The organism is Nostoc sp. JL23, assembly GCF_017115065.1.
GTDB classification, from domain to species: Bacteria; Cyanobacteriota; Cyanobacteriia; order Cyanobacteriales; family Nostocaceae; genus Nostoc; species Nostoc punctiforme_A.
On record NZ_JABXKN010000067.1, the window covers coordinates 1 to 115,343 of the forward strand.

Genomic DNA, 115,343 nt, shown 5'->3' on the forward strand with positions numbered 1-115,343 from the left:
CACTTTGGCATTTCTAGGGTTTTAAAATGTTAAGGAATATTTCGCCAACAGCATCATTTTAGATTTAACTTCATAAATAATCTCTAATAATAAATTTCACAGTGGGTTAACTAGGAAATTTTATCTAAAATAGGACCAGCCCTTTCAAGGTGACTCGTAAAATCTCTGTTTTTCTCTCTGCGCTCTCTGTGCCTCTGCGGTTTAAAAGTAATTTATTTAACCACAGAGACGCAGAGAACACAGAGTTAAGAGATTAAAGAGGAATTTTTTGAGCAAAATTTTTACTTACCTTGAAAGGGCTAGTTATATAAAAGACTTTTAATTGGATATTATGTTAAGTTTCATAAATATGTAAGTATATTTACTCCGTTATTTAAGTAAGTCGGCACGATAAAACCAAGATATGTTGAGTTTTGTAAAAACCCTGGAACGATTCATTTATAAGCTCTTTGCTGACTTTACAGTTAGTTGCATATGTTTCTTTTTTAACGCCAACTTACTTAATACTTTGAGTTGTTAATACTAAAATTATAAAAAATGAAGGATTTTATATGTAATATATGAACAATTAACACTTTTAAATAACAACTTTGATAGCAAGCAGGGAAGCGGTTGCAGTTCGAGAGTCTGGAATTTTAATTAGTATGCTAGGTAACTGTAATTAAGGTGGTGGAGATATTAGATAGTGATAGCTATTAACTTGATACCTTTCCTAATTCATTCATCTAGAAAAGGTAATTTTTTAACTCCTCTCCATACTAGTATTTCGGTACTAGTGTTGTTTTTATTTGGACAGCAAGTCTTCAACCTTTTCATAGCACACCTAAATCATGAAGCATGTGACCAGGTAACCCATGCTTTATTGGTAGAGCAAGAAGGAGAAAATTTACTCAATGCTGTGATAGATAATGAAGAAAAAGGTTTTTTAGAAAATTCCAGTCGGGGACAAACCAATTCTATAGATTATGGTGATAAAAAGCCTAACTTCAATCATCTGTACAATCTCGTACAAGACAACCCTGCTCAAATAAAGCAACTCGATAAAATTAGATATATCTATAACCAGTGGCAAAGGGAATTGAAGCAAAAAGCGCTTTCTGGTTCTGTCAGCAAATCTGCTCTGGCAAAAAGCACTTTATTTGATTCCTTGCGCAACGAGATTGAGAACCTGATTCAGGGCCAAGAGATGCTTTTGAGGGTTCGCAAAAATCGTGTACGGCACTTGAATGATATTAATAGTGCGATAAACATTTTCAGCACATTAGTTATTTTGTTAGGAGCGGTTTTAAATTTTCAGTTGTTGTATAGGCGAGTCAAGCTTCCATTAAACAAATTGACACAAGTTTGTGAACTTTGGCAAGCGGGACAAATGGAAGTGCAACTCTGCCATTCTTCTATAGATGAGATCGGGCAGCTAGCTGGAGTTCTTAACGCGATCGCTGATAAGACTCGTCACCGTCAAGAAAGCATTGAGGGGCGTAACCAACAGCTTGAAGACATGATATCTGCACTTTCCCATGACCTACGTATTCCTTTACTTGCCACTCGTAACACTTTAGACTGCATGACCAGAGGAGCTTTTGGTTCCGTAAATGACACCTGGAAGGAAGTGTTTGAAGAGTACCGTGAAGCTAATGAGGATCTGCTTAAGCTTGTAGAACTCCTCTTAGATATCTCCCGTTATGAAGCACGCAGTGCTTGTTTAGCCTACGATTGCCTGCATTGGGAAAAGATTTTAATTAAAGTAATTGGTCAGGTAAAAGCAACATCTGCACGTGAGTTAGCCTTCGTTTGTAAAATTTCTCAATTGCTGCCAACTGTCTACGGTGATGAATTAGAAATTCAACGGGTTTTACAAAACTTACTTGATAACGCTGTGCGGGTAAGTAAGCCCAAAGGGGAAATTCTTCTTGAGATAACGGCTTATGAAGAAGGCCAAGTGAAGATTTCGGTGCGTGATTATGGTTCAGGAATTGCACCCCAAGCTCAGGAAAAGCTGTTCCACCGTTTTATTCAAGGACGAGGGCATCGTGGAAGAAGTGGGCTTGGTTTGTACTTATGTCGTCAAATTATTGAGGCTCACGGAGGAAACATTGGTGTCGAAAGTTCTCTTGGAGAGGGAAGTACTTTCTGGTTTACTCTCCCAAGTGCCATAAATAACCTTGATTGCAACGATGAACAGAATATAACCAGATGTAGCAAGAATGATTACTAATATTGACGAAGAGAAAATTGTGCGGGTTCTATTAGTTGACGATCACGCTTTAATCCGCCGAGGAATGAAAGGGCAATTTAGCCTAGAACCTGGTTTTAGTATAGTTGGAGAGGCATTGGACGGTGAACAGGCTGTTGAATTAGCTAGCCAACTCCAACCAGATGTAATCTTAATGGATATCGATCTACCAGTTATGGATGGGATTACAGCCACCCAGCAGATAAAAAGTAGCTGCTTGACAACTTGTGTTCTAGCCTTAAGTGCCTTCGACGACGATATTCAAGTCATGGGGATGCTTGCAGCTGGTGCTGATGGTTACTGTCTTAAAACCATTGAATGGGAACAACTCATCGCTGTCATTCAATTAATACTGCAAGGTGGTGCTTATTTAGATCCTCTAATAGCTCAAAAAGTCGCTCGGATGCTTAGGTCAAGCGCTGTCGCTCCCGATGTTCCTGTATCTCAGGTAATAGCGCAGCCTATTCTCAGTAATCGTGAACGCGAGATTCTGAAACTGATTGCACAAGGGCGCTCAAACCAGCAGATTGCAAACCAACTTTACCTCTCACTTGGAACAGTCAAGTCTTATGTACGTATGGTTCTCAACAAACTTAGCGTTGACGATCGTGTTCAAGCAGCAGCTTTAGCTGTACGCCAAGGGTTGATTTAAGCTTAGAGGAATTTATTTAAACAGGCAGATAATTCTGTAAAAGTGGTAGCCAGTGGTGAGTTGCTATTCATGAGTTGTTCTGACCACAAAATGCAAGGTTGAAGTAGTTGGTGATGAAATTTACCAGGTATGGGCAGACATAGCACCAATACATCAGGTGCAAACAAAGCGATTTCTTCAAGTGTGGGAATACTGTAATATGGAAAAACTTCTGCATTTTGTTTTAGGCAATGACCGCTGACGCGCTGCACGGTAGTGACATTGCTACCAATAATCATAATTCGGTGTCTTTTCATATAATTAATTTATATACTTAGACTTATCCGTAAATGCGAAATACATACCATACATTGGTTTTAGAGATTATAAAGAAAGTGCGATGGCGTAACCGCCCAGCGTAGTTGATCGTAAACGCTTAATGTAGTTAACAATAAGGCTTTGGGCGAAAAATTCGGACGAAATCATCAGTTAGGAGCGTAAAGATAGAAAAAAATCTATTTTTTCCCAGACAAGTTCAAGTATTAGCAGATAAAAAGCATGAGTAATTAACCCGCAATCTGACAAGTTCACAGACTGCCATTATTAGTTGACTATAATGATGATGAGATAAATAAAACCTCTCACTCGTTACTTGAAATATTTTGACTTAGCATATCATGCATTCAACATTAATTGGGCGTGACAATAATTGTTTATTATCTTGTTTCTGTAGTCGTAAAATCCCTGATTTTTTTATTTTTTATGTGATGTAATTAGGAAGCTGCGTTAAAAAATTAAGCTATGTGAAAAGATGTAAATTCAGCAAATAGTATATAAATTGGTTATTTCATAGTTTTTACAAAATTAAACATACACGGGTTTTATTGTAGTTTACTCACTATATTATGAAATTTAAACTCTCTGTACGCTACAGCCAAGCGGATAGTTAACTGGATAATTTTATTTTTCATTAGGATACTGCATAAAAAATAACTTAATTAGCCATCAGATAGTATTTTATAGTGCTATTTGTATACGAAAGTATACGTGAAATTCGCTAATTTTTTACTCAAACTTGTGAATAAAGTTTCAAGTCCTATCAAATCTTTTATGGTACTTACATCTTAAAAAAAGTCTAAGTACCATAAAAGCCTGACAAATTAGATAGAAATTTCACTTTTGTTGCAGGTATTGATGACTTACCAACAACTGCAATGTCTTGTATTATCGGACTATCTTTGAAGAGACTCAGATGAATTAAGTATTTGAAATTGATGAGACTTATGATGCCGTCGTAACCATGTTCAATGCTTAACCATGAAGTATTGACCGCTACCGTCACTGCAAATATCTTAAAAAACAAATTGGTTGGTTACATATTTACTTGCTTAACCTATTAGAAAATCTCATTCCAGCTTTTACAAGTTACCGAAATAAACAAACAAATGTGCAGACGATTGAGTTTATAAACTTACTTACTGAAACTGTAATTACTGTGTACCTCTACTTCTGATCGTTTTTATATGCAAGTTCTAGATGATACCCATACTGTTCCTAAATCTAAACTTCCAGCTCATCCCTCTGTAATTAGTAAAGCCAAGCGAATGATTGATATCTTGGGTGCTGTTATCGGGCTATCGATTACAATAGTCGTAGCAATTCCTATTGCGATCGCTATTAAGTTAGATAGCGAAGGTTCTATCTTTTACAGTCAAATTCGCTGTGGTTTGAATGGGCGTCACTTCCGAATTTGGAAATTCCGTTCGATGTCAGTTGGAGCTGACCAACTTAAGCATCTAGTTAAGAATGAAGCTGAAAGCGATCAAATATTCAAAAATGAGAATGATCCCCGCATTACCAGTGTAGGAAGGTTTCTCCGTCGCACTAGCTTAGATGAACTCCCTCAGTTTTGGAACGTGCTGCTGGGGGAAATGAGTCTAGTCGGCACCCGCCCTCCCACTCCTAATGAAGTGATACACTACTCAAAGCACCACTGGGAAAGGTTGAATGTCAAGCCGGGTATGACTGGTGAATGGCAGGCTCATGGTCGCTCCAGTATTAAAGACTTTGAAGATATTGTTCACATGGACTTAGACTACCAACGTAAGTGGTCTATCGTTTATGATATTAGTCTAATCTTGAAAACTTTAAAAGTTGTGTCAAATAAGAGCGGTGCTTGCTAACGTACAGTTAATAGAAAAAAAGTTATAAGTTCACTCAAAAATAAGCTTGCAACAGTTGCTCCAAAATTGCGTAGGCGTTCGCGTAGCTATCGTAGAGAAGCCCGTAGTAGACATTACAGATTGAAGTATTGTCTCTGACTCAATTAGAGGATTTAAGAGGTTGTTTGAAAAGTGTTTCGCTGTGACTTTAGCCACTTTTAGATCCCCCCTAACCTACCTTAAAAATGGGCGAACCAGAATCAAAGTCTCTTTTTTTCAAGGGGATTGAGAGGGAGCTAAAACTTTTGATATCAACAAGAGAATTTTTCAAACATCCTGTAAGTGAGGCGCTATTAAATTTCTCGATAGCAGCGGATTTGATCGGCTGGTTCAATAGTGTTAAATAAAGCTGACTACTTTACTCAACTTCCTCACAATGAATTAACAGCTTTTCCATCGCTTCTGCTAGAGAAATCAATTCTGTCCAAGAGGAACCACTAACTAAATTTTGGGCGTGAGCTAATCGGTTTCGCAACTGTTCAGCAGACTTGAGGAAACGTTCGCCAAACCGTTTTGATTTTAGTCCTAGTTGCTGGAGAAGTTCTGGTTGATTTAAAATCAACTCTCGCTTATCGCAGAATTGCAGATAATCTAACAAATCGGTGGCTTCGTTTCTTTCCTGACTCTCTCGCCATAGTCGTTGAGCAACTTCTAAGCGCTCAGGTTTAAGGACTTTTTGCCAAGAATCTTGAGGATAGTAAATCCGCACCAGCCGCAGCAAATTCATTTCTAGCAGCGTTACTAAGCCAAACAGTAGCATTCGCACGGGTGCTTTCTGCAAATCACCACAGGTAACAATACCACTTACCTGATTGCAATCCAAAACAAACAATCGCGGAGTTTGTTGCAAAATGGGTAGCAACTTTATCAGTGGAGTGGAAATGGCAATTAGTTCTTTGGGATGAAACACCCGTTGATAGTCGCTACATTTACCTTTTTTACCTGGGATCAAACTAGAGCGTTCTACATAACCGCTAATAATATCTCCCGTCTCAACACCGATAACATCAAAATTTTGTGCCTGCATCCAATGCAGCACTTCTTTCGCCTCCGCATCAGCTGGCATAGCTTTTAGGGGTTCTGCCACGTATTCAATGGTGATATTGTTCTCAAATAAACTCCGCAGGTCTTGAGAACGTGATTTTAGGTGTTTCATCCCCCGGCTGTGAACTCACGTTAAATAATCCTACGGCACTCACGCGATGTCTGCGACGGGCTACGCCTACGCCAGTGGAATTTTCTGTTAGATTATCCTTGCGTAAGCGTAGCTATCCCAACAAATACCATAGACCAATCTTATACCATCTTAGTTGGTATTATTTTAGTGATGATTTAAACGATTTCAAGTAACAAAATATTTCGCATCTAGAAAAAAATAAATATATATGTAGTTAACTATATGAGAATAGTTGATTAACTTGCGATAAAAATGCCGAAAATACCGACAAAAAAATGTTATTACTAAAACGACGTATCGAATTGACACTTGGTAAAATTTTACCAAGATAACCAAAATTGATAATAATATTATTATGCCAAGAAAAGAACAAGGATGGGTTACATTTCAAACTTCAGAGGACGAGCGGAAGATTCTAGAAGAGTTCTGCGAACTGTCTCAACGCACTAAGACTGAGATTCTGCGGGAACTCGTGCGTAGTCTCCCTCAGCACTCCTCAACACCAATATCACCAGCAACTCAGCAAGAAAAACAGGAAGATATCTATTACACTCAAAAGCCTGACATAGAAAGTAGTATTCAAAAGAAATCACTAAAAGTTAGTTCTCGCAATATTCTTAAAGGTGTGGTTAAACGAGTTGTTTATGGAGCAGTTAATAGTGAGGTAACTCTGGAGATTATTCACAAAGTAGAATTAACTTCGATTATCACCAGAGCTTCCGCAGAAGAGTTGGAATTATCTGAGGGAAAAGAAGCTTATGCAGTTATTAAATCTAACGATATTGTCATTGCTAGAGAATAGAAATACCTTGATTTTGGGCATTAGATATTAAGAGAATAAACTTTCTTTACTTGAGTATATATAGTTGATGCGATCGCTTATGTAATAGCTGTTTTCGTATAAACGGAATACAAAATAAGGTAGCATAGGTGTGCTACCTTACTGAAAAAGAATATTAACCTTCTTTAATCGCTGCTTGATAGCGACCTAGTGCAATTAAAGGAAAGTATTGTTGATACAGATGATACTTAAGATAAAAATGGCAAGGGAATCCAGTCCCTGTAAAGTCTGCCTCAAACCAAGTACCATCTGGCTTTTGAGTTGCCACCAGATAGCCAATTCCTCCCTCGATCACCTCAAGAGCTAATTTACCAGTTGCTTCACCTGCTGCTATTAACCCTATTATTGCCCAAGCAGTTTGAGATGCAGTACTATTTCCTTTTCCTTTGAGACTGGGATCGTCGTAGCTGCGGCAAGTCTCACCCCAACCACCATCTGGGTTTTGGCATCCAACTAACCAAGTTGCTCCTCGTTCTATACTGAGTTTATGCCTTTGAGGATCGATTAACGCTAAGGCTGATAAAACGCCACTGGTTCCGTAAATATAATTTACACCCCAACGACCAAACCAACAGCCTTCGGTTTCTTGTTCGCGTAAAAGATAAGTTAGCGATCGCTCCAAATTATCACTATCAATTGACAAATGACAAGCACCCAGCATTTCTAGTACCCTAGCGGTAACATCTGCGGTGTTTGGATCGATCATGGCTTTCAAGTCGCCATAGGGAATGGAGTTAAGCCAATCTTGATCGTTATCCAAATCAAAAGCAGCCCACCCACCTGGTTTACATTGCATAGATGCAATCCAGTTTAAGGCACGAGCGATCGCAGCCTGCTTGATTTTTTCATTAGGAAGTTTTGCCAAATGTAGTGCCATCACCACCACCGCCGAGTCGTCTACATCGGGATAAAAGCGATTGTCAAACTCAAACGCCCAAGCTCCTGGTTTTCCCTGGCGATTTTTTACAGCCCAATCTCCGTAATCTAAAATTTGTTTTTGCAGCAACCATTCTCCAGCCTTGACGACAGCCGGATGATCTGGTGCAAAGCCAGATTCTACTAAAGCACGCATTGCCCAAGCCGTATCCCAGACGGGTGAAACACAAGGCTGTACCCGATAGCTATCCTCGGTTTCAATGGCAAAGTTATCAATTGCTTGCAAACCTCGTTCCACAATGGGATCGTTTCGGTCATAATCTAGACAGCGCAAAGCTAGCATTGAATTCAGCATTGCCGGAATAATGCCGCCCCAGTCACCTGTAGCTTCTTGGCGCTCTAAAATCCATTTTTCGGCGGCTTTGATGCCTTCTTGGCGGAAGGGTACTAAATTAAGGCTTTCTGCCAACTTAAACCCCCGATCGAGGGTAAGGAATAAATCTGTCCAATCGCCAGTTTGGGGTAATTCCCATTGGACTTGATCAACACCTTCAGCGTATAGTTCATCTAGGTTGATAGCTGAGTCGGTGAGAAAAACAGGTTTGCGATCGCATACAATCAACAACGGTACTGTGCTGGAACGCGCCCAACTAGACATCTCGTAGATATTGACAGGGAAAGCTTTTGGCAACAGCATTATCCAAGGTGGCAGCGAGGGAATACCGCGCCAGTTGTAGCAGCCAATCAAAGCTAAGTGTAACTTGGTAAAAATCCGAGTTTTGCTGATACCACCGCGTTGAAGAATAAAAGCTTGCGCCCGAATCATCGCCGGATCGGTTGCTGGTACACCTAGCAATCTTAGAGCCATGTAGGCTTCAACCGAGGTGCTAATTTCTCCGCCATCACCGTAGAAAAGTTCCCAGCCGCCATGCTGCCGTTGCTCTTGACGCAAATATGCTTCGATTTTGTGCAAAGGTCTGGTTTGGTCTGTTCCCCAAATTTTATGCAGGAGGACGACTTCAGCAGTGATGGTGACATTAGATTCTAACTCTGCCCACCAGTAACCTACCGGATTTTGAATCGAAAGCAGATATTCTTGGCTAGCTGCGATCGCATCTGCGACTTGATTGACTTTTACCCTGTCTTGTGTTTGCATCAAATCCTATTTAACCTCAACACCCAACACTAGTTTTGAATCCGGCAATCTGATAAAAAATTTTTCCTATATCAGTAGACATAGTATTGTGTCTGAGTCACTAAAAATTTGCAATAGGTCATTCTTTTTTTTGAATTTTGAATTTTGCATTTTGAATTGGAGCGAAGCGACGGTCATGGATGTAATTGTATTAGGATTGATGCTCTTATCCTTGACAATTTGGTTAGGATTACTGTGTTTTTGGGGACAGTTTTGGCGGACAGACCAGCAATTAGAGGTTACAGAAACTCAGCTAGAATCGTTACCTGTAGTTTGTGCCGTGGTTCCAGCCCGTAACGAAGCTGAGTTAATACCAACTAGTTTGCGATCGCTCCTACTTCAAGATTATCCCGGTTCTTTCAACGTATTTTTAGTAGACGATCGCAGCACAGACCGGACAGCAAATTTTGCCGAAGGGGTTGCACACGCTGTCGGTAAACCCCAGCAATTGCATATTATCTCAGGTGAATCACTGCCTCCTGGTTGGTCTGGTAAACTTTGGGCGGTTGAGCAAGGTATAAACAGCGCAAGTAAATTTGCACCCGATTATTTTTTGCTAACTGACGCAGATATCGAACACGATCCTGGTAATCTCCGCCGACTCGTTGCGAAAGCTGTCCAGGAAGATTTAGATATGGTTTCGGTAATGGTGCGACTCAGGTGTGAAAGCTTTTGGGAAAAACTTTTGATTCCAGCTTTCGTCTTTTTCTTCCAAAAACTCTATCCATTTCGCTGGGTGAATAATCCCAACAATCCCACAGCCGCGGCCGCTGGAGGATCAATCCTGATCGCCCGTGAAGCTTTAGAGCAAATCGGGGGTATTCAAGTCATTCGCCAAGCTTTAATTGACGATTGCGCCCTTGCTAAAGCTGTTAAGAAGAGTGGGGGAGCAGGGGAGCAGGGGAGCAGGGGAGCAGGGGAGCAGAGGAGCAGAGGAGACAAGGGGGACAAAGAAAATAACCATGCCCAATGCCCTATGCCCAATGCCCCATACCCAATGCTTAGTCAAGGTCGTATCTGGCTAGGATTGAGTAGCTTGACTCGCAGTTTGCGTCCTTATGACTCGCTGGCGACGATTTGGGATATGGTTGCTCGTAGTGCTTATACCCAATTGAATTATTCGCCATTACTACTATTGGGAACTTTGCTGGGAATGCCTCTGATTTATTTAGCTCCACCTATATGTGTGATTCTGGGTGCAGTTTGGAGCAATTGGGCGATCGCACTTACAGGTATATTAGGATGGCTGTTAATGACTTTCGCTTACTACCCGACGATCCGCTTTTATAAATGTTCTCCTTGGTTCGCATTGAGCTTACCTGCGATCGCTTTTCTCTATACCTTAATGACTTTAGACTCAGCACTCCGTCATTGGCAAGGGCGCGGCGGCGCTTGGAAAGGAAGAGTCTACCCCAACCCAGATAATTTATAGCTGGGATAAAATTAGATTTAAAATTTGAATCAAGAAGCAAAAGACTTTATTCAAAATAAGATGGCTTTACGTATTGATAATAAAAACAAGCCAATTGATTCACCTTCTAAATCATCTTTACTAGCTGAAACTTCAATGACTGATCATCTGGTAGATTCAGGGATTTCTGTAGTATGGCCCTTGGATGATCTCACCATCTGGAAACGAGGTTTCCAAGAACAGAGCGCCTCTGCTACTGGGGAAGAGCATTCCAGTTTGTTCCAAGGGTGGAATGCCCAATTTCTTGGCTCCACTGAAATCAGTATTGGTCAGGATAGTCCAATCCAATTTAATCCCAGCGAACTCAACATCACTCAAATTAGCACTGTCCAAAACAGCCCCCGTAAAATCAGCATTGGTCAGGTTAGCGCCATCCAAGGAGGAGCAAGCCAAATTAGCACATCTCAGGTTAGCGCTGGTCAAGTTGGCATTAGACAAAATTGCCCCTCTCAAATCGACACCTCGCAAATTGGTGTAACTCAAATTGGCACGCATCAACCTAGCATCTTCAAGATTGACACCGATCAGGTCAGCCCCTTCCAAGTTGGCATCCTCCAGAAAAATATATGCCAAATTAGCTTCTCTCAAACTAGCTCTAGCCAAATTAGCTCCCCTCAACTTGGCTTCACTCAAATTAGCTCTAACCAAGTTAGCTCCTTCCAAGTCAACCCCACTAAAATCTCTCTCCCCAGCAGCATATCGCTGGAGCAACTCCTCAGCAGTTATCCTCATCTATACACCTCCGCAATAAATTCTGGAATGAACTATATTTGGATTTTAGTAACATTAACATCTCTTAAGTTTACTAAATTCCCTATTGCTCTAGGAGCAGAATTGGACTTGATCTTATATCTACGGGTACTGTCCTTGACTTATCAACACTTGTCGAGAAAGCACCCGATTGGGAACATTAAATTGAAGTAACCTTGCAGTCCCTTGACCAATCTGAGTTTTTCCTTCTATCCTGGCATTTTCAAGATAAAAATGTTCATCCCAAACTAGGCGGCGGGGATTAAACAATGGGACAATTTCTTCAGTAAGCTGGTCTATAGTAGCGAAATCAGAGCCTTTGTGACGGTTACAAGATAAACATGAAAGTGCCAAATTCTCAGCAGTAGTTTCACCCCCATGTTTGACGGCAATAATATGGTCTACTTCATGGGTATAAATAGAAAAATTTTGATGGATTCGGCAATATTCACAGCGTGCTGAAGCTCTCTGCGTCACTAACCTACGGAGTTCTACAGAAATCGAATTAGAAGTCATATTAGCTGATTGCAGAATAAGCTCGTGCTTTTAATAAAATCATCAAATGTTCTAGCTGCTCGTAAACATCTAATTCTGCTAATTCCATTTGACTGAGTGTTGCAGAGCGATTTTTTTCTAGTAATTCTTGTAGGCGTGTTTGAGATTGAAATGAAACTTTAAAATTAATAATTTGTTCTGGTTTTGGCCCCTTAATTAAAAAATCAATAACTTCTTGATAAACTGCTGGAATATTTGTAGTCTCAGGATTAACTGTTGGCTGAATATTTGTTGGTATATTAACAACGTCTAGTAATCGCCAAAGCAATTCGGGTAAGCGATTTTGCAGAGGTTCTAAACGTTGAGCTAGTTCATCGGGAATTTGAATGGTGAATTCTGCCATTGGTGCTTTTGTTGCGATTTTGCACTTTTAAGAATATGTGTTGTATCCTAATTATAGCTTTCAAATCTACGTCCGCATCAGATGCCATTGTTTTGATACGGGCATCACACCCCAAGACTTAGCGGCACGTAGATTTTTTTGGGATCGCCCGTTTTATATTTCATCAGTGATTTGTCCTTCTCAAAAGCGATCAAATTATAAGGCACGAAAGCTAAAACTAAAGTAAGCCAAAAGTGGTTAATTAAAAGAATTATGACAACCGCAACACCAACAATTAATCCTGTTACTGTCCCCAAAAAGCTGCCTTTTCTGGAGTCAATTTGTTGGCAAACTGCTGATGTCTATCGCTTTACTCCAGTACAAATGCTGAGTCGCTACGAGCGTGGTTGGCAATATCGCAACCTATTTAATAATCTTGAGGGTGAAGAACTCAATTTTCTTCAGGAACTCGCCAGACGCTATAAATCCTGGTTGCAAGTTTATTTATGATCTCCAGATTTGAACATCATAATAAAATTCTCACAGTTCTTGAATCCTTAGATTCTGACATACTATCGATCTAGCTGTTCTCAGGCTGCGATCGCCAATACCTCAAGTATCAATTGAGAAAGCTGAAAATCTTATCAGGTTATGCGCCCTTTGAAAAGAGCGATCGCACTCTTTCTAAATCCTTGAAGCTATTTGTTTAGTACTAACAGGGCTAACAGGTAATGGTTGAGCAGCTTTCAATACCACATCCAACAACCCTGGAAACAACACCTCTAAATCTTCACGCCGTAGTATGTTAATATGATGTGTACCTTCTTTGCGTGTCAAGACTATCCCCGACTCCCGCAAAATCTTAAAATGATTGGACATCGTAGACTTAGCGATCGCAAAATCAAACTTCGCACAGCATTGTTCCCCCTCAGTCGCCAGCAGCCGCACAATCTCCAGCCGCACGGGATCGCCCAATGCATACAACACGCCTGGTAAAGAAATATTTTTTCTATCTGGATGATAAAGGAATCTCATAGTTGCATTATCTCATCAGGTGGCATATATTTTTATTATTCGATATTATCGAATAATAGAATTAAGTAGGAAGGCAATTTATGTCATCCATTACAAACGTCACAGAAGCCACATTCAAGCAAGAAGTCTTGGAAAGTGAAATTCCGGTATTAGTGGACTTTTGGGCACCGTGGTGCGGCCCTTGCCGGATGGTGGGCCCAGTCGTCGATGAAGTTGCTGCTGAATACGAAGGACAGGTGAAATTTGTGAAGTTGAACACAGATCAAAATCCTACTGTCGCTAGCCACTATGGAATTCGCAGCATTCCGACGTTGATGGTTTTTAAAGGAGGTCGCCAGGTCGATACTGTCGTAGGGGCGGTTCCAAAAACTACCTTGAATAAGACCTTAGCACAGCATCTTTAATCTAGGTACTATTGTGAGATGCATTTAGTTTGCAGTCTTCTCTAGAGGGAGCCAGGAGTCCAAATAAATAAGACTCCTGACTCCTGACTCCTGAATTCTGAATTCTGTTTCAACTAATGGGGAAAGAGCGAAATGGACTTGAAATTGCATGGTAAATCCGCCCTGGTGAGTGGCTCAACCGCAGGTATTGGTTTGGCGATCGCTCTTGGGTTAGCTCAAGAGGGTGCATCAGTGATTGTCAACGGTCGTTCTGAAGAAAGAGTAGCTCAAGCGATCGCTAAAATTAAGCATTCTACACCGGACGCAAAAGTTTCTGGTGTTGTTGCTGACACAGCCACTGCATCGGGGGTAGAAAAACTCATTCAAGAGGTTCCTCACGTTGATATACTCATAAACAATGTGGGTATTTATGAGCCAAAAACCTTCTTTGATATTACTGATGAAGACTGGTTAAAGATATTTGAGGTTAACGTCCTCAGTGGAGTTCGTTTGAGTCGGCAATATCTGCAAAAGCAGCTAGAGCAAAACTGGGGGCGGATAATTTTCATCTCCAGCGAATCTGCTATTCAGATCCCAGTGGAAATGATTCACTACGGCACAACTAAGACAGCGCAGCTAGCTATTGCTAGAGGTCTAGCAGAAATGACTGTGGGGACTGGAGTTACAGTAAACTCTGTCCTCCCAGGGCCAACTCGTTCAGAAGGAGTTGAAGAGTTTATCACCAACCTGGCACAGGAACGTGGTATTAGTCCCGATCGAGTTGAGGCAGAGTTTTTTCAAAATGTGCGTCCAAGTTCCTTGATTAAACGCTTTGCAACTAATGAAGAAGTAGCAGCGATCGTAGTTTACCTTTCTAGTCCCGTAGCATCAGCAACGAATGGTGCAGCTTTGCGGGTAGATGGTGGCGTTATTCGGTCGATTGTTTAGTATTTGAACCACAACCGCATAGTCTATTTACTTGAAATAGCTGTAATGCGCTGCATACAAAATTGGGTATGAGGAAAACTCTTTCCTTATTCTCCCTCGCAGATGTGGGGTTCCAAATTTTGAATTTTGAATTTTGAATTTTGAATTGGAGCGAAGCGACATGACTACTGAGATCAATTTATTCTCTCCTTACCAATTAGGAAATCTGGAACTACCTAACCGGATAGTGATGGCACCTTTAACCCGAAATAGGGCAGGTGAGGGAAACGTACCACACCAACTGAACGCTACTTACTACGTCCAACGTGCTTCCGCCGGATTGATTATTTCTGAAGCAACACAGGTAACTCCTGAAGGACAAGGCTATCCCGCGACACCAGGAATTCATTCACCAGAACAGGTGGAGGGATGGAAGTTAGTAACCGATGCCGTACATCAGCACGGAGGTAGAATTTTTCTGCAACTATGGCACGTAGGCAGGATTTCTCACCCAGATTTACAACCGAATGGAGTTTTACCTGTAGCACCTTCTGCCATTGCCCCTAAAGGTGATGCTGCAACTTTTGAGGGGCCAAAACCTTTCGTTACTCCCCGTGCTTTAGAAACATCGGAAATACCGCAGATCGTCGAACAGTACCGTCAGGGAGCAGCAAATGCCCTAGCGGCTGGGTTTGATGGCGTGGAAATTCACGCGGCTAATGGTTATTTAATAGATCAGTTTCTCCGCGATCGCACCAATCAACGTACAGACAAATATGGAGGTTCTATTGAGAATCGTGCCCGATTCCTGTTGGAGGTGACAGAGGCGGTAACTAGTGTGTGGGATTCTAACCGAGTTGGGGTACGTTTTTCTCCCAGTGGGACTTTTAACGATATAGGTGACTCCAATCCTCTGGAGACATTCGGTTATGCAGCTCAAGCGTTGAACCAGTTTAATTTGGCATATCTGCATATTTATGAGGCAACAGAGGCAGATATTAGACATGGCGGGATAATAGTACCCACTAGTCATATACGCGATCGCTTTACAGGTACACTCATCGTCAATGGTGGTTATACCCGTGAAAAAGGCGATGCAGTGCTGGCAAATAAAGCAGCAGATTTAGTTGCCTTTGGCACATTATTTATATCAAATCCCGATTTACCCCGACGCTTGGCTTTGAATGCACCACTAAATGAACCAAATCAAGCAAGCTTTTATGGCGGCGGTGAAAAAGGATATACAGACTATCCATTTTGGTCGGCGGCTAACGAGCAGGTGGTCAATGCCTAATTCTTCTCATCTAAATAATTAAAACCCACTTCCCGCACTCTAAAGTATCAAATAAAACTGAGGATTTTTAGATTTTTCCTAGATACAACATCAGTAAAATGATTGTAAAAATTGGTTGTGAACTATGAAAGATACTTTAGATGCAGCGGAAATCAAAGAACGCGTTAACGATTGGCTAGCTGCGTTTAGTCCAGGCAACAAACCCTTTGATTTCTCTCTCCTAGACAATCTCTACTGGCAAGATGAAGAATTCCTCGCCTTCGATACCCTCTCACCGCAGACCACTCGAATTCAAGGATGGCAATCCTATGAGGAAATATGGAAGCCCTTCATGACAGCAATAACTCAGTGGCAAGTTAAATTAGTTGGGGATATTCAGATATTTACAGGTGATAACATTACCGTCTCTGCTTTGATCTTCCACAGTACAGCAACCACCATCGGGAATGAGGCGGTTGGAATTACGGCTCATGCAACGCTTGTATGGCAGAAGCGAAACGGACAATGGCGCATTATCCACGAGCATATCTCTAACCCGGTTAACATTGCCAATTAGAAAGGAACATATTTGGATTGCTCTGCTCTTTAACGCTCTTAATCACTTTAGATATAAAATCCGAAACCCTCTCATAATCCAACTATCAGGAGAATATAATGAGTTCCATCATCCAAACCCAACCTTTAGATGTACCCAGTGCGATCGCTAAACGTCGTTCTATCAAAACTTTTAAAACAGACCCCATCACCCCAGAACTGCTCAACCAACTAGTAGAGTTAACCGTGGCTGCACCCAGCAGCTATAATATCCAGGACTGGCAAATTATTCTTGTGCAAGATGAAGCGCAAAAGGTAGCATTGTCAGCGGCATCTTTTAATCAACAACAAATTGTTCAAGCACCTGTAACCTTTGTGTTTGCCGCCGATCCTAACGCAGGCGAACAAAACTTGACCCCAATTCTAGAGCAGGGACTCGAAACTGGGGCATGGAATGAAGGTACGGTCAACTACTTTAAAACCGCCGTTCCGCAATTTCAAGCATCGCTGGGCGGGAAGCGACGCGAATATGCGATCAAAGATGCCATCATTGCTGCTACCCATTTGGTGTTAGCGGCAGAAAGTCTGGGATTATCCACTTGTTTTATGAACGGTTGGATTGAGAATCAGGTAAAACAAGTGATTGGTGCTGGGGATAATCCAGATTTAGCGATCGCTGTTTTAGTTCCTGTTGGCTATGCAGCCGAACCACGCTTAAATCCAGGTCGTTTGCCATTCTCCTCCAACGTCTCTGTGGACAGAATCGGTAATCCTTATGCAGGATAGTTCTCTCTAAATGGGGCATTGGGCATTGGGAATAGGGGATGAGTCTTTGATACTCGTGAATGAGTCTTTAATACTCGCCGACGAGTCTTTGATACTCCTGAATGAGTCTTTGAACTCCGTTAATGAGTCTTTAATACTCGCTGACGAGTCTTTGATACTCCTGAATGAGTCTTTGAACTCCGTTAATGAGTCTTTAATACTCGCTGACGAGTCTTTGATACTCCTGAATGAGTCTTTGATCTCCACTTGTCTGCCCTTCTGCTTCCCTGCCCCCTGCTCTCTGCCCCCTGCTCCCACTCCCCCCCTCCAAACCATGTCCTTACCCTCCTTCCTGGCACGTCGTTCGTTCCACTATGGCTGGATCGTCGCGGGTTTAACATTCCTAGCCTTGCTGGTGGCAGCCGGAATTCGCTCTGCTCCGGGAGTTTTTATAGTGCCTCTCGAACAAGAGTTTGGCTGGAGTAGAGCAACTATATCTTTGGCAATCTCCATTAACTTAGTACTCTACGGACTAATTGGACCTTTTGCTGCCACAGTTATGGAGCGAATCGGCATTCGTCGGATGATGGTATTCTCACTTGCTGTCATTGCACTGGGTGTCGGTTTAACCACCTTAATGTCAGCTTCCTGGCAGCTAGTATTGCTGTGGGGTGTAGTTGTCGGTAGTGGTAGCGGAGTTATCGCCCTAGTTTTGGGTGCTATTGTCGTCAATCGCTGGTTTTTGGAAAAGCGGGGTCTAGTTCTGGGCATCTTAACCGCCAGTACAGCCACGGGACAACTAGTGTTTCTGCCAATGCTGGCCTCAATAGCCGATCGCTTTGGGTGGCGAACTGCGGCTCTCGCTCTGACTGGTGTAGCACTTCTAATTATTCCAGCGATCGCAGCCTTTATGCGCGATCGTCCGGCAGATGTCGGTTTGCGAGCCTTTGGCGACAACAGCGAAACTGTAGAAGTGTTACAGCCCAAAGTCAATTCCATCGCCTCCACTCTTAACGCCCTCTGGCTTGGAATGCGTAATCGAGACTTCTGGCTGTTATTTGGTAGCTTTTTTATCTGTGGCGCAAGCACAAATGGGTTAATTGGAACTCATCTAATTCCTGCTTGTATTGACCACGGTATCCCGGAAGTCAAGGCTGCTGGGCTTTTGGCAATCATGGGACTATTTGATTTTTTTGGTACTACTATGTCCGGTTGGCTATCTGACCGCTGGAACAATCGCTACTTATTGTGCTGGTACTACGGATTACGGGGTATATCTTTGATTTTCTTGCCCTTCAGCTTTAACTTTTCCTTCTATGGACTTTCCATTTTCGCCGTCTTCTATGGACTTGATTGGATTGCTACCGTACCACCGACAGTCCGTCTTGTTGCCAACATCTTCGGTAAAGAAAATGTCGGCGTGATGTTCGGTTGGATTGTCGCAGGACACCAGCTTGGTGCAGCCACAGCAGCATTCGGAGCCGGAGTGTTGAGAACTTGGACGGGTAGTTATTTACAAGCATTTATTTTATCAGGCTTTCTCTGTCTGATTGCCGCAGTTTGTGTACTGCAAATTGGTCAAACTCCCACTAAGAGTAATTATTTTGTAGAGAAGAATTTGTAGAGTGTGCGTAAATCCTAATAACTTGCTTGTTAAGCTTATCCGTGGTTTGATATAGTACGGTAGCTCTATCAGGTTAAAGTAGTTTGTTGACGACTCAATTACCTGAATTAACTTGTCAGCCACAAAGTAAATATAAGACTTTCCATGCCTATCCAAACTATTGGTATTTTAAGTCCGGGTGATATGGGACAAGCGATCGCAGCTGTTCTCAATCAACATGGATTGAAAACTATTGCCGCCCTAAACGATCGCAGCGAACGAACTCGGCAATTAGCAGCCGCAGCCAACATCCAAGATGTGGGTTCCCTCACACAATTGGTAATTGAATCTGATGTGGTGCTGTCAGTTCTAGTCCCCGCAGCGGCTACCCAAGCAGCGAAGCAAGTAGCTGAGGCGATCGGCAATGTGGGTAAACCCATTCTTTACGTTGACTGTAATGCGATCGCACCCCAAAAAGTCATAAACATCGGTCAACTCATTGAATCAGTTGGGGGAATATTCGTAGATGCATCAATTATTGGTCCACCACCACGAGTTCCCAATCGCACCCGCATTTACACTTCAGGAAAACAAGCAAATCAACTCCTACAACTGCGAGATCGTGGTTTAGATGTGCGGGTGATTGGTGAGGAAATTGGTCAGGCTTCCGGGTTGAAAATGTCTTACGCAGCTCTGACAAAAGGACTTACAGCAATCGGCACAGAATTACTAATTGCAGCCCATCGTTTAGGTTTGGATAAAGAATTATGGGATGAAGTATCTAGTAGTCAACAAGAACTTGCTAGCATCTTAACCCGTTCCATTCCAGCGATGACACCGAAAGCCCATCGTTGGGTAGGAGAAATGGAAGAGATTGCAGAAACCTTTAAAGAGTTGGGTCTAACTGAGCGCATTTTTTACGGAGCAGCAGACGTTTACCGTTTGGTGAAAGACACCTCCTTGGGTAAAGAAACACCAGAAGAGTCTAATCGCGATCGCTCCTTGGATGAAATCATTACAATCCTCTCCAATGAAGCAAGCTCGGACACCTAATCTTGAGTATTTTTTATAGATGGGGTAAAAAACGAGAATCTATGACTCAAGAGCAATGGACTGCGGTCGATCGTTACTTTACCGATCTGCTAGTGCCGCCAGACCCCGCACTGGATAGAGCGCTCCAGACTAGCGCCGCCGCCGGATTACCGCCGCACAATGTTTCGCCGAACCAGGGCAAGCTGCTGCTGCTGTTGGCGCAAATTCAAAGAGCGCGAAGCATCCTGGAAATTGGCACACTGGGCGGCTACAGTACAATCTGGCTAGCGCGGGCGTTACCCAGCGATGGCCGTCTAATCACGCTGGAGGCAAACCCAAAGCACGCCGAAATTGCTCGTACCAATATCGCCCACGCTGGTCTGTCCGATATTGTTGATCTCCGGCTTGGACAGGCACTCTCTACGCTGCCACAGATTGCCGCCGAAGGTCATGGCCCATTTGATCTGATCTTCATTGATGCTAACAAGCCAAGCAATCCCGAATACTTCGCGTGGGCGCTCCAGCTTTCCCGTCGCGGTAGCCTGATCGTTGCTGATAATGTTGTGCGTAACGGAGCAGTGATTGATGCCAATAGCAACGATCCTAGCGTCCAGGGGGTGCGTCGCTTCAACGAATTGCTTGCTTCTGAGCCGCGTGTCAGTGCTACGGCAATCCAGACTGTGGGTAGCAAAGGATACGACGGCTTTGCGATCGCGATCGTCATTTAAAGGTCTTTCATTGGCAGACTGACAACGAATGTCGCCCCCTGTCCAATTCCTGGACTTTCGGCCGAGACTGTGCCACCGTGTAATTCTACCAAGTGACGGACGATCGCTAACCCTAATCCTAGTCCGCCATGCGATCGCGTGCTGGAACTGTCAGCTTGACGAAAACGTTCAAATACATGGGGTAGAAATTCGGCAGCAATTCCTGCTCCCGTATCACTCACCCGAATTTGCACGCAAGATTCAATGCACTCTAATTGCACATCAACTCTGCCGCCCTTGGGTGTAAACTTGACGGCATTGGAGAGCAAATTCCACACAACCTGTTGCAAACGGTTGGCATCGCCCACAACTACCTCTACTTTTGGGTCGAATCTACACTTAATACTAATCTCTTTAGCCTGGGCTGCTGGGTACACAGTATCGATTGCCGCTTCTACAAGTGGTATAATTTCTACCCGCTCCGTACTTAAATGAAGTGTGCCTCTAATAATACGTGACACATCAAGAACATCTTCAATTAGTTGTGTCAGGGATCTAGTATTACGTTCAATTGTCTCTAGTGCGCGGCCAGTAGTAGCTTGATCGAATTTGCGCGTTCTAAGTAGCTGTGTCCAGCCTAGTATAGCGTTGAGCGGTGTACGGAGTTCGTGGGAGAGTGTGGCGAGAAACTCATCCTTCATGCGGTTTGCAGTTTCGGCATCGGCGCGTGCTGCTTGTTCGCGTTTAAGCAGTTCTTCGCGTTCTTGCTCTGCTTGCTTGCGATCGCTAATATCAATCATGAATCCATGCAGTAGCTGTGGCCCATTTTCATCCCGCACCACATTTACAATGTCATACAGCCAAACAACTCTGCCATCAGCAGCCAACATTCTGTATTCAAATTCATAATTATTTAGTGATAGAGAAGATTCTTGGCAATACTGAATAGCCCACTCCCGATCTTCTGGATGCATATTTTTTGCCCAGAAATTATCGGTGTACCAGTCTGACAATGGATAGCCAAGAATCTCAACAGTTTGTGGCCCTACATAAGTAAAATTCCCAGTAGTGGCATTTACCTCCCAAGGAATCACACGGACTTTTTCCGTGAGTGTCTTTAAACGTTTCTCGCTTTGTTTGAGAGATGCTTCTGCTAACTTATGAAGTGTAATATCTGTGATTAGGGCAACAAATCCTTCAACTTTTCCCTGGTGACTGAACTGGGGAACGTAAGTAATATTTAGGTAATGGTTTGTGCCATCTTTATCGGGTACTTGGGTTTCGTAAGTTACTTTTTCTCCTGAAAGTACCGCTTCTATATAAGGAAGAATTGACTGATAAACAGATTCTCCGACAATTTCTCTAATGTGTTTACCATAAATTTCGGAAGTAGGAAGCCCAAACCAGTCTTCATATTCTTTATTATTAAAGCGATAACGCTGCTGACTATCAACATAAGAAATCTTGGCGGGCACAGCATTGGTAATTAGACGCAGTTCATCTTCTCGTTGACGGAGTGCTGCTTCTGCTTGCTTGTGTTCTGTGATGTCGCGTTGAGTTCCCCACGCTCTAACTAAAAGGCCATTTTCGACAATTCCCACCAGATTATTCAAAAAATATTTGGAATTACCTTGCTTATCTATTTCATGGGACTCGGCATCTATTAGTCGGTAGTTAGAACGTATAAAGTTACGCAGGTATGCAATATTATGTGGATCGGAGGCAACAAGAAAGTCTCCTAATCTGACACCGATAATTTCTTCGGCACGAGAACAGCCATACATCTGTGCCATAACATTGTTGCATTCTGCCAGGTAAACATATTGGTAAAAATGTTGAATTTGTTCATCTTCTGGACAATCTGCTGAAATTGGTACTTCCAGTTCGATGCACCAAATACCTTCTGAACTCTGCTCTAAAAAAGTGCGGTAGCGTTCTTCGCTTTTGGCAAGGGCGAGTTCTACTTGTTTGCGTTTGCTTAAATCAATCACAAAAGAAATAATATCATTTTGGTTATTTTCTAACAAAGCAGAACCTAACAGGATGGGAACGCGACTACCATCTTTGCGGATGTATTCGTTCTCAAAAGACTGACACACGCCTTTAGTTGTGAGTTCTGCAATCGCACTATTGTTAGCTTCAATATATTCTGGTGCTATCATATCGCGCCATCGAACTTGTCCTGCTAGCAAATCCTCCTGCGAATAACCTACCATTCGTAAAAAAGCATCATTAGCCTCTGCGTAGGCGTAGCCCGCCTTCGGCATCGCCCCGTCCATTTTGGCTACAATTACCCCAATAATGTTGGACTCTACCAACCTTCTAAATTTTGTCTCGCTCAACTGTAGTTTCTGCAAACTCATTTGAAGATGTTGTTTGGCAGTGCGTAATTCTAAGTTCAGCAAGTTAATAATTGTTGTCACCAGCACAAACAAGTCTAAACGCAGTATATTGTCTAGACTGGCAACCAAGAGCGAAAATACTGGTTCTAAGAAAAAGTAGCTGACGGCTAAAGTAGACAAAGCAGTAGCCAGTAACCCTGCTTCCATGCCACCATACCAGGCACTAACCGCCACGGCAGCAAAAAATAGTAGGAAAATACTTGGTTTCAGTAGTGGCTGTAGCAATAGTGTTAATAGCAATACGCTACCAACAGCCAATAGTGCCACAGCATAAGGTGCTAGAAGGGAACGTGTTCCTCTCAATGTGGCTTCTCCTTTTATGCAGCTAGCTAAAGGATTATTCCCAAAATTAGCCAGAAAATGTGAAGCGTTAGCGAGTCTTCTCCCAAGGGAGACGCCAAGGGCGTTAGCGAGTCATCGAGCGTCACAGCCCGTCGTAGAAATCGCTCAACACCTAATTATGATCGGAAAAATACATACCCAAGAAGTTACTTGCTGCTAATCTATCTAAAGTAGTAAATCTTAGATTTAACAAAGGTTCAAGAATCTGATAATTATCGCTCTAATTATATATGTTTTATTTTTGAGCTTCTATCAAACAGTAGAGATTTATTAAGAAGAATTCAGAACTCAGTAGTCGGATTATGCAAGTCCAAAAAAATATAATCCTTGATAGGAGTTTTGCATAAGCCCCAACAAATAAGAGTAAATAATTCTACTACAATCAAAATTTTGAATGCGTATATTCTTATCTTCTAGATGTGAATTTACCCAAAGAAAAAAGCAATTAAAGTTAAGCCAGCTATTAATATAATCTACACCTGTAATTGCAACCGTTTCAGCAAAAAGCTCTGTCGCTATTCTTTGTAGGATTCGGACAGGTTATTGTTGGTTTGCCGATGGGACATTCAGTGACTAATGAGCGCATCTAATTAGGTTTTGTCGGAATCAGTTTGATGAATCATGCACTTTTTGCGTTATTAGTAATCAATAGACTAGGGAATGGGGCATGGCGAATGGAAAAATTACCAATGCCCAATGCCCAATGCCCAATGCCCAATGCCCAATGCCCAATACTCATGGCTCGTACCCCTACATTAAATTTTGATCGTGGCACATTAATTTTGCATCCACCACCACGCGGCAAAGGTTGGATGGATTATGCTACGTGGGATGATAGAGTTGAAAAATTCCGCATTCCAGCAATTAGATATCGATCGCTAGTGGAAGCACTACAAGCGGAAGATGTGAATTTTATCGATGAGGCCAAGCAATTTTATCCTATAGATTTGGTTCCCACCCTGGAAATGGAACCCTATCCCCACCAAACTGAGGCGTTAGCGGCTTGGAAACTGGCGGGTAGACAAGGAGTCGTTGTGCTTCCCACGGCGGCGGGAAAGACTTATTTAGCGCAAATGGCGATGCAATCAACGCCACGCACGACGCTGATTGTAGTCCCAACTTTGGATTTGATGCATCAGTGGTATGCACATTTAGTAGCGGCTTTCCCCGATGCGGAGGTGGGATTGCTGGGAGGTGGTTCGCGGGATAGAACGGCAATTCTCGTTGCAACTTATGATAGTGCGGCAATTCACGCCGAAACGTTGGGAAATCAATATGCGTTGATTGTTTTTGATGAATGTCATCATTTACCCACAGATTTTAATCGGGTAATTGCCGAATATGCGATCGCACCTTATCGTCTGGGACTCTCAGCGACACCGGAAAGGACTGATGGTAAACACGCTGATTTAAATATCCTCATTGGTCAAGAAGTATATCGCAAACGCGCTGAAGATTTGGCTGGGAAGGCGTTAGCAGAGCATGAAATTGTCCAAATTAAGGTAAAGTTATCGCAACTTGAACGCGAAAGATATAACCAATTAATTCAAACTCGCAATGACTTTTTGAAACAATCGAAAATTTCTTTGGGGAGTTTGCAAGGTTGGCAAATGTTCGTGCAAATGAGCGCGCGATCGCAATCTGGACGTAGGGCGATGTTAGCGCACCGGGAAGCGAAAGATATCGCTTTGGGTACTGATGGAAAGTTGCGAATTTTGATTGATTTATTGGCAGAACATTATCCGGCGAGAATTTTGATTTTTACTGCTGATAATACAACGGTTTATCGCATTTCTCAAGAGTTGCTAATTCCGGCAATTACTCATCAAACTCCTGTGAAAGAACGGCATGAGATATTAACAAAGTTTCGAGAGGGTAAATATAATACTTTGGTTGCTTCTCATGTGTTGAATGAAGGGGTTGATGTGCCGGCGGCAACTGTTGCAATTATTTTATCGGGGACGGGTTCGGCTAGGGAGTATACTCAGCGCTTGGGGAGGATTTTACGGAAGGGGAATATTGAGAATAAGCAGGCGATTTTATATGAGGTGGTGGCGGAGGATACGAGTGAGGAAGGGACTTCGGCTAGGCGGAGAGGGGAGAGGAAAGACGAACCGCCAAGACGCGGAGGACGCAGAGAGGAAGAGGAGAGGAAAGGGAAGTTACAGGTTGTGTATGGGAGTGGGAAGGAAAGGAGTTTGAAGGCGGCGGAACAGTTAGAAATTAATTATTCAACCGGAAGTCCAAAATCTAAAATCCAAAATTCAGCAGATGTTACCGACAGACTTACTGATGCATCGCCAAAACGGGGAGGAGATCATTCCGAAGAGACTGAAGATTGATCAAAAGACTTCAGAGTTGGCGATTGAGTTAATTAATTATTTTCAATCAGCAGTGGGGAAGACTCAAGGTGTGCTTGAGCGACAACTGACTGATTTTGAAGGAGATTCTACAGATTATCGGGTGAAGCGGGGATTAGCTTATATTCTCAAAAGCAGTTTTTGCACTTTTGAGGTGGTTAGTCCTTTGGAACCACAGATGTTAAGAGAACGGGTATTTTCGTTGGCTGCAAAGTCGGTTTCTAGTCGGGAATCAACACAAGTTACTCTGAGTAAAATTGCTGATGAATTAACTCAAGAACTTGAGCGAGAAGTTTTATTAGAACAGGTTCGGAATGGATTATACGCTGATTTATCTGAAAATAAAATTTTGACTGTTTTTGATGCACCAATAGCACCAGATTTATTAAATAGATATAACTTATCTCAGGTGCAGGGTGTATTCTATAAGGCCAGTCAACTGGTGTTAAATGCTCATCGGAATGTTCCGGGAGAATATAAGCTGTTATTTCGCTATTTAAAGTTGTTTCAATTGATGGCTTATATTGAAGGTGATGCTGACCACGGGTTTACAATTACCATTGATGGTCCGACGAGTTTATTTAATCCTAGTACGCGATATGGGTTAGCGATCGCTAAACTTATTCCGGCTTTACTTCACGTTACTAAATGGAGTCTTTCGTCGATTCTCCAAACCCGTGATGCTTATACAAATACTTGGAAAACTGGACGTTTTACTCTCAATTCTGAATGTGGTTTGGTATCCCATTATCCACCAGGAAAGCCCTACGATAGTATGTTAGAAGCATCCTTTGCTGATAAATGGGATGCATTGAAAAGTGGTTGGGCATTAGAGCGAGAAGTTGATTTGATACCGATTCCTGGTAGTGTGATGATTCCCGATTTTCGCTTAGTTCATGCTGATGGACGCACCTTTTTATTAGAAATTGTTGGTTATTGGCGACCAGAATATTTACAAAAAAAGTTTTCTCAGGTGCGACGGGCTGGACGTGATGACTTAATTTTGGCAATTTCCGAGCGACTTAATTTAGAAAAAGCGGGAGTAAAATTAAATGATGTCCCCGCCAGAATTGTTTGGTTTAAAGATAAGTTATTGCCGAAAGCTGTGTTAGCTGTAATGGATTGATTAAGGAGGAATAAGATGAAAAGTATAGAAACAATTGCCACAGTTACCAAAGATGGTAAGATTACAGCCCAATTACCATTGGATATTCCAGAGGGTGAGCATCAGGTGGTGATAGTAATTGATGAAAAGCCTGTGGTAGAGAAACCAGAGAGCAAACAAAAGCGTCCTCCTCTAAACTTCCCTGTAGATAATTATGGTTATTGGCCTGAGAATCTTTCTTTAAGACGTGAGGATATGTATGGTGATTGGGGGCGGTGATCCTGTTTTTCTAGACACGAACATCTTAGTGTATGCAAATGTGTCTGAATATCGCTTTTACCAACTAGTGATGTATTAATCTAATAGAAATACTATGAAAACTATAGAAACAATTGCCACAGTTACAAAAGATGGTAAAATTACAGCGCAGTTACCATTGGATATTCCAGAAGGTGAACATCAGGTGGTAATAGTAATTGATGAAAAGCTTTTGACTGAGGAAACGGAGAAGAAAGAAAAGAAAGCGCCTCTCAAATTTTCCGCCTATCCTGTAGGATTAGTCTCGGAAAGTTTAACTTTCCGCAGAGAAGACCTTTATGCAAACGACTAATAACTCTGTATTCATCGATACAAATATTTTAGTTTATGCAAATCTAGCCTTGTCGCCATTTCATGTACAAGCGACAGAACGACTGCAAGCACTTGCGGAACAAGGTATTGATTTATGGATTAGTCGCCAAACTTTAAGAGAATATTTGGCAGCAATGACAAGACGAGGCGACTTAACCGGGAATATTCCTATTACATCTTTAGTGACAGATGTACGGTATTTTGCTAGTTATTTTCGCTTGCTTGAAGATAATTTGCTAGTGACAGAAAGGTTACTCACACTCATGGAGGAAATTCCTAGCGGTGGTAAGCAAGTTCATGATGCAAATATCGTCGCTACAATGCTAATTTATGGTATTCCTCAATTACTCACTCACAACATAGGCGATTTTGCAAGATTTTCTCGGTTAATTACTGTCTTGCCGTTATAAGGTTAACGCCGTGTGCGACTTTATCTCAAACCTAACCCCCAACCCCTTCCCTACTAGCGTTGGGGAGCAAGAATCAAAGTCTCTCGACCTTTCGGGGAGAAGAATGGAAGTGCAATACGCTTGGGTTAAGCATTTCTTCCTTCTCTTTGCGTCCTTGGCGTCCTTGGCGGTTCGTTAAAAAAATTGACTTTGACAAACGATTTTAGCCTTAACTGAACCGTATTGAATGGAATTAGGGTTCCAATTTCGTTAATTATGCAATCCTACTGACTAACCCCAAACGCTTCTGCGTTCCCAAAACTGGGCGACTCTTTTTTCCCACTGCTCCCAATAATCTTTGATAACTGCTGATTCAAACCAAAATACCTCTGCTGGCATTTCTGGAATCGCTATTACTAACAGAGCGTGCTTTAGCTGAATACCGTAATCTTGATAATATTCGTTAGCTGCTCCTATGTATGCCGTAAGTTGCAGTGGATGTTCATATAAATGCTCAATTGAACCTTTGGGTTTGTCTGCTGTTTTCCACTCGCAAATACAGGGAATACCTTGATAGCTGGCAATACAATCAACTTTGCCAGAATAACTCAAATCATGATGAAAAACTGAGCTTTCCACAAGTCTAACTGTGTCGATTTTTTCTAAAACTGGCCTGATACTCTCCCAATAAGGGCGACTCGCTTCGGGACAAACTGGGTTTTGTCCAAGGAGGTAGCGCTCAATTTGCTTGTGTGTTTGGGTTCCCCGCCGGCTAGCAGTTGTAGTAATGCGGGTAGCTTCTTCTGTTCCAACACGCGCTTTCCAGTTTAATAATCTGTCTCGGTCTGCTTGTGATTTGGTGGCATTAAGTATTGTAGTAACGCTAGGGAAGCGATTTCCTTTGGCATCTACATAATATTGTTTACCATTTTCTCTTTTGGCTGTGGCATTAATGCGTGGTAGCAGTTGGGTATCATGCATCAGTTGGTATGTTGACTTTGAGATTCCCTCAAGAAGGAAAGTGAATAAAACCCCATTCCATTGTAAGAAATAGGGCTGCGGTAGGGGTTTGTTACAGTGCTTATTAGCTAAATATGTGTGATATATTTCCGAAATAGACAGAACTGCATTTGTATTTCCCAGTGGGATGTCATATTTTATTACTAAATTATGGAACCTGTAACATTAACAGCAGTTGCAACTGCGATCGCTACTATAGTTTTAACTAAAGCTCTAGAAAAAACTGGCGAAAAGCTTGGGGAAGCTGCATTAGACAAAAGTCGCGAGTTAATCGAACAGCTACATAATAAAAATAAGTTACCTTTGCTAGCGGATGCAACACAGCAGCCGTTAGATTATGGCAAAGCAGTGCTGGAGTTAAAAGCAGCAGCAGATGCAGATAGTGAAATTGCTCAATCAGTGCGGGAAGTCGAAGCAGCAGCAAATGCTAATCCCCAAGCGCCGAAAGTCCAGGCGTTAGCAAATGACCTAAACTCGCAACCAGCAGGTATTATTAATTCTACAAAGTTAGCTGACTCTATTAAAAACGTCTTTCAGGGAAATACTTTCACTGGTACTAATAACTTCTGACTGTACCCGCCTGTTGGGGAACAGGTAAAGTTAAATCCTTCTACTGAAACACCGCAAAATTTACCCCTGAGTGGAGTGGTGAAGTTTGTCGGGCGTGAAACTGAATTGCAAAACCTGCATGAGATGTTGCAGGAAAATAATCAGGTGGTAATTGCTGCGATCGCTGGCATGGTTGGACTGGGTAAAACAGAACTGGCCTTACAATATGCGATCGCTCACCGTGAAAACTACAAAGGTGGAATTTGCTGGTTGCTGGCAAAGGCTGGAGATGTGGGCATTCAAATTGTGCAGTTTGCCAGAACTCACCTTGACTTAAACCCACCACAATATCTTGATGGAGACTTACTCAGTCAAGTGAAATACTGCTGGCAGCACTGGCATGAAGGTAATGTACTGGTAGTAGTGGATGATCTCAATGATTACTCCAAAGTTGAGACATATTTACTACCGCAACTACCCCGTTTTAAAGTGCTGATTACGACGCGATTACAGTTAGACTTTCCCCAGTCCTTTACTCTAAATGTTTTGGGTGAGTCTTCAGCCGTGGAAGTTTTACAAGCCTGGGTGGGAGAAAAAGTAACACAGGAATCAGCAGCAGCAAAAAAACTCTCTGAACGTTTAGGTTATTTACCTTTGGCTCTGAACTTGGTAGGAAGGTATATTAAAAAGCGGAGAATCTCTCTGGCGGAAATGGTACAACGGTTGGACGCAAAAGGGAAAGCGTTAAGTCATCAGGCTTTGGCGCTGGATGAAAAAGATCGCACTTGCACATTAAATGTTAAGCGGGGTGTAATTACAGCTTTTGAGTTAAGTTGGGAAGAATTAAGTAATGATGCCAAGGAGTTAGGTGTTTTACTGAGTTTATTTGCTTTAGCTCCTATTCCCTGGCTACTAGTGGAAAATGTAGAAACCGGAAAAGATGCTGAACAGTTGGAGGATAGCAGAGTTGAGTTAGAGAGTTTACATCTGCTTCAAGGTGAGGACAGCTACCAACTACATCAACTCATTCGAGAATTTTTTCAACTTAAGCAGGCTGAGTTCAATCAGGTAGAGGAATTTAAGCGATCGCTTTGTCGGGTAATGGTAGCGATCGCCAAGGAGATTCCTGATTACCCCACCTTTAAGCAAGTGACTGCTGTTTCTCAGGCTATACCTCATTTAGCTGAGGTAGCAAAAAATCTTACTCAATATCTTAGCAATGATGATTTACTTTGCTCTTTCGTTGGTAACGCTTTATTTTACGATGGTCAGGGTTTGTATGATCAAGCTTTACCTTGGTATAAGCAGTGTGTAGAAGTTACTCAAAAGCGCTTGGGAGAAGAACATTTAGATTTTGCCAGTAGCCTCAACAACCTGGGGTGTCTCTACCGTTCCCAAGGAAAATACAGCAAAGCCGAACCTCTTCTTCAACAAGCCTTAAAACTCACTCGTTGCCTGTTGGGAGAGGAACATTTAGAAGTTGCTACTAGCCTCAACAATCTAGCGTATCTCTACCACTGCCAAGGAAAATACAGCGAAGCCGAACCCCTATACCTGCAAACTTTAAAACTTAGGCGTCGTCTGCTGGGAGAGGAACATTTAGAAGTTGCTACTAGCCTCAACAACCTAGCGTATCTCTACAACTCCCAAGGAAGATATATTGAAGCCGAACCCCTATACTTGCAAGCTTTAGAAATATGGCGTCGCCTGCTGGGAGAGGAACATCCACATATTGCTACTAGCCTCAACAACTTGGCGTTACTCTACGAATCTCAAGGAAGATATAGCAAAGCCGAACCCCTTTTCCAGCAAGCTTTAAAACTCAGATGTCACTTACTGGGAGAAGAACATTCACATATTGCACAAAGCCTCAACAACTTAGCCTTACTTTACGAATCTCAAGGAAGATACAGTGAAGCCGAGACCCTGTATCAGCAAGCATTGACGCTCATGAGACGTGTACTAGGAGAGGAACATCCAGATGTTGCTACTAGCCTTAGCAACCTGGCATTACTCTACTACTATCAAGAACAGTACAGCGAATCTGAACACCTGTACCTGCAAGCTTTGGAACTATGGCGTCGCCTCGTAGGAGAGGAACATCCTAATTTTGCCCTTAGCCTCAACAACCTAGCGGGACTCTACGAATCTCAAGGAAGATATAGTGAAGCTGAACCCTTTTATTTGCAAGCTGTGGAGATTTTTGAGCAAATATTAGGAATAAATCATCCTCACACTATGAAGTGTCATGAAAATCTGGCAAATCTTCGCGATCGCTTCCCCCCAAATCCAGAATAAGCTAGTTTTGTGCAAAACTTACCGTGATAAAACTGAAAAGAGCGATCGCTCAAACTCGGACTTTCATGTTCTGAGGTGAAATGATGAGGTTAAGCACTGAAGGTATAAACCCGTTCTTGAGTCAACCATGCTGCATAAAGAAGAGATTGACGAATATCTTCTGCTTCTAAATCAGGATATTCTTCTAAAATTTCTTCTATAGGCTTTCCATGAGCTACCAAATTTACCACTAAAGAAACTGGAATCCGCATCCCGCGAATGCAAGCTTTTCCAGCCATAATGCTAGGGTCAAATGTAATTCTCTCCAGACCTAACATAAACGATCACTCCAAAATCTTTTTCATCGCTCTGAGGTGCAATGATGATATTGTAAAGCCTAGCGCTCTATTTTTGATTGTAAACCCATAAGCGATCGCCTTTTAGATAAAACTGAAAAGGGCGTTAGCGTTCGCGAAGCCTCTCGAAGAGAAGCTTACTGTTCGCGTAGTGTTCCGAAGGAAAGGTATCGCCTAAACTAAAATTCATATTGAACTAAGTAAAAATGTCATTCAACTTACTTAAAATGAGCTTTTACTTTCTCAAAAGCAGCTTTTACTTATTCAAACCCCAGTTTGCTTTCTCATTTCGGTGTTTTCCGCAAGCAAAATAAGCTTTTACTTATTCAAACCCCAGTTTGCTTTCTCATTTTGGTGTTTTCCGCAAGCAAAATGAGCTTTGACTTACTCAAAAGAAGCTTTTGCTTTCTCAAACCTGAGTTTGCTTTCTCATTTTAGTGTTTTCCGCAAGCAAAATAAGCTTTTACTTATTCAAACCCCAGTTTGCTTACGTATTTGAGTAATTCACGCATTTATTTTGGTATATCATTAGCCGAAAGCTGGCGTAGGCGTAGCCCGTCGGAGACATTACTCTAGAAAACAAGTGTAAATCGACAAGCGATCGCTATTGATGCAGATGCCATTGCCCGTGCGATCGCATACACTATTGAACAGCCCAGTGATGTTGATGTGAATGAAATCCTTATCCGTCCAACACGTCAAGAACTTTAGATTTAGGCTGACAAAAGAAGTAAGACACGATTAAAGCAAACTTGTCAGGGAGTTAATTGACATGGTTAAGGAATCTAATGCTTATCTGTTAGGTGGTGGTATCGGCTCTTTGGCAGCCGCCGCCTTCATGATTCGCGACGGCAGACTCCCTAGCGGAAATATTTTTATCCTAGAAGCAAAGCCCCTCCTGGGCGGAAGTATGGATGGAACCGGGAATCCTGGTGAAACAGTTGAGCCTGAAACAGTTGAGCCTGAAACAGTTGAGCCTGAAACAGTTGAGCCTGAGACAGTTGAGCCTGAGACAGTTGAGCCTGAGACAGTTGAGCCTGAAACAGTTGAGCCTGAAACAGTTGAGCCTGAGACAGTTGAGCCTGAGACAGTTGAGCCTGAAACAGTTCCGTCTGAAACAGTTGAGCCTGAAACAGTTGAGCCTGAAACAGTTCCGTCTGAAAGTATTTCTGTTATTATCCCCACACCTGCAAAAAAGAGAAATGAGGGTAACTAGTATGAAATACCTTTACCAATTCAAAAAATGTTTACGACAGATAACCCCACCCACGCTGATCCGCACCCCAATACTTGTCGGTTAAGAGGAAAAGGGGAATGGGAAAAAGGAAAGAAAAAACCTTTAACCCTTACCCTTTAAGCTTTTCCCCAAACCAAATTCCAGTTTAAAATTCAAAACCCGATTAGTATTGACGCGCACCCTGCCTTATACCATTTTGGATTTTAGATTTTGGATTGTGAAACATGCATTGGATAAGTGTTTCAGTTTTCCATCTGTCGCAATCATTTTTCAAATTGGTATTAGCAAGGAGAGGGTAGGTGGGTATTGCCCACTCAAAAGGAATCGCATAAAAAAACCCCTAGTATTTCTACTAGAGGTGGAAAATATATACCATTTCACTTGATGTTTGTCTGAGATGACCCTATTTGTGCCTCTGCTCTACGCAAGAGGCTGGAGTGTTTCTCAAATATTACAGTAAAAAGCGATCGGGTATAAAATTAGCCAACATTTGCTAAGAGCAATTCTCGTTTTTCTGATTTTTTAACTCTCACTTGAGAGTCATCATCAACATCGATAAGCGCTGTGTCTCCATCTGTAATTTCACCAGACAGCATTGCTTCGGCTAGAGAATCTTCTAGGAGGCGCATAATTGCCCGACGTAATGGCCTAGCGCCGTAGCTAGGGTTATAGCCTTCTTGTACCACAAGCTCTTTGAAGCGATCGCTAACTTCTAGGATAATTCCCCTTTCTGTCAAGCGACTAGCAACATCGCGAAGCATAATTTCGGCGATTTGCTTAACTTCATCCTTGGAAAGCTGGGTGAAGACGATAATCTCATCAAGACGGTTAAGGAACTCAGGACGGAAGTAAGCTTTCAATTCCTCATTTACCAAGGTGCGGATGCGGTTATAACTAGCGTCGGCTTGAGTGTCGAAGTCAAAGCCTAAACCACTACCACCTTTTTCAATCACCTTGGAACCGATGTTAGAAGTCAAAATGATCAGCGTGTTCTTGAAGTCCACTTTCCGACCTTTGGCATCGGTAAGATGACCGTCATCCAAGAGTTGCAGCAACATATTGAATACATCGGGGTGCGCTTTTTCGATTTCGTCGAATAGCAGCACTGAGTAAGGTTTGCGCCGCACGGCTTCTGTAAGTTGTCCGCCTTCGTCGTATCCTACATAACCAGGAGGTGAACCAATTAGCTTGGCGACGGTATGGCTTTCCATGTATTCGGACATATCTAGCCGAATCATCGAATCTTCCGCACCAAAGAAGTAGGCAGCTAGTGCCTTCGCCAATTCTGTTTTACCAACTCCAGTAGGGCCAGAGAAGATAAAGCTAGCAATGGGACGATTGGGATTTTTTAAGCCAACGCGGGCGCGACGGATACCGCGAGATACAGCCGTGACTGCTTGCTCTTGCCCGATGAGGCGCTGATGCAGAGTGTCTTCTAGGTGTAGGAGCAGCTCTGACTCAGATTCAGTTAGCTTGTTGACTGGTACGCCAGTCCAAGAGGCAACAATTTGAGCGATGTCTTCTTCGTCAACTACAGTCGAGTTGACAGGTTGCTCGTTTGGTGTAAACGTTGCTTGCAGTTGTTCTGCGAGTTTTAACTCTTGGTCTCGTAGTTGTGTCGCTTTGTCAAAATCTTGGACTCTGACTGCTGCTTCTTTTTCTTTGGTAACGCCAGCGAGTTCACGCTTAAGTTCTTTATTGGGAGAACTTTGGGAGTTCCGCAGACGAACGCGAGAACCAGCTTCATCAATCAAGTCTATTGCCTTATCTGGCAAGAAGCGATCGCTAATATAGCGGTCTGATAATTCTGCGGCGGCGACAAGTGCCGCATCCAAAATTGTGACTTTGTGGTGTTGTTCATAAGCACCGCGCAAGCCGTAGAGAATTTGTACGGTTTCTTCTACCGATGGTTCCCCAACCTTAATCGGTTGGAAACGACGCTCTAGGGCAGCATCACGCTCAATATGCTTCCGATACTCATCGAGGGTAGTTGCGCCGATGCACTGGAGTTCACCGCGTGCTAAGGCAGGTTTAAGGATGTTGGCTGCATCCAAGCCACCTTCTGTACCACCAGCGCCAACTAAGGTGTGAATTTCGTCAATCACCAGGATAATATTGCCCACAGTGCGGACTTCTTCCACGACTTTTTTGATGCGTTCTTCAAAATCGCCACGGAAGCGAGTTCCAGCTACTAATGACCCCATATCAAGGCTGATAACTTGCTTGCCTTGTAAGCTTTCGGGAACATCCTGATTGATAATCCGTTGAGCTAGACCTTCGGCGATCGCAGTTTTACCAACTCCTGGTTCCCCAATCAACACTGGGTTATTCTTAGTGCGGCGACCGAGAATTTGGATTGCCCGCTCAATTTCCTTCTGGCGACCAACTACGGGGTCGAGTCTGCCTTCTTGGGCTAATTTGGTCAAATTTCTGCCAAACTCTTCCATTGTTAGCGGTTGGGTGCGCTTTTGATTACCACTACCAGCAAAAGCCGGTGCATTTTCACCCAAACGGCGAACTATCGCACTGCGGACACTCTTGAAGTCAACCCCTAGATTTTGCAGTACTTTGGCGGCGACACCTTCACCAGCCTCGGTTAATCCTAAGAGTAAGTGTTCAGTGTTAATGTAATTCTGTCCCAAACTATGAGCTTCTTTAAACGATTGCTCAAAGAGGCTTTTTACTTTAGGAGTAAAAGGAATTTCTGGTGGTACAAAGCCAGAACCCCTACCAATAATTTTTTCTACCTCGCGACGCGCGTCTTTGAGGGTAACGCCTAATTCAGCCAGCACTTTAGCAGCAACCCCAGTTCCTTCTCCCATCAAACCCAGGAGAATTTGTTCAGTTCCTACGAAATTGTGTCCCAGGCGACGTGCTTCCTCCTGAGCTAACATAATTACTCTAATGGCTTCGGAAGTGAAGTGTTCAAACATAATGGGTTCTTGCTCCCTCGCTGCTTGGACTTTGGGTGAGATAAAATTCACCCTCATCTAAAGTTTTTTGTATTTTCTTAAGGACTAATGTAACTTTATTTAAAGTTAAGTGGCAGTGGTGAGAGCCGTAAGACATCAGGTGTACTTGCCGTCTACTAGAAGTTCTGAGTGGAGTACGGGGAAAGCTAAAAGTTGCAAACTTGACAGTTAAGCTTTCGGTATTTGACAATTTTCTTTTGTCTGTCCTGTTTTCCATTGTCAGCTAAACTTAAAATTCAGGACTTAGCACTCTAAACTCAGGACTGACAATGACTGAAGCAACGGCCGGTAAAGACCAACAACATCCACTTTATAACCGCGATCGCCCCCTTATTGATATTTTACTCGCTCAAGAGGCGACAGACTATAACTTAGCAGAATTGGCTAGACTGCGAATGCGCTATCAAGGGTTTCCAGGGGCGAGAGACATCCAAAAAGACCTAGATAAAGTCTTGCAACAGTGGGGTTTGAGCGAGGCCGAGCTTTTTGAGAAAACTCGTCAAATTCACGATTTGGGTGGAATTTACAAAAGCCGTGGCAAGAAAGATGAACAGGATTGGAATTAGTTCTGGGGAATTGGGCATTGGGAATTGGGCATTGGGCATTAGTTATTCTTTTCCATTCCTAACTCCTGACTCAGCGCTGGAATCGCGTTGGCAAAGCCTGCCGTAGGCATCGCTAATTCTGTGCCTTTGCCTAATTCAGATGTCACTGTGAATTGTACACCATGTTTTTTTTATAATCTACCGGGAAATGGCTAATCATAAGGGAGTATTTTTACTTACTGGCTTGGTGATAAATAAATAGTCTAATAGTTTTTGGAATATTAAAATAAACCTTGCGATCGCTACCTCGTTTCCAGAACGACATGAGTTTAGACAAGTCTTTTTGGAAATAGTCTAAATCGATTGTGGCGATCGCTTCCTCAATTTCTGCTCCCCAATCAGGAAAGTTTTGCCAATAAAGCTCGATAGCTGCTAGAGAATCGTAAAACTTGAAATACAGCAGATTTCAACTTTGTTTGCCCAAATATAAAGCGTATTTTACTCCTGAATTCTGAATTCTGCTGTTTCTTAGGAATTTGTCTTGGCAAAAGTATTGCATTTTTGAGGATCGCCCGTTTGGATACCTTGTTTAAACCAACGAACCCTTTGGGCTGAACTACCATGTGTAAAAGATTCTGGCACAGCATAGCCTTTAGCTTGTTTTTGCAAGCGGTCATCCCCAATACTGCTAGCTGCGTTCAATGCTTCTTCAATATCACCTGTCTCCAGAATTTGCCGTGAGCGTTGAGCATGATTTGCCCAAACGCCTGCAAAACAGTCGGCTTGTAATTCTAATCGCACAGAAAGCTGATTTGCTTGCGTCTGACTCACTTGGTTCTGCAAGGTTTGAACTTGCTGCGAAATTTCAAGTAAATTTTGGACATGATGTCCAATTTCATGAGCAATCACGTATGCTTGAGCAAAATCTCCAGGTGCCTGATATTGAGTCTTCAAATCGCGGTAAAAACTCAAGTCAATATACACCTTTTGATCGCGCGGACAATAAAAAGGCCCAACTGCTGAACGTGCAAATCCACAAGCAGACTCCACCGCTCCTGAGTAAAGAACTAACTTTGGTTCTACATAAGTTTCTCCGTCTTGCCGAAACTGCTCACTCCATGTATCTTCTGTATCAGCCAGTACAACAGATACAAAATCCGCCATTTGATCTTGAGTTTGAGATCCTGTTGTTTGAGGTGACTCAGCTATCGGGCTATCACTTGGTGGGGAATCTTGTTGCCAAAGGGCACTGGGATCGCCACCCAATAGTAAAACCAGTAGCGATATGAGTGCTGCTCCTACACCTGCACCCACGACAGGAGCGGAAATCTTCATCCCACGCCGATCTTCAACATTTGTACTCCGACGACCTATTTGCCAACGCATAATTACTGCTTACCAAACTCATAAAAAAATACGGCTTGAACTAGTTAGGATGAAATCTACACAAGCCTTTTAACTATACAAATGAATATTACTTATTCTATGTATCGATCTCTTCTGCCTACGGACAAAGCACAAGTAAAGTAAAGTCAGCCTTTAGGAAGGTTTTATTAAACAGGTAGTCCATTAAATCACACAGAATTCCCGGACTACTTATAGAGAAAACCACAGTCAGGACAAAAGTGAAATTTCAAACACGTAATTTGCATTCCATGACCAAGCTCTCAGGATTTGGGATATCAACACAGGGGAATGTCGTTATGTCTGCGTTGGAAATACAAATTTAGTTGAGGCTATCCCGTGTCATTCACTAATAATAATTCTGCATCAGTTAGGGATCTTCTCATCTTGGTGTATTCACTTTTTGACTTGCACCGTTGAGGTATTATTGCCTACCTCATGAGCGAAAGAATGTATTTTATTACTAAGGATAGTTTTGAGTTGAACCAACTCGTATTTAATATAGCAAGTACTGAAGAATCAACTTTGTCAGTGATTAATCTTTTCCCTGCGACCAAGGAGTAATTATGGTTTTAATTCAATATCAACGTGCTGTAGGCGTATTTACTCATCGGATAGATGCGGAGCAGGCAATACATGAGTTGAGAGATTCTGGCTTGGCGATGGAGAAAGTATCTGTAGTTGTACAAAATTCAGATCGTAATCATGAAATTACTGATAATGAAGTTAAAGAGGGCACTGGTGATAAAGCTGACGAAGGTGCAACAGTAGGAGGGCTTTCAGGTGGCGCTGTTGGTGGGTTAACTGGTTTATTAGTGGGTCTTGGGACTTTAGCAATCCCTGGAGTTGGCCCAATAATGCTGGCTGGGGCAGCGGCAACTGCTTTGGTTACAACCCTTGTTGGGGCAAGTATTGGTGCTGCCACTGGGACTTTTGCTGGTGCATTAGTTGGTTGGGGAATATCGTCAGAGCAAGCTAGAGCATATAACGAGCGAGTAGAGGACGGACACTATTTAATAATTGTGGATTGTACATCTTTTGAAATTGCTAAAGTACAAGAAATACTACAGCGTTGGGGTATTGAAGAGTTTGGTATTTACGAGCATCTTAACAGTGAATCTGAAGCTACAAATTCTCTGACCACAACAACTTCTGCTACTGCCATTCCTAATAAAAGTGGGATGATGTCTAAATATAGTGTTAGTTGCTTTAATAGCATAGCTAATGCTGAAGCGGCAATTAAGGATATGTGTATCGCAGGTTTTTCAGTAAACCAAATTTCCTTAATTTGCAAAGACTTTTCTCAATTCCTTGGGTCAACAGGCATTAATTTAAGTGAACGTTTTGATGCTATGAGGTTAGGAATAGCAGATGAGTGGGCACGTTTTTACAATGAGCAAATAGAGCAAGGAAATTACATACTTATCGTTAGTGGCACAGATGGTGAGCAAGATATAGCTAGGTCTATTCTGTTTAATTATGGGGTTCAAGAGTCTCAAATTTATGACCCAATGTTAATTCGTTCTTAAAAGCGGGTGCTGTCATGAATGGGAGCAAATTTATTTGAGTTTTGGCAGATACAGCAGAATTCAGAATGGGCTACGCCCCGCTGCGCTAACAAGATTAAAATACGCTTTATATCTGGGTAACAGATTTAGCTTGTGTAGCTCACCAACTTGAAATCTGCTGTATCAATAAGCAATGGGTTTTGCAGCCTAAAAACTCTACTATGTAAACAATCGACACCTTTCAAGGTTATGGCGAGTGGTGTCGATGAGCTTCAACACATTTACCTGATAGTAAAATATCTTACTTAAAATTCTCAACAGTTTGGCTTTGCTCAGGGTCAGCAGTGAGCGAAGTTGAAGGGTCAACCTGTATAGCCTCTTTCTTCGTCTCCAGTTCCTCCCGTTGCTTGCCGTAATCCCGCAGCTGCTTCAAAAGGTTTTCTTGGGATGAGTTTGGGATAGACGGACTGGGATTTGGTTGAAGGTCGGTGTCGGTACTTGCAAAATTAGCCGCTGAGGGATTCATTTCGTAGACTCGTAGCGACTTGTCATTAAACATCGCCTGTTGGGTTGGTGCTGGGGTAAGAATTAGATTCTTTGGTTTGCTCACAGCAGCTTTTACAGAATCTAGAGTAGTAGCAACCTGCACTTGTTGCTGCATCTGTTGTGTAGAAGATACTAAACCACTTAAACCATTCACCAATTGCCGCAGATTTTTACGGAAATTAGGATCGCCTGTCAATTCATCTAAATCAGATGTAATTTTTTGGGTATTTTCAAAGGTTACTCGTGCTGAATCTAAAGTTTGTTGCAGCAACACCGCATTCTTTGGATCGTTTAAGGTTTTAGAAGCATCGCGTAAATTAGCTGAGGCTTGGGCTGCGTTTGCTGAAAGCGTTTCTAAATTGTTGAGTAATTCTCCTTGAGTCAATCGATTGACAGACGGTGATAAGCTACTGACTGTAACACGCAATTGGTTGCTGGTTTCGGTGATATTGTTCAATGCACCAACGAGCGTCGAACGATTTGTTGTCAACAAATTATCCAGGTTGTTCAGCAATCGATTTGCTTGAGTTGCAGTTGCACCGAATTTATTGACTGTTTGATTTGCAGATGTATTAAGTTGGTTTGTCGCCCGTTGCACTGAATTAGCCGTAGCGGAAAAGGTACTAAGTTGTAGTTGTAAGCTTTTGGTCAAACCTTGTAAATCCTGACTTAGCTCACTAAAACTTGATGCTGCGCCTGTGGTAGTTTCTAGAACCCTATTGACATTTCTATAAAATTTTGGATCATTGTAAGCACCGGCTAGCTCAGTTGAACTACGAATTAGTTGATCAACACTGATACCAACCTGACCTTTTAACCGAGAGCCATTACAGACTATGAGGCTGGTATCACAACTTTTATCTAGGGGTTTAGCAGTCACAACCCCAGCAGGCAAGGTTGCTTTTGGTGTGATGTCGATAATACTTTCGCTAATTAATCCACTTTGATTAGCTTCCACTACAACATTACGGGGAATAATGAGGTCAGCTTGGGCAATTTCAATCTCTACATCAATGGCATTTGCGCCTGGTCGAACGTGGGAAATAGTTCCTACCTTAACGCCACGATAGCGAACTGCTGCTCCCTTTTGCATACCGCCAGCGTTGGCAAATTCGACAATAATTTTGTATGAACGGCCAGCAGCGGTGAATCGATTTAACCACAGAAAGAGTAAGCCAAATACCCCTAGTCCTAGCAGGAGTAATAACCCCACAGAACCTTCTCTAAATGTTCGCCCAGACGCGAAGCGGCTTGTCATAAGACCTCGCATTTTTTTGCCTCCACCAACAACCAATAACCAATTAGGAGTTAAAAGTTAGGAGTTAGTAGTTAAATTTAACTCTTTACTCCTGGCTTTTAAGTTTCTAGCCGGCGACTTTAATCGGGCCTTGAACACTTCCACTGATAAATTGTCTGATCAAGGGATGTTCTGTGTTGTATATTTCACTAACTGTACCTTGCCACTGCACTTTACCTTCATAGAGAAATATAAGTCTATCAGATGTACGGCGGATAGTGCTGTCCTGGTGGGTAACAACGGCGTATGTACTACAAACTCCATGTAAACATTGCAAGTGGCGGATTAAATCTTCGATTACTGTCGAGGCAATGGGATCGAGTCCGGCCGTTGGTTCGTCGTATAGTAGAACTTCTGGCCCTTCACTGGGATTATCAGGGTTAGACATAATCGCACGGGCAAAACTTACCCGTTTGCGCATTCCCCCGGAAAGTTCGGCTGGGTAGAGGTGGCCTATTGCTGGTAAACCTACCATCTCCAATTTTTCTTCTACCAAATCTCGGATGCGCGATCGCGGCAGCTTTGAATTTTGATAAAGTAAAAATCCCACATTTTCCTCCACTGTCAGCGAATCAAATAGGGCTGCCTGCTGAAACACCATACCAATGCCAACCTGCTGTCCGCCATCCTCAATCAAACCCTCTCGCCGCACTCCTTGCACATAAATTTCTCCTTCATCGGGACTAAGTAACCCTGCCATGACTCGTAAGATGGTTGATTTCCCAGTCCCTGATGGCCCAATAATACCCAGTGCTTCTCCCCGGTAAACGGTCAAGTCTACATTATCTAGAACTTTATGGCTACCAAAGGACTTAGAAACACCTTTCAGTTCAATCAATGGTTCAGTCATTAGTTATTAGTCATTGGTCATTGATCATTGGTCATTAGTCAGTAGAAAATAAACAAATGACTACTGAGAACTAACAAAGGACAAATATGCCAAATAGTGATTTCATACTTACTTAGTAAAAAATTATTATTGTATAGTATATTATAAGTACATAATTAGCATTCTGATTAGCAAACTTTATTTTTTTAGCATAATATTTAGTTATTTGCGATGTTTATCGTCTCAAAATACCCTAAACACAAGGCTGACGAAGACACCGTAGTAATTAAACATCTCAGTGATGTCAACATAAGATTCCAGTTTTCTGTACACATCAGCAAAGTCATTTATCTATTATTAAGATCCTACTTAACTTTATAACAACTCAGGTTGAGACAAAATAGAAAAATCAGATTTAAGTTGTGAAAATCAAAAGGATTAGACTCGCTATTTTTTATATAAGTCAAAAACCTTGTTTTTCATTAATTATTAACTATAGTTATAAAAAATTAGCCTCTTGCTATCCAAAGTTATTGGAATTAGCAGAATTATTAATTGAAGAATAAGTTAGAAGTCAGAATCTAGACGCGACGCTCGTTCGCCCTTGGCGTCTCCCCTTGGGAGAAGACTCGCTAACGCTACGCTATCGCCCTTAGCGTCTATACTCGCTACCGCGGACTCGCTCTCCGTTGCGCTATCAGTCGGGGATTTAGACCAGCCACTGAATTGTTGCATCACTAAATCGTTTGCGCTGCGTCTCTGAAAGACAAGATTTAGTGCGGGTATTAAACCCTTTGATTCATCCGCTAGGGGCACAAAATAGCCAACTGAATTCTGGCTCCTAACACCTGAATTCTGTTTTGATTTAATAGCATTACTCGCCAATGCATTTGGCAAAGTCGAAAATTATTTACTAGTATTGTAACAATTACTGTTAAAAATCAAAGTAGAAATTATGAGTAGCCAATTAGAACAGTTTGCAAGTGATAATTCCTCTGGTATTTGTCCTGAAGCACTGGAATATATGATTAGGGCAAATCAAGGTAGTGTTCCAGCTTATGGAAATGATGAATGGACTCAAAAAGCAACAGATTATTTTCGGGAACTCTTTGAAATTGATTGTGAAGTATTTTTTACCTTTAACGGCACAGCTGCAAATTCTTTATCTTTAGCTGCTCTTTGTCAGTCATATCACAGCGTCATTTGCCATGAAACATCTCACATAGAAACAGATGAATGTGGCGCACCTGAATTTGCATCTAATGGCTCTAAACTGCTACTTGCTCACGGTAAAAATGGCAAATTAACATCAGACTCTATAGAGTCAATTGTCACCAAACGCACTGATATTCATTATCCTAAACCTAAAGTTATTAGCATTACACAATCAACTGAATTAGGAACTATATATTCTATTGAAGAACTTTTAAGTATTAAAGAAGTTGCAAACAAATATAACTTAAAGATTCACATGGATGGCGCTCGTTTTGCAAATGCAGTTGCCGCTATGAATAAAAGTCCTGCTGAAATTACTTGGAAAACTGGGGTGGATGTATTGTGTTTTTGTGGCACCAAGAATGGAATGGCATTAGGTGAAGCCATTCTTTTTTTCAACAAAGCATTAGCAGAGGATTTTGATTATCGATGCAAACAAGCAGGTCAGTTAGCCTCAAAAATGCGGTTTATTTCTGCTCCTTGGTTGGGTTTATTGGAAACTGGCGCTTGGCTAAAAAATGCCAGACATGCTAATCAATGTGCTGAATACTTAGAAAATCAGCTATTAAATATAGAAGGCGTTGACTTGATGTTTCCTAGAGAAGCCAACGCCGTATTTGTGAAATTACCTGAAGAAGTCATTCACAGCTTAAAAGCCAAAAACTGGCAGTTTTATACATTTATTGGTGTGGGAGGAGTACGTTTTATGTGTTCTTGGAACACTACTCAATCAAGGATTGATGAGTTGATTGGTGATATTAAAAATTCAACAATGAAATAAGTGCAGCAATCCTAAAATTTAATACGATTCAGTTAAGGATTATTGGTGTAGATAATTGGTCTTTCAAGACGCGATAAATCGCGTCTTTACATGAGGGTTTTGTTGCTTATTCTCAACTGTATTGTTTTAAAATTGCTTCAACTTATTATAAATTATAATGTCAGCGTTTACTTGGTATGTAACTTCAACGGCAATTTTGATTGTTGCCACAAACCTGACGTTTATATCAATCAAAACTTCATTTAGTAATTGAACACTCACAGTAGTTCCGGTGAAGAGGTTAGAAGAGATTAACAGTATTATCAGTATTGACTCTTCTAAAAGTCAACTTCACAGATTTACAAATTATCATTGTATTTGAAGAGTTTTAACTTCTAAATCCTAACTTTGTTTGTATGCCAGAACAACAGCAGTGGACTATAACAGCAACTGAACAACCACCAGAGTGGTTTATCCAAGCAGTGAAACAGTATACACCTGCATCAAGTGGACTGTATGCAGCGCAGTTGTTGTGGCAACGGGGTATTAAAGATCGTCAACAATTAACAGCTTTTATCAACTATAAAGTTTATCAACCAGCAAGTCCCCTTGAGTTTGGGCAAGAAATGCATCTAGCGATCGCACGCTTGCAACAAGCATATAATACTAAAGAGAAAATCGCCATTTGGGGAGACTTCGATGCCGATGGTATTACCGCTACATCGGTACTTTGGGATGGATTGGGACAGTTTTTCGCTCAAAATACTCAGTTAGTTTACTACATTCCCAATCGCCTGAAAGAATCTCACGGACTTAATAATCAAGGAATTGATAACTTAGCAAAACAAGGTTGCAAATTAATTGTTACTTGCGATACAGGTAGCACAAATGTTGAAGAAATTATTTATGCCAAACAGCTAGGTATAGATGTAATAGTTACAGACCATCACACTTTACCAGCCGAACGCCCACCGGTTGCAGCGATTATCAATCCTCGCTATTTTCCAAAGGAACATCAGTTATTTAATCTTTCTGGGGTGGCGGTAGCTTATAAGTTGGTGGAAGCACTATATCAAAGTCTGCCCAATGTTGCAAAATATCCGTTGGAGGATTTATTAGATTTAGTTGCAGTTGGATTAATTGCCGACTTAGTGCAGTTAAGTGGAGATTGTCGCTACTTAGCACAGATGGGAATTCAACGACTGCAAGAAGATTTTAAACAGCCAGCAGCAGCACGGCGGCGGCCAGGGGTAGGAAGATTATTAGAATTGTGCCAGAAAAGTGGCGATCGCCCCACAGATATTTCCTTTGGTTTGGGACCAAGAATTAACGCCGTTAGTCGCATCCAAGGTGATGCTAGTTTCTGCGTGGAATTATTAACTAGTCGCGATGTCAAACGTTGTAACGAACTCGCCGAAGTTACAGAACTCGCCAACGCCCGCCGCAAATCTTTACAAAAAGATGTGCAAGCACAAGTAGCGCAAAAACTTACCCAATTAGATTTATCAACCACCAGCGTCATTGTCTTAGAAGATGCCCAATGGCCTGCGGGTGTATTGGGCTTAGTTGCGGGACAGGTAGCACAAGAAACAGGACGCCCGACGATTTTGTTGAGTACGGAAGGAGCAGGGGAGCAGGGAGCAGGGGGCAGGGAGCAGGGGGCAGGGGGAGAAATTACTTCTTTATCTTCTAACTCAGAACGGGCTGAACGCCCCGCTAACGCTAACAGCACTCAAAACTCAGCACTCGTATTAGCTCGTGGTTCCGCTCGTTCGGTGAATTCTGTCGATTTATACCAGCTGGTGAAAGAGCAAGCACATTTGTTACATCGCTTTGGGGGACATCCCTTTGCAGCTGGTTTGAGTTTGTTGGTGGAGAATATTCCTTTATTTACGGCGGCGATTAATCAGCAGTTGCGGCAATCTTTAGGTAGTACAACTCTAACGCCGACCGTGCAAGCAGACTTGACGGTAACGGTAGCCGACTTGGGGAAAGAGTTATTTTTGGAACTGAAACTGCTAGAACCTTGTGGAATGGGTAATCCTGTTCCGAAATTGCTAATTCAAAACTGCTGGTTTGAAAATTCTTGGCATCGCAATCAGCAGGATTGGCAAGGGAAAAAGGTACAGTACATTAAAGCTGAGTTTGATATTCGGGATGATTCTAGCAGAAGTGCTTTTCCTGGCTTATGGTGGGGACACTATAAAGATGAATTGCCCGTAGGAAGGTGTGATTGCATAGCAGAACTAGACTACAACACCTTCAAAAAACGTTATGAAATCAGATTAATTGCCGTGCGTTCTTCTGCTAACTCAGCACTCAATGCCCCGCTATCGCTAACACCCTTCATCCTAGACTTACGGAATCAGGAACACTCAGCACTCAGCACTCAGCACTCAGCACTAATTATCGAAGATTGTCCCACAAATTGGGATGATTTACGTATGTGGTTGCGGCGATGTTTGGCGATCAGCCGCTCTAAGTCTGGGCTTGAGAATCAGCAACAATTAGCGATCGCTTGGTCTAAACCTAACCATCAACCACCTAATCAAATTTGGCTGACTCTTGTTGGAATTGCCAAATATCTCAGTCGCACAAATCAACTAGTTACCCGCGGACAACTTTTAGAGAAAATCGGCGTCAGTGACCAAACCTTACTTGTCGGCATCAAAGCCTTAAAATACTTAGGGTTCACAGTTCAACGACAAGACCGTTCTTTACAATTCACCTGGAATCCAAACGATAATGCCGAAAACTTTGCTGACGAAGCAGTTGCACGATTTTTAGCTGCTGTTCGAGAAGAACAATTTCAGCAACAGTATTTTGCGGAAGTGCCTTTGTCTACGATTGTTGCGATCGCCAGCTATGACAGTAAATAATTTAAAGGGTTTATAGTGTTCGCTACACAGCCTCTTTCCCCCTGCTCCCCTGCTCCCCTGCTGTCTAAATGATAAGTCTTTAGCAGGACACGATATGAGTACTATCGGGTGCGAACCCTGAAGTTAAAGAGGTGTCCCAGAAGGCTCTTGCACCCTCTTGTTAACAGTTTTTGCTTCTACAAAACCATCTCTACCTGTAATCAATCTAGAGCGACGATTACGAGTAATATAATTCCATGCCCACTGAATTGCTACTACTATTTTAGTGTCAAACTCGATTAAGAAGTAGATGTGAATTACTAGCCAAAAGAGCCAAGCAATGAAACCTTTGAGTTGGACTAAGCCTAAATCTACAACAGCTAAATTTTGCCCAATCATCGCCAAAGTACCTACGTCATTGTAACGAAATTGTGGCAAAGTCTCACCTTTAAGCCTGCGTTTAATGAGTTTAGCTACATACTCTCCTTGTTGTTTGGCTACAGGTGCAACACCAGGTAAGGGTTTACCATTTTGATGGGAAAAGTTGCTTAAATCTCCCACTACAAAAATGTTTTTATAACCCTTGATAGACAAGTCTGGTTCTACAATCACACGTCCTGAGCGATCGCACTCTACATCTGTACTTTTTGCTAGGGCTTTCCCTATAGGCGAACCTTGAACACCAGCTGCCCACAAGATAGTTTTTGAGGTAATTTCTGTCAATTCATCGCCTTGCTTGAAAGTAACGATGTTATCTTCAATCTTTGTCACTCTGGTGTTAGTGTAGACAGCCACACCCAACTTTTGCAAAGATTCTGCTGCTACTTTCGATAATTCTGGTGAAATGTGTGGGAGGATGCGCTCGCCCCCTTGCAATAGTAAAATACTCGCTTCTGAGGTGTTGATGCTACGGAAATCTTCTGTAAGAGTTTGGTATGCCAATTCTGCGATCGCACCGGATAATTCTACACCAGTGGGCCCACCCCCGACAATCACAAAAGTCAACAAAGCACGGCGTTTTTCGGGATCGGTTTCTTTTTCTGCCGCTTCAAATGCCGAAAATATCTGGCGACGCATTTCTATGGCATCTTCAACGGTTTTCAAGCCAGGAGCAAATTCTTTCCAGTTATCTTTACCAAAATAGGAATGGTTAGCACCTGTGGCAACAATTAATGTGTCATAAGGTACTACTTCATCACCCAAAATAACTTGTTGCGCTTTTGGATCGATATCATTTACCTCTCCCAACAGCACTTTTGTATTCTTGCTTTTGCTGAATACAGATCGTAATGGTGCAGAAATATCAGCAGGTGATAGCGTACCTGTGGCAACTTGATATAAAAGCGGCTGAAATAGGTGAAAGTTACGTTTATCAATGAGAGTAACATTTACATTTGCTTTCTTCAAAGCTTTTGCTGTATACAGTCCACCAAAGCCGCCACCAACGATAACAACCCGATGTGGTGCATTCTTTTCAAGTGAGACTTCCATCAGAAATATTTCCTTGTGTTAAGAGCTTGTAACTATTCTTAACAAAGATGTAACAGCATTATGATACTGGTTGCTGTCTATTTAGAACATTTGAAAAAATGATGAAAGTAGTCAAAGTTAGTTTTTATCGAGGAAGGCAGTGTTTCGACTACGCTCAACAACCGGGCAGGGGGCAGGGGGCAGGAGGAAAACTGCCCGACGCTGGATGACTCACTACCGCTATGCTATACGCCAGTCGTACAGAATTAATTCTAAATTCTGAATTCTGTTCGATGGATCAAGCCACTCAAAATGTACTTTGAATAATTCCGCCATCTACTTGCAGCATGACTCCATTCACAAATGAGGCTGCTGGTGAACTCAGAAATACTGCAACATTGGCAAACTCTTCTGGTGTCCCCATACGACCCAAAGGGACTGTCCCATTGATTCTAGCAATTTCTGCTTCTTTAGTTTCACCATTTTTAGCGATGCGGGCGTTAATTAATTCTTCCACCCGTTCTGTATATGTCCAGCCTGGTAAAATGCTATTGACGCGAATTTTATCGCTACCCAGTTCTTGGCTAAGAGTTTTCGTTAAACCAATCACTGCTAATCGAATGGAATTAGATAAAACCAGATTTTGGACTGGTTGTTTAGTTGAGGTTGAGGTGATGGTCAGAATTGCTGGTGCGGTAGATTGGCGTAAGTGAGGTAGAGCGTACTTTACCAGACGTACCGCACTCAGCAAAGTCAAGTTGAGCGAAGTTTCCCAAGTTGCCAAATCGATATCGTCAAAAGTACCAGCAGGTGGGCCTCCGGCGTTGGTAACGAGGATATCCAACCCGCCGAATTTTTCTACTGTGGCATTAATTACTCGTTCAATATCTTCTTGACTGGTAACGTTGGCACGCAGAGATAGCACTTCTGTACCTGTTTCGCTTTCAATCTCCGCAGCCGTTTTGTCAATTAACTCACTGCGCGCGCAGATGGCAACTTTTGCACCCTCACGGGCAAATTGCCTCGCTGTAGCTTTGCCCAAACCTTTACTAGCAGCTGTCACTAAGGCAACTTTGCCACGGAGTTGCAAATCCATAATCTTGATTCTTCTTGTTTACAATAATTTAAAGCCAAGGTTATTGAGGACTTCACGCAAGCGATCGCGTCCTCTCAATGATTCTACAGTGGCGATGCGCTGGGCTGAGTGTTCTGACCAATCACCAGCAATATTCATCTTTTGTTCAGTATAAAATTCTTTGATGATGTCGTTGTAGTGAGCGATCGCTTCTTCTTGTTCTGCTAATTTATAGGTTTCACGATGCAGTATCGCTGACTGGGGTAAGCGTGGTTTAATTGCTGCTTCTACTTCAGGATTTGGATAGCCCACACACAGCCCAAATACAGCATACACAGAGGAGGGCAAATTCAATATCTGTGCTACCTCTTGCGGGCGGTTCCTGATTCCGCCGATATATACTGTTCCTAAACCAAGTGACTCAGCCGCAACTGCTGCATTTTGCGCCGCCAACGTTGCATCGATTGTTGCCATCACAAACATTTCCAAATATTCCAGCGCATCATGAGATATGCCGCGACTGTCAGCAACGTGACTTAGACGCGCCAAATCTGCTAACCAAACCAAGAATAAAGGAACCTGCTTAATATGTGCTTGGTTTCCCGCCAGCTTGGATAACTCCTCTTTGCGCTGTTGATCTTCGACTGCTACCACACTCCAGGTTTGTAAATTAGAGGAAGTAGATGCAGATTGGGCGGCTGCAATTAGCAACTCCAGAGTTCCCGGTGGTAAAGGATCAGATAGATAAGACCGAATTGAACGGTGAGATAGTAGTGCTGTTAGTGAATCATTCCATGCAATTTCGGGGTTGAAGGGAATTTCACCGTAACGCGATCGCAGTAGTTCTGTAGGATTAGTCATAATCAATTCCAAGATTTACATTTCCAAAATTGTCAGTTGTTTTATTACTAACATCAATCCCATTTGTAGGGAGATACATCTGTACATCCCTACAGCCGATTCATTGTACTAGTTTAAGTTTTTGGTGCAAATGCAGCATATTCTTCTTTTGTCAACACTGCATCCTTCACATTTACCTTTTTGGGAATTAACTTCAATTTGTAATATGTATCTGCAACACCTTGTTGTAGATTTATCAAATTGTCGTCAATTGGTACAATCCCAAAAGTCCGCCTATTAGTTGCTTTTTTCATCGTTTCTACATCAATTCCTAACACCGGGGCGAGAGTTTTAGCTACTTCTTCTCGATTCTGTTTAGACCATTCTTCAAGATTTTGAATTTCCTCTACTATTGCCTTGACAGTTTGGGGATTTTCAGTAACAAATTTGCGAGTCATCAAATAATATCCTCCCTGTTTATTAATCCCTGTGCCATCAATCAAGACTCTAGCTTTAGTTGCCTCTTGAGCCGCAGCATAAAATGGGTCCCAAATTACCCAAGCATCTACACTCCCTTTTACAAATGCAGCACGGGCATCAGCCGGAGCCAAATATTTAGGTTCAATGTCTGTATATTTCAATCCAGATTTTTCTAAAGCTTGGACTAACAATAAGTGGGCACTAGATCCTTTTTGAAAGGCAACTCTTTTGCCCTTCAAGTCAGTAACTTTTTGTATTTGCGAATTTTGAGGAACAAGAATTGCGGAACTAGCCGGAGTAGCCGCAGTACCAATAACATAAGTTAGTGATGCTCCCGCAGCTTGGGCAAATATTGGCGGTGATTCTCCTACGGGGCCGATGTCAATACTGCCCACATTCATCGCTTCTAGTAGTTGTGGCCCCGCTTGAAATTCAGTCCACTGTACAGTAATACCTTCTGGCGCTAAACGCTTTTCTAAAACACCTTTAGTTCTCAGCAAAATGGTCGATTTTTGATAGCCAAATCTGACTACTGTTGCTTTACTAGAAGCAGAATTACTAACAGATGTGGCACTGGGATTAGGAGCATTAACAATCGGTGTCGATGAACAAGCAGCAAATAGCAGGCTCAAACAAAGACCTGTAACAAAAGCCCCCACTGTTGGCAAAAGAGAAGAAAAGATTAATTTATGCTGGTTGTTAAAGGGGATATTCTTGAATTTTATCAACGATATCCACTTGGGAATTAAGCGGCGAAAGATTTGGTTAATCATCAAAATGATTTCTCTGAACTATAGCAATACTATAAACTTATAGGTTTACCGGAGTATATAAATAAATTTAGATTAAATTGACAATAAATATCTGGGAGGCGGAGTTGGAGCTACTCCGCTCAGTTCAGTTACCCTGCTCTTAAGCAAGCTACAGTCAGGGTTTAAATCCTCTTATGTAACTCTCTTCTCTAGGAGATGCGGCACGAATAATTTTGAATTTTGAATTTTTAATATCCCAATACCAAAAAACACAGCACTAATTTAGCAAATCAGGTTCTTCGCGCACAATCCGATCGTAAAGGGGCTGGAAACTGAACCACCCACTGATATGTGACCCCACTTGAGTTTGTGTTAAACGGGCTGTTTCGTGTTTGATACTAGTTGGTCTACCCGCAGCTTCAGCAAGCAGTTGGGCTTGGCACGATCGCTCTAAGCTAATGTACCAAAAGGCAGCTTCATCAACTGTATGTCCCACAGTTAAAATGCTGTGGTTACGTAAAATAATAGCTTTCTTTGGCCCCAAGGCTTGCGCCAGTCGCTGACCTTCAGAAGTTTCTAAAACAACACCTGTAAAATCGTCAAACAGGGCATGGTCTTCGTAAAAAGCACAAGAATCTTGAGTCAAGGGGTCAAGGAGACGCCCTAAACTAGACCAAGCTTTACCATAAAGTGAATGAGCGTGAGCTGCTGCGATGACATCAGGTCGAGCTTCATGAATCTGAGAATGGATGGCGAAAGCAGCTTGATTTACCTCAGCATCGCCTTTAACCACCTCACCTTCTCTGTTAACCAAGATCAGGTCAGAAACTCGGATATGACCGAAGTATGTGCCGAATGGATTGACCCAAAAATGGTCTGTAAACTCAGGATCGCGAGCCGTAATATGGCCTGCAATTCCCTCGCTGAACCCAAATTTACCAAATAAGCGAAAGGCAGCGGCGAGGCGTTGCTTACGGTGCAAGCGTTCGTCTTCAACTCGCTCGAATACTGGGAGTTTTGGTCTATCGTACTTGGGCATGTTCTTTTTCCTCTTCCTCTTTACAGGGAGCGTTGGAATATCCAGAGCGAAAGGATTTGACGCTGTGAGATGCTGGGATGAACTGGTGGCGCCAGACGCAACCAGTATCATTACCTAAGAGATGAATGGATACAGATGCGCTCTGGGATGTGGTTTTGACGGCGTGGATATCACCATCTGGGGGTAAGAGGCAGTAGATATCTTCCGGTTGAAGGCTACGCACTTCAGTTATTTGTAATTGTGCGTGTCCTTCGTCATCACCGCTATCTACACGGCGATAGACTGTTTCTTCTTGATTACCCTTGTATAAACCAATCAAGCCCCAGGCTAGATGATCGTGGACGGGAGTTGTTGAACCTGGGGGAATTACCAAACTGAATACTGACAGCGAACGGTCTTTAGCGCGATAAAGCAGCCACTGACCAATACCGCCACCCATCCGGCTTTCGGGATTGACTTGGGCAAACTCTTCCGGTAGCCATTCCTGTTGAGCAAGGAGTTCTTGAAAATAGGGTTCTAGTTTGGCGAGAGTTTGTGTGCGATCGTCAACAGTGCTAGCGCTAATTTCCCGCACTGTTGCTACAAAGGATCGTAGTTCCTGGCTCTCAATAAACCATTGGTCTTCTGGTAACGGTTCTAAAATAGTGTGGTTCGTCATCTATAATTCCTCTGTTTAGGAGGCGACTAAGATTAACTAATTACGAATTACGAATTACGAATTACGATTTATTTTAATACCAGGATGAATTTTAAAGCCAAGTTGCTCAAGTTTTAGATGAGAAAGGGACTCCTTCAGAATGATAGTAAAAGGATATCGCTGGAATACAGTAGCTTTACCTTGTGACAATAGCAGCCTAGCATGGCTGATGCGTACTGGATATAACGGTTGTTTGTTTGCATCGAGAATGAATACTTTAGTCATATAATTTTGAATTTTAGATTTGCGATCGCCAGATTAGGATTGGGGACTGGGCACAGGAGGCAGGGAGCAGAGGGGCAGAGGGGAAAAACGTACTGTATGCAACTTTTCCTCTGCTCCCCTGCTACTTTTATAAAAGGAGAACACAAGAATGAGAATCTAGAGATCAACTCCATAACTCTCGTCTTTAACGCTCATTTGGTTATTTCCAAGGAATAAATCATCCAATTTTGTGGGGTGTCTCACAATCATTTCTAGTTGGATATTTTTATTGGGAAGCCTCTTAGCAGTTATATTAATTTCTGTAACTACTATAAATCGGTCGGATAACCGTTGAATTAACTACAAGCAGAAATTATCACATACAAATTTAAAAAGCAATAGGCTAGCTGTTAGGGGAGATAAAGCTTAGTTTTACCTCTTTGGGTTTCTTGGGATTTCAAGGAATTAAGCTGATATACAGCAGAATTCAGGAGTAAAACAGGTAACAGACTTAGCTTGTGTACCTCACCAACTTGAAATCTGCTGTAATATGACTCGTCAAAATGGCGTAATTGCTTGTAAATGCAGGGTTTTTTCTAACTGCGGATGGTCGAAGCGAAGTTCTCTGGCGTGCAGATGTAACCGACTAGTAACTGCACGGCATCCATAAAGGCGATCGCCTAAAATAGTTATCCCAAGTCCTCGCGTATCAGCAGCATGAACTCTTAACTGATGAGTACGTCCTGTTAGTGGCGTAAATTCTACGCGGGTGTAGTCTCCTTCTCTCGCCATTACCTGGAAGTGTGTCAAGCTGGGTTTACCTTGCTGCCAATCAACTTTTTGCTCAGGGCGATTTTCAGGATCTCCCCACAATGGCAGTTCAATTTTACCTTGCTCAACTGTCAAAACACCGGAAAGTATGGCTTCATAAACCTTGTGAACCTGGCGTTGCTGAAACTGCTGGCTGAGTTGCCGATGGGTTTGGCGATCGCGTGCTAACAACAAAATCCCAGAAGTTTCTCGATCTAAGCGATGCACAGATACAAGTGCCATACCATCAGCTAACAAATTACGTAAGCGACTCAAGACACTATCTTGGCGATCGCGATAACGACCAGGTACCGAAAGTAGCCCAGCAGGTTTGTTGACAGCAATCAGCCATTCATCTTCATAAATAATAGGTAAAGTGACCTCTCCCCAAACCCCTCCCCTGATAGGGGAGGGGCTTCTTACTCCCCCTTCCCTTGCAGGGAAGGGGGCTGGGGGGTTAGGTCTTAACCCTGAGAGCAAAAACCCCATTAATGGCTGACATCGCTCGGCACAGGCTCCATAAAATTCTCCCGGAATTTTATCCTGATTTACGGAAGATGCACCCCACCAAAATTCTGCCATTGCTAAGGGTTTGAGATTATGTGTTGCCGCATAATGCAACAGCTTTGGGGCACAACAGTCACCCGTACCAGTGGGCGAACCTCCTGGCATCAATTCTTGCAATGATTGCGATCGCCCGGAAAAGTTAGTCAGGCTGTAGCTAGCGTGCATCTGAGTTTGTAATTGACGCGACAATGCTTTACGCTGTTGTTTCAGTTCACTAATTCGCGCATCCGCCGCTGCAATTATCTGTTGTAGGGGCTGTAATATGGCATTTTGCTGGCGTTTAAGTTGTCGTCGCTCAATTCCCTGCTGACGACTTTCTTCGTCGAGTTGTTCAAGGGCTTCTTTTGTGAGTGTATTGCAGATTTGCTGACGTTTTTCTTGTCGTTGATGTTTGCAATAGCGATGGCGATCGCTCATTGCTTGTAACTGTTGCTCAAAGTCATTAGACAGCATTTCATATTGCTGGCGTTCGGTTAGTTGCTTTAAGGTAATAATTTCTTGCTTAATCGCGTCCAACTCAGCCAAAGTACGGGTTTCCTCAAAAGCAACCTCATCTCTTCCCGGAATTGGTGGCACCCAGCCCTCAACCACACTGCAACCATTCAAAAGACCAGAAAAAGCTTTTAGTACCCGTTGTTCGCCATTAGGCAGTTCAACTAATAGTATTCCATACATCTTACCTTCACGAGAATAATAGTCATTGTTGGCAAGATGTTGCATTAGTCCGTGAGCGATCGCTTCGGACATTGAAGTGCGGGGTAATTTTAGGCGATTGCCACTTTGCAGACAACGCCCTTCGTACCAATAGCTACAAGATGACTCAGCGATCACAAAATCGCAGTCGATGAAATCTGAAAGTTCGTGCAGAACTACCATGAATCAATTCAAAATTCAAAATTCAAAATTCAAAATTCAAAATTCAAAATTCAAAATTCAATTCAGCTACCCACAAGGGGTGGGGTTTCTAGCTACCTTGGGGAAACAAGCATTCTTTCTCTACGAGACGCACTCGCGTTCGCGCCACTTGCGGGCGAGGTTTTAAACCTTCACTTTTTTCATAAAAGGTATGATTGCAAATCTAGCTGATCCTCCTAATATATATAGCGTTAAAGTTACTTTTGCAAGATGTCTATTGTGTTGAGTGCATTTGGCAATTTGGCATCCAAAGTTTTTCTGTTGCAGTTTTAATTTATATATCAACAGGGTTACAGGGACATTGAGAAAATTCTACAAGGGATCAATTCCCGTCTCAAAATCCCACCCAATGGCCAGTTGTTGACGTTCACGCTCTCCAAACCACCTTAAGGTGGATGCAGCACAAGCGTCACCGCTTCACCACAACTGGCTAGAAATCAAACAGAAAATATATAGTACAAATGCACGGACATTGTTGTGTTATTTGTAACAATATATTAAAATTATATCAAAAGTTTGACCACGCAGAGAATGTGTCCGGCGATCGCGAAGGTGCGATAAGCATCTTCTTTTGATACGACTTATGAAAATTTTGTTGGTAGAGGATGACGTATTACTGAGTACAGCACTCTTTGAATTGTTGAATGCAAATCGTTATACTATCGACATCGCAAGCAATGGACAAGCTGGATTAGAACTAGCGCTATCGACTGAATATGAGTTGATTTTGCTGGACTGGCTAATTCCGAAACTGGATGGGATTACCTTGTGTCGGCAACTGCGATCGCAAGGCTACCGTAAATCTATTCTGTTGTTAACAGGGAAAAATTCTAATGCAGATATTGTGGCGGGGTTAGATGCCGGAGCAGATGATTACGTTATCAAACCCTTCGATCCAGAAGCATTACTAGCAAGAATTCGCTCTTTATTACGACGCAATGGGGCGATCTCATCATCTACGTTAACTTGGGGAAATCTCTGTTTAGATCAAAGTGCCGGGAGAGTAACTTATAATCAGCAGGAAATTCCCCTCACAGCCACAGAATACAAACTGCTGGAATTGTTTTTGCAAAACCCAGATCGGATCTTTAGTCGGGCAGTGATTCTGGATCGGCTTTGGGGATTTGATGATGCACCGACTGAAAATGCAGTTTCGACTCATATTAAAGACTTGCGAAAGAAACTCAAACCAGTAGGTCTGACAGAAGAATTTCTAGAAACGGTATATGGCATGGGTTATCGCCTCAAGCCTGCACCTAATCGCTCCATCTTTGTCATGGAAACGAATCAAGACGGGAAGAAAAAACCCGGCCCCAAAGATATGACTTCTGTAAATCGGGTGCTGGAGCGATTCCGTAATTCCTTTGTGGGACAGGTTGCAGTGCTGGAGCAAGCAAAAACTGCACTCTTGGCAGGGAATTTAAATGAAGATTTACAGCAGAGGGCATTGCGTGAAGCCCATAAGCTAGCAGGCTCAATGGGGTCATTCGGTTATCCAGAGGGTTCCCGGCTGGCACGGAAAATAGAGCATTTGCTGCTTGAAGATTCCTTGCTATCTCCAGAGCAAATCTCTAATTTCTCGCAACTGGTAACAGCATTACAGCAAGAGTTAACCAAGCCGGCTGTCACTTCCACTGCTGCAAACGTCCCGATGAAGCAAACTCATCGGTTGTTAGTAATTGATGATGATACTATGCTGACGGAGCAGTTACAGGCAGAAGCCGATTCGTGGGGAATCAGGATAAAAGTAGCACCAAACTTAGCAACCGCCCGATCGCTTTTTTCCTTAAAAGCTCCTGACGCTGTTTTACTGGATTTAAGTTTTACAGAAATAGAGGAAGACGGATTAATATTATTGAGCGAGATCGTAGAGCGATCGCCAAACATCCCAGTAATTGTTTTTACAGGACGAGATAGCTTGGCAGATCGACTGAGAGTATCCCGTTTAGGAGCTAGACAATTTTTGCATAAACCGGCGACAACCGAGGAGATTTTTCAGGCGATCGCTCGTGTCTTACCTCAACCTCAAACTTCCGAAGCCAAAGTTTTAATCGTAGACGATGACCCTGTAATCTTGGCTGGATTATCGGCGTTACTAACTCCTTGGGGGCTGGAAGTAATCACCCTCTCCCAATCACAGCAATTTTGGAAGGTGCTGATTGCAACATCTCCAGACTTGGTAGTACTAGATTTAGAAATGCCGATAGTGAACGGGTTAGAGTTGTGCAAAGTCGTGCGCCAGGATGCCCAGTGGGGAGATTTACCGATTTTAGTAGTTACAGCCCATATTGAACCAGAATTTCTTCAGCAAGCTTTTGCTGCCGGAGCCGATGATTTTATCAGCAAGCCAGTGCTAGGGCCAGAACTCGTGACACGGGTACTGAGCCGCATTCAAAGAACGCGTTGGCGCTCTCAGCCAGGGAAAAGTCAAGCATGATCAGAAATTATCAGCGATTATTAGCCTACGGTGTGGCTATTGGTTCAGCTGCGATCGCCCTGCTACTCTCACTCTGGTTAGAACCATTTATATCTCGAACTTTTGGTGCTTTTTTTTATATAGCTATCATCGTGAGTAGTTGGTATGGTGGCTTTCGACCAGGGATTGTTACAGTTATCCTTTCGACACTGGCAATTGATTATTTATTTATCCTTCCGCGATATCAATTCTTAATCTATCAACCACAAGAATTATTGCGGTTAAGTATCTTCTTACTGGTTGCTTTAAGTATTAACCTGATCACTAGCAATCTTCAGCACAGCAGACAAAAGATTAAACAACTTAGCCAAAAATTGGCTCAAGAAAATGCCGAGCAACTGCGGATGGCTCTTGACGAGCGCAAACAAGCACAAGAAACCCTGCAACATCAATTTGAGCAACAGCGCTTAGTGATGGAGATCAGCCAACGCATCCGGCGATCGCTCAATTTACAAGATATCTTGCAAACTACTGTCGATGAAGTGCGGCAATTTCTACAGTGCGATCGCGTCACTATCTTCCAATTTTATCCAGGTTGGGGTGGAACTACGATTGTTGAGTCTGTTGCACCAGAATGGATGCCGATTTTACCACTCCAGATTCATGACCCTTGCATTGGTGAAGAGAACGTCGAACCCTTTAAACAAGGCTTAGTCACGGCGAAAGCTGATATTTATACTGCCGGAATTAGTCCCTGTCACGTTGAATTTTTGGAAAGTCTCCAGGTGAGGGCAAATCTGGTCGTTCCCGTTTCCTTGGGAAGTGAATTGTGGGGATTACTGGCAGCTCATCAATGTGCGGCTCCTCGTGAGTGGCAATCTTCAGAAATTGCTCTGTTACAGCAGTTAGGAGCGCAGGTAAGCATTGCTATCCAGCAAGCAGCTTTGTTTGAACAGGTGCAGACAGAATTGACAGAGCGCAAACAGGCAGAAATTGCCCTGCAACAACTCAATGCCGAACTTGAGCAACGGGTGCAAGAACGCACTGCACAACTGACAGAGACGAATGATCGCTTAGTAAAAACAGTGAACGAGCAGCAACAAACCCAACTCACACTTTTAGAACAAGCGCATAAGTTGGAGCTTCAGGCTGTAATTACCCGAAATATGGCAGAAGGCATTTGCTTAATCAGAGCTGATAATTCCGTTATTGTCTATGCCAATCCGAAATTTGAGGAGATGTTTGGCTATGACTCTGGTGAACTAAATGGTCAGCACGTTTCGATTTTCAACTACGTCACCGAATCGGTAACTGCTGAAGATGTAAGTCGAGCCATTTTATCTGCCGTTTTAGAAAATGGTGAAGATACCTATGAAGTCCAAAATGTTAAAAAAGACGGTACACCATTTTGGTCTAGTGCGACGACTTCTGTATTCAGGCATCCCGACTACGGCAACGTTCTGGTTGCGGTTCACCAAGATATCACTGAACGCAAACGCATCGAAGATGCTTTACGCGACAGCGAAGAAAAATTTCGTCAGCTGGCAGAAAACATCCAAGCAGTATTTTGGATGACCGATAATCAAATTCAGCAAGTTCTATATGTGAGCCATGCATACCAAACCATCTGGCAAAGAAGTTGTGAAGACTTATATCACAACTATTCAAATTGGTTAGATGCAATTCACCCAGAAGATCGCCAGCGCGTCGAAATTGAACTCATTGAACAGATTAGAAAAGGGCAATACGATCAAAAATATCGGATTATCCGCCCTGATGGTTCAATCCGTTGGATTCGCGATCGCGCATTTCCGATCAAAAATGAACTAGGCGAGTTAGTTCGGATTGCTGGTATTGCCGAAGATATCACTGAACTAGAACAGATTAATCTGATCAAGAGTGAGTTTATTGGCATTGTTAGTCACGAACTCCGCACTCCCTTAACTGCAATTCGGGCAGCATTGGGCTTACTACAAACTGGTATCTACGACAGAAAACCAGACAAATTCAAGCGGATGATTGAGATTGCAGCCATCGATAGCGATCGCTTAGTGCGTCTTGTTAACGATATTCTCGATTTGGAACGCTTAGAATCGGATCGAGCTGTCTTAGAAAAAACCACCTGCAATGCGTCTGATTTAATTCAACAAGCAGTAGCCGTAGTGCAAGCGATCGCCAATCAGCAAAATATTACTTTTAATATCCACCCTACCAATGCTCAAGTTTGGGCGGCTCCTGATGCCATTGTGCAAACACTTACTAATTTGTTAGGTAATGCGATTAAATTCTCGCCTGCCGATTCTACTATTACCCTGAGTGTCCAACAGCAAACAGACCGCGTACTATTCCAGATCGCGGATCGAGGACGAGGTATCCCAGCAGATAAATTAGAAGCAATCTTTGGACGATTTCAGCAAGTAGATGCCTCTGATTCTCGCACCAAAGGCGGCACAGGTTTGGGATTAGCAATCTGTCGTAGTATTATTGATCGGCACGGTGGGCAAATCTGGGCTGAAAGTACTCTTAGTGTTGGCAGCACGTTTTTCTTCACTCTGCCATTGCCGGGAAATTATGCAGAGGAGCAGGGGAGCAGGGGAGCAGAGGAGCAGGGGAGGCAGGGGAGAATAAGAAAATGACAAATGACCAATGACAAATGACAAATGACTAAAAAATTGTTAATTGTGGATGATGAAGAACGAATTCGTGAATTAGTGCAAGCTTGTTTAGAAGACTTGGGAGGATGGGACACCCTGACAGCTGCATCAGGGTCAGAAGGACTAAAAATCGCCCAGACAGAACCTATTGATGCCATTCTGCTTGATGTCTCTATGCCTGACATGGACGGCTTTGCAGTCTACGAAAAACTTCAGGCAAATTCCACAACCCAAGCTATACCAGTGATTCTTTTAACAGCAAAAGTCCAAGGAAGCGATCGCGCCCATTTCGCCCAGATGGGAATTGCTGGGATTATCACCAAGCCTTTTGAACCCACCTCTATTTGCAACGAAGTTACTCAGATTCTGGGGTGGGACGATTAATTTTTAAGTTGTGTAACAAAATCTATATCTTTATTAGTTTTTTATTTTTGTAATTTATCTTTCTTGGTTACAGATAAAAGATTTTTATCTGTAACAAAAAGGTATATGAAATAAAATGAACGTGCTAGAGGAGGTAAATATAATCGGCAAAACAATATTGCTCATTGATGATGAACTGCATGTCCGTGAGATAGTAAAATTTTGCCTCCAAGATTTAGCTGGTTGGAATGTGGTGACAGCAGATTCTCCATTAGAAGGATTGCAGAATGCAGTACACCATAGTCCTGATGCGATTTTATTAGATATCTCAATCCGCGATCTAGCTAGTTTTGAATTTATGAATAAACTAAGAAATCATCCAGAAACTCAAGCTATTCCTGTAGTGTTGCTCAGTGCAAAAGCGCGATGGTTGGATTCGCAAATTTTGCGACAGTATCAAGTCGCAGGTGTAATTCCCAAACCCTTTAATCCAGTTACCCTCCCGGCTCAGGTTGCTCAATTGCTGGGTTGGGACTTTACTTGACTAAAAGATTAAACAAGAATGGGTAAAACATCGAATATATAGCAGGGTTTGTAATTACTTTGAGTACAAAAAAATCGTAGGGACGCACAGATCCCTAGTGTGTATCTCATTCAAATGAAAATTGCGATAAATTGCAGTACGCAAGTTAAAGCTTGAATTTAATTTAACGTTTTGGGTAATTTAGAATAAAATCAGATACCAAAATATAATATTACATTAAATAAGTGTATATACATAGACTGTTATTATAGTATTACTATGCTGTTCAATCGTCTATCGGGTTGTAAAATTGATTTAAAGCAAATCCTCAATCAAATTAGGATACTGTCCGATCAAATTCATCAGTCATTTGAACTGAGTACATCCAGCCAAAACCTAACGCCGCAACTAAATCAAAACCTGAAAAACTTGACGGTTCAGCCAAAGTTGAAGTTGACGTCAATACAAAGAACTCTGTATAAGAATTTTAGAGAGTCCATCATAACAAGAACAGCATTGCCGAAGAATATATCAGTTGCAGACTTGATTGCATTTGACCGATTACAAACTCCAATTTGGATTTATGATATTCAAAACTTGCATATGTGGTGGGCAAATCAGTCCGCTGTGCGTATTTGGAATGCTCAAAGTAGAGAGGAATTGCTCAATCGCAACTTCAGTGATATTTCCGAGTCTACTCACACTCGAATGCAAAGCTATTTGCAAGAATTTCAGCAAGGGAAAACCATCACTGAAAACTGGATATTTTACCCAGAAGGAAAACCTGTTTCTGTTCGCTGTCTCTTTTCTGGAATTCAAATTGAACAAGGGCGAATGGCAATGCTGGTTGAAGCAACAACAGAATTTATCAATCAGATTGATCGCAAAACGCTGAGATCGATTGAAGCCCTACGTCACACCACAGTCATGATCTCGCTTTACACAATGGATGGTGTACCTTTGATGCAAAACCCGGCAGCTCTTCGTTGTTATCGGGATACCCTGCACCCTAACTTGTCAGTTGAGAATATTTTCCTGAGTCACTTTGTTGATCCTAATGTTGCGCAACAAGCGATGAAAGCGATTCATTTCGGTGAGATATTCAGCACAGAGGCTCAGGTTTTGACCACTGAGGGGATTCAATGGCATGAGATAGATATACGATGCACTCGCGATCCGGTAACGGGTAACTCCGTCATCCTCGTCAACGAAAAGAATATTACCAAGCAAAAAGCTGCACTACAAGAACGCCAGCGTGCAGAATCAGAATTGCGTTGGCGGGAAGCTTTACTGCGTTCTATGACTGAAAATTCTTTGCTGGGATTCTTTGTTGTTGACAATCGCACCGATGAAATCCTCTATTTCAATCACCACTTCTGTAAAATATGGGGCATTGAACATCTAGAAGCTCAAATGCGCTTGGGTGCTTTAAAAAATAATGACATCATTCCTGACTGTATACCTTTAATTGCCGATGTCCCCGCATTTGCCGAATCTTGTAAACCGTTGCAGTCTGAAGAAAATCGTTGCATGATTGAGGATGAAATCTCATTTGTCGATGGGCGAACGATTCGCCGTTGTTCCAGCCAAATTCGAGATACTTGCGATCAATACTTTGGGCGGTTATACATTTTTGAAGACATCACCCCACGTAAACAAATCGAAGCCGCACTCAAAACCAGTGAAGAAAGATGGCAGTATGCCTTGGAAGGAAATGGCGACGCAGTTTGGGACTTGAATGCTGAAACTAACGAAGTCTTTTTTTCCCGACGATGGAAAGAAATGTTAGGGTTTGCAGAGCATGAAATTGGAAATACTCTCAGTGAATGGGAACAACGGGTTCACTCTGATGATAAAGCGAGGGTTTACGAAGAGATTAGCAAGCATTTATGCGGCGAAACCCAGCAATATGTCAGTGAATATCGGATCGAGTGCAAAGATGGAACCTACAAGTGGATTCTAGATCGGGGTCAAATTTCGAGCCGCGCAGAAAATGGTCTTCCCCTACGGATGCTAGGAACCCATACTGATATTACTGAACGCAAGCGTATAGAAGAAGCACTACGAGAAAGCGAACAACGCTATCGTTCTGTAATTACAGCGATGGCAGAAGGTATTGTCCTCCAGCAATCAGATGGGCGAATTACCACCTGTAATGACAGTGCCGAAAAAATTTTAGGGTTAACAGCCGATCAAATGATGGGGCGAACTTCCACCGATCCGCGATGGCAAGCTATTCATGAAGATGGTAGTTCTTTTCCAGGCGAAACTCACCCCGCCATTGTCACCTTACGCACTGGAAAACCCCAATTTAATGTGATTATGGGAGTTCACAAACCTGATGGCAGCTTGACTTGGATTTCAATCAATTCTCAACCACTGTTTGAATCTGATGAATCAAAACCATCTGCGGTGGTCGCATCATTTACAGATATCACAGTTGGCAAACAGGCACAAATTGCCCTGCAACAGCAAACAGAACGGGAACGCATGGTTTATGCGATCGCTCAACACATCCGCGAGTCTTTAAATTTGGATGAAATCTTAAATACAACTGTTGCTGAAGTTCGGCATTTTCTGCAAACCGATCGCGTTATCATTTATCGCTTTCAGCCAGATTGGAGTGGTGTAATTGTCACGGAGTCTGTAGCAGCAGGTTGGCAATCGATTTTGAATATGGAAATTACAGACAACTATTTTGTCAAAACACAGGGACAGTGCTATCAAGAAAGTACACTTAGAGTCACTCCAGACATCTACACCGCCGGATTTTCTCCTTGTCATATCGAGTTATTGGAAAAGTTGCAAGTCAGAGCCAAGCTAGTCGTACCAATTTTACAAGGCGATCGCCTTTGGGGTCTTTTGGTTGCTCATCATTGCAGCGCCTCGCGTCAGTGGCAACCTTGGGAAAATGAACTGCTTCAGAAATTGGCAACCCAGTTAGCGATCGCTATTCAGCAATCAGAACTTTATCAACAATTGCAGCGTGCCAACCACCAACTTGAAAATATGGCGATGGTAGATGAATTAACTCAAATCGCCAATCGCCGATGTTTTGATAATCGGCTTAATTCGGTCTGGCAATATCTTTTACGAGAACAAGGTTTTGTCTCACTACTTTTATGCGACATTGATTATTTTAAACAATATAACGATACTTATGGTCATGCGACCGGAGATGATTGTTTGCGCTTTATTGCCCAAGCTTTTAAACAAAGTGTCAAACGTTCTAGAGATTTAGCTGCTCGTTATGGCGGAGAAGAGTTTGTTGTCATCTTGCCTAATACTGCTAGTGATGGGGCTTTTTACGTTGCCCAAAAAATTCATCAAGCTCTAGAACAGCTAAATATTCCCCATGCGGCATCGCCTGTGAAGCATCACGTCACCTTGAGTATCGGAATTGCCACAGTGATTCCAACACCCAATATGGTTCCTTTGGATTTGATTGAGGCAGCAGATCAAGCCCTTTATCAAGCCAAAGCAAACGGGCGTAATCGTTCTTGTATCAATCAACTGTCTTAGACTATGTTTGAAAAGTCGTGATTGATGTATCAAATATTTTTTACCCCTCCCTAACCCTCCCCTTATAAAGGGGTGGGGACTGGATTTTCTGGTTTCCCCCCTTTACAAGGGGGGATTAAGGGGGGTGATTAAAATCACAGTTAAACACTTTTCAAACATCCTCTTAGAGAGTGAGCCAATACTTCTCGCTTTGTGCATTTTTAATTCAAAATCGGGTTTTGGGAAAAGGGTACTGGGTTTGGGTTAAAGGTTTTTTCTTTCTCTTTTTCCCCTTAACCGAGAAATATTAGGGAGTGAGCGATGCCTGCGATTCTTGCCACTCTCCGCTAATCAAGTAATTGTTAATATTTTCTAAAGCTTTTTAACTCCTTTCATTTCTTTATTAGTTCTTTATTTTCTGTTTATAAATTAAAGCTATTGGTAGTGAAGCCAAGAGCGAACTACTAGTTTGTGTTTAACTTTTTTAATAAAACAATAATTATATGACAAACTGCCCTTGCTGTTCCAACCAAATGCTTCGTCACATTCGTTTACAAGAAACCTACTGGTTCTGCCGTCACTGCTGGCAAGAGATGCCTAACCTGAGTTTAGATAGGAGTACTTTAAATTTGACTAGAAAAAGTACATCATTAGTCAGAGAACCAATTTCAGTCAACTACAAGCTTTTGACAATGAATGTAAGAACAGAGCTTTGTGCTTGAGTGAATCAGGAAGCAAACACTAGAGGAGCTACGCTTACGCTTTTAGAGGTTGTTTGAAAAGTTTAATTTATTACTACCTCGGCAATTGGAAATCGCGGCTACACAGACAAAACCCTTGTTTTAGATTAGTCTACGGACGTGGACGAAAATTTGTGTATTACCTAATTATATTCGCCCAATACTTTTCAAACATCCTCTTAAATAGCTAGGGGTATCGTCTCAATACTGACTAATAGATTGAAAGATAATATCCTTGTATTAACTGAATTGTATTGGATTTTAATCACTCTAAATCATGCGAATATTAAATGACTCTTAAACCGTGTAATCAGGTACTCTTGCATCTTACTTAAGCCTGATATCTTCTTGGGAACAGCTTTGTTGTTGTCAGGTAGATTGATGAGTCGAATTAATGGATTTGTCGGGCGACGTAATTTCTTGAAATTCGCCAGTGTTGTAGGTATTGCAGCTACTACTTTTGGTGATAGCTTTTGGAATATAGAGCAAACTGCTGTTGCTGATATTCACCCAGTTAACCCTAATTCAATCAGTCCGAATGAAGCCATCAGACGCTTGCTTGATGGTAATCAAAGATTTATCAATCAAAAACGTCAATATCCCGATCAATCACTAGAACACTTACGATTAGTTGCGAAAGCTCAGTATCCCTTTGCGGCCATATTGGGCTGTGCAGATTCAAGAGTACCTGCGGAAATTGTCTTCGATCAAGGACTTGGAGATTTATTTGTCGTGCGAGTTGCTGGTAATGTTGTCAGTGACACGGTTATAGGTAGTCTGGAATATTCTACAGCAGTATTGGGTTCGCAGTTGATTATGGTTTTGGGTCATAGAAGATGCGGTGCAGTAGCAGAAGCAATCAAAAACGAACCACTTCCTGGCAGAATTGGTTTGATTATTGAAGGCATCAAACCATCTGTAGAAAGGGTAAAGTTCAGAACGGGTGATAATATGCAAGACGCAGTTATAGCTAACATTCAGTATCAAACTGAAAAATTGCAAGAAAGCTCAACTATTTTAGCTAAATTGCTCGGTGAAGGTAAACTAAAAATTGTTGGTGCTTGTTACGATATTGACACTGGTAAAGTCAACATTATTACTTGAATATTTCACACCTTTTAAGTGTAGGATTCTTAGTTCAATGATGTTGGAAAAATGTTTGAGTTGATCTACGCTAACGCAAACTCACGAAAATTTAGAAAAAACTTAAAGCTTGTAATAAATAAACCCAGCAGGGACTATATAACAAGCCCGCCTGCCAGGAAGGTATAGTATATTCTGGCCATGTTTGATCGGGTTAACGCTTATTTGTAAAAAATAATTGCGTATCCCTAGATACAATAACTAAATACTTTGGAAAACACAGTTAAGAAAAGTTACTAAATAGGTTAATTTTCAATTAAAACCCAATAGGCTTGGGTTAAGAGTTATTCGATGTAGATAATTGGTCTTTCAAGACGCGATAAATCGCGTCTCTACATAAGGGTTTTGTTTCTCTATCTGAACTGTATTGAATTGAAACCAACAATTTCCCCAATGGGGAGAATAGGGGGGGCAAAGGAGAATGATTGAACAAATTTCTTCTTTGCCTCTTCCCAATGGCCAATCCCCAATGCCCCATAATATAAGAAAGCGCTTCACACTTCTTAAATAATCAGCTTTATTAGAACAATGGCGAGAGACTTGCGGGGATTCATTAAAATTTTGGAAGAAAGAGGACAATTACGGCGAATTTCTGCTTTAGTTGACCCAGACTTGGAAATTGCTGAGATTTCCAACCGGATGCTGCAAAAAGGTGGCCCAGGGTTGTTGTTTGAAAACGTCAAAGGCGCTTCCTTCCCGGTAGCGGTGAATTTGATGGGAACTGTGGAAAGGATTTGCTGGGCAATGAATATGCAGCATCCAGAGGAGTTGGAAACTCTGGGGAAAAAATTAAGTATGCTGCAACAGCCAAAACCGCCGAAGAAGATTTCCCAGGCGATAGATTTTGGGAAAGTGCTGTTTGATGTGGTGAAAGCGAAACCAGGACGAGACTTTTTCCCCGCTTGTCAGCAAGTTGTGCTTCAAGGTAATGATTTAGATTTAAATAAGTTGCCTTTGATACGTCCTTATATTGGTGATGCTGGCAAGATTATCACGCTAGGACTAGTAATTACCAAGGATTGTGAGACGGGTACTCCAAATGTAGGTGTGTATCGCTTGCAACTACAATCTAAAAATACGATGACGGTTCACTGGTTATCGGTGCGGGGTGGGGCGAGGCATTTGCGAAAAGCAGCCGAACGTGGGAAGAAATTAGAAGTTGCGATCGCACTTGGTGTAGATCCTCTAATTATTATGGCAGCAGCTACACCCATCCCTGTAGATTTATCAGAATGGCTGTTTGCTGGACTTTACGGTGGTTCTGGTGTGCAGTTGGCGAAATGTAAAACTGTAGATTTGGAAGTTCCCGCAGATTCCGAATTTGTTTTGGAAGGAACGATTACACCAGGAGAAGTTTTACCAGATGGGCCTTTTGGCGACCACATGGGTTATTACGGCGGCGTGGAAGATTCGCCGTTAATCCGCTTTGAGTGTATGACGCACCGGAAAAATCCGATTTACTTAACAACATTTAGCGGTCGTCCACCCAAAGAAGAAGCGATGATGGCGATCGCACTAAATCGCATCTATACACCTATTCTGCGGCAACAAGTATCAGAAATTGTCGATTTCTTCCTGCCAATGGAAGCTTTGAGTTACAAAGCGGCAATTATTTCCATTGATAAAGCATATCCGGGACAAGCGCGACGGGCGGCTTTAGCGTTTTGGAGTGCTTTACCACAATTTACTTACACCAAATTTGTAATTGTGGTGGATAAAGACATAAATATTCGCGATCCGCGTCAAGTTGTCTGGGCGATTAGTTCCAAAGTTGACCCAGTGCGGGATGTCTTTATTCTGCCAAATACACCTTTTGATACCTTGGATTTTGCCAGTGAGAAGATTGGCTTAGGTGGACGGATGGGAATTGATGCAACTACAAAGATTCCGCCGGAAACAAACCATGAATGGGGTTCGCCTTTAGAATCCGACCCAGATGTGGCGGCGATGGTTGAGAGACGATGGGCGGAATATGGTTTAGCAGAGTTGCAGTTAGGAGAAGTAGACCCAAATTTGTTTGGCTATGATATGAAGTAACCTGTTATAGATAAATACAGTTTAGATAGAGCAACAAAACCCTAATGTAGAGACGCGATAAATCGCGTCTTGAAAGACCAATTATCTACACCAATAACCATTAACTAAAAGTATTGTGTGATAGATAGATAATGCAGTAATAGCACAGCAAGGCTATATCTTACGACAGATATTATTTAAACAAATGAAACCTACTGTAATCAAATCTCAAAATGAAAAAGCTGGAGAACATAGCCTGATATAAATATCTCTTTGATCGTCAGCAAAAGACCTTCTACCATGAAGTATTCTTGTATTATCAATCATTAAAATATCGCCTTTTTGCCACGAAATTTCCGTGGTTATTTTTTCAGCAATCTCATTCAGTTCAGATACAACCTCTTCAGGAATTTCTGAATCATCTTCAAAATTAATAATCTTTGGGTTTAACTGCTTTGTGGGCAATAGACTATTAATAAATACCTGATATTTTCCACATCTGCTAGGGATAATAGCTGGAGAAATGTATTCAAGCAGAATCGATTGATCCTCATTTACTGTCAAATGCGTATTATTTTTCCGACACATTTCTTCTAGCTGATTCAAATCATCTGTTTGGTATTTTTTCTGCCAGTCTTCTTGAGATATCCGAACATTAAATTTTAATTTCTTTTTACTGAATAACTCTTTGGTTGAACTGCTAATTTCATTAAAAAATTGTCTACCATCACATACCGTAGTTTCACCATCTTCTAATGGTGGATTAGCACAGAAAAACCACAGCATAAGTGGGATATTCTGCTGATAATACATTTCTCCGTGCAACTTAATCTCAGATTTAAAATCATTAACGCTTAAAAGAGTCTCATCTCCATTAATTACCCTTCTACTGAATGCACCACCAGCATAATTTATAAAATCGATACTCAAGAGATTGGTAAATTCTTTAAAAATATCAACATCAACATCAAATCCTCTAAAAAGTAAAATTCCATTAGCCTTAAATAAATTAATAATTTCTTCCTTGTCTAATTCTAAAATACTCACATTATCGAGATTATTAATTTCTTGTACTATGCTATCTGATATGGAATGTATTTGATTATTCATATAATTTAATAAATCTTTGTCGAAATTTGAAATTACCGTTGGTGTTAACTATACTGATATTTTAATACTCAATGATGTCATTGTGTTTTATCCATTAGCGTAGGTGTCGCCCGTCGTAGATATCGCAGGACTAAATTTTGTAAAATTAAAAGTGTTATTACAGTACTAAAATCTCTTTGATAGAACTACGTTACAAAGTTAACCATAATTTGTTTATGTATATTCGGAGATATCCATAAGACTCCAGGCTTGGGTACTGATGCCAGAAACTTGAAGAGATTATGACAAAAAAAGTGAAAAATCCAGCATCAAAGTTAGCGATCGGATTGGCATTCAGTTGTATTAGTGTGATACTCAATACTGGTATAGCTAGTGAAATAAGTTTAGCGAAATCAAGTAATTCTCAAAAGTGCGATATTGTTGCCTACGTCACCGATACAGATTCCCAAGGGTTAAATGTGCGCAGTGGTGCAAGTGCAAATAACATCATTATAGGACAAATACCCATTAACGAAACAGTTCATGTTATTGCTGCTGCTGGAAATTGGGTGCAGATTACTAATGCTAGCAATGGTTTTCAAGGAACTGGATGGGTATTTGTGCCAAAGTTAGGCTTAACAACGCGGGGCTACGGTACTAATGGTGTGGATTTCTATGCTAGTAGCAGTCAAAAAAGCCAAAAACTGAGAAGAATTCCTGCTAATACGGCTGTCAAATTGTTAGGCTGTCAGGGAGATTGGGCGCAGGTCGAATATCAAGGTGTTAAGGGTTGGTTGACAAGGAAAGAGCAATGTGGTGCAGCCCTTACTAGTTGTTCTTAGAACCCTTCCCACTGTTTCGTGGAGGAGGCTATGAGAATTACTTTTATATACTTATGTAGTCGCAATATTACCTCGGTTTTTCCTTAACGCTTGATACATATTTCGAAAAAATTAAAGAGTAATTTTTGACATGGTTATTGTCAGAGTTCTGAGAATAACTATGTCACGAATTTAATTTTTAATTCCGCCTTGCGGTACTAGCGCTTGTGATGATTTCGCATAGATTTATGAATCTTCTTCCATCTTTCTTTCTCAACTAATTGCGCTCTCTGGTCTTGTTTGCGGGTCAGGTAGTCGAGTTCTTTTTGTAACTTTTGGTAGCTAAGAAACCTGGAATAATCAAGTTGTCCCTCAGCCAATGCTTGCTGCACGACACAACCCGGTTCGTTATTATGCTGACAATTGCGAAAATGGCATTCTTGCGCCAAGGTTTCGATGTCTGCAAAAGTTTCTTGCAAACCTTCATCACCTGCCCAAATTTGGATTTCCCGCATTCCTGGAGTATCAATAATTAATCCGCCAGTAGAGAGCAAAATCAATTCACGATGAGTTGTCGTGTGTCTACCTCGGTCATCACCTTGCCGCACTGGTTGCACAACTTGGACAGATGCACCTTGCAGTTGGTTGGTGATGGTGGATTTACCAACACCAGAAGACCCTAACAAAGCAACTGTCTGTCCTGGTTGCAAGTAAGGTTTTAAGGCATCCAATCCTTGATGATTGGTGGCACTTAAAACTACAATTGGTACACCCAACGCAACTGCTTTTACTTGGGTTAAATACTCTTCTAGAGAGTTGCACAAATCTGCTTTATTTAACAAAATTACCGGATTTGCACCACTTTCCCAAGCTAGAATGAGATAACGCTCAACTCTTCTTGGGTTAAAATCGCCATCCAATCCTGAGACTAAGAAGACTGTATTAATATTCGCTGCAACAATTTGTTCTTCTGTTTTACTACCCACAGTCTTGCGAGAAAATTTGCTTTTCCTGGGTAAAATCTCGTTGATAGTGGCTCGTCCTTCAGATTCTCTGACACTAATCACAACCCAATCTCCAACGGCGGGAAAATCTTGTGGTTGAGAAGCCTGATGCCGCAATTTACCTGAAACTTCTGCTGAAAGTTCCCCTTGTTCACTATAGAGGGTGTAAGTATTTCTGTATTCAATGGCAACCCTACCAACGCTAAATCCTTGTAAGCGATAGGGTTCAAAGCTGCGAGCAAAAAAGTCACTCCAGCCTAAATAATCCAAATTCATTGATGTTTCCTCGATGTGTGCTACTTGTTTTGCACAAGGTTACACAGAGGAAGACACTTCTATGCAGGAGAACTCCCCGCACCAGAATGTCTGTGAATTCTAGTTTTCATTCCTGTAGAAACGAGGACTGAACAGAATCTCTGCGCCTTGTGTTCTTTGAGTTGGGATGGTCAAAGTAACCCGGACTGCTAGCAACTTAGTCATAGTTCGTCCTCCTTATGTACTACAGTAAATAATCTCCATTACTACATTAGCCTATTCCAGAAAATTCGTTTAAATTATCCAATTTAAACCCTGATGTAGAGACACGATTTATCGCGTCTTGTAAGACCAATGCACAAGTTTGCACATTACAAAAATAATCTTGGTAAAAAATATTTGCTTATCTTTCACCAACTTCTAGCGAAAGAAAGAGTTTGAGGCTGAGTATCTCTGTAATCATGAATGCGGACAAGTGTTTACCTGCTGAATAACTGATATGCCGCAATATTTCGGAAAACTACCCACAACTAACCAACCTTGGACAACTGTTAGCAATGTAAAATCTGTAACTTGGAACAATAATATTGTTAATCTTGACTGTGGCGACTCACACCTTACCATCAGCATACTTACTCCGAATTTAATCCGCGTGCGTTTTACACCGACTGGGGAATTTATGCCTCGCCGCTCTTGGGCAGTGACGTTGGATGATTCAGAATGGGCAATAACACCTTTTGCAGTGCGGGAAACTGAAGCAACGGTCGAAATTGAAACAGAACAGATTCGTGTGTGCGTTCAGCGGGAAAAATGTCGCATCGCCTATTTTGACAAAGCTAATCGTCCCTTTGCTCAAGATGCAGAGATGGGGATAGGTTGGCGGATGGGCGCAGTTGCAGGGTGGAAGGAAATTGCAGCCGATGAACATTTCTATGGCTTTGGTGAACGCACAGGCTTTCTGGATAAACTCAGCGAAGTGAAAACCAACTGGACAACGGATGCTCTAGATTATGATTCACTGACTGATGAAATGTACCAGGCAATTCCATTTTTTATGGCTTTGCGCCCGCAGGTAGGCTATGGCATCTTTTTTAACACCACTTTTTGGAGTCAGTTCGATATCGGTGCTGAACAACCAGGTATTTGGAAGATGGAAACTCGTGGTGGTGAATTGGATTATTACATTATCTACGGCCCCGAACCAGCCCAAATCCTGGAGACTTACACTCAGCTAACTGGGAGAATGCCATTACCGCCGAAATGGGCGCTGGGTTATCATCAATGCCGTTGGAGTTACGAATCAGAAAACGTTGTGCGGGAACTAGCAAAGGAATTTCGTCAACGCCGCATTCCCTGCGATGTTATTCACTTGGATATTGACTATATGCGGGGCTATCGAGTGTTTACTTGGAGTCCTCAACGCTTCCCCAATGCGGCAAAACTCATTAGTGATTTAGCAAAGGATGGTTTTAAAACAGTCACAATTATCGATCCTGGTGTGAAGTATGAACCAGAAGGTAATTATCATGTTTTTGACCAAGGCATAGAAAACGACTATTTCATGCGTAAAGCTGATGGTATGTTGTTCCACGGCTACGTTTGGCCTGAGAAAGCTGTTTTTCCTGATTTTTTACGTCCTGATGTGAGCAACTGGTGGGCTGATTTACACAAAAGCCTAACTGATATTGGTGTGGCAGGAATTTGGAATGATATGAATGAACCTGCCATAAACGATCGCCCTTTCGGCGATGATGGGGAAAAGATTTGGTTTCCCCTAGATGCGCCGCAGGGGGGCAGGGGGGCAGAGGAGAATTTACCTACCTCCACTCATACAGAAGTGCATAACTTGTATGGGTTGATGATGGCTAAAGCTTGTTATGAAGGGTTACAGCGGCATCGAAGTTCAGAGCGATCATTTGTGTTAACGCGATCGGGTTATGCTGGTGTGCAACGCTGGTCTTCTGTGTGGATGGGGGATAACCAATCGTTGTGGGAGCATTTAGAAATGTCTCTGCCGATGCTTTGTAACATTGGACTTTCGGGTGTGGGATTTGTGGGTTGCGATATTGGCGGGTTTGCTGGTAACGCTACAGCTGAATTATTTGCTCGGTGGATGCAGGTAGGAATGCTTTACCCATTGATGCGCGGTCACTCGGCAATGTCTACTGCTCGTCATGAACCTTGGGTATTTGGCGATCGCGTTGAAAATATCTGTCGAGAATACATTAATCTACGTTACCAATTACTTCCCTATATTTATAGTCTTTTCTGGGAAGCAGCAACGACGGGCGCACCGATTTTAAGACCATTATTGTACCACTTCCCTAACGATCCGAAAACCTATAGCCTCTACGATCAAGTATTGCTAGGTGCATCGCTGATGGCTGCACCAATTTACCGCCCTGGAGTTGAGCATCGATCTGTCTACTTACCCGCTGGCACTTGGTATGATTGGTGGAGTGGCGATCGCTATGAAGGCCCGATTCACATTCTTGCTCATGCACCACTAGAAACAATGCCACTGTACGTTCGTAGCGGTGCGATCGTTCCCATGCAGCCGGTCAGCCAATACGTTGATGAATCGCCACTCGACCAGATTCGGTTACGAATTTGGCCTGGTAACAACGAATATCAGTTATTTGAAGATGATGGACAGACAAGCAAGTATCAAGATAATAACTTCTCACTAACAAACATCCGTGTATTTACTCAGGCAAAGCAAACAGTAGTGGAAATTGCAGCAAGAGTTGGAAAGTGGACACCTCCAACGCGAGAAGTGATTGTAGAACTTGTTGGGGTTGGAGAGCAACGGTTTCAAGATGATGGTAAGCGACATAGCCTACAATTCTGAAATACTCGCAAAGGTGATTTTTAAGCCACCATTATTTCCTACTTTAAATTATGCAAGAAAAAATATGCATAGAGGTAGATGAAAAATAAAACAAAGTGTAGCCTAAAATACAAAGAGCATCAATGATTAGATCGTGAGAAATACGTAAGTTTACTACGCTAGATAGATGCGGTTAGAGAACACTCAATGTTAAAGATTAACCGCTTGCGGCTGCAAGATAGATTTAAAATTTCTACAAATGCACTTGTGGCAAGAGTCGCAAGTGCGATCGCTGTTTTTGTTGGTAGCTTGGTATTAGTTGGCTGGTGTCTTGGCATTGAAGTTCTGAAGCGCGGCTTCCCTGGCAGTCCTGCCACAATGAAAGTCAACACAGCGGTTTGTTTTGTGTTGTCTGGTGTGTCACTGTGGCTATTTTTAACAGCAGGGGAGCAGGGGAGCAGGGGAGCAGGAGAGCAGGGGAGCAGGGGAGCAGGGGAGCGGGGGAGTAGGGGGGAAAGAACAACTCAAAATTACCCGCACAGTTCCACAGTTCCCTTGCCCGCACTCACTCTTCTAATCTCTCAGGTTTGTGCAATAGCTGTCACCACAATTGCGGCGCTTACCCTCTGTCAATATCTGTTTGGCTGGAATCTTGGCATTGACGAACTGGTGTTTCGTGATTCGCCAACTAGTATAGCGACATCGCATCCGGGGCGAATGGGGTTGAACACAGCACTGAACTTTATACTGATTAGTGTCGCCCTACAGATTTTGATTCATCTAACAACCCATCGCAGTTATTGGTATGCCCAAATTATCGCTCTGATTGCTACTTTAATTTCCTTTCAGGTGCTGATGGGCTATGCCTACCAAGTGGAAGTTCTCTACGGACTTGCCCCTTATACAACATCAATGGCGTTACATACAGCGGTGTTGTTCCTCTTGCTAAGTATGGGTATTCTGTGGGCGCGGGCAGAATATGGCTTAATGAGGGTAGTTACAAGTGATAGTTACGGCGGCTTACTTGCACGTCGTTTACTAGTTGCCGCGATCGCAGTACCTTTTATATTAGGGTGGGTAATTGTTGAAGGGCAACGAGCAGGACAATACGATCCGGCATTTGCAGTATCGGTGTTTGCGATCGTTCTGATTGTAATTTTTACTATTTTGATTTGGCAAAGTGCCAGGGTTATTGAACGCCTCAGCTATCAACGCGACCTTGCTCAAGAAGCACTGAGAACTTACGAAGCTAAACTAGGGAGTTTTGTAGATTCTAACGTCATCGGTATTCTGTTTGGCGACGTGTATGGCGGTATCCAGCAGGCAAACGACGAATTTCTGAGGATGATTGGTTACACGCGGGAGGATTTGTTAGCAGGTAAGTTAAGTTGGAGCAATATCACACCACCAGAGTATCTATACTTGGATGAGCAAGGTGTTGCCGAAGCCCAAGGAAATACCAACGCTACTTGTACGCCCTACGAGAAAGAATATATTTGCAAGGATGGTAGCCACATCTCGGTTTTAGTTGGTTACGTGCTGCTAGGAGAAAACCGGGAAGAGTCAGTAGCCTTTATCCTCGACTTAAGCGAACGCAAGCAAGCAGAGGCAGAGCAACAAAAATTAGTGTCGGTAGTAGAAAATAGCTCTGATTTTATCGGCATCGCCACCCTTGAAGGTCAATTACTCTACATAAATGATGCAGGTCAAAAGCTGGTAGGTCTTGCTAGCCTTGATGAAGTGAGGCAAAAAGCAGTATTAGATTACTTCATGCCCAAAGACAAAGCCTATTTCCAAAAATATATACTGCCGACTGTGCTATCAGAAGGGCGCTGGCAGGGAGAATTCTGCTTCCGGCATCTCCAAACAGGTCAACCGATACCAGTTGATTACAACATCTTCACCGTTACAGATAAAAACACAGGTCAATTAATTGCCTTAGCAACGGTGACTCGCGACATCAGCCAGCAAAAACAGACCCAGGAACAAATATTACAACTAAACAGGAATCTACAGCGCCGCATTACTGAATTACAAACTTTGTTGGAGGTAATTCCCATCGGAATAGGCATTGCCGAAGATCCAAAATGCCAAAATATCAAGGTCAACCCTGCTTTTGCCAAACAGTTGGGGATATCGTCAGATACAAATGGTTCTCTCAACGCTCCCTTGGACGAAAAACCGACAAGCTTTAAAATCTACCGCGAGGGAAGGGAACTTTCAACAGAAGAACTTCCAATGCAGTATTCTGCTGCTCATGGTGTCGAGGTTCTCAATTGTGAACTCGATGTCGTCCATCAAAATGGCAAAATCGTCAACCTGTTGGAGTACGTTGCACCCCTGTTTGACGAAGAGGGGAAAACTAGAGGAAGCGTTGGTGCATTTTTAGATATTACGGAGCGCAAACAGGCAGAGGAAGTACTCCTAAATCAGCAAAAATGGTTAGAGGATGTGTTAAATATGATGCCAAGACCGTTGCTGTTTATCGAACCAGGAACGGCGCGGGTAACTTTTGCGAATCGCTCTGCTGATGAATTAGCTGGGGGCGAATTTCCCAAAGGTATACCCGCCGAAGATTATCACACAGCTTACTACTATACAGATGCCGCTGGCGATCGCATCCCCAATGAACTTATGCCAGGAGTGCGGGTTGCCCGTGGCGAACGCCTGAATGGATTGGAAGTGGACTGGCACACTCCGGCTGGTGTGCGCTCTCTACTAGTATTTGCTGATACCTTACCAGCAATGCACGGTCATCCGGCTACCTGTATCTTAGTGTTCCAAGAAATCAGCAACCTCAAGGCTGCACAAAAAGCCCTCTCATTAAGTTACAAAAGGCTAAAGCTACTATTTGACACAGCCAACGATTTATTATCGAGTCAGCAACCAGTAGCACTAATCGATAGCGTCTACCAAAAACTAAGAGACCAAATTGGTTTAGATATTTACTTTAACTATTTGGTTGAGGATAACTCTCAGGTAATGCGGCTAGAGTCTTACAGCGGCTTTTCCCAGGAGATAGCAAAGCAAATCGAGTCCTTGGAATTTGCTGAAGCGGTTTGTGGGACTGTCGCCCAGGAGCGTTATGCAATTGCTCTAGAGAATGTGCAGCAATCAATTGACCCGAAAACAGAATTGATTCGTTCTTTAGGGATTACTGCTTATTATGGTTATCCGTTGATTGCCCAAGGACGGTTATTGGGTACTCTTTCTTTTGGCAGCCGCACTCTGTTGAGCTTCACCGACAATCAAAAAGGGATGATGCAAGCAGTATGCGACCAAATAGCGATCGCAATGGAACGGGCTAGTTTAATTGCTTCTTTGCAACAACAAACTGAGCAGTTACAAGAAGCCAACCGGATGAAGGATGAGTTTCTAGGAATATTATCCCACGAATTGCGATCGCCTCTCAATGCCATCCTTGGTTGGGCGCAATTACTGCAACGAAGCAAGCTTAGTGATACCCAAATGGCTAGAGCAACGGAGACAATTGAGCGCAACGCCAAAGCGCAAACCCAGCTAATTGAAGACTTGCTAGATATATCGCGGATGGTTAGAGGCAAGTTACACCTCGATGTCAGTACTTGTAATTTGGTTCCCATCATTGAGTCAGCCATCAAGACTGTTAGTTTAGCCGCCCAATCCAAGGAAATCGATTTGAGATTTTCCCTGAGTCCCTCAAAAGAAACGCGAAATTCAGATTGGGAATTAAGAGTTAATCACGAAAATCTCGAATTTTCAGCAGCACAATCCCAAACCAATCAACATTCACAGGACAGTAAACTGGGTGAAAATTCTCAATATTTAGTTTCTGGGGATGGCGAACGCTTGCAACAAATTATTTGGAATCTGCTATCCAATGCCATCAAATTCACCCCGGTTGGCGGAAGGGTAGAGGTGCAATTGTCAGTAGTCAATGGACAAGAAAAACAACAGACAACAGATAAATATGCCCAAATTCGGGTGATTGATACAGGCATTGGTATCAGTCGTGATTTTCTTCCTTACGTTTTCGATCGCTTTCGTCAAGCTGATAGTTCTAGCACTAGAATCTATGGTGGATTAGGACTAGGATTAGCGATCGTCCGTCATTTAGTAGAATTACATGGCGGTACTGTCCACGCAGATAGCCCAGGTACAGCACAAGGAGCGACGTTTACAGTTAAACTACCACTTCTGAAAACTCCTCCCCAGTAGTCGCCAGCCCTAGTACAACATGGCGGAAATCAACCAATCATTCCAAATCAACGAAACCCTTATGCTGTATTCATTTTTAATTTTTAATTTTTAATTCCACCTTGCGGTACTAGCTATCTAATTGGTATACAAAGAAAATGCTTCAAACACCCGTAAGTGGCATCAACAGATTGCTGCTATCTGTTTCCTTTTCTATATTTGTCATGAATCTTCCTATAGTAATTAACCACTTACTTACCACGTGTTTGGATTTAAGTAGTCCTCCTACTTACCGAGGTTCAGGAGGTTGTTGCAGGCGTAATAAGGTATTGTAAACCTGCCTTTTTAAGATAGTATTATTTTGTAGTTCTATAGTAATTTTGTTGAACTGTTCAAATTTCAAACCATTATCTTCGACAATTTTTTGAGCGTGGTTACAGTAGTTGACTGCAATATCTTGAGCCTTCCTTGGAAGACCATTTATGCTATTAGAATCGTTGCAGACAATATTGGGAATTTCTCCATTGCCTATAAGTTTTTTAATTTCTTCAAAAGCATTTTGACGAGCTGGCTCCATTGCTAGCACGGCTTGAGCGTAACTGTCAATTTCAGTATTGTTAACTATTGGTGGTGGTGGAGTTTGAGCGTCAGCTTTAGAACTCAATGAAAAAGCATTGGAAATGACACCCACAGTAGCGATCGCGCCGAAAAATAACGCTCGCGAAAGAGTTCGCTTTCGGCCAGTTCGGAAAAATAAATCAGAAATTTTCTTCATATAGTGTGTGACACAAAACTACATCAGGGATATTATAAGAACTTTGAATTATTTTCAGAGTTGGAAGTTCCAGGAACTGTTCAATAGATCGAGCTTTTATATTTGATTGTCAATTTCCTCGGCATACTTGACAAAGTTCGATTACTTTAGTCTGGAGAGTTGACATTTCTGATGCTCCTTGCTTGAGGCTGACTTCTAATTCCAGCAGTAGGGGTAAGCAAGAGATTAACTGTTGCACAGAAAGCAGCTTGATTTCTTGCTGTAAGAAGTAAATCCGTTTGGGATTACCGATATCAGCGGCTTTAGCGATCGCTTGTTGATTCCGTTCCCCACTTTCTATCATAATCTTTACCCACAGCCAGGTGCGAAATTGTCCAATCAGCGTCGCAACTATCCGTAATCCCGGCTCGGAAGCATTGCTCAAATCTACCAGTGTTGTCAAAGCTTTAGCTGTATCTCCTGTTCTGATTGCTGCTGCTAATTGTAAGCTATTTTGAGTAGTATTTCTTACTAAATTCGTAACAGTATCTATGTCTAAAGGCTTATTGCTACCTTGGACATATAGCCGTAATTTCTCTAGCTCATTGTAAAGAAGGCGTGTATCATTGCCTACAGATTCTGCTAATAAATGGGAAGTATTGGCAGTCAGTTTCACACCCACAGTCTGGGCTGCTTGATTAACAGATTGCACCAGTAATTCTGTTTTCCAAGGGGGAATGAGGGGAAATTCTCGGAATTCGGTAGCAAACTGTTTTAACAATTTCGTGGATTTGAGGCGTTCATCTGGCTTATTGCGGCTGGTGAGCAATAAAAATGAGTTTTCGGGAATCACAGGTAGCGATCGCCCCAATTCTGCCAACACATTCTCTGGACAGTGCTGACACAGAGTAGTGTTTATCAGCCATACCAAGCGCCCACCAGCGCCAAAAGTAGGCGTCATGACCTGATTTAAGCCCTGGATAGTAGCATCAGCTTGATCTGGCGAGAATGCAGTGTAATTAAAACTTGTCCATTGGGGATCGAGGACGCGATCGCGCAAAAGTGCGATCGCCTTTTCCATCGCAAAATCATCCTCACCCCAGTAAACATAGATTGGCATAGATAAACCTCTTAGTAGATGGAGAATGGGCCATTAGGAGTGCTGAGTAAGGAGCTAGGAGTTAGGAGTTTTATTTACCCCTTTGTCCCCCTATCTCCCTCATCTCCCCACTCCCCACTCCCCACTTCCCACTTCCAAAAATTAAATACTTTTGAAATCATTCTCTTAATCAAGGTAATTTTCCCTAAAATCTATCAAGTGAGAGCATGAGGCTATGAAGATTGGACGACAACTATCAAACTTACTTAAATCGGTTAGCACGACTGACGCTACCAGAAGCCTACAGATCCCAAGCCCAGCATATTCAGGAATCTTCTAAATTTCAGCCACATTCTGGCTTGAGACAAGCAGCGTCCTTTCCTGGCTATACCATAATTACTCCGCCGGCAGAAGAAGAATCACAAAACTCTGCTTTTTATGCCAAATTACAGACTTACCAACAGGAACTTTTGCAGTTGCCTGTAAACCGTAATTTGATTGTACCTGTACCTCCTGCTAGCTTCCATCTGACTTTAGCGGATTTAATTTGGGACAATGCTTACCTTGATGCCTACGAAAAAAATCCTAAATTTGACGAGGAGTTACATTCTTGTTTAGCTGAAATGTTTCAGCAATATCAACAATTGATGACAAATAGGAATAATCCGATTAAATGGCAAATGCTGGGGCTGATACTGATGCCAAGAGCTATAGCCGTTTGTTTAGTACCTCAAGATCAACGCTGCTACGAGGAAATTATTCAATTTCGCCGAACAATTTATCAAAATCCCAAGTTAATTGCCTTGGGTATTGAGCAGCATTATCACTTCACAGCCCATATTACATTAGCCTATTTTGGGGAGGTTCCGTCTGACCTAGACCGCATAAGCTTCAGCACCATGCTTTCTCAATTGAATGAACAATGGCTGTTGAATTTGCCAGAATTTTTGATCGATCGTGTTGAATTGCGAAAGTTTGACAACATGACACGCTATTATCGTGAACCAGACTGGCCGATTTTAGCTTTTTAAGTAATTAGTTAGTAGTTAGTAGTCAGTAGTTTCCACTCACTCACTGACAACTTACTACTAATGATTAGTTATGTCTGCCTTTTTGAAAGAATTAGGATATACCCAAGAGTAAAGACGCTAAAATTTACAGATGTTGACAACGGGTTAGATTGATGAGTTCGTCACTCGAAAAAATTTTAAGCGAGATTGAGCAACTGACTCCAAAAGACCAATTGACGGTAATGGGGCATTTGGTAGAGCGCATAAAAAAGCATATTAACCAAGCCCAACCAAAACGCAAGTGGAGCGATTTGAAGGGTATGGCTCCCTATCCGCTATTGGGTGAGGATGCTCAGGAATGGGTTTCGCGGACTCGATAAGAAGGAGATGAGTATCGAGAACGTTTGTTGCAAGGAGAAGAATGAAGATTAGTGATGCATTAGCTAATGTTTCTCGCTTGTTTCTCGATACAGCACCCGTAATTTATTTTGTAGAACGCAATCCGCAGTTTGTGGATTTAGTCGATCCAATTTTTGAGCGATTGTCAACTGACATTACAGCAGTAGCATCTGGGATAACGTTATCAGAGTGCTTGGTAGGTGCTATACGTCTGGGGTTAGCTGACTTAGAGCAAGCTTTTGTCGATGTGTTGCAACAAGAACAAGTGGTTTTTGTGGAGATTAATGCTGCTATTGCGCCAGAAGCTGCGAGAATTCGGGTACGTTATAACCTTCAGTTACCCGATGCGTTGCAGGTGGCGGCGGCAATAATTGCTGGTTGTGAGGCGTTTTTGACCAATGATGCAGCTTTGAAGCGGGTAACGAAATTGAGGGTTTTGGTGGTGTGTGAGTTGGAAAGCCAGAACCCATAATTACGCGCTTGGCGATCGCTTACAGTGCTGGTTGAAGTGGTTAGCAGTAATTGTCTAAAATAATTAGCTCAAAGATAAATCCTATGATTTTGTCTTATAGGTAAACCTAGCTTTTTGTCAATGCTCTAAACAAAATCTTCAGCCTAAAATTTCGGTTGTTGATAACCGAGGTAAATTGCTTCTAAAAAAACATCAGGCGTAACAGCTTTTGGCAATTTTTCTAAATTAATAATAGCTTTAACTTGCTCGGCTAGCTTTAGAGATAGTGAAGCTCTTGCCTTTAACGACATTGCACCACGCCGCTGTAAATACTCACGAATAACTGCAAAATCATCTGGCATCAATGGTGATAAATCGGCAATCTGTACTAACTGTTCATGGAGTGTCTTTGCCTGTTCTGAAATTACCAATGTTGAAGATGCGGGGGGTGTTTGGGCTTGAATTACAATTGTGCCAGCAGCCAAATCACCTAAGCGCTTTTCGCGGCTACCCAGCATAATTAAAAAAGCACCTATAAACAAAGTTTCATCAAAGGGCCGCAGTAAAGCACGTAGCGTTGCTTGTTGTAGCCCGATCAGTCTACCATCATCTCGAACTACGCGAATTTTAGCAAAGCGTTTACCAGGAGTTTCCCCAAACCATAAGGTTTCAAAAAAGACAAAATAGCCGATGTAAATTGCAAAGGCGATAATGAAGAAAATTGCTAACAACCAAATATCTAAACTTGGTAAATTTTTAAAAAAGTATTCAACGAAATTTAACAGCTGTGTCGAGAAGACACTCCAAGTAAGGACAAACAGAAGCAAAGTTACACCCAACACCGTATAATCAATTAGGAGTGCCAAAGCCCGATTACCGATTCCCGCTAGAGTGAATTCCAACTCTACACTTTCTGGAGTCTGGAATGTGATGCGATTAAAAAAGCGCATATTTTAACTAATTCAAAATTAATAGAGTTGGATTAAGGTGTTGAGTTAACGAAAATCTTGCGAGGGAGGTTCTCGTAATTGTAAACCTAGACCTTCACGCCGACTACGCAAGTCCAAGTATAAAACAGCTTTTAGTGCTTGCCAAAATGGCATGACTAAAACTCCACCGATCAAGCTTCCAATCACAGAAATAAGATTAACAATCGAGTAAATAGCAGTACCAGGCTCAAGCCTGATTAGGAATAAGCTAGGTATATAGTTTAATACAAACACCAACGGCAATGTAACGATAAAACCAACTAAAACAATGCCTTGAATGCGAAATACTGAGGCTTTAGTTAACTCCCAACTTCTGGCAACACTTTCGCCACCATTGATATTTTCCTCAACCGCTAAGGGCACTTCAGCTACTATCCAACGGGAGTAGAACCAGGTTAGTCCTAACAGCACAAGAACTACCGTTACAATTCCTCCCACAATTATGACTGTAATACCTGTACTAACACCAAATATCCCTCCTAATACTCCTCCGATCAACGCACCTAGCACACCACCCACGATCGCTAATCCAATATAAATTATCAGTAAAGATATACCTACTTGGAAAGCAACTCTTAAAAAAGACCAAAGACGTGGATTAATATGGCTCCTGGCAGTTTGAACACCTTCAGGCTGGTAAATCAATTCTCCAAAAGCCAAGCGTGAAATTAGTCCAGAGATGGCTGCATATTTTGCCCAACCATACACAGGAACTAAAACCCACAAGTGAGCGATCGCAGCTAGGTTAAGATAAGTCTTCAAATGAGAACGATACAACCGTACCGCAGCACTGACAACGTTACCGATACTCAGTGGTTGTATCTGGCCGGAAGAGCCAAAGTTTTCAGACATAATGGTAAATTTCCCTTGAAATTACGGAGATGAATTTGAGGCTATCTTAAGCTAAGTTAAACTCAGTGTTCCCAAAATTCATGAATATTCAACGTTGGATTGCGCGACGAGAACCAAATTGGCAGCGTTTGGATGCCCTACTAAAGCAGATAGAAAAAAAAGGGTTAAAGTCCTTACGGGCAGCAGAAATTAGAGAGTTAGCGAGTTTATATCGTTCAGTCGCAGCAGATTTGGCACGTGCCCGCACTCAGCAAATCGGCAATACTTTGATCCAAAGTTTACAATCTTTAACAACTCGTGCCTATACGCAGATTTACCAAGGTTCCCGGCGACAGGAATGGCAGGCAATCCTAGAATTTTACCGCTGGGGATTACCATCTGTAGTCCAGAAAGCTTTTGTATACATTGCTATGGCAACGGCACTATTTTTACTAGGCGCACTAGTGGCTTGGTGGTATTCCTGGCAAAACCCCAGCTTTATGCCTTTAATCGTACCTGAAAGCTTGATTACCAAGGTGCGAGATGAGCATAAATTATGGATGGGTTCAATTGTCGGTGTTGAACCTCTGGCATCCAGCGGTATCATGATCAATAATCTATCAGTGTCTTTTGGGGCTGTTGCCGGTGGTATGACGGCTGGAGCATACACAGCCTATTTGATGGTATTTAATGGTTTATTAATTGGTGCTGTTAGTACTTTAGTTGGTCAAAATAATCTGGCTTATCCTTTTTGGGCCTTTGTGTTTCCGCATGGTTCTTTAGAATTACCCGCGATCTTTTTTGCTGGAGGTGCGGGATTTTTATTAGCAAGAGCAATTTTATTTCCTGGTAAATATCGCCGTGGGGATGCACTGAAATTCTATGGTTATCAGGCGGTGCAGCTAGTATTTGGGATTGTACCAATGTTGATTATTGCTGGTGCGATCGAAGGCTTTTTCTCCCCTAATCCTAATGTACCCGATGCAATTAAATATTTGGCAGGAATAGGATTATTTATACTTTTAGTGCTGTATTGTAACCGGAAGCAAACATAAAAAATATTTTAATTGAATATTTAAACACATCTTAATTTCTTGCTTATCAATTGTTAAATAAGCTTTAACCATACAAAATGTAGCCTATTTAAGACTGGAATTACAGCAGTAAAATACTCCTGGGATCAGAGATAATATGATTTTTTCGACCGCCATATTGAATCGTGTCGTTGCTACTTCAATGGTGACAACTTCTGTTGCACTTAGTCCATTTTTTGGTGCGATCGCACAAGCTGAAACTCTAAATGGTGCAGGAGCAACTTTCCCGGCTCCGCTTTACGAACGCTATGCTCGTGAAGTAAAGAAGAAATATCCAGACTTGAAAATTAACTACCAAGCAATTGGTAGTGGCGGCGGTATTCGTCAAGTCATCGCTGGAACCGTTGACTTTGGTGGTAGTGATGCTGCAATGAAAGATGATGAAATTGCTAAAGTCAAGAATGGTGTAATCTTAGTACCTACAGCAGGCGGTGCTGTTTCTGTTGTTTACAATCTTCCAGGCGTTAACGATCTCAAATTATCCCGCGCTACACTACCAGCAATTTATTCAGGTCAAATTACCAAATGGAATGACACGAAAATTAAAGCTGATAATCCAGGCGCTAATCTACCAAATCAAACAATTAAATTTGCTGTTCGTGCTGATGGTAGCGGTACAACTTTCATTTTTACTAATCACTTGAGTGCCATCAGTGGTTATTTTAAAGGCAGAGTTGGAACTAATACTGCTCCAAAATGGAATCTGCCAAATGTCCTTAAAGGCAAAGGCAATCCAGGCGTAGCTGCTATAGTAGCTCGTACTCCTGGTTCTATTGGTTATGTTGAATATAGCTACGCTGTCCAAAATAATCTGAAATCAGCATTGGTACAAAATAAGAACGGAGAATTTGTTGCTCCTTCTTTAGAATCTGCAAATGCAGCTTTATCAACTGTCACTTTTCCAGACAACTACCGCGTTTTTATAGGAGATCCAGGACAAGGTTATCCCATTGTCGGTCTTACTTGGATGATGGTTTACAAACAGTATGCTAATGCTGCGAAAGCTGATGCAATTAAGAAATGGATTAATTGGGTATTGAAAGACGGTCAACAGTATAACGATGACCTTAACTACACCAAAATTCCATCGGATGTAGCAAATCGAGTGCTTCAGACAGTAAATGGCTCTGTCAAGCCTTAATTTGTAATTTTTATAAATTACGCAAAAGAGATGCCCTAATTCCCTTAAAAAGGGAAGAGTGCTTTGAATATATCCCCCTTTTAAAAAATTTAGGGGGATTATTTTACTACTTTCTTCCCTAATAGACTGAGTTAATAACTCGCTCTACCAGTAATAAAAAATCTATTTTACTGATTTGTAATGGCAAATTTATCAGATGATTCAAATCTAGGCGATGAAAATTTCAATCTAACTACTACCAGCGGTACAAATTTCTGGTTTGACCAAGGTTTTACACGGTCAGTATACTTTTTTGCTGTGATTACCGTTGCAGTACTATTTTTGATGAGTTGGGTAATTTTATACGAAGCTCTACCAGCCATTAAGCATTTTGGAATGGGGTTTTTGTGGGGACAAGATTGGGATACAGGTAATCAGATTTTTGGTGCATTACCCTACATTTATGGAACTTTGGTAAGTAGTGCGATCGCTATTTTATTTGCTGTCCCAGTAGGAATAGCAGTAGCCTTAGTCACGAGTGAAAACTTTTTACCTAAATCGCTGGGAACCATCCTAGCATTTGTTGTTGAATTAATTGCCGCAATTCCCAGCGTAATTATTGGTTTATGGGCGATTTTTGTCTTTATTCCAGTTCTAGAACCTCTACAAAAATGGTTAGCCAGCACTTTTAAATGGATACCACTGTTTAATACAGAAGATCCTTCTGGGACTAATATGTTGACTGCTGGGGTTATTCTCGCCATCATGATTTTGCCCACAATGGCAGCAATTAGTCGTGATGTTTTAATGGCTATCCCTAAAGAATTACGTACCGCATCTATGGCTTTGGGTGGCACTCGTTGGGAAACAATTTTTCGAGTCTTGCTACTATCTGGGTTTTCTGGAATAGTAAGTGCAGCAATGCTTGCTTTAGGACGGGCTTTGGGTGAAACAATGGCCGTCACTATGGTGATTGGTAACTCTGCTCAAATCAGCGCTTCTTTACTCGATCCAGCTTATACAATTCCCTCTGTATTAGCTAATGAGTTTGCCGAAGCTGAACCGGGATTGCATATAGGTGCTTTAAGCTATTTAGCATTAATTTTATTTGGGTTAACTCTAACTGTAAATATTGGCGCTGTAATCTTGGTAAAGTGGGTTGGCAGGAAAAATTAATAACACTATCTCCCTTTAAAACCCTTATAAATATCTCAGTCTAAAAAGACAATTATAAATCAAAGTTTGTCAAACTTATGAGTGGTTACATTCAGTCAGAAGAAGAGGAATCTTTGGTAGCAGAATTATGCAGTCCTCTGCCAAAAGAGCGAGTAATATTTACATACTTAATGAATGCGATCGCCTTTGGTCTTACAGGTCTAGTACTCATTCCTTTATTATCAATTTTATGGGAAATTTTCATCCGGGGAATATCTGGACTCAAATCAGAAATGTTTCTCAAAGCAGTTATTGATAATGGCTTTGGCAATGCCATTTTGGGAACCATAATCATGGTGGTAATTGGTGCTATTTTAAGCATTCCCACAGGTATTATGACAGGAATTTTCTTAGCAGAATTTAATCAAACTAACCCAGCTGCTAGTATTGTTCGCTTTGTCACTAGTATTCTTACAGGCGTGCCTTCAATTGTTGTCGGCGTGTTTGCTTATGGTGTGATAGTTTTGGTAACTAAAGGATTTAGTGCGATCGCAGGTGGTTTTGCTTTAGCCGTGATTATGCTACCTGTAATTATATTGACAACCGAAGAATCCTTAAAGCTAATTCCCACATCTCAACGCCTCGCCTCTGCTGCTTTAGGTGGAACTCGCTTCCAAACTACTTTTCGCATTGTTGTAACTACTGCAATCCCTGGAATTACTACAGGCATTTTATTAGCTGTAGCTCGTGCGGCTGGTGAAACAGCACCCTTAATTTTTACCGCTTTATTTAGTCTAGATTGGTCAGAAGGATTGTTAAGTCCCACAGCTTCTTTACCAGTATTGATTTTCAACCTCTACAACGACCCCGACCCCCAAAAAAGTCAATTGGTATGGACTACTTCTATAGTTCTACTTGCCTTAATTTTATGTGTCAGTATTCTCTCTCGCTTAGTTATTAGGCAGAGAAAAATAAATTGAAGAATAATTCATACTGAATTCTGAATTCTGACTCCTGAATTCTGTTTTTATAATTTTTATTTCGCACCTTAAGCAAGCATGAGTAACCTAATTCCAGCTATCAAAGTTAAAAATATCAGCTTTTACTATGGCACAACAAAAGCAATTGAAAAGGTGTCAATAGATATTTATCAAAAACAAGTAACCGCAATTATTGGCCCTAGTGGTTGTGGTAAATCTACCTTCATCAAAATTCTTAATCGCATTAGCGAATTAGAAGGGCCTGTGAAAATTGAAGGAGATGTAGAATTTTTTGGTCAGAATATTTACGATCGTCGTGTCAACATCAATCGGTTACGCCGCCAAATTGGTATGGTGTTTCAAAAACCAAATCCTTTTGGGATAAGCATTTACGAAAATGTTGCCTACGGGATGAGAATAGCAGGCAGATATTCAAAATTAGAATTAGATGAAATTGTTGAATCTGCCCTTAAAAGCGCTGCTCTTTGGGATGAAGTGAAAGATAAGCTCGATAAATCAGCTTTAGGGCTTTCTGGTGGTCAGCAACAAAGATTATGTATTGCCCGCGCTTTAGCAGTCAAGCCGAAAGTTTTGCTGATGGATGAGCCTTGCTCCGCTCTTGACCCCATTGCCACTATGAAAGTTGAGGAACTACTCCACAGTTTACAGTCTGAGTTGACAATTGCGATCGTTACTCATAATATGCAGCAAGCCGCTCGCGTCTCTGATTTTACGGCTTTCTTTAGCACCGATGAAAGTCGGATTGGTCAAATGGTTGAATTTGGCGCTACAGAGCAAATCTTTAAGAACCCATTAGACCCCCGCACCCGCGACTACATTTCAGGACGTTTCGGTTAAGATACTTTCAAGCGTGACTTATTGATTTTTGTCAATCTAGCTTGCACTAGAAGATATTCATAAAATGTAGTGTAAAAAAGTTACTCCTCACTATTTATGAGAAATATACAGCAATACAGTTCAGTTAAGCCTAAAACTCAACTTCTACGTAGGTTGGCTTGAGGAACGAAACCCAACACTTCCTTGACTTTGTTGGGTTTCACTTCGTTCTACCCAACCTATAATTTTCTTAACCTAACGGTATTGAAATATACAGCATAATTCAGAATGGGCTACGCCCCGCTGCGCTAACAGGAGTAAAACACGCTTTATATCTGGGTAATAGACTTAGCTTGTGTACCTCACCAAATTGCAATCTGCTGTATGATATTCATATTTTGTTTTGATTTCTACATAGCTATTTTAAATCGAACTAGACCTAATCCTTTTTCATCAGAAAGGATGCTATATCAGTCAAGGTGCAAAAGATGGGTATAAAAAGTCTGTAAAAAATAAATTTTGGAACACAGTCTTGATACAAATATCTAATAACACTTTATTTGCTGTATGACTACTGTAGAGCTACGTAATTTCCATGAATATCTCGTTTTAGCAGTAACATAGTGAAACAGCATTGCTGATTTGTACTGTTTTACTTAATCAAGTTTTATTTCATACGTTTTAGGAATATGAGTAAACTAATTCCAGCCATCAGAGTCAAAAACTTCAGCTTCTCTTACGACACTCAAAAGATAGTTGAAGGCGTGTCAATGGATATTTACCAAAACCAAGTCACGGCAATTATTGGTTCTAGTGGTTGTGGGAAGTCTACTTTTCTTAAATCGTTAAATCGCATGAGTGAATTAGAAGCAGAAGTAAAGGTTGAAGGAAAAGTAGAATTTTTTGGTCAGAGTATTTATGAGCGTCGTGTCAACATCAATCGCTTACGTCGCCAAGTTAGTATGGTTTTTCCCAAACCAAATCTTTTTCCCATGAGCGTTTACGATAATGTTGCTTATGGGGTGAAGTTAGTTGGATGGCATCCGAAAGTAGAATTAGATGGAATTGTTGAATCTGCCATCAAAGCTGCCGAACTTTGGGATGAAGTGAAAAATAAGCTGCACAAATCTGCTTTAGACCTTTCTGGTGGTCAACAGCAAAGATTATGTATTGCCCGTGCTTTAGCGGTCAAGCCGAATGTTCTTTTGATGGATGAGCCTTGTTCAGGCCTCGATCCTATGGGTAGTATAAAAATTGAGAATTTGATCCATAATTTGCGTTCTGAGTTGACAATTGTGATTGTTACTCACAATATGCAGCAAGTTACTCGCCTATCTGATTTTACGGCTTTCTTTTATAGTAATGAAAATCGTATTACTCAAATGGTTGAATTTGGTACTACAAATAAAATCTTTACTAACCCTGTGGATTCTCGCACCCGCGACTATGTTTTTGCTCGCGTCGGTTGAAGCGCTTCTTAAATTCTAGCTATTCAGAGGGTTAATACATAGTACAAGCGGAAATGAGGGGTTAAATTGAATTTCCGCTTGCTTTAAGTTTTTCTGGTGTTGGGCAATGCAGTCTGATATTGACAGTATTTTTTTATACTATATATTTAAAGACAAGTATTTGCTCTAGACCACCTGAATCATAAAATGAAATGTCCCCGGTGCGAATCTACTTCATGTCGTCAAAATGGTCGTCGGAATGACAAGCAGAATTACCTCTGCAAAAATTGTGGTAAACAATTCCTTGAGCCTGCATTCCCTCATTCCTTGGAAAGTGACTTGCTTTCTAACAGCGACGGGCACAGTAAAGTATCTATGACTGAAGCGACAGAACTTTCTTTAATGAAAAACCTGCTAGAAGAAAAAGTCACAGAGAAAATTATTGGCTCTTTGAGTTTGACATTAGCTGAAGAATTGCTGCAAACTATATTATCGCCTGATTGGCTAGAATCTGCTATATTCAGCCAATTTATCCTGAAAATTCAACAAAAAGCTGAAATTAAACATCAACTAGAAACAGGAATTTCACTTCTGCTTTTGGATGCAGAAAACTTAAAATTAGATGTGAATTCAGAATTATTTTTAGCTAATGTCTGTAAGTATCCTCTCCAAGTTAAAATGGCATTTGCTAACTGGAAAAATTCCAGTATTGGAAAGCAAGATATTGAACTATATAACCGTGGTTATCAACTTGTCCATGTGCCGGAAGGTAAGGATAGTGCTGATGCAAAAATGATCGCATTTGGTGCTTGTGTTTTACGCTTTTATCCAAGAGTTAAAGAAATCTTGGTCTGTTCTAGTGATGGAATTTTAATCCACCTCTGTAACGAACTCCAAAATCAAGGACTGATTGTCTATTGGGTACGTAGACAAGGACAAAATTTGCATATAGAAAACAGAAATACTGGCAAATTAACTCATTATTCTTTAGCAATCGCAACAGAAGTTACATCCTTAGAAAAAGTGGTTGATACAATTCAACATTTAATTAAAAGTGAACATGAATCAATAAATGCTCGATTAAACAGTTTAGTCGCTGTTGCCACTTTATTTCAAGAAAAATGTGATATCAAAGATATCAATATTAAACATAATCCAAATAAACCAGAATTGGATAAAATAATCCCTGTTTTAGATAGCTCTTTCACAAAAGATATTCAAGAACCAATAAAAGAAGATTTTGCAAAAGTTTCTAATGAAAAAACTTTAAATAAATTACTATTAAAAACTATTCAAGATATCAAAAAAAAATCTCCTAAAACTAAATTATCTGTGTCCCAATTAGGTACAGAGATACGGAAAATAACCGGAGAATCTCCTAATTCAATTATTAAAAAATTAAAGTTAGGTTCTAGTTTTGCTAAATATTTAGAATCATCTCCTACATTTACATTAAAGGCGAGTGGCAAGGAATATGAAGTAATGCCGCTACTCTCCGAATAGATACTTTCTGGATGTTTACGTATAACCTGAGCCTGTAATTCTGTATTATGTAAAAAGATATAAAGAAATGTAAATAATATAATGCAGGATAAAGTTGTTGTTATTGTCGGTGCTACTGGTGGTATTGGTTCAGCTTTAACACAAAAACTTGTGCCTACCGGAGTTCGGTTGGTACTGGCTGCCAGAGATGCGGTGCGTTTAACCACATTGGCTGCTGATTTACCAGGACAAGTTTTGACTGTTCCCACTGATATTACTGACCCCAAACAGGTAGATACTTTGATAGAAAAGACGATCGCTGAGTTTGGTCAAATTGATATTTTAGTGAATGCAGCTGGTGCTGGTATACTCAAACCCTACAACAGCCTGGAACCTGCTGATTTAGACAAGATGTTAGATGTCAACTTAAAAGGCAGCTTTTACACCACTCAGGCGGCTGCTGAAGAGATGCAAAAGCGCAAGTCTGGTCACATCTGTAATGTGGTAGGAATTCTGGGCAAGCATTCGATGGGGATGGCGGCAGCTTATTCGGCTTCTAAGTTTGGTGTTGTCGGTTTTAGCAAGTGCATGGCAGAAGAACTCAAGCGTTTTGGTATCAAGTTCACGCTATTCTACTTTGGTGGGGTAGATTCTCCTTTTTGGGATAATGTCAACCTAAAAGTAGACCGGAAAAAAATGCTCAGTCCTGAAACTGCTGCCAATGCGATTTTCTTTGCTCTTTCTGCCGAACCGCAAGCTGTACCAATGGAAATTAATATTCAACCTGATAGTCATCTGTTCTTTTAAAGGGGGAGTACGTGTACATAATTCTTGCTTAGGAAGGACGTGAAAATCTAGCAAAAAAGGCAAAATTTACAGATATATAAACTGTTATGCTGGATTTTCAATATCTATGAAAATTGATCACGTTCATTTCTATGTAGAAGACGCCAAAGTATGGCGAGATTGGTTTGTACGCCATCTTGGTTTTCAAGCAGTAACCGATCGCATCAGTTCATTTCACACTTGTACAGAAGTGGTGAAAAATGGTGATGTCTGCTTTTTTCTGTCTTCACCACTGTTGCCTACAAGTCCAGTAGCGGAATTTCTGCGTCAATATCCACCTGGTGTGGCAGATGTCGCTTTTGCTGTCGAAGATGTCGAAGGCGCGATCGCACAAGCTCAAAAACACGGTGCTACAATCCTACAACCCATCCAAGAACGCCAGGTAGGTACGGCGTTCATCAAATGTGGCAAAATTGCTGCCTGGGGTGGACTGACTCATACATTGATCGAAAGGTCATTTGTCATTTGTCCGTCGTCATTTGTAACTAACACAAATGACAAAGGACAAATGACAAATGACAACACTTTTACCGCCATAGATCACGTAGTGCTAAACGTGGCAGTTGGTGAATTAGATCGTGCTGTGGCTTGGTACGAAAAAATCCTAGATTTTCAACCCCAGCAGGCGTTTAAAATTAAAACCAATCGCTCTGCTTTACACAGCCAGGTGATGGTTTCACATAATGGTAGCGTCCAATTGCCAATTAATGAACCAGCTTCTAGAAATTCTCAAATTCAGGAATTTCTAGATGTCAATCGGGGGCCAGGAATTCAACATATTGCCTTGCGGACAACTAATCTTGTGAGTGCGATCGCTAAATTTCGTGCCAGTGGTTTATCCTTACTCTCGGTTCCCCAAACCTATTACTCGCAGCTAAAACAGCGTCCAGGACTCACGCTATCACCCTTAGAATTAGAAGCGATCGCTCAACAAGAAATTCTCGTAGACTGGCAAGAATATACTTCTTTAGAGGGAGGAAATACTGCACCCTTATTACTACAAATTTTCACTCAGCCCATTTTTGAACAGCCAACATTTTTCTTTGAATTTATTGAACGCCGTTTCCAAGCTCAAGGTTTTGGCGAAGGTAACTTTCGCGCCTTATTTGAAGCCATTGAAAGCGAACAAATTAAACGCGGTACTTTACAATGATGCCTGAGTACAAAATCTCAATTTAAATTAGCTAAACTTGATAGTCTCCAAAAATAGCCATACATCTGAGATAATTTTAATAAAAATTAACATTTTCCGCCGATGCTAAGACTGATTACTGACTTCGACGGCCCAATTATTGATGTTTCAGAACGGTACTATCATGTTTATCAATTCTGCTTGGAGAAAACCCGTCGCCCAAGCCAAGTAGTACAAGAACTTCCGAAAGCGGAATTTTGGGAGTTAAAGCGATCGCGTGTTCCTGAAAAACAAATCGCCTTAAATTCTGGGTTAGACGAAGCCCAAGCTCAAGAATTCGCCCAACTAAGGCGACAAACGGTGCATACAGAAGCTTATTTTAACTATGATACTCTCGCACCTGGTGCTGTGGATGCACTGTTAAAAATTCAAGAAGCTGGAATTGATTTGGCAGTTATGACCATGCGTCGAGTTCGGGAACTAGATTATGCTTTTAAAAAATACGATTTAGGTAAATTTTTCCCGGAAAATCGCTGTTATTGCCTGAGTAACGACTACGTTAAAACTCGCGATATTGAAGATAAGCCCTTATTAATGGCTAAGGCATTAAAAGAACTGCCCCCGGCTGCTGATACCTGGATGGTGGGAGATACGGAAGCCGATATCACCGCTGCGAAAAATTATGGAATTAAGGTGATGGCTGTAGAATCTGGGATTCGCGATCGCACCCAACTAGAACTTTACCACCCCGACTTAATTGTTCAGGATTTCAGCACTGCTGTAGATATAGTTCTAAAACCTAAATATCTTGTCTAAAAAGACTCTGTAGAAGCAATTCAGGTTGCAAATTAAAATAGGAGTCAGAATAGCTATTCTGACTCCTGACTTTTTATCTCAGAAGAACACACATAAACCATGTCTTCTTTATAGAAACCTGCTTACGAGAGTGGTTTACCGTAGAAAACTACTAACTAACCACAACAATATAAACGTCACTACAGTAGAGAACTGATTCGTTTCCAGACTGATAAATGATATTTGTGGTAAGAGCCAGCTAGCAACTAGTCCCCCAGCAATTAGGCCAATTATTAAACTGACCAGGGTGAACAAAACTGCACGGCCAAATTTGCCTTCCTTGCGATTGAGAAAGTAAATACTAGTGCCTACGCCAACCACCAATGCTAACTGCAAAACCTGATCGCCCCCCTCTGGATAGAACAGGCTAATAGAACTCAAACCGAGAAACCAAGCTCCTGGTAAGAGTATATCCGCAGGTGCTGGCTGATCCAGCATCCGTTGCAGCCATGCAGGTGACTGCTCGCGAGGGGTTGGACTTTCTTTGGGAGGCGATTGCACTCGCAACTCTGGAAACCGTATCCGCTCAGGGACTTTGATTTTACCTTCCTGGCGCATCCGTAAGCGATCCATTAAAATCGCATCGTAAGCAGCCTCAATTACTTCTAAATGCTTGGCATCGCCATTATGTTGCTCGAATAGGCGATTACGAGCATCCTGAATTTCATCGAAGCTAGCCTCTTCTGATACCCCAAGTTTTTCGTAGGGATTTTGATCGCTCATGGGAGTTTGTTACTTCAGCCTCAATCAGCGGCAGTCTTTTATCGAATAAAAAACAGCTTTAGGTTTTATTTTGATCGAAACTAAAGTCTCGATCTATTTATATGCCCTAACAGGATAGTAGCACGGGTTAGTTTGATCGACTTTGTAATTTCAACTATAGTAACTTTAACATATCGCTATAACTCCGTGTATACCCTCATGTCGTTGTCTAATTCTGGCTCTAATCTAGAATTTGAACGGAGAGTACCTAAAATTCATGTTTTTTATGAAGAAATCAAGTTTACTGTTTCAAATTTGGCAACTTACTGTGCCCTAAAAGACTTTTTTTTAATTATACTGAATAATCGCTTGTGGTATATATCCACATATCGATTTAAAATTGAAACGTTTTAAGTTACCACCTAACTGGGATCAAGAAGGTGTCTTGCTATCAAGAACGGTTGCAGTTAAAGTCAGAGCGCTTATATACTGTTGGCTAACAGAAGTTTCGCCTTCTGATTACCCACAATCCTGATTAGAGTATTTATTTTTGAGCGATCGGGATTGTTATACCGTAGCCATGTAGATTCTTAGTTAGCCCTAAAGTGGCAACTGCGTTTTTACGCAATTCTCTTGTTAATCTTACGAATTTTTGTGCAAAGTAATGGTCATGGCTCCTGCCAAGATTCTTGTAGTTGACGACGACCCTGCGGTTCGGAATTTAATCCAACGCTTTTTAATTAAGCAGAACTATCAGGTGGAGGCTGCCGAAGATGGAAAGACAGCCTTAACTCTATTTGAGCAATTTAACCCTGATTTGGTGATTCTGGATGTGAATCTACCAGATGTCACAGGGTTTAACCTCTGCCAAGAGATGCAAAGTCGTAATGGTGTTTTTGTTTTGATGTTGACTAGCCGTGCTGACGAAGCCGACAAAATTCGCGGCTTTGCTAAAGGTGCTGACGACTATCTCACCAAGCCTTTTGGGCTAGGAGAGCTAGAAGTGAGAGTTGGAGCTATTTTGAGGCGTCAGCGAGTGATAACTACTGCCGAGCAGAAACGCTTGGTATTTGAAAAACTTATGATTGATCCAGTGCGACGGGAGGTAGCACTTAATAATCAAGCAGTACCCTTAACTGCTCTGGAATTTGACTTGTTGCATTTTTTAGCTAGTCATCCAGGCCGAGTTTGGCGGCGGGCAGAACTAATCCAAGAGGTGTGGGATTATGAATATGTCGGCGACCAGCGGGTTGTAGATGTTCATATTGGCCAAATTCGCAAGAAGATTGAAATTGATGCTAGTCAGCCAGCATTAATTCAAACTGTACGTGGCGTAGGCTATAAATTTGAATCTCCTGCTCATCCCCAGCATTTGGAAGCCAAGTCCTAAGTTTATAGTCTAGAGTTTTTTAACTCTTGACTGTTGACTTTTGGGGTAGTGGTTGATGAATTTTCTTGGTTTTAGTAACAGACAAATTTAGATAATCAAAATAAGTAGATATTCCTCAAATACACGCCAAACAGTGATTTGAGATATTTATTTATCTATTTAAGATAGTGGACAGTGGAGAGAGTCCACTGGAAAATATTTCTTGGTATGTTACCGTTTTGGTAAATATAACGGTGCTGAGATTGGAGTTCATAAGGCAGATAGCTGTGCATTGGTGTCAACTTCAGCTAAAGTCCCCTTAAAACCACGTTTAGTAGCCTCTGTCTGAAAATACTGCTATTGGGCTGCTGCTGTAAGCCAGGGAGGCGGCAGTCTCACAACAGGTATCCCAGTCGGAGACTGAGAACAAAGGTAAATTCCGCCTTATTACCAACTAGTTTTGGCAATAATTAAGAGAAACTATTAAAACTTTTTTATGGATCGGAATCTACCGATCTTTTTTATTTTAATATTGCCGATCGCTATTAGCTTAAAATCCCGTTAATGGGGCACGGTATGACGTGCCCCATAATAGATAGGGAGATAGGGTAATAACGCCCTTCATACCAGTACCTATGGGGTGTCTAGTAAATTAGCTGTTGCTGGTGAGTCGGTACAGGGCATTTCTACTGAGGAGTGGTGGAACAAAGTTTCCAGATAGACTCGTGCAGCACGGCGATCGCTATCTCCATTTTGGAGTAAAAACAATGATAGCGCCGCCGTCAATACTCTGTTTTCATCCCAATCGGGATGGGTTTCTAAGTAGTTTTTTAAGGATTCGTGGAGTGTTTCAGGAATTTCTGTAAAGATGCTAACCGTTGATTTCATGAGATTTTCCTCCTATGAGGATAATCAAGAGGGACAAGTTGCTTGCGGTAAAGCGGTTTAGGGCTTTACACGCTCTTTTGCTATCCCAACAATCTGCACTTACATCTGAGTAGCAATATATTTTACACATTTGATGGCAGTCGATTGAACGGATTATAAAAGCAAGCCGCATCATTGTGCGCCAAGAGGGGGTGGGTTTGTCAATGCTGCGAAATGTTAAAAACGATTGTATAAAAAATAAATGCGAACGAAAGAATCAGGATTTAAGCCGACTTTTGGTTACTTTACTTCACAAAAACTCAGTCCTTAAACTTCTTTGGTACTTATAATCAACAATCCCCAGTAAGACCGCAAGAAGCCTATTAGCTCGTATAGCACCTGTGGAAAACTGCTAAAATCTCTGTGGAAACCCTGTGGAATGAGTGAGGAAAATAGTAGCCAATGATAAGAATTACAAAAATGTCATCAACCTATGACATTTAAGCTCATGAAATTAGCTTCTCAATCTCAGTTATCATCGTGGTTGCCCTCGATACATCCCCAGGTCTGGATTTTCGCAATTGGGAGATTTCTCTCGGAAGTTGGTACCGGCTTTACCCTGTTTTATGCGCCCATCTTTTTTGTTAATCAACTTGGTTTATCTGCAACCAGTGTTGGGGTAGCCTTGGGTAGCGCCTCGATTTCCGGCATCGTAGGGCGGATTGCAGGTGGTTCTTTGGCTGATTCTGAATATTGGGGACGCCGCCGCACTTTGTTGCTAGCGACGGCGATTTCAGCAATTGCTTCTCTAGTTTTAGCTACAACCAATAACTTCACTTCTTTGGTAATCGGTAGCTTGATTAGCGGTTTAGGGATAGGTTTCTATTGGCCGGCGGCTGAAGCTGTGGTTGCTGACGCTAGCCAAATTGACAATCGCCGTGAAACTTTTGCGATCGCCAGACTAGCTGATAATCTGGGGTTAGCGATCGGAATTGTGCTGGCTGGATTTTTGATCGCGATAATTGGGAGTTATCGCTGGCTATTTGTGATTGATGCCATCTCTTTTATGGTATTTTTTGCAGTTGTCTATGTAGGGATTAGTGAAACTGAACAACAGCAGATAGAGGAATTTGAAAAGACAGAACATTTAACTGCTTGGATGGCAGTATTAAGCGATCGCCGTTTCCTGGTTTACATTACAGTTAATATATTTTTCACAATCTATATTTCTCAAATCCACAGCACCCTGCCGCTTTACTTCAAAAACTTTGTCTTTGTCGAAAGTACCGCCAAGGGATTTGCTGAAACTACCATTAGCGGACTATTTGCTTGGCATTTAGTGTTTGCAATTATTTGTCAGTTGCCTGTCACCAGCATTTTAAAACGCTGCTCTCACACACTTGCGCTCACTGTTTCCGCCATTTTCTGGGCAATTGGTTTCGGACTGATTTGGGTTAGCGGTACAGCCCCATCTCATCATCTGCTTTGGGTAACATTGGCATTGGGAGTATTTGCTGTGGCGATTGTTTCCTATACCCCATCTGCTGCTTCTTTAGTGACTGAGTTAGCCCCGAAAAATCAACGCGGCGTTTATTTTTCCATCAACGCTTTGTGCTGGGCTGTTGGCTCTTTTATTGGTCATCCCTTGGGTGGATGGGCATTAGATCAACCACAAATTATTACTAATAGTTACTGGCTAGGCTTCATCTTGAGTGTAGCGATCGCTGTGGTAATTTTACAGTATCTCAATCGAATTTTGGCTGAGTAACATAACTCCCCACGCTAAGATGACTTGTTTTTTTACTCTATTGACGACGTTCTTGGAGCTTGCGATATACCGATTTTAAATCCACTTGATGGTGAGCTAAGGCAACCAAAGTATGATATAGCAAATCAGCCACTTCACCTGCGATCGCATCTGCTTCATCATCCTTAAAAGCCATTACCACCTCGGCGGTTTCTTCACCAATCTTTTTCAAAATTTTGTTATCGCCACCTGCGAATAGTGTACAAGTGTAAGAACTTTCAGTAGGATTATCGCGGCGATCGCATATTATTTGAAACAATTGCGACAATGTATCTCCTGGTGGTGCAACAATTTTACCTTCTATTTGGTGAAAACAACTGCGCTCTCCAGTATGGCAGGCAACATCTCCTAATTGTTCTACGCCAATGAGCAGCGCATCACTATCACAGTCATAACGGATACTTTGCACCTTTTGGATATGCCCAGAAGTCGCCCCCTTGTGCCACAATTCTTGCCGAGAACGGCTCCAAAACCAAGTTTCTTCAGTTTCTAAAGTCTTTTGTAACGACTCCTGATTCATCCACGCCATCATCAGGACAGTACCATCTAGATAGTCTTGGACTATTGCAGGCACCAGACCCCGTTCATCGTAGCGAATTTTCTCAACCGGGATGGTGTAATGCAGCGATCGCGAATCGTTAGAAGACATACCAGCTAGTTTGCTCTAATGAGAATAATTTATGGATTCACGATACCATTCAGAATAGGGCAGCTGGTATGTTTTTTTGAATTAAATATCTCAAGTCAAGTCTTCATTGGACTTGCATAACATAATGTTATTTTTTTGGTTCCGCTAATTTTATAGGATAGAAATTCTAAGCAGTGTTTGACCCTATTCTAAGATAGAGCGTTTTATTGCCCACTGTTAGGAGAGAACTTTGGTAAATACCACAATTAAAACAACAAAATCACAAGAAGTCTTCGCCGCTGCTCAAAACCTCATGCCCGGAGGAGTCAGTTCTCCAGTTCGTGCCTTTAAATCTGTGGGCGGACAACCCATCGTTTTTGATCGTGTCAAAGGCGCGTATATTTGGGATGTAGATGGCAATAAATACATAGACTATGTAGGCACTTGGGGCCCAGCTATTTGTGGTCATGCTCATCCAGAAGTAATTGCAGCGTTGCATGAAGCTTTAGAAAAAGGCACCAGTTTTGGCGCTCCCTCAGTCCTAGAAAATGTTTTGGCAGAAATGGTCATCGATGCCGTTCCTAGCATCGAAATGGTCAGATTTGTCAACTCTGGAACTGAAGCCTGTATGGGAGTTTTGCGACTGATGCGGGCTTTCACCAACCGGGAGAAAATCATCAAATTTGAAGGTTGCTACCACGGACACGCCGATGCGTTTCTAGTAAAAGCGGGTTCTGGTGTTGCTACACTTGGTTTGCCAGACTCACCAGGAGTACCTAAATTAGCAACTAGCACCACTCTAACTGCGCCTTTCAATGACTTAGAAGCCGTTAAAGCTTTATTTGAAGAAAACCGCGACGAGATTGCCGGTGTTATTCTTGAGCCAGTCGTCGGCAATGCTGGATTTATTGCGCCTGACGCTGGCTTCCTAGAAGGGTTACGGGAACTAACTCACGAGTATGGAGCGTTATTGGTATTTGACGAAGTGATGACGGGCTTCCGCATTGCTTACGGTGGCGCTCAAGAAAAATTTGGCGTCACTCCCGATTTAACAACCTTGGGTAAGGTGATTGGTGGTGGTTTGCCAGTAGGGGCTTATGGTGGTCGTCGAGATATTATGTCAATGGTTGCGCCCGCCGGCCCCGTATATCAAGCTGGGACTCTTTCTGGTAATCCTTTAGCGATGACTGCTGGTATTAAGACTTTAGAATTGCTGCAAAAGCCAGGTACTTACGAGTCTCTTGAGCGGATTACTAAAAAGCTAGCAGATGGTTTGCTGCAAATTGCCAAAGAAACTGGTCATGCAGCTTGTGGGGGTCAAATCAGCGCCATGTTCGGCTTATTCTTTACCGCCGGGCCAGTTCATAACTACGAAGATGCGAAAAAGTCTGATACAGCTAAATTCGGACGCTTCCATCGCGGGATGTTAGAGCGTGGTGTTTACTTAGCACCTTCTCAATTTGAAGCTGGGTTTACATCTTTTGCTCACACAGAAGAAGACATTGAGCAGACTTTAGCAGTTGCACGGGATGTAATGTCTAGCCTGTAACCTTTTAAGGGTAAGGGATTTCCAAATAAAAATCATCCTGTTATATCTTGTGGGGTAGGCATCTTGCCCTACAAAATGGATGATTTATAGGAAGTCCCTTTTTTGAGACAGAAACAAGCGTGCAGAATTTTCGGACTTACTCTAAAGCATTATTTGCAGAATTTTCAGCAGTTAATGGTGTTCAATCCTCTGACGCTGTTGGGGATAAAAGAAATTTTTTAACAGGTTTGCTCTCTACCGTTATTACTCAAGAAAGGTCACATCTTCGTCATCATTTCGCAATGGCTTCGTCAAGAGAATATGCAATATTTAGCCTACATTAAGATTCATAGTTAAATGAGGCAGGATTAATAAATTATAGGGGGGTAAGTCCCTGGCAACTAAGAAGTCTCAAGTTTTGTGGCTCTTGTCTGGATCTCCGTTGCAAAACTTAACTTAATTACAAATTATTTTACTTGCCTTTTGCAGTTCTCGAAATTCCCCTCATACCCCATAGATTACAAAAATTAATGCGTAAGAAGGTGCTCACCTTTATGGTGAGGATTTTGCTTATAGATATTAGATTATTCATCGGGTAAGGTATTTTTTCAGAGTCAGGGTTGGAGCTAACTTAAAAAAATATACCAGTGATGACTGTAGCTTGTATGGCAAAGCTTACAGAGTAGAAAAAGCTGCCATAAGTATTGTGAAAAAAAAGACGGTTAGACATGGAAGGAGCTATGAAGTGGACGACAATAAGTCATTTTTTGGTCTGCAAAAAATATTAGTTACGTTGCTTGTCTTGAGTGGGAGTGTGAGTGCCAGCACAATGATGCTTATTAAGTCAAGCTCCTCTAATGCTCAAAGTATAGAGAATATAAATGTAAACAATCAACCAAGCAAAGTTGGAATTCAGCAGCAGATTGAAGAACTAAAAGCGACGATGCTTAGAAGTTGGCAGCAACAAGTACAAACAAAAGGTTTTTCATATACAGTGCCACAGCGTTTTCAAGGGGCAATAGTTGATGCGGCAAAATTGACTCCCCAACAGAAAGTAATTGCGCTCACCTTTGATGATGGGCCATGGACTGAAAGTACCGGACAAGTACTTGATATTCTCAAAAAAAATCAGATTAAAGGGACATTTTTTCTCATTGGGCAAAACGTAAAGAATTATCCAGGCTTAGTAAAGCGGGAGATTGCTGAGGGTCATGTAATTGGTAATCACACTTGGCATCATTGGTATCAATTCTTAAATCCACAAGCAGCTGCCTATGAAATTGACCACACAGCAGACTTGATTTATCAAGTGACAGGCATTAAAACAAATTTATTTCGACCACCAGGGGGAATCATGCACAATGGGGTGGCTAGTTACGCTAGAAATAGCAAATATGCCATCATTCGCTGGTCATCTGACTCTGTAGACTACTCACGTCCTGCTGTACCAAAATTAATTAATAATGTGTTTAGGAGGGCCAAGCCAGGTGGTATTGTGCTAATGCATGATGGTGGTGGTAATCGCTCTAAAACTGTGCAAGCTTTACCAGAAATTATTGCCAACTTTCGGAAACAGGGCTATAGGTTTGTTACTATTCCTGAACTTTTAGAAATGCAAGATAAAGATCAAAAGCTGACTGCAAACAAAAAAACCGTCCAAAACTAACATCTGAACGGAATTTTAACGTATTAATATTTTATGCCAATCTAGTTATGTTGCCAGTTGTGCTGATACCTTACAACTACAAGTCAGGAGGTAAAATCACCTGATCGATTGCGTGGATTACGCCGTTACTACCTGTGATATCTGCCTGTGTCACTTTAGCATCATTGACAGTTACACCAGTAGCAGGATCGACTTTAACGTTGATTGCGCCACCTTCGAGACTTTTAACTTCGCCAGACTTTAAGTCAGTAGACAATACCTTACCAGCCACCACATGATAAGTTAAAATCTTGAGCAATACTTCTTTGTTAGCTGGCTTTAACAATTCTTGCAAAGCATCTGCTGGTAACTTAGCAAAAGCTGCATCTGTGGGTGCGAAAATAGTTAAGTTATCTTTGCCTTGCAAAGCTCCGGTCAATCCTGCTGCTTTCAAAGCCTTGGTCAAGGTGGTAAAGGAAGCGTTTGACTCTGCCAAGGCTAACAAGTTTTTGCCTTTGTTGTCACTAGCCCCTGGTCCTGGTGGAGTTGTAGATGGTTTGGTAGGTTGAGTTTCTGGGGTAGTACCTGGGGTGACGGGTGTAGGTTCACTAGGTGTAACACTACCACCACCACGGTTATAGGGAGGCTCGTTGAAAATACTTGGTCTGGGATTTACCGTTCCACCACTTTTCTGTGCTACTGGTTTGCGTTTGGTATTGCCCTTTTCTATTTGGGAAACGGTTTCGGCAGGTGTGTATTGAGTGTTTGCTTGAAGGCGTTGACCTTGGTTATAGGGAGCTTCGTTGAAAATACTGGGGTTAGGATTTAGTACCTCTTTCGCATCAGATGGTAAAGTAATGAGGACGCTGAAACTAGTAAATCCTGCTATGCCTGCCAACGTGGTCAGCAATTTGCTGTAATTTGTCTTCATAAATTTTGTTTTTCTTTTTGTCCACACATTACATAAAGATTTATAACATTTTGCTATGCACAAAATCTAACTCAAGAGGGAAGTAAGATTTTTCTCTAGAAGAGTTTGTGCTAGTGAGGTAAAATATTTAACCTCGATTCGCGTTGACAAGTATGAAATATATCTACCATATATTTCATGTAAATTGAGCAAATTTTCTCTATCACACGAAAATTTAAAAATCCCACTCGGTGTAACATAAATTCTCAGAAAGTATGAACATCTCACCTCTACAAGTTATAAGTGGAGAAAAATTATACTTACAAAGACAATTTATATACAAGCTTGTACGTAAACTAATAGTTGATTTATGAATCCTGAATTACATAGAGAAGAAAGCTATATTTCAGAATTAACCATTGATTATTCAGAAAAAGCAGAGAAATTAATTACCGAAATCTTTTAACGTAGACTAAGGCTGACAAAAATTGAAGTAACTGTTGAAGACCCAGGAATGAGGGGTTGAGTTTATTTATATCCTGAATTAAATTACTTAATTATTTGAGATTGTCATCAATCAGAAAACAATATTTTTTTAATAGATAATTTTGCCAAAAATCAGGCATCGATTAAACCCTAATGTCAATTAAATAGACAGCAAACCAACTAATACCAATAAAAATTACTTAAACTAAAGATACAATTGTAAAGTTAATAAGTTGACCAGTTACAAGAGATAGAACACATGCTGGAATTATACCAATGGGAACTCTCTCAATACTCAGAGAAAGTGCGCCTAATTCTAGATTTTAAAGGACTAGATTACCGCAAAATAGAGGTTACGCCTGGGATAGGACAGGTAGAACTGTTCCGGCTGACTGGTCAAAGACAAGTGCCTGTATTAAAGGATCGTAATAAATATATTGCGGATTCTACGGAAATAGCTAAGTATTTAGACTTAGAGTATCCCGATCGCCCCATAATACCGCAAGATTCTAAACAACGGGGTTTAACTTTATTAATAGAAGAATGGGCGGATGAGTCCATAGGCATCAAAGGTCGCAAAGCACTATTTGCAGCCGTAAGTCAAGATCAAAATTTCCGTAAGTCTTTATTACCCACCTCAACACCAGATATATTTAAAAGTCTGGTGCAAGGAGTACCTACTGACTTACTGACGGTATTGGGTTTTGGGGTAGGTTACAGCCCAGATGTGATACAGTCAGCGATCGCATCTTTAAAACAAGACTTGGAAGCCTTAACGTTATTATTGGCAGATAGTCCCTATTTAACAGGAGATGAGCCGACTTTAGCTGACTTAGCGGTGGCTGGATTATCGATATTACTCAAGTTCCCCTCTGGGCCCTATCTAGATTTACCAGCTTCTATCAGAGGCAAAGGATTGCCAATCTTTGCCGAGAATATAGATTATGAACCATTCTTCACCTGGCGCGATCGCCTTTACGCCCAATTCCGCAAACCTTTAATTAGTACCACTCCATCAACGGGAAGTGCGCCAACTTCGATTCAGATTGATTAGATAATTGGACATGGGGAATTGGGCATAGGGCATAGGGCATAGGGGATGGAGAAGAAAAACAAATGACAAATGACCAATGACCAATGACCAATGACACATGACAAATGACAAATGACTAATCAGATGAATTCGGCACAGCCATTAGGTTCGGTCATTCAAGGTTCTCTAACTGAAGGTTTAGAAGTCCGATTGCATCCTGACATTTCTGTAGAAGATATGCGGGTGGGTAAGTTTCTTGTTGTGCAAGGGATGCGATCGCGTTTTTTTTGTATGCTGACAGATGTAGCATTAGGAGCTGCTAATGCCCGAATTATTGCTAATCCCCCCAGTTGGGAAGACACTTTTTTACGAGACGTTTTAGCCGGAAGTGGTACTTACGGTACTATCAACCTCGCGCCGATGTTGATGTTCACTCCCGAAACTGAAGAATCTTTCTCCCCAACAAATGGTAAATCGGCAAATCCTTTCCTCCCATCGGTGACGGGTTTGGCTTCATTTGTGCCACAAACCAGCACGACAATGGAATTGTTGCCTGTTAAAACTATTCCTAGTCACTTTAGTCAAGTTTACGAAGCAAGTGTTGACGATTTTCGCCGGGTATTTGGTTGGGAAGATGACCCCCAAAGGCGTAACTTTTCCATCGGGAAACCTTTGGATATGGATGTACCCGTTTGCATCGATTTAAATCGCTTTGTGGAACGGAGTAATGGGGTTTTTGGGAAATCTGGTACTGGGAAATCCTTTCTCACACGGTTACTTTTAGCTGGCGTTATCCGTAAAAATGCGGCAGTTAACTTGATTTTTGATATGCACTCCGAGTATGGGTGGGAAGCCGTTGCAGAAGGTAAGAATGTCAATACGGTTAAAGGTTTAAAGCAACTTTTTCCTAGTAAAGTGGAAGTTTACACCCTCGACCCAGAATCGACAAAGCGCCGTGGTGTGCGTGATGCTCAAGAACTTTATTTGAGCTATGAGCAAATAGAAGTTGAAGATATTAAGTTATGTAGCCGAGATTTAGGACTCTCTGACGCAGCCTTAGATAACGCCAATATTCTGTACAGCGAATTTGGCAAGTCTTGGATTGTCCAGTTGTTGAATATGACTAACGAAGAAATCGAGATGTTCTGCGACGAGAAGCGCGGACACAAAGGCTCGATTATGGCATTGCAGCGCAAACTCTTGCGGATGGATAGCTTGAAGTATATGCGAGCAGTTTGCCCCCAGAATTATATTAGTAAAATTGTGCAATGCCTGGAATCTGGGAAGAATGTTGTGATAGAATTTGGCTCCCAGTCTAATATGCTCTCTTATATGCTGGTGACGAATATGATCACCCGACGTATTCATGAGCATTACGTCAAAAAAGCAGACAAATTTCTGCAAAGCAAAAATCCTTGCGATCGCCCAACGCCATTGATGATTACCATTGAAGAGGCGCACCGTTTCCTTGACCCAGCTATCGTCCAAAGTACTATCTTTGGGACTATTGCCCGCGAACTGCGAAAGTATTTTGTCACACTTTTGGTAGTTGATCAACGCCCGTCAGGGATAGATAATGAAGTTATGTCGCAAATTGGGACTCGTATTACTGCTTTGCTGAATGATGAAAAAGACATTGACGCGATTTTTACAGGTGTATCTGGTGGTAGCGGACTGCGATCGGTATTGGCAAAGCTAGACTCGAAACAACAAGCTTTAATATTGGGTCATGCTGTGCCTATGCCAGTAGTAGTACGTACCCGACCTTACGACGCAACTTTTTATGCAGAAATTGGTGAGCCAGCCTGGGAAGAAAAACCTGACGCAGAAGTATTCGCCGCTGCTGAACTAGCCAAAGCTGACCTTGGATTTTAGATTTGTCATTTGTCATTTGTCCTACCCTGCGGGAAGCCGCTGGTGCGTCTATGTCCTTTGCAAATGACCAATACAACTCTTGGAGAGGCTCTGCCAATGACTACGCTCAGTACAAGTGACTAATGACTAATTCGTGACCGAAGAACACTTATGATACAAGCCTCTAAATTTATTTATGGGGATTATTAATTTTGAATTTTGAATTTTGAATTCCCCGTTCGCGTAGCGTCTCGCAGAGAAGGGGCTGACATCCCTCCATTGTCACAGCAAATTAAGTTCGGTTATCCGGCTAGTTTTTGGCAACAGAAGAGGGGTTTTTGGCGTCACTATAGATGTAGTCAGTAATTTCAAGGAAATTTAAATTTTTTTTTCTATAACGACTGCTTTTGAATTATAATGATAGGTTTTATCTTAAGATAGTTTACTATTTGCCTGATTTATCGTATCATAAGTTAAGTAGAACTCATACCGACTTCGGATTTACCGCTCGGTGTTAGTAACTGTCCAAGAGAATAATTCTCAAAAATAACCAGCGTGCTTATAAAAGATTGAAAATTTAGGGAAGGTAGGGGAACCTATCATTGGGGGCTGACCGTCTTGACAACGGCTGTATCAATTAATTTCTTTTGGTAGCTCCCTACATTTCGTGATAGATGTACTACTTTTTCCCATCCATTTTAGTAATAAAACATACATTATCTTTACGAAGTAGAGGACATCGCACCAATGCCTACTGTCAATACCCAAACCGAAAACCTCAACACCAAATTCACGGCTGATATGGTGCGAACCTATCTGCGAGAAATTGGTCGTGTACCACTGCTAACCCGCGAACAAGAAATTGTCTTTGGAAAGCAAGTGCAACAAATGATGACACTCATCGACGCCAAGGAAGCTTTGGCGAAGAAGTTGCAACGCGAACCAGATATTTCAGAGTGGGCCGCTCACGTTCAACAATCGGAAACCGATGTGCAACAAACAGTGGCGCAAGGTAAGCGGGCAAAGCAAAAAATGATCGAAGCGAATTTGCGCTTGGTTGTTGCTATTGCTAAAAAGTATCAAAAGCGGAATATGGAGTTTCTGGATTTAATCCAGGAAGGAACACTGGGATTAGAGCGGGGTGTGGAGAAATTTGACCCGATGAGGGGTTATAAGTTCTCAACTTACGCTTACTGGTGGATTCGCCAAGCAATTACTCGTGCGATCGCTCAACAAGGTCGTACCATCCGCTTACCGATCCACATTACCGAGAAACTGAACAAAATCAAAAAAGTGCAGCGCGAGTTGGCTCAAACCTTGGGGCGATCGCCGACTCCAGCCGAAATTGCCAAAGCACTAGAACTAGAACCTGCTCAGATTCGCGAATACCTGAATATGGCTCGTCAACCAGTTTCTTTGGATGTGCGAGTTGGTGAAAACCAGGATACTGAGTTGCAAGAAATGCTCGAAGATGATGGCCCATCACCAGAGTATTACACCAACCAGGAATTCTTACGCCAAGACTTGAACAATCTGCTAGCAGAACTAACGCCGCAACAGCGAGAAGTTGTAGCCCTGCGCTTTGGTTTAGAAGATGGTAATGAAATGTCATTGGCGAAAGTCGGTGAGAGATTGAATCTCAGCCGCGAACGTGTTCGTCAGTTAGAGCATCAAGCCTTGGCTCATCTGCGTCGCCGTCGTGCCAATGTCAAAGAATACGTTGCTAGTTAAAACAAGAGACGCGAAGTTCGCGTCTCTACACCACCTTGGTGATCCGCCTCCTGAATTCAGGGGGCGATTTTTTATACTGAAAACCAGAAAAATGTGTGCTTGCTTCCCCGTAGGCAAATTTTTAAATGTCAAAAGGCTTTGAATTTGAAACCCCCATTCACTTGTAGGGAATGGGGGCTAGGGAGGTTAGGTTTTTGAGGCTCAGATGTGAGCAATGATACTTTTCAAACACCCTCTTAGGAGACTGGATTAGAGAATGAGGGTGATCAAACTTTTTTCCACAATTGGAATGCTCCCCTGGCAAGTGGATTTTTAACTTCCTTGGTTGTAAATACAAGAGTGTAAATTCAGATAAATAAAGCTGAAGAGCGAGCTAAAATTGCGTTGCTCTAAAGTCATCAAAGATTTGTAACTGTAGAGTTATTTCCCAACTGTAGTAGGACTAGACAAAGCTAAAATAATAGCTGGTTAACTGTATACCAGTCTGATCTTGAACTACTGCTAACAAGTCACCATTATTCTGATATATAAGTGTATCAAGGTCACTAGTTCCCTCATAATCTCCAGTACCAAGATAAAAAGAACTTGCACTTCCTTTTAGTTGGATATAGTCATTTGCAGGATTGTAGTCTTGTATCGTAGCGTAGCCACTTCCCTGATAATAGTTTCCACCATAGGATGTACCTAAAACAAACCTATCGTAGCCATCGCCACCACTTAAGACATCATATTCATAACTGTTGTAGGCAGTTGAGCTAGAACCGTATAAAGTATCGCTACCAGATCCGCCATATAAATTGTCACTACCCGAGTCTCCGTATAAAACGTCGTTACCTGTGTAACCATATAGGTAGTCATTGCCACTATAGCCATAGAGGTAATCATTGTTAGTATTGCCATAGATGGTATCATTTCCCTCATAAGCATAGGCAAAATAACTTTCTGAACCAGTGTAGTTTTGATAATCATTTCCACTTGTGCCGAAATAAAAAGCCATGTCTTTGCCCTCAATAATTTGGTTACATTCTCGATCGCTTTGATCTTACATAGATATTAAAGGGCTAGTATCAAGTTTGTCGGTCGGAAAAGGTCGGGAAAAGATCGGGAAAAGGTCGGGTTCTTTTTCGTAGATTTACGTAAACTTTTTACAAAAAATCAAGTTTATAGTGTGAATATTGTAGTGAGCCTGTATTACTACTGAAAGACATGACGGTTGAAGAAGCGATCGCAATAGTTGAGCAATTATTGGAACGAGGACGCTTAACGAGAGCGCAAGAGATTGTATTTCGCTACGCTTGGGAAGGGAAAACTTATCTCGAAATGGCGCGAGCAGTCACTTATGACCCCGGTCACATCAAAGACGTTGGCTCGGAATTATGGCGATCGCTCTCTCAAGCTTTGGGCGAAAAAGTTACCAAAAATAACCTGCAAGGAGTGCTGAAGCGAACCGCACAGCGACAACACTTTCAACCCTTTACCAACTATACAAATTGGGGGGAAGCAATCGACGTTTCCCAGTTCTATGGACGTACTACAGAATTAGAAACCCTCAGCCAATGGATTGTGAGAGATCGCGCTCGTGTAGTCACACTATTAGGTATGGGTGGCATGGGCAAAACCGCGCTCTCGGTGAAATTAGCAGAACAATTGCAGGGAGAATTTGAATATGTGATTTGGCGATCGCTCCGACACGCACCTTTTTTTTACGACAAGGTGACGGAGTGCATCAAAATCCTTTCTCATCAACAAGTTACCACATTGCCTGCTTCCCCCTATGAGCAAATTACTTGTTTAATCGAGTATTTCCGCAAATATCGATGCTTGCTGATTCTGGATAATTTCGACACATTATTGGAGCAAGGTAAAGGGACAGGCTGTTATCGTGAGGGCTACGAACCCTACGGTGAACTTCTGTGGCGATTAGGAGAAACTGGGCATCAAAGCTCTGTCCTGCTCACCAGCCGGGAAAAACCTACTGAAGTCGCTGCCTTGGAAGGTGATGGTTTGCCAGTCCGTACCCTTGCTTTATCAGGATTAGAAGTCGCAGCCGGGCAAACAATTCTGAAACTCAAAGGGCTATCAGGCTCCGAGGACGAAACCCGCAAACTGGTTGAATGTTACGGTGGTAATCCCCTAGCTTTGAAAATTGCCGCCACTTCCATTCGGGACTTACATGAAGGTAACATCGCCTGCTTCTTTGCTGAAGGCACAACCGTATTTCAAGGCATTGGCAATCTTCTAGAACAACAATTCAAAAGACTCTCCACGTCTGAGCAGCAAGTGATGTACTGGCTGGCAATTAATCGGGGCAAGCTTTCCTCGACAGAATTGCAAACAGCTTTTACACCAATATTGCCTAAGCCTAAGTTAATCTCAGTCCTCGAATCTTTACGCTGGCGTAGCTTGATAGAAAGCAATACTGGAGGGTTCACACAGCAACCTGTGGTGATGGAATATATGACAAAGTGCTTGATTGAGCAAGTCTGCGAGGAAATCGTAACAGAATCACCGCAATATCTCCTGACTTATGCTTCGATGCAAGCCCAAGCAAAAGACTACATCCACGATAGTCAAATTCATCTGATTGTAAGACCTATTTTAAATCAACTACGAATAACCCTTGGCTCTGCCGATCAGCTTGAGGATAAACTTGGCAGACTAGTTAGAAAGCTCCAAAATGAAAAACCCCATCCACAAGAGGATGAAGTTTTTAGGCATGGGGAATGGGATAAGGAGATAAGAGGGCGCGGGAACAAGGCATACTCAAACAGTGTTTGGGCAGTTGCGGTGAGTCCAGATTCTCAACAAACGTTGAAACCAGCCGCACTTATGAAGGCATGATTATTACTAGGGTGACAGGGTTGACTGAAGCAGAGGTAGTAACTTTAAAAACTTTAGGAGCGCTAGAAGTAAATTAATACAGCAGAATTCAGAATTGAGAATTCAGGAGTGTGTACCTCACCAACTTGAAATCTACTGTATGTGTCCTAGTGCCTAATCCCCAGTTACCAGTTCATTTAGTTGAAAAACGTTTCAAATCTTGTAAAACTGCGGTGGCTGATTGATAGCGATCGCTAAAATGATAGCAAACCATCTTATCTAAAATTGCCCCTAATTCTTCACTCACTTGCACAGTTTGCCGCCACATCACATTCCCTGTTTCTGGATGTGGGTAGAGTTCTTGCGGTGGTATCCCAGTTATGGCTTGAATAGCAATCATTCCTAAAGCATAAATGTCACTGCATAAACGGGGATGACCGGCAAATTGTTCTGGAGGTGCATAACCTCGCGTTCCGATGGCTACTGTGGCTAATTCTGTTTGCTCACTACTCGGCGGTTGCATCAATTTGACAGCACCAAAGTCAATCAATACCAAGCGACTATTTTGAGCGCATCTAATAATATTAGTCGGTTTGAGATCGCGATGAATCACTCGATGTTGATGAACAAATTCTAGGACTTCTAAAACTTGTTTGAGCATTTCCATCACAAATAATTCGTTTTGCACATTTTGTACAGGTGGTAATTCTTCGCTTAGGGTATGTCCCTCAATATATTGTTGAATTAAATAAAATTCTTGGTTATCTTCAAAATAAGCAAGTAGTTCAGGAATCTGATGATGTTTACCCAAAATTTCTAAAATTTCAGCTTCACTATGAAACAACCTACGAGCGACTTGCAAAAATCGTGTATCTTGACGGGCTGGCATTAACTTTTTAACTACACAAGTAGGATTACCGGGTCGTTGAGTATCCTGTGCTAAATAAGTCCGACCAAATCCACCTGCACCAAGAGTTTTAGAGATTTTGTAGCGTCCACTCAAAAGCAAATCACCTGATTTTATTTCTGGTGAATCAATTGGGGGAGGAAAGTCAACAGACGAGTCGGGAATTGCTGTTTTATCTTCTAAGAGTACATTTAATTGGGCGATCGCTTCTTGTTGTTTTTCAACTTGCAGAACAATCACTTGAGTTTGCTGTTGATTTTGGTAGCTAGTATAAGCAATTACACAGATACTACTAATTACCAAAGCAAGAGCAGAAGGGATTAACGGCACCCATCCAGCTTGCAAAAACAAAGCAATGCAGATTACTACTAAGCCAAATAGAGTTATCGCTCCCACCACTAGCAAAAGCAGTGGATTTTGCCACCGCCATACTAAAACACCACCTAATAGCGACCAGCCCCATATCCAAATAAGTTCCGCCCAGTTTGGCCAATACCAAATCAAGGGTCGCCCATCCAACACTGTACTAATGAGTTGACTTGCTATCTGTGCATGAATAAATAGAGCAGGCATTCTGGCTGGTTGATCTGGCAAAGCGCTGTAGGGCGTATAAAAGCCACCTGGAGGGATATTAGCCGCTGTAGTGCCAATAATTACCAGACGGTCTTTGAATAAACTGGGGTTGACTTGCCCACTAAGAACATCTGTGAGGCTTACTTGGTTGGCGAGGCTATTGGGGTGACGGTAATTTAATAATATTTGATAGCCCTGTGCATCCAAATGTTGGTACCCAGCAGAATTAGGTTGTAAAGGCGCAAACAGGGTTTTACCTAACAGAAAATCTCCTTTGTTAGTGAAATCGTATTTAATGCCTTGTTTGTCTAGATAATTAATTGCAATTAATGCACCAAATGCAAATGATGTTGTACATTTCTTGTCTGTAGAGTTAGCAAATAATAAAGTGCGGCGGAGAATTTGGTCGTTTTCATTATCAGCAACCACATCGCTAAAGCCAACATTATCTATAGGGGCATTCGGCG

At 41.9% G+C, this 115,343-nt stretch carries 90 protein-coding genes and 3 pseudogenes (1 of these 93 running past the window's edge); 58 read left to right on the forward strand and 35 right to left on the reverse strand.

Translation table 11 applies throughout. The features are described from left to right. Positions 1 to 775: 775 nt before the first annotated feature. Together HWQ42_RS13350 and HWQ42_RS13355 are read left to right on the forward strand one after the other, a co-directional pair. Positions 776 to 2,215: an ATP-binding protein gene (locus HWQ42_RS13350; protein ID WP_292812706.1), complete on the forward strand. Its 1,440-nt coding sequence runs from the start codon at positions 776 to 778 to the stop codon at positions 2,213 to 2,215. Then, the gene (locus HWQ42_RS13355; RefSeq protein ID WP_292812709.1) at positions 2,205 to 2,885 is read left to right on the forward strand and encodes a response regulator transcription factor; all 681 of its coding nucleotides are present in this window, start codon (positions 2,205 to 2,207) and stop codon (positions 2,883 to 2,885) included. Before HWQ42_RS13350 ends, HWQ42_RS13355 begins: the two co-directional genes overlap by 11 nt. Before the next feature lie 2 nt (positions 2,886 to 2,887). Here HWQ42_RS13355 and HWQ42_RS13360 read toward each other — a convergent pair whose 3' ends face one another. Next, a complete protein-coding gene (locus HWQ42_RS13360; RefSeq protein WP_292731260.1) occupies positions 2,888 to 3,181 on the reverse strand; it encodes a hypothetical protein in 294 nt (97 codons plus the stop codon). A gap of 1,206 nt (positions 3,182 to 4,387) precedes the next feature. Between HWQ42_RS13360 and HWQ42_RS13365 the strand changes: the two genes are divergently transcribed. Further along, positions 4,388 to 5,047, forward strand: a complete 660-nt coding sequence (locus HWQ42_RS13365; protein WP_292812711.1) for a sugar transferase — start codon at positions 4,388 to 4,390, stop codon at positions 5,045 to 5,047. A 397-nt stretch (positions 5,048 to 5,444) separates the two neighbouring features. On the opposite strand, the gene HWQ42_RS13370 is transcribed toward HWQ42_RS13365, so the two are convergent. Next, the gene (locus HWQ42_RS13370; RefSeq protein ID WP_292731256.1) at positions 5,445 to 6,242 is read right to left on the reverse strand and encodes a hypothetical protein; all 798 of its coding nucleotides are present in this window, start codon (positions 6,240 to 6,242) and stop codon (positions 5,445 to 5,447) included. A gap of 376 nt (positions 6,243 to 6,618) precedes the next feature. On the opposite strand from HWQ42_RS13370, the gene HWQ42_RS13375 reads away from it, so the two are divergent. Further along, the gene (locus tag HWQ42_RS13375; RefSeq protein WP_292812714.1) at positions 6,619 to 7,065 is read left to right on the forward strand and encodes a molybdopterin-binding protein; all 447 of its coding nucleotides are present in this window, start codon (positions 6,619 to 6,621) and stop codon (positions 7,063 to 7,065) included. 154 nt (positions 7,066 to 7,219) lie between these two features. Here the strand turns inward: HWQ42_RS13375 and shc are convergent, their stop codons facing one another. Further along, entirely contained in the window at positions 7,220 to 9,136 is a 1,917-nt protein-coding gene (shc, locus tag HWQ42_RS13380; protein WP_292812716.1) for a squalene--hopene cyclase, read from the reverse strand. Positions 9,137 to 9,311: 175 nt separating this feature from the next. Between shc and HWQ42_RS13385 the strand changes: the two genes are divergently transcribed. Further along, positions 9,312 to 10,607 carry a glycosyltransferase gene (locus HWQ42_RS13385; protein ID WP_292813036.1) on the forward strand — a complete coding sequence of 432 codons (1,296 nt, stop codon included), beginning with the start codon at positions 9,312 to 9,314 and terminating at the stop codon, positions 10,605 to 10,607. 156 nt (positions 10,608 to 10,763) lie between these two features. On the opposite strand, the gene HWQ42_RS13390 is transcribed toward HWQ42_RS13385, so the two are convergent. The 3 genes from HWQ42_RS13390 to HWQ42_RS13400 all read right to left on the reverse strand — a co-directional run bounded on the left by HWQ42_RS13390 (position 10,764) and on the right by HWQ42_RS13400 (position 12,294). Further along, a complete protein-coding gene (locus tag HWQ42_RS13390; protein WP_292812718.1) occupies positions 10,764 to 11,378 on the reverse strand; it encodes a pentapeptide repeat-containing protein in 615 nt (204 codons plus the stop codon). A 120-nt stretch (positions 11,379 to 11,498) separates the two neighbouring features. Beyond that, complete coding sequence (locus HWQ42_RS13395; protein WP_292812721.1) at positions 11,499 to 11,912, reverse strand: HNH endonuclease signature motif containing protein; 414 nt, start codon at positions 11,910 to 11,912, stop codon at positions 11,499 to 11,501. A gap of 1 nt (position 11,913) precedes the next feature. After that, positions 11,914 to 12,294 carry a hypothetical protein gene (locus HWQ42_RS13400; protein WP_292812723.1) on the reverse strand — a complete coding sequence of 127 codons (381 nt, stop codon included), beginning with the start codon at positions 12,292 to 12,294 and terminating at the stop codon, positions 11,914 to 11,916. A 252-nt stretch (positions 12,295 to 12,546) separates the two neighbouring features. Here HWQ42_RS13400 and HWQ42_RS13405 point away from each other — a divergent pair, with 252 nt between their 5' ends. Continuing rightward, positions 12,547 to 12,783, forward strand: coding sequence for a hypothetical protein (locus tag HWQ42_RS13405; protein WP_292812726.1), 237 nt, complete (start codon positions 12,547 to 12,549; stop codon positions 12,781 to 12,783). A 174-nt stretch (positions 12,784 to 12,957) separates the two neighbouring features. On the opposite strand, the gene HWQ42_RS13410 is transcribed toward HWQ42_RS13405, so the two are convergent. Beyond that, positions 12,958 to 13,308 (reverse strand): helix-turn-helix transcriptional regulator, encoded by a 351-nt coding sequence (locus HWQ42_RS13410; RefSeq protein WP_292812728.1) that lies wholly within the window; start codon positions 13,306 to 13,308, stop codon positions 12,958 to 12,960. An 80-nt stretch (positions 13,309 to 13,388) separates the two neighbouring features. On the opposite strand from HWQ42_RS13410, the gene trxA reads away from it, so the two are divergent. The 8 genes from trxA to HWQ42_RS13450 all read left to right on the forward strand — a co-directional run bounded on the left by trxA (position 13,389) and on the right by HWQ42_RS13450 (position 20,574). Continuing rightward, positions 13,389 to 13,712: a thioredoxin gene (trxA, locus tag HWQ42_RS13415; protein WP_012412473.1), complete on the forward strand. Its 324-nt coding sequence runs from the start codon at positions 13,389 to 13,391 to the stop codon at positions 13,710 to 13,712. Between the two features lie 132 nt (positions 13,713 to 13,844). After that, positions 13,845 to 14,639 carry an SDR family NAD(P)-dependent oxidoreductase gene (locus HWQ42_RS13420; RefSeq protein WP_292731241.1) on the forward strand — a complete coding sequence of 265 codons (795 nt, stop codon included), beginning with the start codon at positions 13,845 to 13,847 and terminating at the stop codon, positions 14,637 to 14,639. A 160-nt stretch (positions 14,640 to 14,799) separates the two neighbouring features. Next, complete coding sequence (locus HWQ42_RS13425) at positions 14,800 to 15,912, forward strand: alkene reductase (RefSeq protein WP_292812731.1); 1,113 nt, start codon at positions 14,800 to 14,802, stop codon at positions 15,910 to 15,912. Between the two features lie 124 nt (positions 15,913 to 16,036). After that, positions 16,037 to 16,468, forward strand: a complete 432-nt coding sequence (locus HWQ42_RS13430) for a nuclear transport factor 2 family protein (RefSeq protein ID WP_292812733.1) — start codon at positions 16,037 to 16,039, stop codon at positions 16,466 to 16,468. Between the two features lie 98 nt (positions 16,469 to 16,566). Then, on the forward strand, positions 16,567 to 17,232 hold the full coding sequence (locus HWQ42_RS13435) for a nitroreductase family protein (RefSeq protein WP_292812736.1): 666 nt from the start codon (positions 16,567 to 16,569) through the stop codon (positions 17,230 to 17,232). A gap of 313 nt (positions 17,233 to 17,545) precedes the next feature. After that, the gene (locus HWQ42_RS13440) at positions 17,546 to 18,835 is read left to right on the forward strand and encodes an MFS transporter (protein ID WP_292812738.1); all 1,290 of its coding nucleotides are present in this window, start codon (positions 17,546 to 17,548) and stop codon (positions 18,833 to 18,835) included. A gap of 144 nt (positions 18,836 to 18,979) precedes the next feature. After that, a complete protein-coding gene (locus HWQ42_RS13445) occupies positions 18,980 to 19,867 on the forward strand; it encodes an NAD(P)-dependent oxidoreductase (protein ID WP_292812741.1) in 888 nt (295 codons plus the stop codon). 41 nt (positions 19,868 to 19,908) lie between these two features. Then, positions 19,909 to 20,574: an O-methyltransferase gene (locus HWQ42_RS13450; protein ID WP_292812742.1), complete on the forward strand. Its 666-nt coding sequence runs from the start codon at positions 19,909 to 19,911 to the stop codon at positions 20,572 to 20,574. On the opposite strand, the gene HWQ42_RS13455 is transcribed toward HWQ42_RS13450, so the two are convergent. Next, complete coding sequence (locus tag HWQ42_RS13455; RefSeq protein WP_292812745.1) at positions 20,571 to 23,258, reverse strand: PAS domain S-box protein; 2,688 nt, start codon at positions 23,256 to 23,258, stop codon at positions 20,571 to 20,573. The two genes, HWQ42_RS13450 and HWQ42_RS13455, sit on opposite strands and share 4 nt — an antisense overlap. A gap of 776 nt (positions 23,259 to 24,034) precedes the next feature. Here HWQ42_RS13455 and HWQ42_RS13460 point away from each other — a divergent pair. The 5 genes from HWQ42_RS13460 (at position 24,035) to HWQ42_RS13480 (ending at position 27,802) form a co-directional block, all read left to right on the forward strand. After that, on the forward strand, positions 24,035 to 25,639 hold the full coding sequence (locus HWQ42_RS13460) for a DEAD/DEAH box helicase family protein (RefSeq protein ID WP_292813039.1): 1,605 nt from the start codon (positions 24,035 to 24,037) through the stop codon (positions 25,637 to 25,639). After that, a complete protein-coding gene (locus HWQ42_RS13465) occupies positions 25,569 to 26,783 on the forward strand; it encodes a DUF790 family protein (protein ID WP_292812747.1) in 1,215 nt (404 codons plus the stop codon). The genes HWQ42_RS13460 and HWQ42_RS13465 overlap by 71 nt, the downstream gene beginning before the upstream one ends. Positions 26,784 to 26,798: 15 nt before the next feature. Next, positions 26,799 to 27,041, forward strand: a complete 243-nt coding sequence (locus tag HWQ42_RS13470) for a hypothetical protein (protein WP_292731225.1) — start codon at positions 26,799 to 26,801, stop codon at positions 27,039 to 27,041. 94 nt (positions 27,042 to 27,135) lie between these two features. Continuing rightward, on the forward strand, positions 27,136 to 27,372 hold the full coding sequence (locus HWQ42_RS13475) for a hypothetical protein (RefSeq protein WP_229497759.1): 237 nt from the start codon (positions 27,136 to 27,138) through the stop codon (positions 27,370 to 27,372). Next, complete coding sequence (locus HWQ42_RS13480) at positions 27,359 to 27,802, forward strand: type II toxin-antitoxin system VapC family toxin (RefSeq protein ID WP_292812752.1); 444 nt, start codon at positions 27,359 to 27,361, stop codon at positions 27,800 to 27,802. The genes HWQ42_RS13475 and HWQ42_RS13480 overlap by 14 nt, the downstream gene beginning before the upstream one ends. A gap of 270 nt (positions 27,803 to 28,072) precedes the next feature. Here the strand turns inward: HWQ42_RS13480 and HWQ42_RS13485 are convergent, their stop codons facing one another. Next, entirely contained in the window at positions 28,073 to 28,762 is a 690-nt protein-coding gene (locus HWQ42_RS13485; RefSeq protein WP_292812754.1) for a PD-(D/E)XK nuclease family protein, read from the reverse strand. Positions 28,763 to 28,951: 189 nt separating this feature from the next. Between HWQ42_RS13485 and HWQ42_RS13490 the strand changes: the two genes are divergently transcribed. Together HWQ42_RS13490 and HWQ42_RS13495 are read left to right on the forward strand one after the other, a co-directional pair. Further along, the gene (locus tag HWQ42_RS13490; RefSeq protein ID WP_292812756.1) at positions 28,952 to 29,371 is read left to right on the forward strand and encodes a hypothetical protein; all 420 of its coding nucleotides are present in this window, start codon (positions 28,952 to 28,954) and stop codon (positions 29,369 to 29,371) included. Positions 29,372 to 29,446: 75 nt separating this feature from the next. Beyond that, on the forward strand, positions 29,447 to 31,648 hold the full coding sequence (locus HWQ42_RS13495; protein WP_292812759.1) for a tetratricopeptide repeat protein: 2,202 nt from the start codon (positions 29,447 to 29,449) through the stop codon (positions 31,646 to 31,648). Between the two features lie 89 nt (positions 31,649 to 31,737). Here the strand turns inward: HWQ42_RS13495 and HWQ42_RS13500 are convergent, their stop codons facing one another. Next, positions 31,738 to 31,965, reverse strand: a complete 228-nt coding sequence (locus HWQ42_RS13500; protein ID WP_292812761.1) for a DUF433 domain-containing protein — start codon at positions 31,963 to 31,965, stop codon at positions 31,738 to 31,740. Positions 31,966 to 32,574: 609 nt separating this feature from the next. On the opposite strand from HWQ42_RS13500, the pseudogene HWQ42_RS35540 reads away from it, so the two are divergent. Continuing rightward, positions 32,575 to 32,694: pseudogene (locus tag HWQ42_RS35540) on the forward strand (oxidoreductase); the annotation flags it as partial. Positions 32,695 to 32,755: 61 nt separating this feature from the next. Further along, a pseudogene (locus HWQ42_RS35545) lies at positions 32,756 to 32,905 on the forward strand (oleate hydratase); the annotation flags it as partial. On the opposite strand, the gene HWQ42_RS35550 reads toward HWQ42_RS35545, so the two are convergent. Beyond that, positions 32,859 to 33,134: a pentapeptide repeat-containing protein gene (locus HWQ42_RS35550; protein ID WP_367119055.1), complete on the reverse strand. Its 276-nt coding sequence runs from the start codon at positions 33,132 to 33,134 to the stop codon at positions 32,859 to 32,861. The pseudogene HWQ42_RS35545 and the gene HWQ42_RS35550 overlap by 47 nt on opposite strands. Positions 33,135 to 33,699: 565 nt before the next feature. Further along, positions 33,700 to 36,153 carry an ATP-dependent Clp protease ATP-binding subunit gene (locus HWQ42_RS13510; protein ID WP_292730781.1) on the reverse strand — a complete coding sequence of 818 codons (2,454 nt, stop codon included), beginning with the start codon at positions 36,151 to 36,153 and terminating at the stop codon, positions 33,700 to 33,702. 308 nt (positions 36,154 to 36,461) lie between these two features. On the opposite strand from HWQ42_RS13510, the gene HWQ42_RS13515 reads away from it, so the two are divergent. Then, positions 36,462 to 36,758, forward strand: a complete 297-nt coding sequence (locus tag HWQ42_RS13515; RefSeq protein WP_069070021.1) for a DUF3288 family protein — start codon at positions 36,462 to 36,464, stop codon at positions 36,756 to 36,758. Between the two features lie 507 nt (positions 36,759 to 37,265). Here the strand turns inward: HWQ42_RS13515 and HWQ42_RS13520 are convergent. Then, positions 37,266 to 38,123 (reverse strand): neutral zinc metallopeptidase, encoded by an 858-nt coding sequence (locus HWQ42_RS13520; RefSeq protein ID WP_292812765.1) that lies wholly within the window; start codon positions 38,121 to 38,123, stop codon positions 37,266 to 37,268. Between the two features lie 584 nt (positions 38,124 to 38,707). On the opposite strand from HWQ42_RS13520, the gene HWQ42_RS13525 reads away from it, so the two are divergent. Beyond that, a complete protein-coding gene (locus HWQ42_RS13525; RefSeq protein WP_292812767.1) occupies positions 38,708 to 39,670 on the forward strand; it encodes a general stress protein in 963 nt (320 codons plus the stop codon). Between the two features lie 280 nt (positions 39,671 to 39,950). On the opposite strand, the gene HWQ42_RS13530 is transcribed toward HWQ42_RS13525, so the two are convergent. Together HWQ42_RS13530 and HWQ42_RS13535 are read right to left on the reverse strand one after the other, a co-directional pair. Beyond that, the gene (locus HWQ42_RS13530) at positions 39,951 to 41,465 is read right to left on the reverse strand and encodes an MlaD family protein (protein ID WP_292812768.1); all 1,515 of its coding nucleotides are present in this window, start codon (positions 41,463 to 41,465) and stop codon (positions 39,951 to 39,953) included. A 94-nt stretch (positions 41,466 to 41,559) separates the two neighbouring features. Then, positions 41,560 to 42,342, reverse strand: coding sequence for an ABC transporter ATP-binding protein (locus tag HWQ42_RS13535; RefSeq protein ID WP_292730696.1), 783 nt, complete (start codon positions 42,340 to 42,342; stop codon positions 41,560 to 41,562). 934 nt (positions 42,343 to 43,276) lie between these two features. On the opposite strand from HWQ42_RS13535, the gene HWQ42_RS13540 reads away from it, so the two are divergent. Continuing rightward, positions 43,277 to 44,317 (forward strand): low specificity L-threonine aldolase, encoded by a 1,041-nt coding sequence (locus HWQ42_RS13540; RefSeq protein WP_292812769.1) that lies wholly within the window; start codon positions 43,277 to 43,279, stop codon positions 44,315 to 44,317. A gap of 395 nt (positions 44,318 to 44,712) precedes the next feature. After that, complete coding sequence (locus HWQ42_RS13545; protein WP_292812770.1) at positions 44,713 to 47,175, forward strand: DHH family phosphoesterase; 2,463 nt, start codon at positions 44,713 to 44,715, stop codon at positions 47,173 to 47,175. A gap of 123 nt (positions 47,176 to 47,298) precedes the next feature. Here HWQ42_RS13545 and HWQ42_RS13550 read toward each other — a convergent pair whose 3' ends face one another. From HWQ42_RS13550 to HWQ42_RS13585, 8 genes are all read right to left on the reverse strand, one after another. Then, positions 47,299 to 48,645, reverse strand: a complete 1,347-nt coding sequence (locus HWQ42_RS13550; protein ID WP_292812772.1) for an NAD(P)/FAD-dependent oxidoreductase — start codon at positions 48,643 to 48,645, stop codon at positions 47,299 to 47,301. Positions 48,646 to 48,931: 286 nt separating this feature from the next. Next, complete coding sequence (locus tag HWQ42_RS13555) at positions 48,932 to 49,720, reverse strand: SDR family oxidoreductase (protein ID WP_292730705.1); 789 nt, start codon at positions 49,718 to 49,720, stop codon at positions 48,932 to 48,934. 18 nt (positions 49,721 to 49,738) lie between these two features. Then, a complete protein-coding gene (locus HWQ42_RS13560) occupies positions 49,739 to 50,560 on the reverse strand; it encodes an NADPH-dependent oxidoreductase (protein ID WP_292812774.1) in 822 nt (273 codons plus the stop codon). 113 nt (positions 50,561 to 50,673) lie between these two features. Next, a complete protein-coding gene (locus HWQ42_RS13565; protein WP_292812777.1) occupies positions 50,674 to 51,792 on the reverse strand; it encodes a sulfonate ABC transporter substrate-binding protein in 1,119 nt (372 codons plus the stop codon). Positions 51,793 to 52,048: 256 nt separating this feature from the next. Beyond that, positions 52,049 to 52,810 carry a class II aldolase/adducin family protein gene (locus HWQ42_RS13570; RefSeq protein WP_292730711.1) on the reverse strand — a complete coding sequence of 254 codons (762 nt, stop codon included), beginning with the start codon at positions 52,808 to 52,810 and terminating at the stop codon, positions 52,049 to 52,051. Beyond that, positions 52,794 to 53,468: a hypothetical protein gene (locus HWQ42_RS13575; RefSeq protein ID WP_292812779.1), complete on the reverse strand. Its 675-nt coding sequence runs from the start codon at positions 53,466 to 53,468 to the stop codon at positions 52,794 to 52,796. Before HWQ42_RS13575 ends, HWQ42_RS13570 begins: the two co-directional genes overlap by 17 nt. Before the next feature lie 54 nt (positions 53,469 to 53,522). Then, positions 53,523 to 53,732: an RRXRR domain-containing protein gene (locus tag HWQ42_RS13580; RefSeq protein ID WP_292812782.1), complete on the reverse strand. Its 210-nt coding sequence runs from the start codon at positions 53,730 to 53,732 to the stop codon at positions 53,523 to 53,525. 537 nt (positions 53,733 to 54,269) lie between these two features. Further along, entirely contained in the window at positions 54,270 to 55,964 is a 1,695-nt protein-coding gene (locus HWQ42_RS13585; protein ID WP_292812784.1) for a pseudouridine synthase, read from the reverse strand. A 622-nt stretch (positions 55,965 to 56,586) separates the two neighbouring features. Here HWQ42_RS13585 and HWQ42_RS13590 point away from each other — a divergent pair. The 7 genes from HWQ42_RS13590 to HWQ42_RS13625 all read left to right on the forward strand — a co-directional run bounded on the left by HWQ42_RS13590 (position 56,587) and on the right by HWQ42_RS13625 (position 69,380). Then, positions 56,587 to 58,440 carry a response regulator gene (locus HWQ42_RS13590; RefSeq protein WP_292812786.1) on the forward strand — a complete coding sequence of 618 codons (1,854 nt, stop codon included), beginning with the start codon at positions 56,587 to 56,589 and terminating at the stop codon, positions 58,438 to 58,440. After that, positions 58,437 to 61,055, forward strand: coding sequence for a PAS domain S-box protein (locus tag HWQ42_RS13595; protein WP_292812789.1), 2,619 nt, complete (start codon positions 58,437 to 58,439; stop codon positions 61,053 to 61,055). Before HWQ42_RS13590 ends, HWQ42_RS13595 begins: the two co-directional genes overlap by 4 nt. 24 nt (positions 61,056 to 61,079) lie before the next feature. Beyond that, positions 61,080 to 61,457: a response regulator gene (locus tag HWQ42_RS13600; RefSeq protein ID WP_292812791.1), complete on the forward strand. Its 378-nt coding sequence runs from the start codon at positions 61,080 to 61,082 to the stop codon at positions 61,455 to 61,457. Between the two features lie 115 nt (positions 61,458 to 61,572). After that, a complete protein-coding gene (locus HWQ42_RS13605) occupies positions 61,573 to 61,980 on the forward strand; it encodes a response regulator (RefSeq protein ID WP_292730725.1) in 408 nt (135 codons plus the stop codon). Between the two features lie 495 nt (positions 61,981 to 62,475). Continuing rightward, positions 62,476 to 65,481, forward strand: a complete 3,006-nt coding sequence (locus tag HWQ42_RS13610) for a diguanylate cyclase (RefSeq protein WP_292812793.1) — start codon at positions 62,476 to 62,478, stop codon at positions 65,479 to 65,481. 1,100 nt (positions 65,482 to 66,581) lie between these two features. After that, on the forward strand, positions 66,582 to 67,304 hold the full coding sequence (locus HWQ42_RS13620; protein WP_292812798.1) for a carbonic anhydrase: 723 nt from the start codon (positions 66,582 to 66,584) through the stop codon (positions 67,302 to 67,304). A gap of 567 nt (positions 67,305 to 67,871) precedes the next feature. Further along, positions 67,872 to 69,380 (forward strand): UbiD family decarboxylase, encoded by a 1,509-nt coding sequence (locus HWQ42_RS13625; RefSeq protein WP_292730731.1) that lies wholly within the window; start codon positions 67,872 to 67,874, stop codon positions 69,378 to 69,380. 207 nt (positions 69,381 to 69,587) lie between these two features. Here HWQ42_RS13625 and HWQ42_RS13630 read toward each other — a convergent pair whose 3' ends face one another. After that, entirely contained in the window at positions 69,588 to 70,469 is an 882-nt protein-coding gene (locus HWQ42_RS13630; protein ID WP_292812800.1) for a TauD/TfdA family dioxygenase, read from the reverse strand. Positions 70,470 to 70,750: 281 nt separating this feature from the next. Here HWQ42_RS13630 and HWQ42_RS13635 point away from each other — a divergent pair, with 281 nt between their 5' ends. Then, positions 70,751 to 71,290: an SH3 domain-containing protein gene (locus HWQ42_RS13635; RefSeq protein ID WP_292812803.1), complete on the forward strand. Its 540-nt coding sequence runs from the start codon at positions 70,751 to 70,753 to the stop codon at positions 71,288 to 71,290. A gap of 197 nt (positions 71,291 to 71,487) precedes the next feature. Here the strand turns inward: HWQ42_RS13635 and rsgA are convergent, their stop codons facing one another. Then, positions 71,488 to 72,549 carry a ribosome small subunit-dependent GTPase A gene (rsgA, locus tag HWQ42_RS13640; protein WP_292812805.1) on the reverse strand — a complete coding sequence of 354 codons (1,062 nt, stop codon included), beginning with the start codon at positions 72,547 to 72,549 and terminating at the stop codon, positions 71,488 to 71,490. Between the two features lie 478 nt (positions 72,550 to 73,027). Here rsgA and HWQ42_RS13645 point away from each other — a divergent pair, with 478 nt between their 5' ends. Next, positions 73,028 to 75,379, forward strand: a complete 2,352-nt coding sequence (locus HWQ42_RS13645) for a TIM-barrel domain-containing protein (RefSeq protein WP_292812807.1) — start codon at positions 73,028 to 73,030, stop codon at positions 75,377 to 75,379. 186 nt (positions 75,380 to 75,565) lie between these two features. Then, positions 75,566 to 79,555 (forward strand): PAS domain S-box protein, encoded by a 3,990-nt coding sequence (locus HWQ42_RS13650; RefSeq protein WP_292812810.1) that lies wholly within the window; start codon positions 75,566 to 75,568, stop codon positions 79,553 to 79,555. A 268-nt stretch (positions 79,556 to 79,823) separates the two neighbouring features. Here the strand turns inward: HWQ42_RS13650 and HWQ42_RS13655 are convergent, their stop codons facing one another. Together HWQ42_RS13655 and holA are read right to left on the reverse strand one after the other, a co-directional pair. After that, complete coding sequence (locus HWQ42_RS13655; protein WP_292812812.1) at positions 79,824 to 80,309, reverse strand: DUF4168 domain-containing protein; 486 nt, start codon at positions 80,307 to 80,309, stop codon at positions 79,824 to 79,826. A 109-nt stretch (positions 80,310 to 80,418) separates the two neighbouring features. Next, positions 80,419 to 81,408 (reverse strand): DNA polymerase III subunit delta, encoded by a 990-nt coding sequence (gene holA, locus HWQ42_RS13660; protein ID WP_292812815.1) that lies wholly within the window; start codon positions 81,406 to 81,408, stop codon positions 80,419 to 80,421. Between the two features lie 221 nt (positions 81,409 to 81,629). On the opposite strand from holA, the gene HWQ42_RS13665 reads away from it, so the two are divergent. The 3 genes from HWQ42_RS13665 to HWQ42_RS13675 all read left to right on the forward strand — a co-directional run bounded on the left by HWQ42_RS13665 (position 81,630) and on the right by HWQ42_RS13675 (position 83,268). Beyond that, positions 81,630 to 82,418 (forward strand): DUF1868 domain-containing protein, encoded by a 789-nt coding sequence (locus HWQ42_RS13665; RefSeq protein WP_292812817.1) that lies wholly within the window; start codon positions 81,630 to 81,632, stop codon positions 82,416 to 82,418. 152 nt (positions 82,419 to 82,570) lie between these two features. Continuing rightward, positions 82,571 to 82,777 carry a hypothetical protein gene (locus HWQ42_RS13670; RefSeq protein WP_292812820.1) on the forward strand — a complete coding sequence of 69 codons (207 nt, stop codon included), beginning with the start codon at positions 82,571 to 82,573 and terminating at the stop codon, positions 82,775 to 82,777. A gap of 41 nt (positions 82,778 to 82,818) precedes the next feature. Next, entirely contained in the window at positions 82,819 to 83,268 is a 450-nt protein-coding gene (locus tag HWQ42_RS13675; protein ID WP_292812822.1) for a PIN domain-containing protein, read from the forward strand. A gap of 143 nt (positions 83,269 to 83,411) precedes the next feature. Here the strand turns inward: HWQ42_RS13675 and HWQ42_RS13680 are convergent, their stop codons facing one another. After that, positions 83,412 to 84,197: an RDD family protein gene (locus tag HWQ42_RS13680; protein ID WP_292812824.1), complete on the reverse strand. Its 786-nt coding sequence runs from the start codon at positions 84,195 to 84,197 to the stop codon at positions 83,412 to 83,414. A gap of 45 nt (positions 84,198 to 84,242) precedes the next feature. Then, positions 84,243 to 85,088 carry a hypothetical protein gene (locus tag HWQ42_RS13685; protein WP_292730755.1) on the reverse strand — a complete coding sequence of 282 codons (846 nt, stop codon included), beginning with the start codon at positions 85,086 to 85,088 and terminating at the stop codon, positions 84,243 to 84,245. Between the two features lie 80 nt (positions 85,089 to 85,168). Here HWQ42_RS13685 and HWQ42_RS13690 point away from each other — a divergent pair, with 80 nt between their 5' ends. The 10 genes from HWQ42_RS13690 to HWQ42_RS13735 all read left to right on the forward strand — a co-directional run bounded on the left by HWQ42_RS13690 (position 85,169) and on the right by HWQ42_RS13735 (position 95,977). Further along, positions 85,169 to 86,122, forward strand: a complete 954-nt coding sequence (locus HWQ42_RS13690) for a stage II sporulation protein M (RefSeq protein WP_292812827.1) — start codon at positions 85,169 to 85,171, stop codon at positions 86,120 to 86,122. Between the two features lie 136 nt (positions 86,123 to 86,258). Continuing rightward, positions 86,259 to 87,302: a phosphate ABC transporter substrate-binding protein PstS gene (gene pstS, locus HWQ42_RS13695; protein WP_292812829.1), complete on the forward strand. Its 1,044-nt coding sequence runs from the start codon at positions 86,259 to 86,261 to the stop codon at positions 87,300 to 87,302. Between the two features lie 180 nt (positions 87,303 to 87,482). Then, positions 87,483 to 88,457: a phosphate ABC transporter permease subunit PstC gene (gene pstC / locus HWQ42_RS13700; RefSeq protein WP_292812832.1), complete on the forward strand. Its 975-nt coding sequence runs from the start codon at positions 87,483 to 87,485 to the stop codon at positions 88,455 to 88,457. A gap of 77 nt (positions 88,458 to 88,534) precedes the next feature. After that, a complete protein-coding gene (gene pstA, locus HWQ42_RS13705; protein WP_292812834.1) occupies positions 88,535 to 89,416 on the forward strand; it encodes a phosphate ABC transporter permease PstA in 882 nt (293 codons plus the stop codon). A 78-nt stretch (positions 89,417 to 89,494) separates the two neighbouring features. Next, positions 89,495 to 90,274 (forward strand): phosphate ABC transporter ATP-binding protein PstB, encoded by a 780-nt coding sequence (pstB, locus tag HWQ42_RS13710; RefSeq protein WP_292812837.1) that lies wholly within the window; start codon positions 89,495 to 89,497, stop codon positions 90,272 to 90,274. A gap of 668 nt (positions 90,275 to 90,942) precedes the next feature. Continuing rightward, positions 90,943 to 91,722 (forward strand): phosphate ABC transporter ATP-binding protein, encoded by a 780-nt coding sequence (locus HWQ42_RS13715; protein WP_292812840.1) that lies wholly within the window; start codon positions 90,943 to 90,945, stop codon positions 91,720 to 91,722. Between the two features lie 354 nt (positions 91,723 to 92,076). Further along, positions 92,077 to 93,204, forward strand: a complete 1,128-nt coding sequence (locus HWQ42_RS13720; protein ID WP_292812843.1) for an NYN domain-containing protein — start codon at positions 92,077 to 92,079, stop codon at positions 93,202 to 93,204. An 81-nt stretch (positions 93,205 to 93,285) separates the two neighbouring features. Beyond that, a complete protein-coding gene (locus tag HWQ42_RS13725) occupies positions 93,286 to 93,990 on the forward strand; it encodes an SDR family oxidoreductase (RefSeq protein ID WP_292812846.1) in 705 nt (234 codons plus the stop codon). A gap of 106 nt (positions 93,991 to 94,096) precedes the next feature. Beyond that, complete coding sequence (gene hppD, locus HWQ42_RS13730; RefSeq protein ID WP_292812849.1) at positions 94,097 to 95,182, forward strand: 4-hydroxyphenylpyruvate dioxygenase; 1,086 nt, start codon at positions 94,097 to 94,099, stop codon at positions 95,180 to 95,182. A gap of 102 nt (positions 95,183 to 95,284) precedes the next feature. Beyond that, positions 95,285 to 95,977: an HAD family hydrolase gene (locus tag HWQ42_RS13735; RefSeq protein ID WP_292812851.1), complete on the forward strand. Its 693-nt coding sequence runs from the start codon at positions 95,285 to 95,287 to the stop codon at positions 95,975 to 95,977. A gap of 135 nt (positions 95,978 to 96,112) precedes the next feature. Here HWQ42_RS13735 and HWQ42_RS13740 read toward each other — a convergent pair whose 3' ends face one another. Next, positions 96,113 to 96,739 (reverse strand): CPP1-like family protein, encoded by a 627-nt coding sequence (locus HWQ42_RS13740; RefSeq protein ID WP_292730775.1) that lies wholly within the window; start codon positions 96,737 to 96,739, stop codon positions 96,113 to 96,115. Positions 96,740 to 97,388: 649 nt separating this feature from the next. On the opposite strand from HWQ42_RS13740, the gene HWQ42_RS13745 reads away from it, so the two are divergent. After that, positions 97,389 to 98,108, forward strand: coding sequence for a response regulator transcription factor (locus HWQ42_RS13745; protein WP_069071980.1), 720 nt, complete (start codon positions 97,389 to 97,391; stop codon positions 98,106 to 98,108). A 675-nt stretch (positions 98,109 to 98,783) separates the two neighbouring features. Here the strand turns inward: HWQ42_RS13745 and HWQ42_RS13750 are convergent. Next, positions 98,784 to 98,975, reverse strand: a pseudogene (locus HWQ42_RS13750) (DUF2811 domain-containing protein); the annotation flags it as partial. Between the two features lie 487 nt (positions 98,976 to 99,462). On the opposite strand from HWQ42_RS13750, the gene HWQ42_RS13755 reads away from it, so the two are divergent. Next, positions 99,463 to 100,722, forward strand: a complete 1,260-nt coding sequence (locus HWQ42_RS13755) for an MFS transporter (RefSeq protein WP_292812854.1) — start codon at positions 99,463 to 99,465, stop codon at positions 100,720 to 100,722. Positions 100,723 to 100,759: 37 nt separating this feature from the next. Here the strand turns inward: HWQ42_RS13755 and hisIE are convergent, their stop codons facing one another. Then, complete coding sequence (gene hisIE, locus HWQ42_RS13760) at positions 100,760 to 101,410, reverse strand: bifunctional phosphoribosyl-AMP cyclohydrolase/phosphoribosyl-ATP diphosphatase HisIE (protein WP_292812856.1); 651 nt, start codon at positions 101,408 to 101,410, stop codon at positions 100,760 to 100,762. 229 nt (positions 101,411 to 101,639) lie between these two features. Here hisIE and hemL point away from each other — a divergent pair, with 229 nt between their 5' ends. Together hemL and HWQ42_RS13770 are read left to right on the forward strand one after the other, a co-directional pair. Beyond that, a complete protein-coding gene (gene hemL / locus HWQ42_RS13765; protein ID WP_292741328.1) occupies positions 101,640 to 102,938 on the forward strand; it encodes a glutamate-1-semialdehyde 2,1-aminomutase in 1,299 nt (432 codons plus the stop codon). Between the two features lie 724 nt (positions 102,939 to 103,662). Then, positions 103,663 to 104,583: a polysaccharide deacetylase family protein gene (locus HWQ42_RS13770; protein ID WP_292812859.1), complete on the forward strand. Its 921-nt coding sequence runs from the start codon at positions 103,663 to 103,665 to the stop codon at positions 104,581 to 104,583. Between the two features lie 76 nt (positions 104,584 to 104,659). On the opposite strand, the gene HWQ42_RS13775 is transcribed toward HWQ42_RS13770, so the two are convergent. Next, positions 104,660 to 105,493 carry a fasciclin domain-containing protein gene (locus HWQ42_RS13775; RefSeq protein ID WP_292812861.1) on the reverse strand — a complete coding sequence of 278 codons (834 nt, stop codon included), beginning with the start codon at positions 105,491 to 105,493 and terminating at the stop codon, positions 104,660 to 104,662. 724 nt (positions 105,494 to 106,217) lie between these two features. On the opposite strand from HWQ42_RS13775, the gene HWQ42_RS13780 reads away from it, so the two are divergent. From HWQ42_RS13780 to HWQ42_RS13790, 3 genes are all read left to right on the forward strand, one after another. Further along, a complete protein-coding gene (locus HWQ42_RS13780; protein WP_292741334.1) occupies positions 106,218 to 107,012 on the forward strand; it encodes a glutathione S-transferase family protein in 795 nt (264 codons plus the stop codon). Between the two features lie 123 nt (positions 107,013 to 107,135). Next, a complete protein-coding gene (locus HWQ42_RS13785) occupies positions 107,136 to 108,866 on the forward strand; it encodes an ATP-binding protein (protein ID WP_292741558.1) in 1,731 nt (576 codons plus the stop codon). 726 nt (positions 108,867 to 109,592) lie between these two features. After that, a complete protein-coding gene (locus tag HWQ42_RS13790; RefSeq protein WP_292741336.1) occupies positions 109,593 to 110,576 on the forward strand; it encodes an RNA polymerase sigma factor, RpoD/SigA family in 984 nt (327 codons plus the stop codon). A 442-nt stretch (positions 110,577 to 111,018) separates the two neighbouring features. On the opposite strand, the gene HWQ42_RS13795 is transcribed toward HWQ42_RS13790, so the two are convergent. Next, positions 111,019 to 111,573 carry a hypothetical protein gene (locus tag HWQ42_RS13795; RefSeq protein ID WP_292812863.1) on the reverse strand — a complete coding sequence of 185 codons (555 nt, stop codon included), beginning with the start codon at positions 111,571 to 111,573 and terminating at the stop codon, positions 111,019 to 111,021. 209 nt (positions 111,574 to 111,782) lie between these two features. Between HWQ42_RS13795 and HWQ42_RS13800 the strand changes: the two genes are divergently transcribed. Further along, positions 111,783 to 113,417, forward strand: a complete 1,635-nt coding sequence (locus tag HWQ42_RS13800) for an NB-ARC domain-containing protein (protein WP_292812865.1) — start codon at positions 111,783 to 111,785, stop codon at positions 113,415 to 113,417. Between the two features lie 172 nt (positions 113,418 to 113,589). Here the strand turns inward: HWQ42_RS13800 and HWQ42_RS13805 are convergent, their stop codons facing one another. Continuing rightward, positions 113,590 to 115,343: the 3' portion of a CHASE2 domain-containing serine/threonine-protein kinase gene (locus HWQ42_RS13805; RefSeq protein ID WP_292812867.1), read on the reverse strand. It continues 454 nt past the right edge of the window; only the last 1,754 of its 2,208 coding nucleotides appear in the window; its start codon lies off the right edge, out of view; it ends in the stop codon at positions 113,590 to 113,592.

Bases quoted from the DNA above. Each gene is read 5' to 3' on its own strand.
- HWQ42_RS13800 (WP_292812865.1), top strand. From the start codon at position 111,783: ATGACGGTTGAAGAAGCGATCGCAATAGTTGAGCAATTATTGGAACGA.
- HWQ42_RS13410 (WP_292812728.1), bottom strand. From the start codon at position 13,308: ATGAGATTCCTTTATCATCCAGATAGAAAAAATATTTCTTTACCAGGC.
- HWQ42_RS13775 (WP_292812861.1), bottom strand. From the start codon at position 105,493: ATGAAGACAAATTACAGCAAATTGCTGACCACGTTGGCAGGCATAGCA.
- rsgA (WP_292812805.1), bottom strand. From the start codon at position 72,549: ATGAATTTGGATTATTTAGGCTGGAGTGACTTTTTTGCTCGCAGCTTT.
- HWQ42_RS13515 (WP_069070021.1), top strand. From the start codon at position 36,462: ATGACTGAAGCAACGGCCGGTAAAGACCAACAACATCCACTTTATAAC.
- HWQ42_RS13425 (WP_292812731.1), top strand. From the start codon at position 14,800: ATGACTACTGAGATCAATTTATTCTCTCCTTACCAATTAGGAAATCTG.
- HWQ42_RS13590 (WP_292812786.1), top strand. From the start codon at position 56,587: ATGAAAATTTTGTTGGTAGAGGATGACGTATTACTGAGTACAGCACTC.
- HWQ42_RS13385 (WP_292813036.1), top strand. From the start codon at position 9,312: ATGGATGTAATTGTATTAGGATTGATGCTCTTATCCTTGACAATTTGG.
- HWQ42_RS13780 (WP_292741334.1), top strand. From the start codon at position 106,218: ATGCTGGAATTATACCAATGGGAACTCTCTCAATACTCAGAGAAAGTG.
- trxA (WP_012412473.1), top strand. From the start codon at position 13,389: ATGTCATCCATTACAAACGTCACAGAAGCCACATTCAAGCAAGAAGTC.
- HWQ42_RS13525 (WP_292812767.1), top strand. From the start codon at position 38,708: ATGGTTTTAATTCAATATCAACGTGCTGTAGGCGTATTTACTCATCGG.
- HWQ42_RS13635 (WP_292812803.1), top strand. From the start codon at position 70,751: ATGACAAAAAAAGTGAAAAATCCAGCATCAAAGTTAGCGATCGGATTG.
- HWQ42_RS13620 (WP_292812798.1), top strand. From the start codon at position 66,582: ATGAGTCGAATTAATGGATTTGTCGGGCGACGTAATTTCTTGAAATTC.
- HWQ42_RS13680 (WP_292812824.1), bottom strand. From the start codon at position 84,197: ATGCGCTTTTTTAATCGCATCACATTCCAGACTCCAGAAAGTGTAGAG.
- HWQ42_RS13595 (WP_292812789.1), top strand. From the start codon at position 58,437: ATGATCAGAAATTATCAGCGATTATTAGCCTACGGTGTGGCTATTGGT.
- pstB (WP_292812837.1), top strand. From the start codon at position 89,495: ATGAGTAACCTAATTCCAGCTATCAAAGTTAAAAATATCAGCTTTTAC.
- HWQ42_RS13550 (WP_292812772.1), bottom strand. From the start codon at position 48,645: ATGGAAGTCTCACTTGAAAAGAATGCACCACATCGGGTTGTTATCGTT.
- HWQ42_RS13555 (WP_292730705.1), bottom strand. From the start codon at position 49,720: ATGGATTTGCAACTCCGTGGCAAAGTTGCCTTAGTGACAGCTGCTAGT.
- HWQ42_RS13480 (WP_292812752.1), top strand. From the start codon at position 27,359: ATGCAAACGACTAATAACTCTGTATTCATCGATACAAATATTTTAGTT.
- HWQ42_RS13390 (WP_292812718.1), bottom strand. From the start codon at position 11,378: ATGAGGATAACTGCTGAGGAGTTGCTCCAGCGATATGCTGCTGGGGAG.
- HWQ42_RS13500 (WP_292812761.1), bottom strand. From the start codon at position 31,965: ATGTTAGGTCTGGAGAGAATTACATTTGACCCTAGCATTATGGCTGGA.
- HWQ42_RS13740 (WP_292730775.1), bottom strand. From the start codon at position 96,739: ATGAGCGATCAAAATCCCTACGAAAAACTTGGGGTATCAGAAGAGGCT.
- hppD (WP_292812849.1), top strand. From the start codon at position 94,097: ATGAAAATTGATCACGTTCATTTCTATGTAGAAGACGCCAAAGTATGG.
- HWQ42_RS13675 (WP_292812822.1), top strand. From the start codon at position 82,819: ATGAAGATTAGTGATGCATTAGCTAATGTTTCTCGCTTGTTTCTCGAT.
- HWQ42_RS13540 (WP_292812769.1), top strand. From the start codon at position 43,277: ATGAGTAGCCAATTAGAACAGTTTGCAAGTGATAATTCCTCTGGTATT.
- HWQ42_RS13400 (WP_292812723.1), bottom strand. From the start codon at position 12,294: ATGGCAGAATTCACCATTCAAATTCCCGATGAACTAGCTCAACGTTTA.
- HWQ42_RS13405 (WP_292812726.1), top strand. From the start codon at position 12,547: ATGACAACCGCAACACCAACAATTAATCCTGTTACTGTCCCCAAAAAG.
- HWQ42_RS13545 (WP_292812770.1), top strand. From the start codon at position 44,713: ATGCCAGAACAACAGCAGTGGACTATAACAGCAACTGAACAACCACCA.
- HWQ42_RS13530 (WP_292812768.1), bottom strand. From the start codon at position 41,465: ATGCGAGGTCTTATGACAAGCCGCTTCGCGTCTGGGCGAACATTTAGA.
- HWQ42_RS13585 (WP_292812784.1), bottom strand. From the start codon at position 55,964: ATGGTAGTTCTGCACGAACTTTCAGATTTCATCGACTGCGATTTTGTG.
- HWQ42_RS13465 (WP_292812747.1), top strand. From the start codon at position 25,569: ATGTTACCGACAGACTTACTGATGCATCGCCAAAACGGGGAGGAGATC.
- HWQ42_RS13685 (WP_292730755.1), bottom strand. From the start codon at position 85,088: ATGTCTGAAAACTTTGGCTCTTCCGGCCAGATACAACCACTGAGTATC.
- shc (WP_292812716.1), bottom strand. From the start codon at position 9,136: ATGCAAACACAAGACAGGGTAAAAGTCAATCAAGTCGCAGATGCGATC.
- HWQ42_RS13360 (WP_292731260.1), bottom strand. From the start codon at position 3,181: ATGAAAAGACACCGAATTATGATTATTGGTAGCAATGTCACTACCGTG.
- holA (WP_292812815.1), bottom strand. From the start codon at position 81,408: ATGCCAATCTATGTTTACTGGGGTGAGGATGATTTTGCGATGGAAAAG.
- HWQ42_RS13725 (WP_292812846.1), top strand. From the start codon at position 93,286: ATGCAGGATAAAGTTGTTGTTATTGTCGGTGCTACTGGTGGTATTGGT.
- HWQ42_RS13445 (WP_292812741.1), top strand. From the start codon at position 18,980: ATGCCTATCCAAACTATTGGTATTTTAAGTCCGGGTGATATGGGACAA.
- HWQ42_RS13395 (WP_292812721.1), bottom strand. From the start codon at position 11,912: ATGACTTCTAATTCGATTTCTGTAGAACTCCGTAGGTTAGTGACGCAG.
- HWQ42_RS13625 (WP_292730731.1), top strand. From the start codon at position 67,872: ATGGCGAGAGACTTGCGGGGATTCATTAAAATTTTGGAAGAAAGAGGA.
- HWQ42_RS13450 (WP_292812742.1), top strand. From the start codon at position 19,909: ATGACTCAAGAGCAATGGACTGCGGTCGATCGTTACTTTACCGATCTG.
- HWQ42_RS13755 (WP_292812854.1), top strand. From the start codon at position 99,463: ATGAAATTAGCTTCTCAATCTCAGTTATCATCGTGGTTGCCCTCGATA.
- HWQ42_RS13795 (WP_292812863.1), bottom strand. From the start codon at position 111,573: ATGGCTTTTTATTTCGGCACAAGTGGAAATGATTATCAAAACTACACT.
- HWQ42_RS13535 (WP_292730696.1), bottom strand. From the start codon at position 42,342: ATGACTGAACCATTGATTGAACTGAAAGGTGTTTCTAAGTCCTTTGGT.
- HWQ42_RS13650 (WP_292812810.1), top strand. From the start codon at position 75,566: ATGTTAAAGATTAACCGCTTGCGGCTGCAAGATAGATTTAAAATTTCT.
- hisIE (WP_292812856.1), bottom strand. From the start codon at position 101,410: ATGTCTTCTAACGATTCGCGATCGCTGCATTACACCATCCCGGTTGAG.
- HWQ42_RS13745 (WP_069071980.1), top strand. From the start codon at position 97,389: ATGGCTCCTGCCAAGATTCTTGTAGTTGACGACGACCCTGCGGTTCGG.
- HWQ42_RS13570 (WP_292730711.1), bottom strand. From the start codon at position 52,810: ATGCCCAAGTACGATAGACCAAAACTCCCAGTATTCGAGCGAGTTGAA.
- HWQ42_RS13720 (WP_292812843.1), top strand. From the start codon at position 92,077: ATGACTGAAGCGACAGAACTTTCTTTAATGAAAAACCTGCTAGAAGAA.
- HWQ42_RS13600 (WP_292812791.1), top strand. From the start codon at position 61,080: ATGACTAAAAAATTGTTAATTGTGGATGATGAAGAACGAATTCGTGAA.
- HWQ42_RS13510 (WP_292730781.1), bottom strand. From the start codon at position 36,153: ATGTTTGAACACTTCACTTCCGAAGCCATTAGAGTAATTATGTTAGCT.
- HWQ42_RS13460 (WP_292813039.1), top strand. From the start codon at position 24,035: ATGGCTCGTACCCCTACATTAAATTTTGATCGTGGCACATTAATTTTG.
- pstA (WP_292812834.1), top strand. From the start codon at position 88,535: ATGAGTGGTTACATTCAGTCAGAAGAAGAGGAATCTTTGGTAGCAGAA.
- HWQ42_RS13365 (WP_292812711.1), top strand. From the start codon at position 4,388: ATGCAAGTTCTAGATGATACCCATACTGTTCCTAAATCTAAACTTCCA.
- HWQ42_RS13490 (WP_292812756.1), top strand. From the start codon at position 28,952: ATGGAACCTGTAACATTAACAGCAGTTGCAACTGCGATCGCTACTATA.
- HWQ42_RS13435 (WP_292812736.1), top strand. From the start codon at position 16,567: ATGAGTTCCATCATCCAAACCCAACCTTTAGATGTACCCAGTGCGATC.
- HWQ42_RS13375 (WP_292812714.1), top strand. From the start codon at position 6,619: ATGCCAAGAAAAGAACAAGGATGGGTTACATTTCAAACTTCAGAGGAC.
- HWQ42_RS13580 (WP_292812782.1), bottom strand. From the start codon at position 53,732: ATGACTAAAGTATTCATTCTCGATGCAAACAAACAACCGTTATATCCA.
- HWQ42_RS13370 (WP_292731256.1), bottom strand. From the start codon at position 6,242: ATGAAACACCTAAAATCACGTTCTCAAGACCTGCGGAGTTTATTTGAG.
- HWQ42_RS13560 (WP_292812774.1), bottom strand. From the start codon at position 50,560: ATGACTAATCCTACAGAACTACTGCGATCGCGTTACGGTGAAATTCCC.
- HWQ42_RS13440 (WP_292812738.1), top strand. From the start codon at position 17,546: ATGTCCTTACCCTCCTTCCTGGCACGTCGTTCGTTCCACTATGGCTGG.
- HWQ42_RS13790 (WP_292741336.1), top strand. From the start codon at position 109,593: ATGCCTACTGTCAATACCCAAACCGAAAACCTCAACACCAAATTCACG.
- HWQ42_RS13655 (WP_292812812.1), bottom strand. From the start codon at position 80,309: ATGAAGAAAATTTCTGATTTATTTTTCCGAACTGGCCGAAAGCGAACT.
- HWQ42_RS13470 (WP_292731225.1), top strand. From the start codon at position 26,799: ATGAAAAGTATAGAAACAATTGCCACAGTTACCAAAGATGGTAAGATT.
- HWQ42_RS13355 (WP_292812709.1), top strand. From the start codon at position 2,205: ATGATTACTAATATTGACGAAGAGAAAATTGTGCGGGTTCTATTAGTT.
- HWQ42_RS13735 (WP_292812851.1), top strand. From the start codon at position 95,285: ATGCTAAGACTGATTACTGACTTCGACGGCCCAATTATTGATGTTTCA.
- HWQ42_RS13690 (WP_292812827.1), top strand. From the start codon at position 85,169: ATGAATATTCAACGTTGGATTGCGCGACGAGAACCAAATTGGCAGCGT.
- HWQ42_RS13785 (WP_292741558.1), top strand. From the start codon at position 107,136: ATGAATTCGGCACAGCCATTAGGTTCGGTCATTCAAGGTTCTCTAACT.
- HWQ42_RS13645 (WP_292812807.1), top strand. From the start codon at position 73,028: ATGCCGCAATATTTCGGAAAACTACCCACAACTAACCAACCTTGGACA.
- HWQ42_RS13575 (WP_292812779.1), bottom strand. From the start codon at position 53,468: ATGACGAACCACACTATTTTAGAACCGTTACCAGAAGACCAATGGTTT.
- HWQ42_RS13485 (WP_292812754.1), bottom strand. From the start codon at position 28,762: ATGCATGATACCCAACTGCTACCACGCATTAATGCCACAGCCAAAAGA.
- pstS (WP_292812829.1), top strand. From the start codon at position 86,259: ATGATTTTTTCGACCGCCATATTGAATCGTGTCGTTGCTACTTCAATG.
- HWQ42_RS13520 (WP_292812765.1), bottom strand. From the start codon at position 38,123: ATGCGTTGGCAAATAGGTCGTCGGAGTACAAATGTTGAAGATCGGCGT.
- HWQ42_RS13715 (WP_292812840.1), top strand. From the start codon at position 90,943: ATGAGTAAACTAATTCCAGCCATCAGAGTCAAAAACTTCAGCTTCTCT.
- HWQ42_RS13430 (WP_292812733.1), top strand. From the start codon at position 16,037: ATGAAAGATACTTTAGATGCAGCGGAAATCAAAGAACGCGTTAACGAT.
- HWQ42_RS13605 (WP_292730725.1), top strand. From the start codon at position 61,573: ATGAACGTGCTAGAGGAGGTAAATATAATCGGCAAAACAATATTGCTC.
- HWQ42_RS13630 (WP_292812800.1), bottom strand. From the start codon at position 70,469: ATGAATAATCAAATACATTCCATATCAGATAGCATAGTACAAGAAATT.
- pstC (WP_292812832.1), top strand. From the start codon at position 87,483: ATGGCAAATTTATCAGATGATTCAAATCTAGGCGATGAAAATTTCAAT.
- HWQ42_RS13565 (WP_292812777.1), bottom strand. From the start codon at position 51,792: ATGATTAACCAAATCTTTCGCCGCTTAATTCCCAAGTGGATATCGTTG.
- HWQ42_RS13475 (WP_229497759.1), top strand. From the start codon at position 27,136: ATGAAAACTATAGAAACAATTGCCACAGTTACAAAAGATGGTAAAATT.
- HWQ42_RS13670 (WP_292812820.1), top strand. From the start codon at position 82,571: ATGAGTTCGTCACTCGAAAAAATTTTAAGCGAGATTGAGCAACTGACT.
- HWQ42_RS13420 (WP_292731241.1), top strand. From the start codon at position 13,845: ATGGACTTGAAATTGCATGGTAAATCCGCCCTGGTGAGTGGCTCAACC.